A 114960-nucleotide genomic window follows, 5' to 3' on the forward strand; every position below is an offset into this window, starting at 1 on the left:
CGTTACAAAAAACACGTGAAACTTCTCGGCGCAAACCTTTCGGAGTATTGCCAAAGAAATTTCATCCCTCGTCCTAGCTACTCCAGTAGCGGCGCGTCACCGTTCCTTAGAAGCTACTAATGAGCATTGCAAAAAAATGAAGATTTCCAATCCAATCCTATTGCTAATAATACTGCTTTTTGCGCCCCTACAAGCTCAAAGCACCGAAACGAACAACTTAAACTCAAATATCCAACAGGGCTCCAGCCAGAGCCTCGGGATAATTTTATACAATCAGCTGAAAATCGACGCCGCTATTCCGCAACTAGAAAAAGAGGCCAAAGCTGGAAATGTAGATTCTCAATACTATTTAGGCGAAGCTCTACGAAAGCGGAATCGCTATATGACCAATGAAGCTCAAGGTTGGTATGAAGAAGCCGCAAATAATGGGTCCGTATTTGCAATGATTCAGCTAGGCCGACAAGATAACGACCTCTGCAAAAAAATGAATAATTGCGCCCCTAGCAAGCATTCAAGCGCCGAGTGGTTAAAAGAGGCCAAAGACAAGGTTATAAAGGAAGCAAATGAAGGAGATCCAGAATCCTTATATCTGATGTACGAAATAACATTCGATCGTGACTGGTTAGAAAAATCTGCAAATGCAGGCTACGCGCCTGCACAATACTGGATGGCCATCGGTGATCGACAGGGTGAGGGTTTATTCCTTATACCGGGAAGCCGCGAGCAGGCCATTAGCCGTTGGTTGAAAATGTCTTCAGAAGGTGGAAGCTCTAAAGCGATGATGGACTACATCGAGATTCTTTATAAAAAAGGTGATCTTGAGGGGGTTCGACATTGGCTTCAAGCCGCAGCTGAAACGGGAGATCAAAAAGCAATCAGTAGCTATGCCTCTTACATTGCCCATGCGCCTGACCAAGTTGGTTACCCATTGGATCAAGTCAAGGGTTATGCCCTAATCAGTCTACTGAAAGAGTTGGATGGGGGCGGTGCCATTCAGGACTTCGTGCAGGATACACTCGAAGAGATTGGAAGCAAGATGACTGCCGAGCAGATTGAACAGTCAAAAGCCGTGGCAAAGGAGTGGAAAGCCACCCACCCGCCACTCTCTTTCTTTCCTGACAAACTAGGTAACTAACACCAGTGCTGCTTATACGCCACCTTGTTTTGGCATTAACCATTGCCACCTATACTGCGACCGGCTTAGCGACCCCGCAAGGAAGCGAGCCAACTTTAGGCGTGAGTTTGTACAACCAGCTTAAAATTAGCTCAGCCATCTCCGAGCTGGAAAAGGAAGCACAATCTGGAAACGTGGAGTCACAGTATTACTTGGGTGAGGCTCTAAGGAAGCGCAATCGCTATATGACTTCCGAAGCGCAACACTGGTATGAGACAGCTGCGAATAACGGCAGCATTTATGCGATGATCCAGCTGGGCCGAAGTAGCCACGACCTCTGTCAACAAATGAAAAATTGCCCATTGGGCGAGAAAAGCCCTGCTGACTGGTTTGAAAAAGCAAAAGGCTTAGCACTTCAAAAAACGAATGAAGGTGACCCCGAATCTTTATATCTAATGTATGAAATAACGCTAAATCGTGACTGGCTAGAAAAGTCGGCAATGGCTGGATATCCCATTGCACAATACTGGATGGCGGTAAGCGAGCGACAGGGCGAAGGCTTCTTTTTCATTCCAGGTAAGCGTGATGCGTCTGTCAAAAAGTGGCTACTGCTTTCATCTGAGGGAGGCAATCCTAAAGCCATGATGGATTACCTGCAAATATTGTACGAAGAGGGAGACATGACCAGTGTTCGCCATTGGCTTGAAGTGGCAGCCGGAACCGGAGATCAAACAGCTACGAGCAACTATGGCGCCTACATCTCACATACTCCGGATAGTGTCGGCTACCCGTTAGACCTCGTAAAAGGCTATGCTCTTTTCTTTTTACTTAAAGAACTTGAAGACGCTGGCGGAATAAAAGACTACGTTGATAGAAAAATAGAAAAAATATCTGGAAAAATGACACCAGCACAAGTCGAACAGGCTGAAGGCGTGGCAAAAGAATGGAAGAACACCCATCCACCTCTTTCTTTTTTTCCAGACAAGCTGGGTCGATAATTTCAATGAGATTGTTAAATTTTTTTCTTGCCACATCACTTTTAATTTTCAGCGGGGCCAGCATAAGTGAACAGCAAAAGCAGACTCCTTCTGCCGGGGTGATTCTATACAACCAGCAAAGATTTAACGCTGCCTTTCCCGTATTGGAAAAGGAGGCATTATCTGGAAATGTCGATTCACAGTACTACCTGGCAGAAGCTCTGCGAAAACGCAATCGCTATATGACACCGGAAGCGCAGCACTGGTATGAAGTGGCTGCGGCGAATGGTTCCATATACGCAATGATTCATTTAGGCCGTAAAGATACAGACCTATGCAGGATCATGGAAAACTGTCCCGCCAGTGCCAGGACTCCTGCTGAGTGGCTAAGTTATGCAAAAGAACTGACTCTGCAAAACGCCAACAAGGGCGATGCTGAATCTTTGTTCTTGATGTATGAAATAACACTGGATTACGAATGGCTTGAAAAGTCTGCGAAAGCTGGCTATGCACTTGCACAATATTGGATGGCAGTGGGCGAGCGCCAAGGGCGAGGATTCTTTTTTATCCCCGGCAAACGCGATGAATCAGTTCGTAACTGGTTTAGGCTTTCGTCAGAGGGCGGCTACCCTCAAGCAATGAATAACTACTTGGCAATCCTTGAGAATGAAGGAGACAGGCAGGCTGTCCATTACTGGCTTAAAGCTGCCGCGGAAACTGGTGAGCCAGAAGCCATGAGCAACTATGGCGCCTACATTTCGCATACGCCCGATAGAGTGGGCTACCCACTGGATTTAGTGAAAGGCTATGCGATGTTCTATTTACTGAAAGAGTTAGAGGATGCCGGTGGAATTAAGGATTATGTTGACCAGAAAATAGAAATGATCGCTGAAAAAATGACAGCCGAACAAATCGAAGAATCAAAAAAAGTGGCAAAAGAATGGAAAGCCACCCACCCACCTCTCTCCTTTTTCCCTGACAAGCTTGGAAACTAGTTCGAAGTTCTCCTACGGAAATCGGAAGGTCGCGTATAGAGAAAGCGGAACGAGTGAAATGCATTAATGCCTCACTCCTTCCGCTTTTTACTTACAGCATCAAACCGGCGCCTGCCAGTTCAACATTTTCTGCTGCGCAACCTGCAGCAAATCACTGCCATCCTGCGTCAGCAGGTACAGCGCATGAGTGATGTGGGGAATGTCCTGGACATCGGCGTGTTTGAAGCACAGGCAGTGCAGGGTCTCGAGCAGGTCGCTGGCGGCGCGGATGCGTTGCACGGCGGCTTCGAAGAGGTCTTTCGGGTTGGCTTGGGTGTCGATGACCAGCGGTGCGCTGTCGGTGACGCCGCTGTTGAGCGGAAGATATCGAACGGAGCTTAATTTCAGGATTGGCATTGGAATTACTCAAGGCAGCTTGAAAGTAACCGCCAGCACCGTGACCAAACGATGGGGAGGCGGACTGTGTACAGGCTTGGTCAACCGAGAACCACCTGACTCGGCTCGCCCGAAGGCGACCCTGCACACAGCCGCCACAGCAATGCACTCCACGGACACGAATGTCCGTCGGGGCGAATAATGGCACACATGCACAGGTGATTACGTTAGGTGACCAAACCTAAGCCGCTGATTTTGCAGCGACGCCAAACCATAACCGCCCCACTCCAGCCCCCGAAAGCAGACAAGGCATCCACCCTTGTAGGAATCCGCCGAGACTCCCCCACGAAACAATCCCCGCCCAGACAGCCGGCGTTCAGCCCGGTTAACCATCGCTTAACGCCGCGGTCAAAAACTCTACTGAACCTCACACCCTCAGCCCCTGGCTGACGCCGAGTGCGGCAGGTTTGGCTTGCAACATGCCGAACTCAATTTCCGTCGCACCGGAGTCCATCATGAACATTCGTCCGTTCCTGCTCACCACCGCCCTCGCCTGCACCGCGTTTGCCGGGCTGGCCCAGGCCAATGACACGTCCGCCAATGCCAAGGCTGTGCCTTACGAGTACGGCATGCCGCTGCACGTCAGCAAAGTGATCTCGATGACCGAGCCGCAGACGCAGCAATGCAAGGTCATTACCGCCGACATGAAGTACCTCGACAACGCCGGCAAACCCGAGGAAATCAGTTACCGGAAAATGTCTGACGCCTGCAACTTCCAGAACTGACAGAAAGCTCTGATTTGCGGCTTTGCGGTAGGCGAGCACGGGTCTCGAAGGGTATGCTCGGGGCCCTCCTCACTGCCGCAAGGATTCGCCATGCAGTTGTCGTTTCGCACGCTCTCGACCATCACCTTCTGCCTGTGTTTTCTGCTTGCTCTTGCATGGGGTCTGGCGCCACAGGTGTTGCTGGCGATCTGGAGCATCGAGTATTCGGAAGCAGCCGGATTCGTCGCACGGCGCAGCGCAGTGCTGTTTGCGGCTTTGGGGGTGATGTTTTATCTGGTGCGCAACGCGCCGGTGTCGATCGCGCGCAATGCGCTGAGCAACGGCTTTATCGTCGGCTGTTTTGGCCTGGCGGTACTGGGGTTTGCTGAATGGCTCAATGGCCACGCCGGCCCCGGGATTCTGCTCGCGGTGCTGGTCGAGTTCGCGCTGGGCCTTGGCTTCTTGCAGGCCCGGCGCGTGACGGTCGAACTGGGTGAAACAGTCGGTTAGACGACTCGGGATCGCGGCACGGAATGAGTTGCCGAGTGTTGCGCAAGATCCGAGCGCAACCCGGCGATCAGGCCGTTGATTTCGCGACAGCTGTTCAAGTGACTGGCATCGATGCCACTCACCAGCAGCTCAACCTGATCGGTCTGGTGATCGCCATACACCTTGACGGTCATCGACAGATCCGGGGACAGCGTGCACTGGCAGCGTTTTGGTAGAAAGCTGCTTTCTATGATGTTGCGGAGTTCCAAGGCAGACAGAAACATGGCGAAACCTCTCCTTACTGTGAGACTGCCAATCAAGTATTCACGTCGACCGTTGCCACGGCTTCCCACGGGTGTATCCCCGCTGAATCCCTGGGTGTGACAAGCGGCTGTACTGCGAAATGCCCATTGGAGTGTAGGCGCCCAAACTCGGTGCGCCGCACCAAATCAACGCATAAAACGTGCCTTTCATCGGGTCGCTTCCACCTCCTTGCAAATCAATGGCTTGAGAAAAAGGCAGGCCACTGGCCAGTTGCAAAATGCAAGATTCGATCGTGCAGGCACTGCAATTTGCATGCGGCGGGCGGTTTGCATTCATCGCCTGTGACAGTGAGAATGCCCGTCAACCAACGTACACCCGCCAGGAGGCTTCAATGGGAAATTTCACTGTTTACGCGACCGCCGGCCTGATGCTCGCCAGCCTGTCCACCCTCACCCACGCCGCCAAACTTGAAGACACCGCGCCCTATCCGAAGGCCGAGGCGGGATTCACGCGCCAGGTCATCCACCTGCCGCAGCAGGCCCAGGAAGAAAACTTCAAAGTCGAAATCCTCGCTGGCAAGACCCTCGAAGTCGACTGCAACCGCCAGCGCCTGGGCGGCACCCTCGAAGAGAAAAACCTCGAAGGCTGGGGCTATCCGTTCTACCGCCTGGAAAAAGTCAGCGGCCCGATGAGCACGCTGATGGCCTGCCCACCGGGCACCCAGAAAAAACGCGCGTTCGTACCGGTGATTGGTGACGGTTTCACCGTTCGCTACAACAGCAAGCTGCCGATCGTGGTTTACGCACCGGCGGACGTCGAAGTGCGTTATCGCCTCTGGTCGGCCTCGGACAAGGTTGGCGTGGCCATTCCCGAGTAGCTTCAAGCCATAACGCCGCACGCCGCCGCTCGTTCGGCGACGTGGCGCAAGCTGTCGAAGTTGATATTGGCGCCGGAATCGATGGCGATCAGCGCCTGATTCCGTGCGCCGGTTTGCGCCACGTACTGTTTGATGCCCGCGACCGCCAAAGCACCGGAAGGCTCGGTGATCGAGCGGGTATCGTCGTAGATATTCTTGATCGCCGCGCAGAGCTCGTCGTTGCTGACGGTGATGGCCTCATCCACGCAGAAGCGGCAAACCTCGAACCCGTGCGCGCCGATCTGCGCCACCGCAACGCCATCGGCGAAAGTGCCCACGTTGGGCAGCACCACTCGCTCATCCGCTTGCATGGCAGCCTTCAGGCAGGCCGAATGCTCCGACTCGACACCGATGATCCGTACCTCCGGTCTTAGGTATTTCACATACGCCGCGATGCCGGCGATCAACCCGCCACCGCCCACGGGGACGAAGATCGCGTCCAGTGCGCCCTGATGCTCGCGCAGGATTTCCATCGCGACCGTGCCTTGGCCAGCGATCACATCGGGATCGTCGAAAGGCGAGACAAAAGTTCGGCCGGTCTGCTCAGCCAGTTGCAGCGCGTGGGCCAGGGCAAACGGAAAGCTTTCGCCATGCAATAGCGCCTCGGCTCCGCGACTACTGACGCCCAGCACTTTCAACTCAGGCGTGGTCGCCGGCATGACAATGGTCGCAGCAATGCCCAGCTCACGCGCCGCCAGCGCTACGCCTTGCGCATGATTGCCCGCCGACGCCGTGATCACCCCGCGCGCCTTCTGCTCGTCGCTCAATTGCACCAGTTTGTTGTAGGCACCACGGATCTTGAAGGAGAACGTCGGTTGCAGGTCTTCGCGCTTGAGCAGGATCCGGTTGCCCAGCGCTTCGGACAGCGCCGGCGCCGGTTGCAGCGGCGTGCGCACCGCCAGTTCATACACCGGCGCGGCGAGGATCTTTTTCACGTACTGCTCAAGCAGGGCTTGCTGGGCGGGGCTGTAGCGCATGGTCGTCTCCTGACGTTTGATTCAGAACCCCGGAGACAGAAAATGAAAACCCGCCTCTAGGGCGGGTTGGGTGCTGCAGTCGTGAGCTAGCCCGCCAAATGAGGAATGGCGGTAATAATGCTTGGCTGGCAGCGCAGTACGGTGGAAGTCATGGGCTCGAAATTAGCCCGGGCGTTGCTGGCAAGTCAATGGCGAATTTTGCTTTCATTTCGCCAGACGCCTGAGCCCGAACAGCATCCCGCCCGCCCCCAGCAGCATCGCCGCGAGGAACAACGGGTACGACACCCACCACGGCGTGCCGGCGGTCATCATGCTGAATTCCGACATGCCGCCAATGCTCGCAATCAGGTTGAGCGGCAGGAACACCACGTTGATCAGCGTCAGTTTGCGCAGCAGGTTGTTCATGCTGTTGTTCATCAGGTTGCCCCGGGCGTCGATCAGCCCGGAGAACACCGTCGAATAGATTTCCGCCTGTTTGTAGCACTGGTTGTTTTCGATGATCAGGTCGTCGATCAGGCCGATCGCTTCGCTGCCGAAATGCTGCTTTTCCGCGTGATTGCGCAACCGCGTCAGTACCGCGCCGTTACTGTGCAGGGCGTTGATGTAATAGATCAGGCTTTCGCTGAGGTTGAACATCTGCACCAGATGCTGGTTTTGCATCGAGGCGTTGAATTTCTGCTGCAACTCCCGGGCGACCAGTTTGATCACCTTCAGATGCCCAAGGTAGTGATGGATGTTGTTGAACAGCAGGTCCAGCAACACATCCAGCGGCGTGTTGAGTGGCTGACGTGTGCCGACACCGTGCAGCGGCGTGTCGTCGGTGGCGATCACCAGCAACTGGCCCGGAGAGAACAGCAAACCGCAGGACGACACCTCGAACGCCAGGCTGCCGCCGCCGGAATAGTTTTCCGGGCGTTTCCAGATCAGAAACAAGTGATCGGGGTGAAACTCGATCCGCGATACCTCGTCCGGATCCAGCGCCGAGGCCAGCGCGTGTTCATCGAGTTTGAAGTGACTGTGCAGCAAGTCGCGCTCGGCGGCGTCGGGGTCGCTGAACAGCATCACCTCGGCGTCCAGCCGCTCGACCCGCTGCAAACCGCCGTGATTGAGTGCAAAGCTGTTGATCATCGGCCGGTCACCAGGCCTGGCCGCGACGTTTGAGTTCGAGACGCCGCACAAACTCTTCCAGTACCAGCGAATACAGATCGTCCTGCAAATAGGCGTCTTCGATACCGGCGTCGAGGTTCGGGTTGTCGTTGACCTCGATCACCACCACCTTGTCGCCGGCCTGTTTTAAATCGACGCCGTAAAGTCCGTCGCCGATCAGGTTGGCGGTTTTCACCGCCAGTTCCACCACCGCGCGCGGCGCCTCGTGGATCGCCAGCGTGCGGCATTCGCCGTTGACGTCCTGGCCCTTGGCCTTGTGGTTGTAGATCTGCCAATGGCCCTTGGACATGAAGTACTGGCAGGCAAAGATCGGTTTACGGTTGAGCACGCCGATGCGCCAGTCGTACTCGGTGTAGAAAAACTCCTGAGCCAGCAACAGCACCGAATGTTCGAACAGTTCGGCGGTGGCTTCGAGCAAGGCCTGTTGGCTCTCGACCTTGATCACGCCACGGGAGAAACAGCCGTCCGGGATTTTCAGCACCAACGGAAAACCGAGGCGTTCGCCGACCCGCTCGAAGTCTTCGGGTCGCTCCTTGTAGAGAATTTCCGTGGCCGGCATGCCCAGTTGATGGCTGTTGAGCAGGTCGGTGAGATAGACCTTGTTGGTACAGCGCAGGATCGACGTCGGGTCGTCCATCACCACCAGACCTTCGCTTTCGGCTTTCTTGGCGAAGCGGTAAGTGTGGTTGTCGACGCTGGTGGTCTCGCGGATCAGCAGGCCGTCGTACTCGGCCAGCCTTGCGTAGTCCTTGCGTTCGATCAGCTCGACATCGATGCCCATGCCTTTGCCGACCCGCACAAAGTTTTCCAGTGCCCGGGCGTTGGACGGCGGCAACGCCTCCTGCGGATCATGCAGGATCGCCAGGTCATAACGCGCCACTTGCGGCGAACGCGGAACACGCCAGATCTTGCGACTGAAGCCGTCCAGCGCATTGGCGAACTGGTCTTCCTGATCGTCGCGCAACTTGTGCAAGGCGCCGGACTTTATACCTTCGATGTGCCAGCCGTTAGTTCGACGAAACTCAACTAACAGAATCGGACACGGAAACACTTCAAACAATTGTCGGGCCAGGTCCTGCAACGACTCGATATGCGTCCTGCCGAAATAAAGTGTCAGCGTAAAACCTTCGGTGTCGCTGTAGAGATGATGGCTGAGGGCTTTTTCCAGGGTTTTATCCAGATCGTCCAGTGCCAGGCCGTAAAGGGATTTCCGGGTCAGTTCGCTGATGGTCCGCACCGAAGGAATCACCTTGTGCCCTCGGGCTTCAGCCAGCAGCGAGCAATAGTAGCCGTGCCCCAGATACTTGTAGCTGCGGCACAGATTGATCACCTGTACCCGTTTTCCCGGCTCGCTGTCGGGTGGTTGTTCAAGGTATTCCTGGGCCGTCACGATGTCTTCGCTGGGGAAATACGAGGCCCAGTCTTCCTTGCGTTCGACGATGATCAACACTTGACTGGAAGTTCTGATCTGCGGTTTTAAATAAGTTGCCGGTGGCAAACTTTGACTGGATACTTCGCGCCAATGACCCTGTACCGCTGACATAGAAATTGATCCGTTGGAGAACAAGACCTTTTCTATTAAGCACGAAGTTTTTCGAAAGTCCCGTTTCGTTACGCAACTTTTACGGTGGTCATATGAATGCTGTTTTTCGCCTGGCGGTCGTTGATGATTTGCCAGCGTTGCTCACGCTGGAGATGCACTGTTTCACCACGGACCGGCTCACCCGCCGCAGTTTCCAATGGATGATCACCCGGGCCCACGGGCAATTGTGGGTGGCCGAACGTGAGGGCCAACTCGCCGGTTATGCGCTGGTGCTGTTTCATCGCGGCACCTCGCTGGCCCGGCTGTATTCGATTGCGATTGCTCCCGAAGCGCGCGGCACTGGTCTGGGCAAGCAATTGCTGCAACGAATCGAGGCCTGCGCGCTCGAGCACGACTGCGCCTACCTGCGGCTGGAAGTGCGCACCGACAATCCCGCCGCCATCGCCCTGTACGAGCGCAACGGTTACCGGCGCTTTGCGCTGATCCATGACTACTACGAGGATCACGCCGACGCGCTGCGTCTGGAGAAACGCATTCTCCAGCACCGCGACTCACGCAACATCAAAGTCCCCTATTACCGACAAACCACCGATTTCACCTGCGGCCCGGCCTGCCTGCTGATGGCCATGGGCAGGTTGCAGGCTGATCGTTTGCTTGAGCGGCGCGAGGAATTGCAGCTGTGGCGCGAGGCAACCACGGTGTTCATGACGGCCGGCCATGGCGGTTGCAGCCCGCAGGGCCTGGCACTGGCGGCGTGGCGCCGGGGTTTCAAAGTGCGTTTGCAACTGAGCATGAGCGGGCCGCTGTTTCTCGACGGAGTCCGCGACGCGCATAAAAAAGACGTCATGCGTCTGGTGCATGACGAGTTCATGGCGCAACTGAACGACACCAATGTCGAACAATCCATCGGCGTAACACTGGATTTACCCGCGCTGCTGGCCAACGGCGGTCAGCCTCTGGTGCTGATCAGCAGTTATCGCCTGACCCGCTCCAAATCGCCGCATTGGGTGATCGTCACCGACTGCGACGAAGACTTCGTCTACCTGCACGACCCGGATGTCGATCACAGCCAGCATCGCCAACCCATGGACTGCCAGCACGTGCCGGTCAGCCATGGGGAGTTCGAGAAGATGTGCCGTTTCGGCCGTGGCAAGTTGCGGGCAGCGGTGGTGCTCTACGCTCGCTCACCCGCGTGAAGGTTCATTTGAGTCCGATCTTGTACAGCGAGCCATCGGACGCATCTGTCAGCACATACAGGTAACCGTCCGGCCCTTGGCGCACATCACGGATCCGCTGTTTCAGTTCGCCCAGCAAGCGTTCTTCATGCACCACCTTGTCGCCGTCGAACTGCAAGCGGATCAGCTCTTGCGTCACCAGCGCTCCGATGAACACGTTGTGCTGCCAGGGTTTGAAGCGATCGGAATCGTAGAAGGCCATGCCGGTGACACCCGGGGATTTTTCCCAGACATGGTGCGGCTCGACCGTCCCTTCGGCGGTCTTGCCCTTGGCTTCCGGGATCGGTTGCATGGAGTAGTTGATGCCGTGGGTCGCCAGCGGCCAGCCGTAGTTCTTGCCGCGCTCGATGATGTTCACCTCGTCGCCCCCGCGCGGGCCGTGCTCGTTTTCCCACAAGGTGCCGGTCCACGGGTTGAGCGCGGCGCCCTGGGGATTGCGGTGGCCGTAGGACCAGATCTCCGGGCGTACGCCGGACTGGCCGACAAAGGGATTGTCATCGGGCACCTTGCCGTCGGGGTAGATGCGCACGACCTTGCCTTGCAGCTTGTCCAGATCCTGCGCGGTCGGGCGGTCGTTGTTTTCGCCCAGGGTGATGAACAGATAACCGTCCCGGTCGAACACCAGCCGCGAGCCGAAGTGGTTGCCGACCGACAGTTTCGGTTCCTGACGGAAAATCACGTTGAAGTCCTTCAGGGTTTTCAGGTCATCCGACAGACGCCCGCGCCCGACCGCCGTTCCGGCCTTGTCACCTGCACCGCCGCCCTCGGCGTAGGACAGGTACACAAGGCGATCCTGTTTGAAATCCGGCGACAGCACCACATCAAGCAATCCGCCCTGCCCCTTGGCCCAGACGTCCGGCACGCCGGTGATCGGCGCGGACAGTTTGCCGTCAGCGCCTACCACGCGCAGGTTGCCGGGGCGTTCGGTCACCAGCATGCCCTGACGATCCGGCAGGAACGCCAACGCCCATGGATGCTCGAGCCCTTGGGTAATCGTCGTGACCTCAAGGGTGCCCTGCTCGCTTTGCAGCTCTTCGGGAGCCGCAGCGAACGCCGGGGCGGCGATCAGTGCACTGGCACACAGGCCGGCCAGAAGGGTTTTACGCAACATGCACGATTCCTTTTGTTCGTTTGAAGGGCTGACAGAAGCGGTTCTGCCATTCAACGGTTGCTCCCGCTGTCACGGGCTGGAGGATTGGGAATGAAGGTGGGTGGCGTGCTCGGGACGGAGCGCAGCGGCTGGCCATTGCCGATGCCGCGGTTTTCCAGGGTCGGCGGCCGCGGCACAGGCACCGTGTTCGGCCCGCGAACTGCTGGAGCGCTGGGCTGGGTGCCCTGCATGCTGTTGGGGTTCGCCCGGCGAATCGGGCTGTTGTAGGGGTTGTTGCTGTTGCCGGTCGGACTTTGCGCCAGCAACAGCGATGAATGCGTGGTGGCGCCCTCGGCGTGAACCAGCCCGCCACTGAGGGCCAGCAACGCAATGCCAAGCAGGAAACGGTTCATGAACGGCCTCTCTCGATGCACGTGGATTAGAGCCTTCGAGTCCACGCTACGCCCAGGGTTCGGATTTGTTAACCCGTCACCGCTAAACAAGATGTAACACGGCTTGACCTGCCGTTTACCGCCGCCCCCGGCAAACAACGGAAACTTTTACGCCGGGCCACGGGTCACCCGAACATCACTCGGAGATCAGCACCATGGCTCGGGCAATCTGGAAAGGCGCAATCAGTTTCGGTCTGGTGCACATCCCCGTGGCGCTGGTTTCGGCGACCTCGTCCCAGGGCGTCGATTTCGACTGGCTCGACAGCCGCAGCATGGACCCGGTCGGCTATAAACGGGTCAACAAGGTCACCGGCAAGGAAGTCACCAAAGAGCACATCGTCAAAGGCGTGCAGTTCGAAAAAGGCCGCTATGTGGTGCTCAGCGAGGAAGAAATCCGTTCGGCGCACCCGGTTTCGACGCAGACCATCGACATCTTCGCCTTCGTCGACAGCGAACAGATCCCGTTGCAGAACATCGACACGCCCTATTACCTGGCCCCGGACAAACGCGGTGGCAAGGTCTACGCCTTGCTGCGTGAAACCCTGAGCAAAACCCAGAAGGTCGCCCTCGCCCGCGTGGTTTTACACACGCGCCAGTATCTGGCGGCGTTGATGCCCCTCGAGTCGGCGCTGGTGCTGGTGAAACTGCGCTGGCCTCAGGAAGTACGTAGCCTCGATGAACTGGCACTGGGCAGCGAAGTGACCAAGCCGCAACTGGCCAAGGGCGAACTGGACATGGCCAAACGGCTGGTGGAAGACATGACGGCGGACTGGACGCCCGAGGATTACAACGACGAGTTCGAAAACAAGATCATGGCGCTGGTGGACAAGAAGGCCCATGAAGGCAAGATCGAAGACGTTGAGACGGTTTCCGGTGAAGAAGAGCGCAAATCGGCCGATGTTATCGACCTGACCGAACTGCTCAAGCGCAGCCTCGGCGGGAAAGCCCCGGCCAAACCGGCGAAGAAGACTGCCAGCAAGACCACAGCGGCGAAGAAGACCAAAAAAGCGTCGTGAAAATGAAATCGGGCGACTGTCTTTCAACAGTCGCCCGATTCGTCAGATCAGAATGAAGATCGCCAGCAGACCGCCGAAGATCGCCCACTTTTCCATGTAGTAGAGTTTGCGATTGCGCTTCTTCAGTTCTTTGCCGCGCAGGCGAATCTTGTAGATTTTGGTAAACAAGCGGTTGATGCCACCGGTGCGGTCACCCGCATCGTTCGGCGCACCGGCCGCCGACATCACGGTGCGGCTGAACCAGCCGTTGAACGCCGCTGCCCAGCGATACTTCATCGGACGTTCAACGTCACAGAACAGGATGATACGGTTCTGGTCGGTGGTGTTTTCTGCGTAGTGAATGAAGGTCTCGTCAAACATCACCGCTTCGCCATCACGCCAGTGATAGTTCTCGCCATCGACGTTGATGTAGCAACCGGCATCGTTCGGCGTTTCCAGGCCCAAGTGATAACGGTAGGAACCGGCGTACGGGTCACGGTGGCGTACCAGTTTCGAGCCCGGCGGCAATTCTGCAAACATCGCAGCCTTGATCGAACCGATGCTCTGCACCAGTTCAGTGGTGCGCGGGCACAGTTGCAGCGCCGACGGGTGGCTGTCGCCGTACCACTTCAGGTAGAAACGCTTCCAGCCGGTCTTGAAGAACGAGTTGAAACCGACATCGTCGTACTGATTCGAGCGTTTTATCTCACCGGCGCGCAGCAGGTTGCGACCTTCCTCACGGATTTCTTCCCAGTGGGCCTGCAAAGGGCTCAGATCGGGGAAGTCTTTCGGATCCAGGTACGGCGTATTGGGCTTTTTCGAGAACAGATAAAGGAAGCAGTTGATCGGTGCCAGAAACGACGAGTGATCGCTCAGTTGGCGACCGAGCTTGTGGCGCACGCGACCGCGCAGGTGAACGTATGCAATGGAAATGACATATACAGCGGCAATGATGAGTTTCACGGAAATCGTCACACGTCAGAAGTGAACAAACTGCGCGCCTTTAGGGCTGTGGCCCAAGGTCTGTGGCAGTGGTCTGAAATCAAAAAGCGTCCCGGTGGCGCATCCTTGAGCCCATGCCGTACAAGGCATTGGGTGAATGGATGGCATTTTAGCCACAGTTTGTAACCAATAGTGAACCTTCATCTGTGAAAAACTGTCCCGCGATCGCGCCACCGGGCAACCGCGCCGTTGCAAGCGCGAGGCCTGAATGCGCTGGCGGCACGACTGCGCGTGTTGTCCGGCGATGTTTCTTTCTGGTTTTTTATGCATGAGCACTGCTTGGCTTGTATGATTGCGCGCTCGAAAATCCATGCTGGGCAAGCCCCCAAGTGAAAGGAACTCATGCAAAGCAATAATCTCAGCTATCGCCCAGACATCGATGGACTGCGCGCAATTGCCGTATTTCTTGTTCTGCTTTTCCACTTTGACCTGGGGGTGCCAGGCGGTTTTATCGGTGTGGATGTGTTTTTTGTTATCTCGGGTTTTTTGATAACCGAGGTGATTCGCAGCGCGATCGAGCAGAACCGGTTTTCGTTTGTAGATTTTTATAGTCGCAGGCTACGACGCCTGCACCCCGCACTGATTGCAACAGTCGCTCTCAGTCTGGGAGTGGGATTTATCTTGATGGATCCAGCCTCACTGATTGAGTTGGCGAAATCATCGGTCCCCACCCTTCTGTCATTCTCCAATATATATTTCTGGCAGAATCAAGGCTATTTCGACGCGGCGGCGAACACTCAGCCACTGTTACATACATGGTCGCTAGCTACAGAATGGCAATTCTATGCAGTATGGCCGGTCGTCATTTGCTTTCTGGTAAAAATCCCTGAAACATCCAGATTGGTGGCCCTGTCAGCACTGACAATTTTGTCTCTTGTCGCCTCACAAGCGATGCTGTCGGTTAATGCATCCGCTGCTTATTACATGATGCCCTTTCGCATATTCGAACTTTCGCTGGGCGGAATGCTGGTCTTTGTTTTTCAACAGAGACTCAAACCAGCCTTGGAAGCACTGATTTATGTGATGGGTCTTGCTCTCGTTTTTGGCGCTGCCTTTATTCTTGACTCATCCTCACCATTCCCGGGTTTGAGAGCTTTATTGCCGTGTATGGGTGCAGCCGCCTGCATATATGCAGGTCGAGCAAAAATTGCAGCAGGGCTCACCGCACTCAAACCCATTACTTATCTTGGTCTGATTTCCTACTCCGTATATCTGGTGCATTGGCCGCTGCTGGTGTTCTACAAATATTATGTTTTCAGAGAACTCAACACTCACGAAAAGCTCGCACTGCTATCGTTGTCAATCGTAATGGGGGCTGTGCTCTATCATTCTGTAGAGCGCATCTTCATGGGTAAATACAGTTTTCGAAAGCCTGTCGTATATGGTGCATTAGCGGCATCTGTTGCAGTGACAGCAGCCGGTGCCCTGTCGGTCATACAAACGGGCGGCTGGGTTAATCGCGTAGACGCAAAATATCTGTCCTTCACAAAAGATCCAAAGAACTTCCACATCAACAACTACGGTGGCACAGGCTACACGCTCTCACCCATACTCGGCGACGCGTCGGGGGAGAGAATCGCAATCATGGCCGGAGACAGTTTCGCCCACCAATATGCGAGTGGCTTTGACAGAGAGTTGAAGAACAGCGGGAAATCCATTCAAGCGCAATACATCCATGGCTGTGTTCTTTCCAGCGAATACACTCGCCTTCTCGACGGCGTACCCCGACAGGACTGCCGGGCCACCTATTCAAAAGTTCTTGAGCTTCTGAACGGCAACACGCTGCCTTTCATATTCGCAGAAGGCTGGCCAGCCTATTCCGTACTGGTGGCAGATCACACAGGTAAGAACGCGGTAACGCCCGGGAAAGACTATTTCGCCGTTATCGAAGATATGCTTTCAAGAACCAGAAACGACATAGGCGATCGAGACTTCATCCTGGTGGGCAGCCAACCTATCCCGCCAGGTACACCGCCAACGGTTACCTGTTTGCTCCGACCACGATATTTACCTCAGGGTTGTGAAAAGTTCCTCGAGTTCAAAATGGAGCAATCGTCAGCCTACAAAATCAATCAGGTGCTCAAGAAGTTTGCTGAAACCCACAGTCGGACATTTTATGTCGATACTCTGGATACCTTCTGCATGACTGGCACGTGCAGCACCGTTCTGGGTGGGAAGATTCTGTATTCAGACAGCGCTCATCTCTCGATCGACGGCTCCTTGCTCGCCTCCAAAAAAATCCTCGAAGACATCCGGATAAAAACCGGACTGCGCACGACGAATGCTTATTGACTGGAGAGACATTGAGCAAGCCATTGCGACTTGCCCGGCCCAACCGGATTCTGGCGTTATCGGCATTTGCGACTGTGCTCCTCACCCGTTGGGCAGGCGAGAGAACACAGGCTGGCGGGGGCACGGTCGGCGGGCCACTGACAGAATGTCCTGAGTCTGGTGGTCGTCCGTCATACAACTGCCGTCCTACTTATGCGACACTATGCGCAATGTCCGGCATAAATCCCGCCTTTATTGCCCAACAGCTTGGACGAAGCGTCCAGATGCTGCTCTCCACCTATGTCCGCCAGCTCAGTTCCAGCGGCGATCAGGGAGAGATGTAAAAGCTCAAAATTGCCTCAGGAGTGGCCCCATCGCCAATCCTGAAGCCTGCAACCCATTGATAGGTAAAGTAATTGATCTCCACAGCCAACATCACCATGCAGTTCGGCGCCAAGCCGCTGTTTGAAAACGTTTCGGTCAAATTCAACGGCGGCAACCGCTACGGCCTGATCGGCGCCAACGGTTGCGGCAAGTCGACCTTCATGAAAATCCTCGGCGGCGACCTCGAGCCGTCCGGTGGCCAGGTCATGCTGGAGCCAAACATTCGCCTGGGTAAATTGCGCCAGGATCAGTTCGCCTACGAAGAATTCACCGTGATCGACACCGTGATCATGGGTCACGAAGAGCTGTGGAAGGTCAAGGCCGAGCGCGATCGCATCTACTCGCTGCCGGAAATGAGCGAAGAAGACGGCATGGCCGTGGCCGAGCTGGAAACCGAGTTCGCCGAGATGGACGGCTACACCGCCGAATCCCGCGCCGGTGAACTGCTGCTGGGTCTGGGCATTCCGCTGGAACAGCATTTCGGCCCGATGACCGAAGTCGCGCCGGGCTGGAAACTGCGTGTTCTGTTGGCTCAGGCACTGTTCTCCGATCCGGAAGTGCTGCTGCTCGACGAACCGACCAACCACCTGGACATCAACACCATCCGCTGGCTGGAAACGATTTTGACGGCGCGTAACAGCACCATGATCATCATTTCCCACGACCGTCACTTCCTGAACAGCGTCTGCACCCACATGGCCGACCTGGACTACGGCGAGCTGCGTCTGTTCCCGGGCAACTACGACGAGTACATGACCGCGGCGACCCAGTCCCGCGAGCAACTGCTGTCGGACAACGCCAAGAAGAAAGCCCAGATTGCCGAACTGCAAACGTTCGTCAGCCGCTTCTCGGCCAACGCCTCGAAAGCCAAACAGGCCACTTCCCGCGCCAAGCAGATCGACAAGATCCAGCTGGCCGAGGTCAAGCCATCGAGCCGCGTGAGCCCGTTCATCCGTTTCGAACAGACCAAGAAACTGCACCGCCAGGCCGTGACCATCGAGCAGATGTCCAAGGGCTTCGACGGCAAGACCCTGTTCAAGAACTTCAGCTTCACCGTTGAAGCCGGCGAGCGCGTAGCGATCATCGGCCCGAACGGTATCGGCAAGACCACCCTGCTGCGCACGCTGATGGGCGAACTGACCCCGGACGCAGGCACGGTGAAGTGGACCGAAAGCGCGGAGCTGGGCTACTACGCTCAGGACCACGCTCACGACTTCGAAGACGACGTCAGCCTGTTCGACTGGATGGGTCAGTGGACTCAGGGCGAGCAAGTGATCCGTGGCACCCTCGGTCGCATGCTGTTCTCCAACGACGAGATCCTCAAGTCGGTGAAGGTGATTTCCGGTGGTGAGCAAGGTCGCATGCTGTTCGGCAAGCTGATCCTGCAAAAGCCGAACGTACTGGTGATGGACGAACCGACCAACCACCTGGACATGGAATCGATCGAGGCGCTGAACCTGGCGCTGGAAAACTACCCGGGCACGCTGATCTTCGTCAGCCACGACCGTGAGTTCGTATCGTCCCTGGCCACGCGCATCATCGAGCTGAGCCCGAACGGCGTGACCGACTTCAGCGGCACCTACGACGATTACCTGCGCAGCCAAGGCGTGGTGTTCTAAGTCGAACGAGCGGTAAACAGAAAGCCCTGTCCTTGTGACGGGGCTTTTTTTGCGTCTAGGAAAAGATCGTTAGCCTGCTTCCTTTTAGTCCAGCGCCACGCCATGATGCGAACTCTCCCACCGCCGCCCGCGAACGAGTCCTCATGTCTGCGCAGCAACAGCCACCGCAAAGCTCCATGGCGATCACCCTGCAGATCGTCTCCATCGTTTTCTATACCTTTATTGCCTTCCTCTGCATCGGCCTGCCGATTGCGGTGCTGCCCGGCTACGTGCACGAACAACTGGGTTTCAGCGCCGTGATCGCGGGGCTGGTGATCGGTTCGCAATACCTGGCCACCCTGCTCAGCCGGCCAATGGCCGGGCGCATGTCGGACACCATCGGCACCAAGCGGGCGATTGTGTATGGCTTGTCGGGGATTGTGCTCAGCGGTGTGCTGACGCTGGTTTCGACACTACTACAGAGCTTGCCGTTGTTGAGCCTGTCGATCCTGATCGTCGGTCGCCTGCTGCTGGGGATCGCCCAAGGCCTGATCGGCGTCGGCACCATCAGTTGGTGCATGGGCCAGGTCGGTGCCGAACACACCGCGCGCTCGATTTCCTGGAACGGCATCGCGTCCTATGGCGCGATTGCCATTGGCGCGCCGTTGGGCGTGGTGATGGTCGCCGACTATGGTTTCGAAAGCCTTGGCATTGCGTTGTCGCTGCTCGCGGCCGGCGCTTTGCTGCTGATCCGCAACAAGCCGTCGGTGCCGGTGGTGCGCGGTGAACGGCTGCCGTTCTGGGCGGTGTTCGGGCGGATTGCACCGTTCGGCACCAGTCTGAGTCTGGCGTCGATTGGTTACGGCACGCTGACCACGTTCATCACCCTGTATTACCTCAATCGCGGCTGGACCGGTGCGGCGTACTGCCTGACCGTGTTCGGCGTGTGTTTCATTCTGTCGCGGTTGCTGTTCATTTCGGCCATCGGGCGTTTCGGTGGATTCACCTCGGCGATTGCCTGCATGACCATCGAAACCGTCGGCCTGGTCATGCTGTGGCTGGCGCCCTCGACCGCGTATGCCTTGATCGGCGCGGGTCTGGCGGGGTTCGGTCTGTCGCTGGTGTACCCGGCGTTAGGCGTCGAAGCGATCAAGCAAGTGCCCAACTCCAGTCGCGGTGCCGGGCTGAGTGCTTACGCAGTGTTTTTCGATCTGGCACTGGCGATTGCCGGGCCGTTGATGGGCGCAGTGGCACTGAATCTGGGCTATTCGTGGATTTTCTTCAGTGCGGCGGTGCTGTCCGTGACCGGACTGGGATTGACCTTGCTGCTCAAACGCCGGGCAATGGCGTGAACCCTCACTGATCCGCCGTCTGCATCCCCGCGCGGGTCGGCCTGCCCAAGGCATGGGAGAAGAACCGCCCGGCCTCGGAAATCAGGTTGCGGTGAATGTCTTCGCGGTCCACACCATCGGCATCGGTGCACAGCGCCGGCATGGCGAGGATCTGCTCTTCGGTGCACGGCGCCATGAACACGAAGTGCCCTGCCCCGGCCAGCAGCTTGAAATCGGGCGCAGTCGGCAGTTTGCGCGCCAGGGCGGCTGCGTTCTTGTCGAAGGCCACCAGTTTGTCGCCGTCGCCGCTGTAGAGCAGCACCGGCACATGCACATCGGCGAGAGTGTGACGGCCGAATTTCAGACTAAGCGGGGCCATCAGCAACAACGCATGCACGCGCGGATCGGCCACCGGTTGCAGATCGTCGCGGTCGACAATCAACTCACCCTGGGTGTTGCAGGCGTCGCGGTCGTCCGGGCGCTCCTGGCAGTAACGGCGCAGGCGATCAAGATCAGGCTGTGCGCCGGACAGAATCAACGCCGTTTCGCCGCCCGCCGAATAGCCGATCACGCCAACCTGCTCGGCGTTCACGTACGGCGCGAGCATACGGTCGCCCAGCGTGGCGGTTATGGCTTCGGAAATCTGGATCGGCCGACCGTAAAGGTTGCTCAGTGTGCCAAGACGACTGTGATCCTTGGAGTTGTCGCCGGGGTGAATCACCGCCACCACTACAAAGCCCTTGCGTGCCAATGACGTGGCCAGATCGTGCAGCGCCAGTGGTGTGCCGGTGTTGCCGTGGGACAGCATCAGCATCGGGAAGCGGCCGATGGCGACTTTGGTGTCTTCGCCGGCCTCGACCGAATAGCCTTCGAGCAGGCTCATGTGTTCGCGGTCGCTGGAGGGATAGAAAGCGATGGCACGCATCGGTTGCAGGTCGAGCGGGTCGAGGAACGTCATCTCGTGATAGCCGACGCTCCAGCGCGGGTGCTGCCCGGGCGCAGCGTGCACTGAATTCAGGCTGCCGAGCAGGCAAATCAGTAACGCTGCACAAAGACGCATCATGGGATGCCCCACCCTGTTGTTACTCAATCGAAAGATCCGTTGTGTTCGACGCCCGAAATTCCGAGGTTCGGTGATCCGGCGCGGCGTTGCACTCAGACGTTGATCATCAGACTGCATAACCCGGGCCAGATTATGTAACAGTCAGAAACAAAAAACTCCGTATCTGGCCCTTGCGGAACCAGAATACAGAGTTTTTTAAAGGATTACCTGAACGCGAGCTGCGCTTTACGCAAGCCTTACGCAGCGGCGAACAGTTGCTCGCTGATCTTCGCCTGAGCAGCGCTCATGGCGTTGTTGCGCACTTCTTCACCGTAGGCCAGGCCTTCAGCACGCACGACTTCGATGTCGGTGATGCCGAGGAAGCCGAACACCAGCTTCAGGTAGTCTTCGTGCGCGACGCCCGAAGCCTGACCGGCGTGGATACCGCCAGCGGTGGACACGATCACGACTTTCTTGCCACCGCACAGGCCTTCAGGGCCGGCTTCGGTGTAACGGAAGGTCTGGCCGGCGACGGCGATGCGGTCGATCCAGGCTTTGAGCTGGGTCGGCACGGTGAAGTTGTACATCGGCGCAGCGACGACGATGGCGTCGGCGGCGATGAATTCGGCCAGGGTGGTGGCGCTCAGTTCGGCTTCGTGCTGTTGGGCGGCGTTGCGCAGTTCAGCGGTGGTGCCAGCAGCCACCAGAGTGGTCGACGAGAAGTGGCTGATGGCGTCGGCGGCCAGGTCGCGGTAGGTCACGACAGCGCTTGGTTCGGCGGCTTGCCAGGCTTGAGTCACTTGACTGCTCAGCTGACGGGAAGCGGAGTTGTCGCCCAGAATGCTCGAATCGATGTGCAGCAGTTTCATGTGGAATCTCCTGGAATGAATCGCCGGTGGCGACGGAATGGAGACAATCCTACCGACGAAACCAATAGCTGATTAGACGGCAACAATGCGATAGTTCGTCCCACTGATAGAACAGTCGGATTTCCAGATGCAAGACCTCAACGATCTCTACTATTTCGCCAAAGTGGTCGAGGCCGGCGGATTCGCCGCCGCCGGCCGCTTGCTGGGCATTCCCAAGTCACGCCTTTCGCGGCGCATTGCCGAGCTGGAGGAACGCCTCGGCGCACGTTTGCTGCAACGCACCACTCGCCAATTGAAGCTGACGGCGGTCGGCGAACGCTATCTGCGTCACTGTCAGGCAATGCTGCTGGAAGCGGAAATGGCCGACGAGACGGTCGCCAGCATGTCCAGCGAGCCTCGCGGACGCCTGCGGGTTTCGAGCCCTACCGGGCTGGCTCATGAAATGCTGCCGGTGGTGATCAGCAATTTCCTGGGAAAATACCCTCAGGTGCAGCTGGAAGTGACCCTGATCAATCGTCGGGTCGACCTGATTACCGAAGGCATCGACGTGGCCCTGCGCGTGCGCGAACACGGCAATGAAGAGCCGATGCTGGTGACCCGCCGCCTGCGGCAGGCGCAAATGGTGGTGGTAGCAAGCCCTTCCTTTATACAGGGCGTGGAAATCAATCATCCGCAGGACCTGAAGAACCTGCCGGTGCTGGGCGCGCTGGAAGCCGATCGCATGGTGCATGTGCGCCTGCTCGATCAGCACGGCAAGAGTTGCGACCTCGCGCTGGAGGCACGACTGGGGATCGACGATTTCATCGTGCGCAAGGCCTGTGTACTGGCCGGTCAAGGTTTTACCCTGTTGCCGATGATGTATTGCGAAGCGGAACTGAATAGCGGCACGCTGGTGCAATTGCTGCCGGACTGGTCACTGCCCGGCGGCTGGCTGCAAGCGGTGTATCCGCATCGGCGCGGGGTGATGCCGGCGGTGCGCGCGTGGATCGATCATCTGGTCGAATCGTTCAATGCCTGTGGAGAGCGGCTGTTATGAAACAAGGAAAGATGAGCGAGCAGGATGTCGCGGATTTCTGTCTGGCCTTGCCCGGCGCCCGGGAGGACTACAAATGGGGTGGCGTGCGGGTGTTTTCGATTGCCGGCAACAAGATGTTTGCCTTGCAGGGATTGCGCGGTGATTCGCTGGCTTTCAAGGTCGACAAGGACCTGTTTCTCGGTCATTGCGACCGGCCGGGCATTCACCCGGCGCCGTATCTGGCCCGGGCGCAATGGATCATCATGCACCCGCCCTACCCGCTGGGCGCCGAGGAACTGCAAGGGTTGCTGCAGCGTTCCCATCAACTGGTGGTGAGCAAGCTACCCAAGCGCGTGCAGGTCGGGCTGTTGCTCTAAAACAGCGCCAGCAGGTTCGAACCGAGGAACAGTTGATCGATCCAGAACACCTGGTGCAACGCCACGATCATCCAGAACAACACCTGAAACGACACCTTGCGCGTCTTGTGGCGGAAAACCTGTTGGGCGATCAACGCGCCCGGCCAGCCGCCGGCCAGTTCCACCGCGTGCAGGATGTTCTCCGGTGTGCGCCAGGCGTCGGCGCGGGCCTTGCGCTTGTCCGCCCAGTACAGGAAAAACGTCAGCACGCTGACCAACCCGTAAGCCGTCAGCGGTACCAGGGAAATCCCGCGCAGCCACATCGACAGCGAGCCGAACAACGGCAACGCGCAGACGATCAGCAGCACCACCAGCTTCAATTTCAGATGCTGAATATTGCCACCGGAAGGCCCGCGATCCGGGCGGCGTGCGCGGGAATCACTCATGGCTTGGCCGCCGTCCAGTCAACCCAGCCGAACTGCCAGGTCGCCAGAATCACCAGACCGAAGACGATCCGGTACCAGGCGAACGCCGCGTAGCTGTGGCTGCCGATGAATTTGAGAAGGCCGCGCACCGCGATCATGGCGAATATGAACGCCGTGACGAAACCGATGGCGAACACCGGAAAGTCGGCCGGAACGAACAGGTCACGATACTTGTAGCCCGAATACACCGCCGCACCGACCATGGTCGGCATCGCCAGGAAGAACGAGAACTCGGTGGCGGTCTTGCGCGACAGGCCGAACAACAGGCCGCCGATGATGGTCGAGCCGGAACGCGAAGTGCCGGGGATCATCGCCAGGCACTGGGCGAAGCCGATCTTCAGTGCGTCTGTCCAGCGAATCTCGTCGACCGTTTCGGCGTGCACTTCATGCTGACGCTGCTCGGCCCACAACATTACGATCCCGCCCACCACCAGCGCGGCGGCCACGGTGATCGGGTTGAACAGGTAATGGTGAATCAGGTCGGCGAAGATTACCCCCAAAACCACGGCGGGCAGGAAGGCGATCAGCAGGTTGGCGGTGAAACGCCGCGCACTCGGCTGGGTCGGCAGACCGATGACCACGTCGAGGATCTTGCGGCGAAATTCCCAGACCACCGCGAGAATCGCGCCGAGCTGGATGATGATGTTGAACGCCATGGCCCGCTCGCCTCCGAAATCGAGCAAGTCGGCAACAATGATCTGGTGTCCGGTACTGGAAATGGGCAAAAACTCCGTCAGCCCCTCTACAACTCCAAGAATCAGTGCCTGCAAGGCCGTCCAAAGATCCATCAATCCCCCAAAGAGCGATGCCCGGCGGCATGCCCCGATAGTATTTTTTTACGTTCACTGCGATCAGCGTAGCTGTACCGATTCCGCACGCACAGGATCCACACGAAACAGTCAAAATTCCGTGAAAAATCAATTTGGATTCAGGTTTTCACGCGCGGCGCCGAAATCCTAACAGACAAGCCGTAATAGCGCTGCCGCGTTATACGACTTGGGTCGCGTATGCCCGGTCACCGAAACGTGGTTGGATGCTGGCGGTGGTTTATTACAAGAAAAAGAATCCGGAGTGACAGCGTTATGAACAGCTTGCGCAGTGTGTCGATCAGCCGACGCTTGTGGCTCATCTTGATTGTGGCAGTGGTCATGCTGCTGACGTTGGGCGTGTTGATGCTCAAGCAGATCCACGATGACCTTTACCACGCCAAGGCCCAGAAAACCCAGCATGTGGTGCAGACCGCCAGCGGTTTGCTGACTTACTACCAGGGCCTCGAAGCGGCAGGCACCCTGACCCGCGACGTGGCGCAGAAACAGGCGCTGACTGCGATCCGTGGCCTGCGCTATGACCAGAACGATTACTTCTGGATCAACGACCTCACCCCCGTGATGGTCATGCACCCGACCAATCCCAAGCTTGAAGGCCAGAACCTCTCGGCGATCCGCGACCCGGACGGCTTTGCGGTGTTCAACGAAATGGTCGCCATCGCCAAGGCCAAGGGCGCCGGGATGGTCGACTATCGTTGGCCCAAACCCGGCGCCAGTGAGCCGGTGGCCAAGACTTCCTACGTGAAACTGTTCGAGCCTTGGGGCTGGGTCATCGGCTCGGGCGTGTACGTCGATGACGTGCAGGTGGAGTTTCAGGGCCAGGTGATCAAGGCGTCCGTGGTCGGGCTGGTCATCGCGGTGATCATGGCGCTGCTGGTGATCCTGATTGCCCGCAGCATCGTTCGTCCGTTGCAGGAAACCGTGAACGCCATGGCCAACATCGCCAGCGGCGAAAGCGATCTGACCCGCAGCCTCGACACCCACGGCCAGGACGAAGTCACTCAACTGGCCCATCACTTCAATGCCTTCACCGCCAAGCTGCGCCGGGTGATCGGTGACTTGCAGGTGTCCGCCAGCGCATTGGGCCAATCGTCCAGCGAACTGGGCAACGACGCGACCCAAGCCCAGCAACGCAGCCAGCAGCAGTCGCAGCAGATGGAACTGGTGGCCACCGCCGTCAACGAAGTGACCTACGGCGTGCAGGACGTAGCGAAGAACGCCGAACACGCGGCCAGCGAAATGCGTGACGCGGAGGCTCAGGCCCAGCAAGGTCAGATCAACATCGACGGCAGCCTGCAACAGATCGACAAGCTCTCCGGCACCATCGATCAGGCCGTGGAAGTCATCCGCACGCTGGCGACCGAAAGCACGCAGATCGGCAGCGTGCTGGAAGTGATCCGCTCGATTGCCGAGCAGACCAACCTGCTGGCTCTGAACGCCGCGATTGAAGCGGCTCGCGCTGGCGAACAGGGGCGCGGGTTTGCGGTGGTGGCTGACGAAGTGCGTTTGCTGGCTCAGCGCACGCAGAAGTCCACGGCGGAAATCCAGACCATGATCGAACGTCTGCAAAACCATTCCGAAGCCGCGGTGAAGGTGATCGGCGACAGCAGCAAGGCCTCGCAACTGACCATCGAGCAAGCGGGTCTGGCCAGCGCCAGCCTGAACGCGATCGGCCAGGCCCTGCGCAACCTCAATGGCCTGAACGCCTCGATCGCCAGCGCAACGCTGCAGCAGGCGCATGTGGTCGAGGACATCAATCAGAACGTCACCCAGGCGGCGGGCCTGTCCCACAGCACCGCGCTGGCGGCCGAACAGTCGAGCGTGGCCAGCGTGCGCCTGGGCCAACTCAGCGAACAGTTGAACGGTTTGCTGCGCCAGTTCCGCGTCTGATCGCCCTTTCAGGTGGGAACTCGTTTCCCACCTGTTTTTCGGTACAATCCGCCCCCTCTTTTATTCCCCCCAAGGATCCTGCATGTCCGGGCTTGAACTGTTTGCGGCCGCCCTCGGTGTGATCGCCGTGTGGCTCACGGTCAAACAGAATCCGTGGTGCTGGCCGATCGGGCTGGTCATGGTGTCGCTCTACACCTGGGTGTTCTTCGAGGTGAAGCTGTATTCGGACATGCTGCTGCAGGTGGTTTATGCCGGGCTGCAAATCTATGGCTGGTGGCAATGGACGCGGGCCGGGACGATGCATGACGGGCGCGAGGTCAGCCTGCTCGACTCTCGTTCGATTTTGCAGGGACTGGCCATCGGCGCGGTCGGCAGTCTGCTGCTGGGCGCGGCCATGGCTCACTGGACGGACGCGGCGCAACCGTGGCTCGACGCGGCGCTGACCGGTTTCAGCCTCGTCGCGCAATACTGGATGGCGCACAAACGCCTGCAATGCTGGGCGCTGTGGTTCGTGCTGGATGTGATCTTCGTCGGGCTGTTTCTCTATAAAGGGCTGTACCTCACGGCGGCGCTGTATGCCCTGTTCACCCTGATCGCGGTGCAAGGCTGGCGCGAATGGCGTGCCGATCCGGCGTTGCAACGATGAAAGTCATCGTTCTGACCGGCCCCGAATCCACGGGCAAGAGCTGGCTGGCGGCCGGAATCCAACAGCAGTTCGGCGGTTTGCGGGTGGACGAATATGTGCGCTGGTTTATCGAGCGGAACCCTCGTGATACCTGCCTCGCCGACATTCCCGAAATCGCTCGCGGCCAGTTGCAATGGGAGGACGAGGCACGCGCGCAGCAGCCGCGACTGCTGATTCTCGATACGCATCTGTTGAGCAACATCCTGTGGAGCCAGACCTTGTTCGGCGACTGCCCGCTCTGGCTGGAAACCGAATTGCTGGCCCGTCATTACGACTTGCACCTGCTGCTCTCCCCCGAGCAGATCGAATGGACGGACGATGGTCAGCGTTGCCAGCCCGACTTGAGTGAACGGCTCGCGTTTTATCAGGCCACTCGAACCTGGCTCCAAACCCATCACCAGCCCTTGCAGATCATTCAGGGCAGCTGGGCCGAACGCCAGCAGCAAGCCTTCGACGCGGTTCGCGCCCTGCTCGCGGACTGACCCGGTTTTCGGGGCGTTTGCCCCGGCGTCTCCCCTGTTTTGGGGCCAAAGTGTCCGTTCCTGAAACACTCGCGCGAGTGCAAAGGGCCCGTCTCAGCGGCCTTCATCCCATTGTCATCGGACTTGTTAAGCGGTTGAAACACTGCCCTGCAAACCCTTGTTCCAGAGCTTTGCAATGGCTGTGGGGGGCCGAGAAGGCCCTGGCCTGTTTCAACGTTGAAACAGTATTTGTATCAGCCCTGCGCTATTCCAACCCAAGGCACTGAAATACAAAGACATTTGAAAAACGGCACAGCTTTCGCTCTCTCCTTCACAACGCTGAACAGGCTCAGCCCACTGAAGAAGGAATTGCCGTCGTGGGGAATATCAATAAAGCCTTTACCTGCCTTCTGCTGATCGGATCAGCTGCCAGCACTTTCCTCAGTTTCAACGTTCAGGCCGAAGGCAATGGCGTGATCGTACTCAATCGTGATGTCCAGCCGATCCCGATCGGCCGCAGCGGCGGCAAAGATCCCTACCCGACGACCGTCAATGCCAACCCGGCCGGGCGCATCGATAGCGCCATGACCAGCACTGAGCTCAACGACGGTGAATTTGCCAGTGTAGCCAGTGGTTCCTCGATTCGCGGCAGCATGGTGACGCCCAATTCCGGCGTGCCCGGACTGAACACCCTGACCAACCCGAACGGCATGCCAGGCATGAGCGCCGGTCACGGCGGCGGCTCCGGCGGTGCGATCTCCAATACCGTCAACCGTGCCATGAGCACCGGCCTTGCTCCGTTGACCCGCATGGCTGGAGGCCAATGAGATGAATCGTTCCCTGCTTCTGCTTGCCCTGTTCGGCTGTGCCAGCGCCATGGCGGCCGGCCCCAGTTCTGTGGACAACGCGAACATTCAAGATACCGGCATTCAGTACCGCGGCAATTACAACGTCAACCAGGCCGCCGGCGACCAAATGCAACAGACCAACACCAAGGCCATCGCAATTGGCACCGACGCCAGCGCAACCACCAGCGTCATCCAGCGAATCAATACACCGGCCGACCGCTCTGTAAATGCGAGCGCGAATATCGGCGGCAACTCCTTCACCAATGGCAACGGAATCCTGGGCGTGAACCAGGGCGCCGGGGCCAACAACCAGATGGCCAACGTAACGCGCGTCAGCATCAGTGCCGGCCCGCAGAGCGTTGACGATAGCGCCCTTTCCCAACAGAACGTGGCGTTGTTACCGAGCTCAGGAGCAACTGGCACCTCACCCGGCAGTCGCCAGGTCACGACAAGTGATCAGGCCTTCACCGGCAGCCGAGGGGTAATCCAGGTGAACCAGAGTGCCGGGGTGGGGAACCGAATGGCTAACACCCTGAGCATCCGGGTCGCAGACTGACCCAAATAAAAAGCAGTGCAATTAGAAAGTACCAACACTTAACCAACTAATAAGCACGGAGAAACACCATGAAACCTACAATGGCCCTCAAACCACTGGTTTTCGCACTCGCAGCAGTGATGGCAATCGCAGCACAGGCAGGCGGTCGTGATGATAATAATCACGGTCATGGTAACGGGCACGGCAACGGTCATGGCAACCATGAACCAAAAGGCCCAACCCTGGAACAACTGCTGCAAATCGGCGCTGGCGCCGGTGCCGCAGTGCTCGATGTCCAAAACAGCCAAGGCAACGACGTCCTGAACCAAGGGACCAAAAACGACGCCCAGATCAGCAACTCCGCGAACGGTGGCAATGGCAACCTCGGCATGAACAACGCCGCGGGCGATGGCAACCAACAAGACAACGCGGCTGCTCTGGCCACGGCTGACGAAAGCTTTATCTTCGGCACCGCGGTTGCGGTTTCCAGCGCAACTCAGGTCAACAACGCCAACACTGTCTATAACTACTCAAGCACTGCCAATGCCAACATGAACAATGTCGGCAACGGTGGATCCGGCAACATCGGCGTGAACAACGCTGCCGGCGACTTCAACCAACAGAAAAACAACCTGGCAATCGCTGTATCCGGTGGTCGTGTAGCTAACGCAGCAGCCGCTGCCAACCAAAGCTCCACTGGCTTGAGTGTTTCCAACTACGGCACCGTGGTTAACAAAAAAGAAACCCTCACTGGTACTGTCAACGCCGTCGGCGCGTTCGTGGCCGCAGGCACTGCAACCACCAAAGATGACGATCACGGTCACGGCGGTGGCGGCTATGGCAACAACGACCGGGGCCATGGCGGTAACGGCGGCGGCAAAGATCAGAAATCTGACTTCGTAGCCGTGGGTGTATTCGGTCTGGCTGGCGTGACCACTCAACAAGTGCTGACTCCAGACGGCTGGAAAAACCCAGTTACCAACACTGCCAACATGAGCAATGTCGGCAACAACTTCAACGGCAACGCTGGCTTCAACAACGCTGCTGGTGTCGGCAACCAACAAAGCAACTCGCTGTCCATCGCCGCAGGTTGCAAAGCCTGCCTGTAATCGCGATCGAAACGAAAGCCCCGGAAACGGGGCTTTTCCTCAGTCCGCAAAGGCGTATCGATCATGCGTAAGACTGCCCTCCTCGCTCTGCTTTGCTTCTGTGGCCTGACCCAGGCTGCCCAGATGCCCGTTGCTGCCTTGCCTGGCGGCACGCTTGTCTACAAGAACGTGCAAAGCATCCGTGAGCGCAAGTTTGCCGACATCGTCGAACAGAAAACCGATTTCAGCTGCGGCGCCGCCGCACTGGCGACGGTATTGCGCCAGGCCTATTGGCTCGACGTCGATGAAGAGCACATCATCAAAGGCATGCTGGTCAACGCTGACCAGGACCTTGTTCGTACTCAGGGTTTTTCCATGCTGGACATGAAGCGCTACATAGAAAGCATCGGCATGCGCGCCAGGGGCTACAAGATTCCCCGGGAAAAACTTGACGCAGTCACGATCCCGGTGGTGGTACTGATGGAAATTCGCGGCTACAAGCATTTCGTGGTGATGCAGCGGGCGGACAAGGATTGGGTTTACATCGGAGACCCGGTTTTAGGACACAAACGCTACTCCCATGATGACTTTGTCAAAGGTTGGAACGGCATTGTCTTTGCCATCGTCGGCCCCGGATACGACAAGACCAATGCATTACGCAGTCCTCCGACACCGCTGACGGCCAAAAACAAGCTGGATGGATTCAACCCGGTCAAAGATGCTGAATTGATGGACTTCGGGTTCATACAGAGCGACTTCTTTTAATCGCCGATTACAAGAGTGGGGCTGGATGTCCCGGGAGCAGCAGATGAAAACCTCATACTGGCTGGCCGCCGCCTGCCTGGCAGCGAGCGCGTCAGGCTATGCCAATGCAGGATTCAAACCCATCGAAATCAAGGACCAGGAGCTCGCTGAGCTACGCGGTCGCTACGTTATGCCGGGCCGGATCATCAGCTTCGGTGTCGTCATGAGCAGTACCTGGCGCAACGCCAGTGGAGATCTGATCGGGGCCTCGGCCACGATGCAATTGCAGGCAGCTTCGGTAAAACCTGAATTCTACGTCTCGACCATCAAGGAACACGGCAATGGCAGTACCCCGGAACTGGGGACTGGCTCGGTCGTGGGTGGCGCGGGACTCAACTCCAGCCAGGGCGTGACGCAGAGTGTGCGCGCCGCTGGCGACGGCAACTCCGCCTACAACAACGTTGCGATCAACGTCAAAGAAGCCAGTCAGGCACCTGCCCTGATGCCCGCCCAGGGCCAGGCCTTGATGGCCGGCCAGACCATTTCCGGCAGCAACGGTGCCGGCAGCGTCGCGGTTTCAGCCACAAATGGCGGTGTGCAAATGGCCATTCAGGCCTCCGGCAATCAGGGTACAGCCTTGCAACAGGTCGCCCAAGGCGGATTGCTGCAAAACACCCGCTTGCTGGGTAACGCGAACGTAGTCAACAACCTGACACAACTCAACGTTGTCCTTAACAATAACGGCATGACTGCCGGCGCACTGGACTGCAACCTGACTCAACTCAGGGCACTACGCAACATCGGATATTGAACTACGCTGAGTCTCGATCATTGGGCTTAAAGGGACGGCTTATTCATGTATCGATCAGTATCACTGCGTGCCGCTGTATGTTTGAGTACTCTTCTACCCGCGGCGATGTTGCAAGCAGCACCCGATGCGGATGTAGAAGCCCTGAAACAGGAACTTCTGGAGCTTAAGCAACGATACGAAGTGCAGCAAAAGGCCCTGGCGGTGCTCGAACAGCGGGTCCGCCAGGTCGAAGAACAACCCGCCTCCCCACCCCCAAAACGCCTGGCCAAATCGCCTTCGGACATGAAAGGCAACCGGGTAGCCACCGGCACCGGGGCTGCGGCAGCGTCGGGGGGCGCCGCCGGGGGCAGCGGCGCATCCTATGGCCAATCGCTGGCCGACGATTCGCAACCGGCACAGAGCGTGTCCAATCTGTACGACGAAGCCAGCGGCTTCTTTGGCGGCGGCAAGTTCAGCTTTGAAACCGGCGTGACCTACTCACGCTACGACACCCGCCAACTGATCCTCAACGGCTTCCTCGCCCTGGACTCGATCTTTCTGGGCAACATCAACCTCGACCGGATCAAGGCCGACACCTGGACCCTCGACCTGACGGGCCGCTACAACTTTGACAACCGCTGGCAGTTCGACCTGAACGTGCCGGTGGTCTACCGTGAATCGACCTATCAGTCCGGCGGCGGCAACGGAGGCGCCTCCAACGTCACCACCGAACAGGACGTAAGCCGCGACCCGACTATCGGCGACGTCAACTTCGGCATTGCTTACAAGTTCCTGGACGAGTCGGTCAACACCCCGGACGCCGTGGTTTCCTTGCGGGTCAAGGCGCCTACGGGCAAGGATCCGTTCGGTATCAAACTGCGCCAGACCGATGCCAATTCGAACCTGTTCGTGCCTGACACCCTGCCCACCGGCAACGGCGTCTGGTCGATCACCCCGGGCATCTCGCTGGTCAAGACGTTTGACCCGGCCGTGTTGTTCGGCAGCCTGTCCTACACCCATAACTTCGAGGAATCGTTCGACGACATCAGTTCGACCGTCAACCAGAAAAACCCGGGCAAGGTACGCATCGGCGACAGCTTCCAGATTGGCGCGGGTGTTGCCTTCGCACTGAACGAGAAGATGAGTATGTCGTTCTCCGTATCCGACCTGGTGCAACGCAAGAGCAAGCTGAAACAGGATGGCGGGGATTGGGAATCGGTGGTGTCCAGCGACGCCAACGCCGGTTACTTCAACGTCGGCATGACCATCGCGGCCACCGACAACCTGACCATCGTGCCCAACCTGTCCATCGGCATGACCGACGATGCCCCGGACTTTTCCTTCAGCCTGAAATTCCCTTACTACTTCTAAACGTCGACACAATGAACGCAACATCATAAAAAGGCCCGCTGCGACTTGCATCGCAGCGGGCCTTTTCAGCTTCCTGTCTTCAGGAAGCACCGCGCCCTAGCGGATCTGGTGCTTGTGCAGCAAACGGTAGAAAGTCGGCCGGGAAACCCCCAGCACTTTGGCGGCAACGCTGAGATTGTCGCTGTGCCGGTTCAATACATCACACAACGCCTGGCGTTCGGCGCGGGTCTTGTAGTCTTCGAGCGTGCCCATCGGTGCGGCGATCGACTGCTGGCTGATCAGCCCCAGATCACGGGCCTCGATCTGTCGCCCTTCGGCCAGCACCAGCCCCCTGCGCACGCGGTTGGCCAGTTCGCGGACATTGCCCGGCCAGTCGTGCTTGCCCATGGCGATCAGCGCGTCTTCACTGAAGCTGCGCGGACGGCGGCCGGTTTCATGGCTGTAGAAGTGGGAAAAGTGGTTGGCCAGCATCGACAGATCGCCGTGGCGCTCGCGTAACGGCGCGGTCACCACCTGCAGCACATTGAGCCGGTAGTACAAGTCCTCACGAAAGCGCTTCTTCTCGATCGCCGCCTCAAGGTCGACGTGCGTTGCCGCCAACACCCGCACATCCACCGGGATCGGTTGACTGCCGCCGACCCGTTCAATGTGTTTTTCCTGAAGGAAACGCAACAGATTGGCTTGCAGTTCCAGCGGCAGATCGCCGATTTCATCGAGAAACAAGGTGCCGCCATTGGCCGCTTCGATACGTCCGACCTTGCGCTGATGGGCGCCGGTGAAAGCCCCCTTCTCATGACCGAACAGTTCGGACTGGATCAAATGCTCGGGAATCGCCCCGCAGTTGATCGCCACAAACGGCTTGCTGTGGCGTTGCGACTGCCGGTGGAGGGTACGGGCCACCAGTTCTTTACCGGTGCCGCTTTCGCCGCGAATAAGCACTGGCGACTCGGTGGGTGCCAGTTTGCTCAGCAGCTTGCGCAGCTCGCGGATCGGTTTGCTGTCGCCCAACAGCTCGTGTTCCGGCTGATCGACGTGAATCGTGCCCTGACCGCGCAGACGCGCCATGCCGAACGCGCGACCGAGGGTGACCTGCACCCGTGACACGTCGAACGGCAAGGTGTGGAAATCGAAAAACCATTCGCAGACGAAATCGCCGACGTTCTGCAAGCGCAGCACTTCCTGATTCAGCACGGCGATCCATTCGGTGCCACTGCGGCTGATCAGCTCTTTGACGGCTTCGGGACGTTCCAGGTGAAAAGGCTGCAACCGCAACAGGCCGACATCGCAGCTTCGGTCGGCGGCATTCTCCAGGCTACAACTGTCGACGTCCCAACCTACAGCACGTAAACCCGGCAACAATCGGTGACAGTCGTCGCACGGGTCGACGACCAATAAACGTCGTAATGCAGGCGCTTCGCTCATGACTGTTCCTTGGCGCCAAATTTTAGGAAATGATCGTAAAAACAGTCATTTGGCAAACCTGACTGTTACATTAGCAAGAATTTGACGGCGTCTTGTATCGATTGCTTATAGGTGTACAAGTGAAGCAGTTATAAGAACCGGATTTATTAGTTAGCTATCGACTTGATTCTTTCACCAGGCTTTCAAAACCTGTCTGAATATTGAGTGTATGAAAGAAAGTCGAAATTTCTTCAAATTCTGTGTGACCCGCCAGCGGGTTGCGTGCATCAGTACAAGTAACTCGCCGAACGGTAAGCCCAACCGACGGCACATCACTTGATTGGGCACTATAGAGAGAAGATCCCATGACCGCCCCGCTCCGTATCAACGAAGCTCTTTTGATTGCCAACCGCGCATTCAAGCCATTTCAATGCGTCGCCTGGGCCCCACAAGACGGCAATGGCGAACTGAGCCTGACCGTCATTGACCGTACCAACTCCCAGATCGGTCGCACCCAGATTCCGAGCAGCGCCTACTCCGATCCGGCGCAACTTGAATACCTCCTGCAACAAGCCCGCGCCGAATTGAGCGAAGAAGGTTACGCGTTGCAATCCTGGTCGATGCCACACTGATATTTGCGGGTAATGCGGATGACGCTCAAGTCATCCGCCCTCTTCTGTTAGTTGCGAATCTTTTTCCAACTTCAGTTTCTTTGTACAACTTTCCTCAATACTTTCGCACCTGAATGCTTGGCAGGCTTGCGACTGGTTCAAAAAGACACTGTTCTGGCACAGTACGACCCTCCACCTGTTAGTTCTTACAGTTGTACTAGCGCGTATTCAGGGATTGAATGTTTCGCTCATGCAGTTACCCGTTCCGCCTCCGGATATCGGTCGACTCGCAAGGAGAAGCATGCATGTCATCCCAGATCGCGATAGCGCTGCCGACGCTAGCGAATAACGCCGGACAACTCGACAAGACCTTTTCCAGCAACGGCGTGGCACAGGTCTACTTCGCCGGCAGTACGTCCAGTCTGACCCAGAGCGTGGCGCTCGATGCGCAAGGCCGGATTCTGGTCGCCGCCAAGGTGGGCACTGCTCAAGGCAGTCGTTTCGGGCTGGCGCGCCTGCTGGAGGACGGCTCGGCGGATCTTGGGTTCGGTTTTCAAGGCAGCGTGATCGGTCGGTTCGCCGCCGGTTTCGAAGCCACCGGCAGCAAGGTTCAAGTCCTGCCTGACGGGCGGATTCTGCTGGCGGGCCTGCACTACGAATCAGAACATCGCACCCTGCCCGCTTTGGCCCTGTTCGATGCCCAGGGCCGACCCGACCCGGATTTCGGTGACAACGGCCGGCAAGTTGTCCACCTGCCCGGCGACCTGTCCATGGGCACCCGCGACGCCTGGCTCCCGCCGGGCGTTCCAGGCGCCGAAGCCTGCGATTTCGCGGTGCAACCGGACGGGCATATCCTGCTGATCGCAAACCATCACTTCGAACTGGCCGATCACGTCGGCATGCTGATCCGCCTCAAACCCGATGGCAGCCTCGATCCGTCCTTCAACGGTCGCGGGTTCGTCATGGTCCGTCACTTGCTGCTCAATACCTGGCTAGGCGGTCTGCTGCTACAGGACGACGGACGAATCGTGGTAGCCGGCTCCATCGACTTCCCTCAGGAAGGCCTGCTCGCCCGTTACCTGCCGAACGGGCGGCTCGACGAACGTTTTGCAGTGGACGGCTTCCTGGCCTTTAAGGTCCAGGGGCGCAGCGCTCTGGTCAATCAAGTCATCGAATCGGCGGAGCATCTCCATTGCTTTGGGAGCAGTCGCGATCCGATTCGATGCATGGCGTTGTCTGTCCATGGCAACGGTCGCCCCGATCTGCACTGCAACGGTGGTCAGCCGCATTTGTTGGAAATCGGTCCCAGCGGTTGCCAGTGGAGCGCAGCGCAAGCGATGCCGGACGGTCGCACCCTCGCGGTCGGCGCGACCATCGGCGGGGTTGAAGCCGACTTCATCGTCGCCCGCTATCTGGCCAACGGCAGCCTTGATCGAAGCTTCGGTTCCGGTAATGGCTGGTTGCGTACGCGGCTGGGGCGCAGCCTCGATACCGCCACTTCAGTGGCGATACAAACGGATGGCGAAATTCTGGTGGGCGGTTATTCGCTGGATGGCAACTACCGCGCAGTGGTCGCGCGTTATCTGAATCAATGATGCGAACCTTCCTGCACTTGATCTTGCCCATCGCTTACGGCAACTTGCGCGCTTCTTAAAACAAGGAGCAACCGATGTCCGGTTCGATGGCCCAGGCGTTCGCGCACAATTTTCTCGGGCATTCGCCCCGCTGGTACAAGGCGTGCATCGTCGGGTTTCTGATTCTCAACGCGCTGGTGCTGTGGACTGTCGGCCCGGTCGCGGCTGGCTGGTTGCTGGTGATCGAGTTCATTTTCACCCTGGCCATGGCGCTCAAGTGCTACCCGCTGATGCCCGGCGGCTTGCTGCTGATCGAAGCGCTGCTGCTGAAAATGACCACGCCCCAGGCGCTGTATGAAGAGCTGCAGCACAATTTCCCGGTGATTCTGCTGCTGATGTTCATGGTCGCCGGCATCTACTTCATGAAAGACCTGCTGCTGTTCCTGTTCTCGCGTCTGTTGCTGGGCGTGCGTTCGAAGGCGCTCCTGGCCCTGATGTTCTGCTTTTTGTCGGCGTTTCTGTCGGCGTTTCTCGACGCACTGACCGTGACGGCTGTAATCATCAGCGCTGCCGTAGGCTTCTATTCGGTTTACCACCGTGTCGCCTCCGGCAACGATCCGCGCCAGGACAGCGAATTCAGCGATGACCAGCATCTGCCCCAACTGCATCATGAGGACCTGGAACAGTTTCGCGCCTTCCTGCGCAGCCTGTTGATGCACGGCGCAGTCGGCACTGCATTGGGCGGCGTCTGCACCTTGGTGGGTGAACCGCAGAACCTGCTGATCGGCCATGAAATGGGCTGGCACTTCGCCGAGTTTTTCCTGAAAGTCGCGCCGGTTTCCCTGCCGGTTCTGGTCGCGGGACTGGTGACCTGCGTGTTGCTGGAGAAACTGCGCTGGTTCGGCTACGGCACGCTGCTGCCGGACAACGTACGCGCCGTGCTGGCCAACTACGCCGCCGAAGACAACGCCGAGCGCACCCCGCGCCAACGCGCCGCCCTGCTGGTGCAAGGCTGCGCTGCGCTGATCCTGATTGCCGGGCTGGCGTTCCATATCGCGGAAGTCGGCCTGATCGGCCTGATGGTGATCGTGCTGATCACGGCGTTCACCGGCATCACCGATGAGCACCGACTGGGCAGCGCCTTCAAGGACGCCATGCCGTTCACCGCGCTGCTGGTGGTGTTCTTCGCCGTGGTCGCCGTGATTCACGACCAGCAACTGTTCGCGCCGCTGATCCAGTGGGTGCTGGCACTGCCGGCCGATCAGCAGCCGGGAATGCTGTTCATCGCCAACGGCTTGCTGTCGGCGATCAGTGACAACGTGTTCGTGGCCACGATCTACATCACCGAAGTGAAGCAGGCATTCCTGTCCGGCCACATGAGCCGCGAGCATTTCGAGACGCTGGCGATTGCGATCAACACCGGCACCAACCTGCCGAGCGTAGCGACGCCCAATGGTCAGGCCGCGTTCCTGTTTCTGCTGACGTCGGCGATTGCACCGCTGGTGCGCTTGTCCTACGGTCGGATGGTTTGGATGGCGTTGCCCTACACCGTGGTGATGGGATTGCTCGGCTGGTACGCCGTGAGTTACTGGCTGTAGAAACAACAACGGGAGCCATGGGGCTCCCGTTTTTTATGCCTCGATCAGAGCGGCAAGATGTAATTTTCGATAGCCTGCGCCACACCATCCTCGGTGTTCGGCCCGGTCACCACGTCGGCCTGACGCTTCACCGCGTCCTCGGCCTGCCCCATGGCAATCGACAAACCGGCAACATGGAACATCGCCGGATCATTGCCGCCATCGCCAATCGCAGCGGTCTGCGCCAGCGGCACGCCCAGGTGTTCAGCCAGCGTGACCAGCGCCGAGCCCTTGTTGGCCTCGACCGCCGTCACATCCAGGTAAACCGGTTGCGAGCGCGACACCTGCGCCATGCCCTCGACTTTCGGCAGCAACTGCGCCTCCAACTCGATCAGCAGCTCAGTGTTGTTGCTGGTCGCCACGATCTTGTCGATACGCTCCAGATACGGCTCGAAACTCTCCACCACCACTGGCGGATACCCGAGCCCATGCTGCTCACGCGGCACCATCGGCCCGTGCGGGTCCTTGAGCAGCCAGTCGCCACCGCTGAACACCCAGATTTCGACGTCCGGCTGATCGGCGAACAGTGCCAGTGCAGTCAGCGCTGCCGTGGCCGGCAGGTAATGTGCAACCAGAATGCTGCCATCCGGGTTGACGATCGTGCCGCCATTGAACGCCGCCGTCGGCAGATCGACGCCCAGGGCCTCGATCTGCTGCAGCATGGCTTTGGGCGGGCGCCCGGTGGCCAGGCTGAACAGCACGCCCGCCTCGCGCAGCGCACGAACCGCGTCAATCGTGCGCTGGCTCAGGCTGTGATCGGGCAGCAACAGCGTGCCGTCCATGTCACTCAACAGAAAACGGATCGGCTCGCTCATCCGAGACCATGCCAGACGCGACCATCGCGAGTCAGCAGGTCATCGGCGGCTTTCGGCCCGTCTTCGCCGGCGGCATAACTCTGCACGCTCGCGTCCTGTTGCCAGGCGTCGAGGAACGGCTGCACCGCGCGCCAGCCGTTCTCGATGTTGTCAGCGCGCTGGAACAGCGTCTGGTCACCGGTCAGGCAGTCGTAGATCAGGGTTTCGTAGCCGGTGGACGGCTGCATTTCGAAGAAATCCTTGTAGGCGAAACCCAGCTCGATATTGGCCATGTTCAGCGCCGGCCCCGGCCGCTTGGCCAGCAGGTCGAACCACATGCCTTCGTTGGGCTGGATCTGGATACGCAGGTAGGTCGGCTGCAGTTCGTCGACCTCGGTATCCCGGAACTGCGCATACGGCGCCGGTTTGAAGCAGATGACGATCTCGGTGTCGCGCACGCTCATGCGTTTGCCGGTGCGCAGGTAGAACGGCACGCCGACCCAGCGCCAGTTGTCGATCATCACTTTCAGCGCCACGTAGGTTTCCGTGGTGCTGTCGGGCGAGACGTTGTTCTCGTCGCGATAACCGGCCACCGGTTTGCCAGCGACTTCACCGGCGCTGTATTGGCCGCGCACCGAGTTTTCCCGTGCTTCTTCGGTGGTCCAGGGCCGGATCGCACCGACTACCTTGGCCTTCTCGCCCCGCACCGCATCGGCGCCGAACGCCGCCGGCGGCTCCATTGCGACCATGGCCAGCAACTGGAACAGGTGATTGGGCACCATGTCCCGCAGGGCGCCGGTGTGTTCGTAAAAACTGCCACGGGTTTCGACGCCGACGGTTTCGGCGGCGGTGATCTGCACGTGGTCGATGTAGTGATTGTTCCAGAACGCTTCGAACAGGCTGTTGGAGAACCGGCTGACCAGAATGTTCTGCACGGTTTCCTTGCCCAGATAGTGATCGATCCGGTAGATCTGCTTTTCCGACATGACCTTGAGCAGGCAGGCGTTCAACGCCTCGGCGGTCTGCAGGTCGGAGCCGAACGGCTTTTCGATCACCACCCTTCTGAAAGCTTCGGGGGTTTCTTCGAGCAACCCGGCGCTGCCGAGGCGGCGCACCACTTCGCTGAAGAAACGTGGCGCGGTGGCCAGGTAGAACACCGCATTGCCAGTGCCGCTGTCGGCGATTTTCGCCGCCAGGGCTGAATAAGTGCTGTCGTCCAGGAAATCGCCCTGGACGTAGCTGATGCCCTTGGCGAGCTTGGCCCACAAGGCCGGATCAAGCATCTGATCGCCCTTGCCGACTTTCGCCGCCACTTCGGTGCGGATGAAGTCTTCGAGCTTTTGCGCGAAGGCTTCATCGGTGATGGCGTTGTGGTCAACGCCGACGATCCGCAGGCCATCATCCAGCAGGCCGTCGCGACTCAGGTTGTACAGCGCCGGCATGAGCAGGCGCTTGACCAGATCACCGTGGGCGCCGAACAGAAACAGCGTGGTCGGTGGCGCGGGTTCTGCCTTGGATTTCCTGCGGATCGAATGGGTCATTTCTTAGGCGTCTCCACGTGGCCGCCGAAGCCGAAGCGCTGGGCCGAAAGAATCTTGTCGCCGAAAGTGCCCTGGCCGCGCGAGCGGTAGCGCGAGAACAGCGAGTTGGACAGCACCGGCACCGGCACCGCTTGTTCCATGGCCGCTTCGATGGTCCATTGGCCTTCGCCGCTGTCCGCCACGGAGCCCGAGAAACCGTCGAGTTTCGGATCGCTGGCCAAAGCATCGGCAGTCAGGTCGAGAAGCCACGACGACACCACGCTGCCACGACGCCAGACTTCGGCGATGTCGGCCACGTTCAGGTCGAAACGCTGATCTTCCGGCAGACGCTCGCTGGACTTGGTCTTGAGGATGTCGAAACCTTCGGCGAAGGCCGCCATCATCCCGTACTCGATCCCGTTGTGGATCATCTTGACGAAGTGACCGGCACCGGCGGGACCGGCGTGGATGTAGCCGTGCTCGGCACGGTGGTCATCGGACTTGCGGTCCTTGGTGCGCGGGATGTCACCCATGCCCGGCGCCAGCGCGGCGAACAGCGGGTCGAGACGCTTAACGGTCTCGGCATCGCCGCCGATCATCATGCAGTAGCCGCGTTCCAGGCCCCAGACGCCGCCGGAGGTGCCGACGTCGATGTAGTGCAGGCCCTTCTCGGCCAGGGTTTTGGCCCGGCGGATGTCGTCCTTGTAGTTGGTGTTGCCGCCATCGATGATGGTGTCGCCCGCCTCGAGCAGCGAGCTCAGGGTTTCGATGGTGTCTTCAGTCGGTGCGCCGGCCGGCAGCATGACCCACACCGCACGCGGCTTGGCCAGGCCTGCGACCAGTGCAGGCAGGTCGGCGACGCCGGTAGAGCCCTCGGCGGCCAGGGTGTCGACAAAGGCGGTATTGCGGTCGTAAACAACGGTGGTGTGACCGTTGAGCATCAGACGTCGCGCAATATTGCCGCCCATGCGGCCCAGTCCAATAATCCCGAGTTGCATGTGCTGATGCTCCTTACTACAAATAAAAGTGTGTCAAAGGTATAGCCCAACGCGACTAATGGAGGTTAGTCCAGAGCGTCGGGTTGAAGTTTCCGTGCATTGTGCCCGATCCAGACTGATAACGTCTGGAAACGTGCCGAAGACACAACGACCATGAAAAATAAAAAAGTTCCATTCACGAGCAAAAGAAATCAAAATCGGCGCCGATAGCAGGTCAAGGCCCGAAACCGGGGCTGATCTGCAGTTGAGACACGCCATTTGCGAGGTGAGCAATGGGCACAGTACACACAGCAATGCCGCCACAAACCCTGTACGTCACCATCCGTCGCGATGAATTGCGACAGTTGAAAGATGAACGCGATCAGCTCAAGCAGGAACTCGCGCAATTGCGCCTGCTGACCCAGGGCGCCGAGCCACAGTCCTTGCCGCGCGTACAGCGCTCGCCCCACGCCTGATCTCCCCGCCCGCTTCGGGAGCGGCCATTGCCGTTCCCGACATGCTGCACCTCTGGCCTTTTTCGGCAACTAACAAAGTTTTCACATTCGCTTGTTGATACTCCGGCGCATTCTGGCCGTGCGTGTCTGCGCATGGCCTCCGTTCGTCGGGTTCATGCGCCGGTTGCATGAAGCGCCCGGCGGTGGATGTGACGACTGAGCTGGAGTGCTGAATGGCGGTGTTCAAACGCAGCAATACGACTGCGACAGGTTTCGACTGGGCCGGTTTTCTCTGGCTGTTCGTGTTTTTCTGGTACTTCTCCGGTATCACCCAACTGCTGATCCAGTTGACGGGCACCTCAGGGTTCACCGGCTTTCGCCAGGCCTTCGTGATGAGCGCCGTGTGGCTCGCGCCGATGCTGCTGTTCCCCAAACGCACCCGTCTGCTCGCCGCGCTGATCGGCGTGGTGCTGTGGGCCTGCTCGATGGCCAGCCTGGGTTATTTCTTCATCTACCAGCAGGAATTCTCCCAGAGCGTGATCTTCATCATGTTCGAGTCGAACGTGTCCGAAGCCGGCGAGTACATGACCCAGTACTTTGCCTGGTGGATGGTTCCTGCGTTCCTTGCGCACACTGCGTTCGCGTATTTCCTGTGGACCCGCCTGCGTCCGGTGTACCTGCCCCGTGGCCGCGCGTTCGTCGCCGCCATGGCGATTCTGGTGGCCGTGATCGGTTATCCGCTGGTCAAGCAGACAATGCGCACCGGCAGCTTCGAGCAAGGCTTCGAGAAATTCGAAACCCGCATCGAGCCTGCCGTGCCGTGGCAGATGGCCGTGGCTTATCACCGCTATCAGGAAACCCTGGCCGACATGCAGGGCATGCTGCACAGCGCGAGCAAGATCCCGCCGCTGAAAAACCTCAAGGACTCGGGCGCCAACCAGCCGGCGACTCTGGTGCTGGTGATCGGCGAATCCACCAACCGCCAGCGCATGAGCCTCTACGGTTACCCGCGTAAGACCACGCCGGAGCTGGACAAGCTCAAGGATCAGCTGTCGGTGTTCGACAACGTCATCACCCCGCGCCCTTACACCATTGAAGCGCTGCAACAGGTGCTGACGTTCGCCGACGAAGAGAACCCGGACCTGTACCTGTCCACGCCGTCGCTGGTCAGCATGATGAAACAGGCCGGCTACAAGACGTTCTGGATCACCAACCAGCAGACCATGACCAAGCGCAACACCATGCTCACGACGTTCTCCGAACAGGCCGACGAGCAGGTGTACCTGAACAACAACCGCAACCAGAACGCCGCGCAGTACGACGGCGACGTGATCGAGCCGTTCAACAAGGCCCTGGCCGACGCGGCACCGCGCAAGTTGATCGTCGTGCATCTGCTCGGTACGCACATGAGCTACCAGTACCGTTATCCGCCGAGCTTCGACAAGTTCCAGGATCGCAACGGCGTTCCGGCCGGCGTGCGTGACGATCAGGTCCCGACCTACAACAGCTACGACAACGCGGTGCTGTACAACGATTTCGTGGTCTCGAGCCTGATCAAGGACTACGCCAAATCCGATCCGAACGGCTTTTTGCTGTACCTCTCCGACCACGGTGAAGACGTGTTCGACTCGGTGGGCCACAGCACGCTGGGCCGCAACGAAAACAAGCCGACGGCGCCGATGTACACCATTCCGTTCATGGCCTGGGCGTCGCCGAAGTGGCGCGAAAACCACGACTGGAGTTTCGCCGGGGATCTGAGCCGCCCTTACAGCAGCTCGCACCTGATCCATACGTGGGCGGACCTGGCCGGCTTGAGTTTCGATGAACTGGATCGCAGCAAGAGTCTGGTCAGCGACAGCTTCAAGCCGCGTCCGCTGTTGATCGGCAACCCTTACGAACGTGAACAGCGGGCCCTGATCGACTTCAGCCTGATGAAGCCGAAAAAGCCTGCCACGGCGACCACGGAAGTGGTGCTGCAGCAGTAACAAAAAGGGCCGGAAACGGCCCTTTTTTCATATCGGCGAAACGCCTTCAAATAACAATATTTCTCGTTTGACACTAAATCGCACTGCCCGCCTTCGTCTTTGAGCAAACGGAATTTTTCCCTCGAAGACAAGGAGTCGGCTGCGATGTTCGCGCCCATCACCCGTTCCATGACCCTCACCCTGGGCCTGTGCAGTGTTGCACTGAGCCCGGATCTGCTGGCTGAAACCGACACAGAAAAACAGTCGCCCCCTGCTGCGCCGGCCCTGGAGCTGGCCTCGACCAGCGTCACCGCCCAAGGCCTGGGCAGCACCACCGAAATCACCCACGCCTACACCACCGGCGCCATGAGCACGGCGACGCGGTTGAACCTGTCGATCAAGGAAACCCCGCAATCGGTGTCCGTGGTCACTCGCCAGCAAATGGATGATTTCAAGCTCGGTACGTTGTCCGAAGCCATGAGCCAGACCACAGGCGTCGTGGTGCAGCACTACGACTCGGATCGGGTCAACTATTCATCCCGCGGCTACTCGATCAACAACTTCCAGATCGACGGGATGCTCAACACCTTCAGCCGGATGAAGTCCGATTCCGACACGATCATCTACGACCGGATCGAAGTGGTACGGGGCGCCACCGGCCTGACCACCGGCGCAGGTGATCCTTCTGCCACCATCAACATGGTGCGCAAGCGCCCCACCGCGCAGTTGCAGGCGTTGGCCGGCGTCAGCGGCGGCAGCTATGACGATTACTACAGTTACGTGGACGTGGGTGGTCCGCTTGCCTTCGATGGCCGTTTGCGCGGCCGCAGTGTGCTGGCCTATCGCGACAGCCAGTCGTTTCGCGACCACTACGCGCTGCAACGGGAAGTCGGGTACGGCATCCTCGAAGGCGATCTGACGGAATCGACCGTGCTGGCAGTCGGCTACGACTATCAGGACAAACAAGTGCAAGGCAGCTCCTGGGGCACTGTGCCGTACTGGAACGCCGACGGTGGCAAGGCGGGCCTCGGTCGCTCGACCAACATGGCGACGTCGTGGAGCTCGTGGCCGATCAAGGACAAGACAGCATTCGCCACCCTCGATCAGGCGCTGGCGGGCGGCTGGCACTTGAAAGCGGCCTACACCCATCGCCAGAGCGATACCGACGGCAAGGTCTACTACGGCGGAACCGGTTTTCCCGCGGACGACCGCAGCGGGATGGCAGCCTACATGTCGCATATGATTGGCACGCAGAAAATGAAGACTTACGACTTCAACGTGTCGGGCCCCTATGCGCTGTTCGGTCGCGAACACGAAATGATGTTCGGTTATGGCGAAGCCGAGCGCAGCGAGCGCTCCCCTTATACGATCGACGGCCCGGTGCCGCCGGGTTACGGACGCATCCGCGACTGGAAATACATGGGTGATATCGCCAGATTCCCCGACACCGTCACAAACTTGACCGGCTCCACCTCCAGCACCCGCCAGAAAGCCGGTTACCTGGCCACACGCCTGAGTTTCACCGACGACTTGCACGCGGTACTCGGCAGCCGCTACGGCAGCTGGAAAGCGTCAAAAGCCGACAATACGTTTGACGACAATCTGCAAGTGAGCGCTGTCGACGCCAGCCGCCAGCAACACAACGACATGTGGACGCCATACGCGGGGCTGCTCTACGACTTGACGCCCGAATACACCGTGTATGCCAGCTACACCGACATCTTCAATCCTCAGGAATACCGCGACGCCAATCGCAAATTCCTTGAACCGGTGGTTGGCAGCAACTATGAAATAGGCCTCAAGGGCAGCCTGCTGGACGAACGCCTGAACCTGGCCACGGCCGTGTTCTGGAGCAAGCAGGACAACGTCGCGGAACTTGACGACTCGGTACCACCGGATCCGGTCACCGGTGAGGAGTTCTACAAGAGCGGCGGCAAAGGCAACAAGGTCAACGGTTTTGAGGCCGAGCTCTCGGGCGAAATCCATGACGGCTGGAACATGACCGCCGGCTACACCTACACCCACGCACTGAACGGCGAGAAAAACCGCACCAACACCAACCAGCCGCTGAACATGCTTCGCGTCTCCACCGCGTATCGCTTGCCGGGCGACTGGAGCGCCCTGACCGTGGGTGGCGCGGTGAACTGGCAGAGTGACGTCTACGGCAATTCCAACCGCCCGGTCGGACGCGGTGCCAATGGCCGGGTCATCACCGAACGGACACGAATCAGTCAGGGCGCTTACTCTGTGGTCAAGCTGATGTCGCGCTACGAGTTCGACAAACACCTGTCGGCGTCCCTCAACGTCGACAACCTGTTCGACAAGAAGTATTACGACAACGTCGGCTTCTACAACGGCGTGTTCTGGGGCGATCCTCGCACCGTGACGCTGAGCCTCGACTGGAAACTCTGACGCCCTTCCCTCGCGAGCTGCACGCGTCATTCACGCGTGCAGCGTTCGTCCGATACGCCGTGGAAACACCCGGTAAAACCTACACTGAACGAGCGTTAACCCCTTGTTAATGCCCTCGGCGGACACTGCGCCCCGAGGACCAGATTCATGGATGAACGGCTCCGACATTTTTAGTAGGAGGCACCATGAAAACCACCACTGCAATCCTTGCAGGTCTACTCACCCTCGCATCCGCGAGCGCATTCGCCGAAGGCGGCGCCGAGCGCATGAGGCATTACTGGGCCAATTTCCCGGTTCACTCCGCACAAAGCCAGCAGGCTGACGCGAAGACCAATGAACTCAAGGTTCCGGACGACCAGACCGCTCAGGTCACCGAGTCCTATCGCCCTTGAGCGAACGCTTTACCGATGGACCTGCGATGGCTCCGCTCTGGCTTCGCAGATGACAGTTGGGCGCCCTTTCCGGGCGCCTTTTTTTTATGCCTGCAGATCCTTGATCCAGAACAGCATGCGCCCATGATTCGGGTCGAACATGCCCGGCGCGAAGCCGAATTTGGCGTAGGAGTTTTGCGCCACGGCGTTGCCTTCAAGCACTTCCAGGGTGATCTTGCAGCAACCGCGCTGACGGGCGATGTCCTCGACCTTGCGCAGCATTTTCTGACTCAGCCCCAGTCCGCGAAATTTCGTCACCACCGACACGTCGTGCACGTTGACCAACGGTTTGCAGGCAAACGTGGAAAACCCTTCAAAGCAGTTCACCAGCCCTGCCGGTTCGCCACCGACAAACGCCAGGACGCTGAACGCGTGGGGCCGCTTGGCCAGTTCGGCGGGCAGTTGCTGCAACAGTTCGGGAGCAATGGGATGGCCGCCACCCATCGGGTCTTCGGCGTAATGATTGAGCACCACACCGATGGCCTCGGCATGCACCGGGTTGGTGTAACTGGCTTGAAGCACAAGAATTTCTGCGGAATCCATTTCCTTCCTCGATCGCACGGGGCCCCGGCGCGTTTGATACGCACTGATAGGCTCCGCGACCTTAGCGCGAGGCAGGCCCCGTCGACAACCCGGCGTTTTCAGTGGCCCCAGATGAGTTCTTCGGTCCAGCCCAGTTCGGCGAAATCCTCGGCTCGCAATCCGGACTCGCCGGCACAGAAAAACTCGTCCAGTTGCGGCGGTTTCACCGGCGTGTCGCTGAGCATGGCGTGGACCTGGCCACGGTGGTGGATCTGGTGTTCGAACAGGTGCGAAATCATCCGCAGGCGACTGTCGTGCTGCGGCGTATCGCGAGCGATGGTGACGATGCGCCCCAGATCGGCATCGCGCAGTTGCTCGCAGTAGGCGATCAGTCGACGGTCGACATGTGCCTGCTCACGACGCAAGGCCTGCGCCTCGGTGAAGGGTTCGTCAGCGTTGAAGAACACGTAGCAATCGGGATGCGGTTCGTCGCCGCGCAACTCGCGCTCCAGCGCATCGACGTAGAACCAGTCGCAGGTGAGGATGTGGTTGAGGGTCAGGCGGATGCTCGGGAAGAAACTGACCCGTGGTGCCGCCAGCTGCGTGTCGTCGAGCTGGCTCCAGGCCTTGGCCAGTCGATGGTTGGCCCAGGCGTTCTGATAGGCCATGGTCAGCAAATGGTGGGACAGTGGCTGAGTCATGTCGCGCCCTCCGTGTTTCAGGTTTCGGCGAAGCGTTGCAGCTGCATCTCCTGCAAGCGGCTGAGGGTTCGGCGGAACGGGAATTCCAGATAGCCCTCGGTGTACAGCGCGTCCATCGGCACTTCGGCCTCGATGTACAGCGGCACCTTGCGGTCGTAGCACTCGTCGACCAGCGCGATGAACCGGCGCACGCCGTCGTCGTGCACCGACAGCTGCGGCAATTCACGATCGCCGGCCACCACCCGCTCCGCGCCGTCCTCGGTGCCACGGGCAATCCGTCCTTCGCGCTTTTTCGCGCTGAGGTTCGGCACCTCGCTCAACAGGATAGCCCGGTAGGTGTCGCACAGCGCGATGAAATCCATGGCGGCGAACGGTTGCTCGCACAGGTCGCTATAACGACACCACAGCACCGAATCGCTGGCCTGCACCACGTTCAGGGCGCGGTAACCGACCGGCACTGGTTCGGCGCTGATGGTTTGCCCGGCGGCCAACGCGTCGAACACCTGGCTCAGCGCGCTACCCTGCCTCGGAGATGAAACCCAATAGCGTTGCTCGACGGCGCCGGGATGCAATCGGTGATCTTCAGCGCCATTCACCGCGACCACTTGCATGTGCTGTTTGATCGCGGTGATTGCCGGCAGGAAGCGGTCGCGGTTGAAGCCGTCGGCATATAGCTGATCCGGCGGCAGGTTGGAGGTGCAGACCACCACCACGCCTTCGTCGAACATCACCTGAAACAGCCGACCGAGAATGATCGCGTCACCGATGTCATTGACGAACAACTCATCGAAACACAGCACCCGCACCTCGGCCGCCAACTCACGGGCCAGCGCCCGCAATGGATCGGCGATCCCGGTCAACTGAAAGGAACGCTGGTGCACCCAGCCCATGAAGTGATGAAAGTGCTGCCGCCGCGCCGGCACCCGCAGGCTTTGATGGAATTGATCCATCAGCCAGGTCTTGCCGCGCCCGACCGGGCCCCACAGGTAAACGCCGGTGATCGAACGGGCACCGGCGTGCAGGGCTTCATGGCATTTTTGCAAGGCCCAGACCGCGTGTTCCTGGGCTTCATCCTGGATGAAGCCCTTGTGGTCGACGGCGTATTGCCAGGCACTCAAAGGGGAGTCGAAAGTCATGCGCGGCAGTATGCCACGATGGCTACAGGGAAATATCCAGCCGAGCGATTTTGCCCTGTTCGTTGAGCCGGAACGTGTAGCGCAGCTCCAGCGGGCTGCCGGGAAACGTTCCGGAGATCAGCCCTTGCACCAGCACTTTGCCGGTGCGCTGCTGGACGCCGAGCACTTCGACCCGCGGCTGATAGCGCTTGGCGGTGTCTTGCATCCAGTCGGCGATGGCCTGCGGGCCGATCTGATGATGGCCTTCATCGAACACATGGGCATCCTCGGCAAAAAAACTGCCGACCCGGGACGTATCGCGAGCATTGGCGGCGTTGATGTACTCAACGATGGCCGGGGCGAGGATCGAGGTGGGATGGAACATGGTTACAGCTCCTTTTTTTCGGGTTCTGTCGCCATCCTAGAACAGCCCTGCGTCAATTCCTGTCAGGAGTGAAACGGCCATTTTCGTCCAGTTGCATCTGCCGCTGCCAGGTGCGCAACAGGTCGCTGCGACGCCCCGGATAGCGCTCGCCCTGCAGGCTGGCGGCGGCAATCCGGTCGGTGCGAAAGGTGCGATAGGCGCCGCGCAATTCACACCACGCCACGATGATCCGCACCTCGTTGAGAAAGCCCAGCGCCAGCGGCCAGATCAAGCGCTGGCTCTGCACCTGCTGCGCATCGGCGTAATCGATGTGCAGCTTGGCCTGATCGCGGATCGCGTGACGGAAAACGTTCAACGGCACCGCATTCTGCGGAAAGCCGTAGCCCGAAGGCCCGGGCATGACGGTCGGATTGCGCAGCGCTTCCTGGGCCTGCGGGTCCAGCACCGCAGCGATTTTCGCCAACGCATCGGCGGCGGCTTTGCTCAGGACCTCGTCGCCGCGCTGATCGACATAACGCAGGCCCAGCACGATGGCTTCGGTCTCGTCGGCGTTGAGCATCAGCGGCGGCAGAAACAGACCGCTGCGCAGTACGTAACCGATGCCCGCCTCGCCATGGATCGGCGCCCCGAGTGCGGTCAGCTCGGCAATGTCGCGATAGAGCGTGCGTTCGGAGATTTCCAGCTCGGAGGCCAGCGTCGCTGCAGTCACCGGGCGCTTCTTGCCGCGCAGCACTTGCAACAGGGTCAACAGTCGAGTGGTTCGCGACACGGTGGGAGGCTCTGGGCAGAAATTTGCCGGAGCTTAGCAGAGCCTGGTGTCAGAAATTGTCAGGAGCTTTCACCAGGCTCGGAGGGATCACGCGTCGACTTTGTGCCGGGCCGCGTACAGGCAAAGCATCTCCATGGCCAGGGTCGCCGCCGCCAGCGACGTCACGTCCGCGTGGTCGTAGGCCGGGGCCACTTCCACCACGTCCATGCCCACCAGATTGATTCCGCGCAGGCCGCCAAGGATCTCCAGCGCCTGCACCGTGCTCAACCCGCCGCACACCGGGGTGCCGGTGCCGGGTGCGAAGGCCGGGTCGAGGCAATCGATGTCGAACGTCAGGTACACCGGGTTATCCCCGACCCGCGCGCGAATGGCCTCGATGATTGCTTCGCAGCCACGGCGATGCACCTGCCGCGCGTCCAGCACCTGAAAACCCTGATGATCGTCGTTGGTGGTGCGCAAGCCGATCTGCACCGAACGCGCCGGATCCACCAGCCCTTCCCGCGCCGCGTGCCAGAACATGGTGCCGTGATCGACCCGCTTGCCGCCCTCGTCCGGCCAGGTGTCGCTGTGCGCATCGAAGTGGATCAGCGACAGCGTCCCATGCTTGCGCGCATGGGCCTTGAGCAGCGGATAGCTGATGAAATGATCGCCGCCAAAGGTGAGCATCGCGCTGCCGGAGCTGAGGATGTGCTCGGCGTGGGCCTCGATGCTTTCCGGAATGGTGTGCGGCGAGCCGTAATCGAAGTCGCAGTCGCCGTAATCGATCACCGCCAGATGATCGAACGGGTCGAATGCCCACGGCCAGTGCCGCTCCCAGGCAATCCCGGTGGACGCCGCACGAATCCCGCGCGGCCCGAAACGCGCGCCGGGACGGTTGCTGGTGGCGGTGTCGAACGGCACACCGCTGACCGCCACGTCCACGCCGCGCAAGTCACGGCTGTAGCGTCGGCGCATGAAACTGGTGATCCCGGCGTAGGTGCTTTCGGCGGCGGTGCCGAAAAGGCTGTCACGGGTCAGGGCCTGATCGTTTTGCATGGGCACGTCCATCGGTGTGTTCCTGTTGTTATGAAGGGCTATTGGCGGCTACGGAAAGTGGTCCATAGGCGTGTGCGCTGGCGCATGTCTTTGAGGCTCATGCTGTGGTCGGCGTACAGCCGCTCGCGCACATCGGGTTTCGGGAAAATGTCCGGATCGTTGCGCACCGCCTCATCCACCAACGGCGTGGCGGCCTGGTTGGCGGTGGCGAAGAACAGCGTATTGGTCAGCGCCGCCACGGATTCGGGGCGCAACATGAACTCGATGAAGGTGCGTGCGGCTTCCGGGTGCGGCGCGTCTTTGGGGATGGCGAGGTTGTCCTGCCATACCAGCGTGCCTTCCTTGGGGATCCGGTAAGCGACCTCAAACGACTTGTTGGCCTTGCGCGCCTGATCGGCCGCCATGCTGGCGTCACCGTTATAGGTCAGCGCCAGGCAGACGCTGCCGTTGGCCAGATCGCTGATCTGCCGGCCGGTGGCGACATACAGCACCGAGGGCTGCAACTTCTGCAACAAGGCTTCGGCGGCGGCCAGATCGGTCTTGTCGGTGCTGTAGGGATCTTTACCGAGGTAATGCAGCGCAAGGCCGATCACTTCCTGCGGCGAATCGAGAATGGCGATCCCGCAATCCCTGAGTTTGCTGGCGTATTCAGGCTTGAACAGCAGATCGAGGCTGTTGAGCGGCACATCCGGCAGCCGCTGTTTGACTGCCTCGACGTTCATGCCCAGCCCCAGCGTGCCCCAGGTGTACGGCACGCCGTAGCGGTTGCCGGGATCGACCGCCGCCAGTTTTTCCAGCAGATCCGGATCGAGATTGGCGTAACCCTTGAGCCCTTCGTGAGGGATTTCCTTCAACGCGCCGGCGGCCAACCCACGGGCCAGGACGCTGGACGAAGGCACCACCACGTCATAACCGCTGCCGCCGGTGAGCAATTTGGTTTCCAGCACCTCGGACGTATCGAAGGTGTCGTAGCGCACGTGGATGCCGGTTTCCTTTTCGAAGCGCTGCAAGGTTTCAGGCGCCACGTAATCGGCCCAACTGTAGAGATTGAGGGTTTTCTCTTCGGCCTGGGCGGCGATGGAGACGGTAAGCAACAAAGCGGGCAAACACAGCTTGAAGACGGGAGCCATGACGAACACCTGACCGAAGGAAGTGGTGGCAGGATGCGCCGTCGGATACATTCGAGAAATATCAAGTTTGTTAACCTGACTTTATCCCGGAGTAATGTGATGCTCGGTCAGCTCCACGATGTCGATCTTCAGCTTCTGCGGCTGTTTCTCGGCGTGGTCGAATCCAATGGCTTCAGCGCCGCCCAAGGTGAACTGGGGCTGAGCCAGTCGAGCATCAGCCAGCAAATGGCCAAGCTCGAGACCCGTCTCGGCTATCGGGTGTGCAACCGTGGCAAGGGTGGTTTCAGCCTGACGCCCAAGGGCGAGCAACTGCTGATTGCCGCGCGGGCGTTGTTCGATTCGATCGAAACCTTCCGCCATCAATCCAACGGCGTCGCCGGACGCTTGATCGGCCAAGTGCGGCTGGGCCTGTCGGAAGCGGTCGATCAGTCGGTGCTGCAACGGGTGGCCGATGCGATCCGCCGGTTTCGCGAGCGCGACGAATCAGTGCGTATCGAGCTGATCAGCGCCATGCCCGGCGAGATGGAGCGTCTGCTGCTGCAACAGCGGTTGGACCTGGCCATCGGTTACTTCTCCCAGGTGCAGAGCGCGTTCGACTACCGCGAACTGTTCAGCGAAACCCAGCATCTGTACTGCGCGCCCGGCCATCCGCTGTTTACCGACGATGCGCCCGATGACGCCGCGTTGCAGGCCTGTGACCGGGTCGATCACCCGTATCGGTTTCTGCGCAGTGACGAGCCGTTTCAGGGCAAGGTCTGCTCGGCCCGCTCGGAACAGGTAGAAGGCACCCTCGCCTTCATTCTGTCCGGCAAACACGTCGGTTATCTGCCCAACCATTACGCCCGCCAATGGCAGGACAAGGGCCTGCTGCGACCGGTGCGCGAAGGCGAGTTGAGCTTTGACGTGGCGTTCCATCTTGCTCGCCATCGGGCGCAGGTGCCGGGAGATGCACAGAAAGCGTTTGAAGAGGATCTACTGTCAGCCTTTGGTCGAACCTGACCTTTTGGGCAGTTTTAATGCGTTGCCCTCGCCCCTCGCTTACGGCATCCTGCGCACCCATTTTCCGACCCGGCCCCGCATTGCGGCACGCAAACCACCATGACCGTCTCTGAAAAAGCCCCGCGCAACAACGATCTGATCTACGGCCTCAACGACCGTCCGCACTTCACCGCAACGGTGTTTGCCGCCCTGCAACACGTGCTGGCCAGCTTCGTCGGCATCATCACCCCGACCCTGATCATGGGCGGCGCCCTCGGCCTGCAAAGTGAAATTCCGTACCTGATTAGCATGGCGCTGTTCGTCTCGGGCCTCGGCACCTTTGTTCAGGCCAAGCGCTTCGGCCCGGTTGGCTCGGGGCTGCTGTGCCTGCAAGGCACCAGTTTTTCCTTTATCAGCGTGATTCTCAGCGCCGGTTTCATGGTCAAGGCCCGGGGCGGCGGCACCGATGAAATCCTCTCGACGATCTTCGGCGTGTGCTTCTTCGCCGCCTTCATCGAAGTGGTGTTGAGCCAGTTCATCGGCAAGTTGCGCATGCTGATCACCCCGGTGGTGACCGGCACCATCATTACGCTCATGGGCCTGTCGCTGATCAAAGTGGCCATGACCGACATTGCCGGCGGTTTCGGCGCGGCGGATCTGGGCGCGGGCAGTCACGTGTTCCTGGCAGCGCTGGTGCTGGGCACCATCGTGGTGTTGAACCGGGTTGATGTGCCGTTCCTGCGGTTGGGCGCGATCGTCATCGGCCTGACCCTCGGCTACGTGGTGGCGTGGCTGATGGGCACCGTGGATTTCGCCAACCTGCCCGAAGTGCCGGTGGTGAGCGTGCCGGTGCCGTTCAAGTACGGTTTCAACTTCGACTGGGTGGCGTTCGTGCCGGTGGCGGTGATTTTCCTGGTGTCGCCGCTTGAGGCCGCCGGGGACCTGACCGCCAACTCGATGATTTCCCGTCAGCCGGTCAAAGGCCCGCTGTACATCCGCCGGATCAAGTCCGGGTTGCTCGCCGATGGCCTCAACTCGGCCATGGCCGCGGTGTTCAACAGCATGCCGATGGTGACCTTCGCCCAGAACAACGGGGTGATTCAGCTCACCGGCGTGGCCAGCCGTTACGTCGCTTTCTTCATTGCCGGCCTGTTGGTGCTGCTGGGCCTGTTCCCGATGATCGGCGCGGTGCTGCAACTGATGCCGAAACCGGTGCTCGGCGGCGCGGAACTGGTGATGTTCGGCACCGTGGCCGTGGCCGGGATCAAGATCCTCGCCGAGGCCGGCCTGCATCGGCGCAACATGCTGATCGTGGCGATTTCCGTCGGCATGGGCCTGGGCATCGCCGCCGTGCCGGAAGTGCTGCGCGAACTGCCGCAGGCCCTGCGCAACATCTTCGAGTCGCCAATCACCGTCGGCGCGCTGTGCGCCATCGTGCTGAATATCTTCCTGCCGGAAGAATTCATCGAGCTGGAAGAAGATGACTTCGACCCGGAAGCCTCTATCCTTCAGGTCATGGAAAACCCCGACCTGCCGGCCAAAGCTGAACCCGCATCAACGGCCGCTGTCGCACAGTTGAACCGTTGATCCTGTCCGCTCCATGAAAAAGGGCTGATACCGGCGACGGCTCAGCCCTTTTTCAATGAGAGAGCATCAATGCGTCGTATCCAAGCCGTCATCCTGTCCCTGCTTCTGCTCTCCCTCAGCGCCTGTGCGCTGTTCCCCAACCGCGACCCGGTGAACATCAACGTGGTCGGCCTCGAACCGCTGCCGAGCCAGGATCTGGAAGTACGCTTCGCGATCAAGCTGCGGGTGCAGAACCCCAACGAAACGCCCATCGACTACAACGGCATCGCGCTGGATCTGGAGGTCAACGGTCACTCGCTGGCGTCGGGTGTGAGCGATCAGAGTGGCTCGATTCCACGGTTCTCCGAAACCATCGTCAGCGTCCCGGTGAGCATTTCCGCGTTCTCGGTGCTGCGCCAGACCCTCGGCCTGAGCCAGACCCAAACCCTCGACAACCTGCCCTATGTGCTGCGCGGCAAACTGGCGGGCGGGTTGTTTGGCACGATGCGCTTTGTCGATACCGGCAAGCTGAGTCTGCCGAGGGCCAGTGCCGCAACATGGTAAAGATGCGGTAGCCTGCGGCGTTTATTACAGAAACATGGAAGCCGCAGGTTTATGGAAGACACCCCCACGCTGTACACCGAACGACTGATCTTGCGCCCGCTTGAACTCGCGGATGCCGACGCCATCCAGCAGCAATTTCCCCACTGGGAAGTGGTGCGGTATCTGAACGCTTTCGTGCCTTGGCCTTATCCGGACGACGGCGCCCTCACCTACCTGCGTGACATTGCGCTGCCTGCCATTGCGGCAGGCAAAGAGTGGCACTGGACGATTCGCCTAAAATCGGCACCGGGGCAATTGATCGGCAACATCAGCCTGATGGACGAGCCGGACAACCACCGCGGGTTCTGGCTCGCCCCGGCCTGGCAGGGCCGGGGCTTGATGACCGAAGCCAGCGAAGCCGTGACCCGGTACTGGTTCGAAACCCTCGATCAACCGTTGATGCGCGTGCCGAAAGCCGCACCGAACCTTGGTTCGCGAAAGCTCTCGGAGCGCACTGGCATGCGCTTGATCCGCACCGATGAGGACGACTTCGTCGGCGGCCGCTTCCCACGGGAAATCTGGGAAATCACCCGCGAAGAATGGCGGCGCCGACAAACCGTCAAACCGTGAACCGCACGCCTGGTTTCGCCCGCTCGTCGACGCTCAACTCGAACACATCCGGCCGCGCATAGTGGCCGACCACGTCGTAGTCGTAGCGGGCGCGCACCAGTTCTTCGGTGTCGATTTCGGCGGTGAGCAATCCGGCCTCGCCGCGCAACGGCCCGGCCAGCACGTCGCCCATCGGCCCGACGATCACGCTGCCACCGGCGATCAGCGGTCGATCCGCCGGCCAGTTGGCGATCTCCACACCCAGTTCATTCGGCGAGGCCTGCACCTGACAGGCGCTGACCACAAAGCAGCGCCCTTCGTGGGCGATGTGGCGCATGCTCACCTGCCACATCTCACGCTCGTCCACGGTCGGGGCACACCAGACCTCGATGCCCTTGGCGTACATCGCCGTGCGCAGCAGCGGCATCATGTTTTCCCAGCAGATCACCGCGCCGAGTTTGCCGACCTGCGTGTCGAGCACCGGCAGCGTCGAACCGTCGCCCTTGCCCCAGATCAGCCGTTCGGTGCCGGTGGGCATCAGTTTGCGGTGTTTGGCGACAAGACCCGCCTGCGGGTCGAAATAAAGCGCCGTGCAATGCAAGGTGCTGCCGGCCCGCTCGATCACGCCGATCACCAGGTTGGCCCCGGTGCGCGCCGACAGCCCGACCAGCGCTTCGGTTTCTGCGCCCGGCACATCGATGGCGTTGGCGAAGTAACGGGCGTAGGCCTCGCGGCCTTCCGGCAAGCGATAACCCAGCTGGGTGCCGAAGCCCTCGCCCTTCGGGTAACCGCCGAGCAAGGCTTCGGGCATCACCACCAGCGCGGCGCCGGATTCGATGATTGCGGTTTCCCAGCTCAGGATCTGTTCCAGGGTTTCAGCCTTGCCACCGGGCAAGGCGCCGATCTGCAGGGCGGCAACGATTGATTTGGGCATGGCGGTCACTCCGTGAGGTTCAGGTGTTGCGCATTCTCCGGCGCCACGGGATCATGAATAAAGACCGATCCACTGCTGAATGATATGAGCCAAATGAATATCGCAACCGTCGACCTCAACCTGCTGAAAGTCTTCGAAGCCCTGCATGAAGAGTCCAGCGCCAGCCGCGCGGCGTTGCGCCTGGGCGTGACTCAGTCGGCGGTCAGCGCGGCCTTGCGCCGGTTGCGCGAGGTGTATGGCGATCAATTGTTCGTGCGCACCGGCCGGGGGCTGGCGCCGACGCTCAAGGCCAACCAGTTGAAACCGGTGGTCAGCGATGCGTTGAACAAGTGCCGGCAAAGCTTGGCCATGGTCGACCCGACGGCCAATCACTACGAAGGACGCTCGGTCACGGTCGGCCTTTCGGACGATTTCGAGATTGCTTACGGCCGCCGCCTGATCGAGGAAATCGCCCGCCGCGCACCGAAACTGCGGCTGATCTTCCGCCAGACCCACAGCCAGATCGTCGCCCGGGCGCTGATGGAGCGCAGCATCGATCTGGCGATCACCGCCGGCGGGTTCGCCGAACGGCTGCTCAGTCGTCAGGTGTTGGGCGAAGGGGGTTACGCGTGCCTGGTGGATCCGGCGAGCCTGGCGCCGGGCCAGCAACAGATCGATCTGGAGGAGTTCGTCACCCGCGAGCACCTGCTGGTGTCGTCGGGCGGTTTTATCGGGATCACCGATGAGGGGCTGGCGGCGCTGGGCCGCAGTCGCCGGGTCTGCGCCTCGACTACGCATTTCGCGGCGTTGCCGCATCTGCTCAAGGGCTGCGATGCGGTGGCGACCATTCCGACCCACGCCGCGCAGGCCATTGCTGCAATGAGCGGGCTGGCGCTGCTGCCCTGCCCGCTGGCGCTGCCGCGTTACCCGATCGAACTGGGCTGGCGCACCAGCACCCAGATCGATCCGGTGGTGCTGACGGTGCGCGAAGCGATTGGCGCCAGTTTCAGGGCCGAGTGATTACTTGTTGGCCGCCATCAGGCGATTGACTTCACTGCGCACCATGTTGGCGAATTCCGGCGGCGACATGCCGTCCAGTTCGGCGCGCACGAACTCGGCCCACTTGCCCTTGCGCTTGGAGCGCTCGCCGAACAACCGCGCGGCTTCGCCCTTGGCTTTGCCCAGATTGTTCTGCCAGAGTTCGAACAGTCGGGATTTCTCGTCTTCCAGCGCGGCGCGCTCTGCGAGGGATTTGTCGGCCAGATTGAAACTCATCGGGAATTACCTGCTGCATGAAATGGCGACATCTTACACGCTGGACGGAAACCTCTGACGCTGGTTTTTGCTCCGGATGGAAAATCGCTGCAACTTTTCAAGTCGCGCCACACTCCATTGTTCACTGTCCATTCACCTGCAAGGAGTCACCCAATGGCCCGGAAAACCGCCGTTCAAGCCGCCGAAGACCAAATCAAGGACCAGGCCTTCAGCGAACTTCAGGCGCTGATCGAAGAGTCGGAAAAACTGCTCAAGAGCAGTGCCTCGCTGGTCGGCGAGGAAGCGGAGACCCTGCGCGGGCAAATCGCCCAGAAACTGCAGCAGGCGCTGGATTCGGTCACCAGCGTGCGTGACCGCACCAAACCGGCGGTGGACGCCACCGAGAGCTACATCGGCGGGCACCCGTGGCAGACCGTGGCGATTTCCGCCGGGTTCGGTCTGGTGGTCGGATTGCTGCTCGGTCGCCGCTGAGCGCGAACAAAAAAAAGGCGAGCCCTCGGGCTCGCCTTTTTCATCTCCGGCAAAACTCATTCGCCGGCCAGTTCACGCAGCTGCGACAGGGTCTGTTGATCCAGCTCGATCCCTTTGGCCAATGATCTGGCCCGCTGCAAATGCCGCCGATCCCCCGGCAAGCGCTTGAGCCCTACTCCGTGCATCTGCCGCACAAGTTCCTGACTGCGTTCGGCGAAGCTTTGCCCGGCGGTCTTGCTCGGGTCGATGACGATCAGCAACTGACCTGTCCACGGGGTCTTGGCCCCCGGATGGTTCTTCCAGTCGAACTCGAACGAGAAGTTGCCACCGGTCAGCGCCGCAGCCAGCAGCTCGACCATCATCGACAGCGCCGAGCCTTTGTGCCCGCCAAACGGCAGCAATGCACCGCCTTCCAGAATCGCCTTTGGGTCGCAGGTCGGCTGACCGAGACTGTCGACACCCATGCCGGCCGGCAGTTTCTCGCCCTTGCGCGCGGCGATCTGCACGTCGCCATGGGCGATGGCGCTGGTGGCCAGGTCGAAGACGATCGGCGCACCGTCGGCCCGTGGGGCGGCAAAGGCGATCGGGTTGGTGCCGAACAATGGCCGGTCGGCACCGTGCGGCACCACGCAGGTCATGCTGTTGACCACGCTCAACGCCACCAGACCTTCGTCGGCGAAAGGCTCGACGTCCGGCCACAGCGCGGCGAAGTGATGGGAATTACGGATCGCCAGCACCGCGATCCCGGCACTGCGGGCCTTTTCCAACAGCAGCGCACGTGCCGCCGCCAGCGCAGGTTGAGCAAAACCGTTGCCGGCATCGACGCTGACGAACCCTGAAGCCACGTCCTCGACCTTCGGCACGGCCTTGCCGTTGACCCAGCCGCTGTTGAGCGTCGAGACATAACCGGGAATCCGGAATACGCCGTGACTGTGCGCACCGTCCCGCTCGGCGTTGGCGCAATTGGCGGCCAACGTTCGGGCGACTTCGGCCGAGGTGCCGTGACGGGTGAAAATCGTTTCCAGCAATTGAGTCAGCTCGTCCAGGGACACCGTGGACGAGACCGCATGATCGTGTGGCGCAGACATCTGAAGCTCCAGAGTAATTATTGGAGGGAACAACAGCGAACGAACAACCCGCAACCGGATTAACCACATGCAGCCGGTAACCTGTCAACCCCGTGATGCTGATCCCAGCGGGCGCAATATCCATGTACCACCTGCCCTTCCCGGCCGACTTTTAATTTTGAGCCTCAAACCACGTGCGCGTGCAAACGCCCTTATCGAGACTCGACGATGTCAGCTCCTACTCCCCCGTTGTTATTCCCCGAAGCCTTCGATTCACCGGGGCTTTGGCCCGAACTGGGCAAGGCACACGGCCTGCGCGAAAAGGATTTTCGCTGGCTCGCCCATGCCCGGCTGGCGTCGGATACATTGCGCGGCCAACAGACGCCTCCCCTGCGTGCCGAACGCCTGTTGCTGAACGTCGGCAACCAGATTCCCCTGCCGCTGCCCGGTGCCTTTGTTCTCGGGGAGACGCCGGATGACAAAGCCCTGATTCTCTACACCCCGTATGACGGCATCAAAAAACATCACAGCCGGGCATCCTTGAAAACACAACTCGAACAACGCCTCAACGACGTCGATGATCAGGACAATCTGTTGGCGTTTCTGGCCGAGCCCCAGCGCAAGCAACTACTCAACGCCGGGCCCCTTTCATTGACCTTCAGCGTCATCGACGGGGATATATTCGAAGAGCAGCGCGCAAGCCTCGAACAAAGCCAGGCATTGAACGCGCAAGCCATGTGCACCGAACTGAAAGCCATCGCCACGCTCACGGACATGCTGGAGGCGATACTGGATAACGCGCTCAAGCCACATTTCGGGACATTGCGGCAAAAAAATACACGCGTCCGTTTGCGTCCGCTTGCCAGTGACAGCGAAGACCCCATGGAACTTCTCGACAGACCCTGGCCCGAATCCATGAATCTGAGTGACGCCGTGCTGATGTATTACCGACATCAACAGTGGCCGGCCGACAACCGGAGTTTTCCAACCCGGACAGAAAACCGGCAACTGACGATCAGACCACTTGGGAGGAAGCCGTCAAGAACACCTCGGGACGGTTGCCGGTGCTGCTGTTTCGGGAATTGGAAGGTTTCTGGGACGGCCCCTCCGCCGCGGGCACCACCCGGCGCGTTTTCTTTGGTCGAATGCTGGAAGACCAGGCTCGCTGCGAATGGATGCTCAAGCGTGAAGCAGGGATCCTGGATGGCGAGCAGTTCAACACCCTGCATCAACTGATACGTCCGGTTTCGTCGGCCGTCAGTTTTCCTGTCGTGGAAACCGTACGGCTGTGGGAACACGAAGCCAACTACGTGGAGTTGGCAGGTTCGCTGATGATCAGCGAGCCTCATGCCTTTCTTTACACGCCTGTCCAGGGCCTGCAACTGCTCGAGGATTACGAAGATCTCAAGCAAACGCTGCAGGATAAATTTCTCGCCAAGGGCCACCAGGACGAGCTCTTCGGGTTGTTGAACCTGGATGAGCGAAATCGTTTTCTCGGTTTCGATCAACCCAAGGTATCGGGAGAGCGGATCGTCGGGGACATCTTCAGGATCCTGTTCGAGTCGATCATTACCAAGCAACGGCAGAACATCGAATATGCGTTGCAGGTGTTTCGACACAGCGACGGTGCCGTCAACCTTCATGCACTGTTCGACAAGAGTCTGGATATCCGCTCGATGATCCATGAGCGGTTGTTGAAGCTGGACACGGGCGGGCGCTGGAGCACGCACCCGGTGATCGCCGGCAACCAGCAACCCTCTGCGGTACTGGCAGAGAAGGCCCTTGCGGCTGTCAAGACCTTCCGTTCCGTCGAGGCTCCCCTGGCCACCCGGCTTGCCAGTCAACCCATGAAGAATCTGCCCATCCAGCGTTACTGGCTGGAAACCATGAAGCCGGATCTGGCACATGCCTGGTTTGTCGGCATTAACGGTGAGGCCAGGCTCCGCCGATTGAACGGTACCCTTCCGGCCTGGGCGGAAGCGATCGTCAATACCGTTATCAGTGCCGGCCAACCCGACCGCCTGCAGCGCGAGGCGCTCAATGGCTTCCGCCCTGATGCCTATTCGCTCACAGTCGAAAGTCCCGGCGAACACAATCTCGTGCGCCTGGCTCACTGCCTCCTGTTAACCGAGCGTGGTGGCCTCGACGAACAGCACTCGGGGTTTGCCGTGCTATGGACGCCTTCGCAAGGGCTGGAGGTTTTCGACAGCGTGGCCAGTGTCCGCAGGCAGTTGAACCGGCGACTCCTCGACGGTACACAACGCCTTGCGTTGCTGGAAAACGTCCTTGCATCGCAGTATCAGGCCCATCAGCGATATACCCTGGGGCCGTTCCAATTCATTGGCGGCAACGTGCTGCTTGATCGTATGGGGTCGACCATCGAGCATTACCTGGATCGATGCGAACAGGTGCGTACACGGATCACGGAGCAAACCCGCCTGGAAAAGGCGCTGGAACAACTGCGCGGCACAACGATCAACACCAACCTGCAGCTGGCAGCCAATCATGCGCAAGCCATCGCCACCGCACAGACTTTGCCCGCCTGGCTGGGGATGGCACCGGTAATGGAGCAGAAAAGACACGTTGAATTGCTGGAGCAGTGGTACCAGAGTGTTTCGAACGACCAGGATTACCTGACTGGCGTGCCGACCTTGGTCAGCCATGTCGAACAGACGCTGAAGACCTTGCTCGACAGTCGTTTCCCGGGTCATCGGCTCGATCCGCGAGAGATAGAAATCACCCCTCACCTGGCCTTGGCCGGCCCCCCGAAGACGCTGGTGGAATTCGCCTTGAACCACCTCAACGTCGCCCAGGGAACCGGCTTTCGGGTGGCATCGAAAAACCGCCAGGCGATACCGGTCGGACTGAATCAGGGGGCGGTGATGCAATTGCTGCTTTCGTTGGCGATACCCACGACCTTTGCCAAAAAAGTGACTGAATCGCTGTCGACCGAGGCGTCCGCAGGACGGGTCCGCAAGCAGCGTTTTTTCCGCCAGCTTCCCTGGCAACTGATGCAGCAGGCGCATGCCCTGAAACTGCAACAGTTGCTGTGTGCCGCCGCTTTCGATTTCGTACGTCAGGTGCTGGACATGCCCGACGGCATTGCCCGGGCCGCCGCCAAGGCTCAGGCCATTGCCTGCCCGCTTTCGCTGATCAAGACCGAGGGTGCGCAAGCGGTCATCGTCCCGGGACTGCATGTGTTCACGTCGGGTGGCGAAAACAGGGAGCCACTGGTGCTCTATGCCCCCTATGACGAACAGGTCTTTCATGAGTTCGATGACGAAAAAGCGCTGATAGAGGCGTTGAATGTACCCGGGCCTTTGCAGAATCTGCTGCTGCGTCGCCTGCCCGGGTCAGAGCGCGCGGTATTTCGCAGCCTGCTGGAATCCACACTGGGACGGACCAGTGAAATGAGCCTGGATTTGCGGGCGATCACCGGCAACCTGCTGGAGTATCTGTACACCGACAACCTCAAGTTGCTCACGCAACTGCTGGGGTCCCAGAAACAGAGCGAAGCACAGTCAGACTGGGAGACCGTGAAAGTTCTGCTCAGCGATGGGATCAAACAGGTTCCCGGTCTGCTGCCAGGCAAACTGGCCGTTATTCCCTTTCTCTGGAAAGCGTACGACGGGTTCAAGGACTCGGCCGAAGCGCTGCAGAATCACCACTGGAAACGGGCGCTGGGATCCTTTGTCGAAGGTGCGGCGCAAATGGTCACCATGGGGCAACTGCCGCAGATGACGGCCGAAACCGCTCTCACCAGCGAGGGAGTCGAACAGGAAAGCGCCGCTACCGCCGAGACCGTCTTGCCAAACGCCGCAGAGAAGGCTGCGGTGAACATCGTCGACAGGGAACCGACTGCACCCCGGCGTACCCTGCTGAGCCCCTTTGAGGCAACAGATGTGGCACTTGAAGATCTCACCTACAGCCCGACACTGGACACCTACCGGGACGTGTCGAGCAACCGCCACTACGCAGCCATTGAAGGCAAAGTCTACCCGGTCGCTCAGAGGGGTGATGCCTGGCAACTGCAAAGCCCGGATAAACGCGGCCCAATGGTTCAGATCAGCGAATCACGCCGCGTAAGCATTTCACCTGGCCAGACCGTTCACTACGGCCAGGCCTTCAGAAAGTTGGCCGAACGCGCAACCATCAACCACTTGCGTCGCACCATCTTGAACATCGAAGCCCACGGGATGAACGAGATTCGCCTCAAATACCCGCAAAAAGCCCGGGAACTGGTGAACGCAATCGACCTGGCCCGGCGCTATGCCTTTTATTGTCTGCACAATCTGGTTCCACTCACCAAGGGTATCGCCAACCCCCGGGCCAGCCATTTCCTGGAAGAATTTTTTGATGTGCCGAAGATTACCGCCACGATGCTCAACAAAGTCAGCACCGCCATCGTGCCCATCTGCAAAGCCCTGGTAGATCCTTCCGATGACCTGCTCGAGACCGAGCGTTTCGTTGTCGGTTCGAACAGGTATCTGCACGATGTGATCGCTTTTGTCCTGGATGGCGACCAGAAGCGATTGGTGCACTTCACCGAGCATTTTTTCAACCAGCAACTGGACGAGTTCAAACCCCTGATGCTGGTGCCGTTCGATATCGACGGGCATGCCCAGGCATCGACATTGATCCACGAGTTTTCCCATCAATTCAGCAAGACGCTGGATATCGCAACACTGCGCGCCCGCGAGCCGTTCCTCGATTTGATATCGACGCTCACGCCACAGGGTCTGAAGTTGTACGAAGATCTGGAATTCGATCAGAAGTCGGCCTTGTCATTGAGTACGCCGCGAGCCAAGCTGTTTGCCGAATGGAACACGACCCTCAGAACCTGGCAGGGAATCGACCAGATCCCGGACATGCAATTGATTTACGAGGAAATCCTGCGACTGACCGGCGCAAAAAACCTTTCGGAAGCACGCAATGCTTTCCTCGATCAGAAAACACCCGATGCGCGTATCGATGTGATCCTGCGCAATGCCGATTCCGTAGCCCGCCTGATCTGCGAAATCGGCCGGCAACTCGATCCCGTACAGTCGCCTTGAAACAGACGAAAAAAATGCGCAGGTTCAACACCTGCGCACTCAATGCATCAAGCCTCGTAAAGCAGACTCAGTCCTTCTGGTCCCGCAGCACATTGCCCGAGGCACCATCGATTCGGAACTCGTACACCACGCCATCGGCCTTGCGCCCTTCTCCTTTCCAGTAGCCGTTGTTGTCGGCCTTGATCTCGTAGACCTCGACATACCCGGCCTTGGTTTTAACGATTTCGATGGCCTTTTCGATAGTGATCCATCCAGCGCCCGGGCGGTCGGCCAGCGCTACGCCAGCACTCAGGAGACCGGCGGTTGCGACGATAGCGGCCAAGGTTCTTTTGATCATTTTTTCACTCCATTTGTGGATAGTGTTCACAGGACGTCCTGGTTTTTTGGGGCGTCTTGGCGAAAAAAAGTTCCACGTTTGATGGGTAAATGCCATGACGGTTGTTCTCGGCACCTTGCCCCAAAGGTTAGAATGCGGGAAATCAGGATGAGTCAATGACCCAGAACACCCTCTCGGAAGCCGAATACGATGCGATCACCGATGCCGCCGCGCATTGGTGCATGCGTCTGCACGCCGTTGACTGTACCGCTGAAGAGCGGCTGGCGTTCGAACAATGGCGCGATGCACACCCGCTTCACGCGTTCGAGTATGAGGCGATGCTGGAAATCTGGGACGTGGCCGAGCATTTGCCGCGCCCGGAACCCGCACCGGTTGTGCCGATTCGCCGACCCGCCAGCTCATGGCGCCAGTACGCCGTAGCGGCTTCTGTCTGTGCACTGGCGTTGCCGCTGGCCGCCTGGACCGGCTGGAACCTCGGCTGGCTGCCCAACAGCTATCAGCATTTCGCGGCCACCGATAATGTCCGCCATGTCACCCTGGGTGACGGCAGCCAGGTCGAGCTGAACCTCAACACCGAGTTGACCTACAGCAACTTCAAGGACGAACGCCGCGTCACCCTGAAAAAAGGCGAGGCGTTCTTTGAAGTCAGCCACGACCTGAGCCACCCGTTCATTGTCAGGGCCGCCGAAGGCAAGATTCGCGTCACCGGCACTCGCTTCAACGTCTGGATGTATGGGGATCAGGTGAAGGTCAACCTGATCGAGGGTTCCGTGCTGGTCACCAGCAATTCCCGACTGGCCGGTGATGGCTTGCGTCTGGGCCCCTCGATGCAGGCACGCTACAAACACGGCGACGACATGCCGCAAATCAGCCAGACCTACGCCAACGACAACTCGCTGGCCTGGCGCAGCGGCAAACTGGTGCTCGACAACCTGCCGTTGAACGAAGCGTTGCCGCAGATCAACCGCTACCTGGACAAACCCTTGATGCTCGCCGACAACTCGACCGGTTCGATCCGGGTGGGTGGCATCTACAACATCAAGGAACTGAACAGCTTCGCCAGTTCCCTGCCCAAAGTCTTGCCGGTGTTCCTGACCCGCAACAAGGACGGCAACCCGGTGATCAATCCGATGCCGCAGCAACCGCCAAAAAACTGAAGGCCGTTCCCGTGAGGGAGCGGCCTTCTGCTTTTACGCTTGTCGACGGGTTAAAACAGCTGATTACTGCGCCGCCACTTTCCCCGCCTTTTCCAGATCATCGCGCACGGTCTGCACCTGATACTGCGGATCAGCCTTGATCTGCTGCTCGGTGAACGGCAACACGCTCCACTGTTTCTTCGAGAACGCCTCGGTCTGGTCACGGGAATATTTCGACGCCGGATCGCTGGACAGCGAGAACGCCAGCAAACCCTGGGCATGCGGCCCCTTGTCGTCGAACGTCACGACTTGCAGGTAACTGGTGCCGCTGACCACTTCAAGCTTCCCGTCTTCGCGCGGCACGCTCTGAATGGCGTTGTAGATGCCCAGCGTACCCGGACCACCGTGGATCGGCGTTTGCTGGCCGCCACTGCTGACCACCTGCACATCGCCCCAACGGGTTTTCTCGGTCAGGCCCATTTTGGTCGCGGACTCGGCCGACGCCAGCATGGCCTCGCGCAGTGCCTTGGCCACTTCGGGCTTTTCAATGGCCAGCCCACGCGGGGTGTGTTGCGCATCCTTCGGATCGAACGCCACGCGCCAGGCCTGCGGCGATTCCTGCATCGCTTGCATGATGGTCTGGAAATGCACCAGCCCGACGCCCGACTCCAGATTCGCCCGGCCGTCCCACGCCTTCAGGCTGCTGCACACCGATTTCAACGCTGCATCAGTCTGGGAAGCACAGAACTTCAGCAGATCCGGCACCACCTGCGTCGCCAGGAACACCTGATCGTCCATCACCATGTGCTGCAGATCCTGCACCGACACCGGGCCTTTTTTGCTCAGGGTCGCCAGACGATCCAGCGCAAAGCGCGAGCGCAGACCCAGTGGCAGGCCGTCCTGACTGATCAGTGGTGAATAGCCGGTCAGCGGTTGCGCCGGGTTGGCCAGCCACGCCGAGTCGTTGGAGTGCTGGACGAAGTCCTTGCGCAACAGCTGCGGCAGTTGGCTGGACGCGTAGATGCCCTTTTGCGCGGCTTGCGGGTCAATGTCCCAGGCGCAGGCGCTGTTGGAACCGTCGAGCACGATCATTTTCAGACCGGCGCGTGGGTCGCTGCACCTGGCCAGTTTGTCGGCGCTGACGTTCGGCACCACCGACAGGTTCATGTACAGCGTCTGGCCCTTGTCATCCACCGCCAGGGTGTTGACCCACGGAATACCCTGGATGGTGTGCACCGAATCCTGCAGATCCTTGAGATTGCCGGCGCGGTTCATGGCGTACCACTGTTTCAGCACCCGGTCGTTGTCGAGGTTGGCATCGCGCAGGCTATAGGCGAACTGATTGTCCCAGTCCAATTTGCCGGGCCACTGCACGATCGGGCCGAACTGCGAACTGTAGACATCCCGCTGGACCGGTACGACCTGGCCGTCCGCCTGTTTGACCTGCAACGTGACCGTCTGCTTGTTCATCGGCAAGGACTGGCCGTCCAGCAGGTAACGGGTCGGATCCTTCGGATCGAGTTGCAGACGATACAGGGTGAAATGCTTGGACGAGTCGACGGTGTGGGTCCAGGCCAGGTGCTGGTTGAAGCCGATGTTGATCATCGGCAGGCCCGGCAGCGCCGCGCCCATCACATCCAGTTTGCCGGGAATGGTCAGGTGCATCTGATAGAAGCGCATGCCGCCGACCCACGGAAAATGCGGGTTGGCCAGCAGCATGCCGCGGCCATTGAACGAACGCTCGCTGCCCACCGCTACCGCGTTGCTGCCACGGTCCAGTGCGAAGCGCTGCTGGCGCGTGTCCGCCAGTTGGTAAGCCCGGGCATCTTTTTCAATTTTCGCAGTGGCCTGCGGCGGCGTAGCACCCGCCAGGGCTTCGGCGAACTGACCGACCCCGCCTTCGACCAACAGACGACGGGTCAGCTTCACCAGGTCTTCGGCGGCGATATCGCGCACCCATTCACCCTGGCACTGTTGCGGCAAGCCCTGCTGACGGCGCTCGGCCAGATAGCGGTTGTAGCCGGCAGCATAACCTTCCACCAGATCACGCACTTCGACCGGCTGTGCCTGCCAGAAGGCATTCACGGCCTGCGGCGTGTTGAGCCACTGGAAGAACACGTCGCTGACGCGGTTCTCGCGCTCTTCGACTGTCAGCTGCTCCGGCCCGAAGTACCGCGACCGCTCGCCATTGACCGTCACGATCTCGTTGGCCAGCAGGCACAGGTTGTCTTGCGCATAGGCATAACCGATGCCGAATCCGAGACCGCGTTCGTTTTCCGCGCGGATGTGCGGTACGCCAAAACCGGTGCGACGGATGTCGGCGCCGGTCTGGCCGGACGGGCTGAACGCCTGCGCCGACAGACTCAGCCCGAGAAACAGGCCGGCAAGGGTCAGTCCGGTGAATTGCCTGGAAATAGTCACGCTCGCTCCTGATCGAAATGCCGTAGAGCGAGCCGGGCCACCGTGAACACGTCGGCCCGGCTCGCTCTGAAATCACCCACGCGTCACGCGCAATGAGCCTGTCCAGAAAACGAAGCCGCGGAAAAAAAATTTAGTCGGTCACACACCCGTTTCGTGCCGCAATCACGGGGAAAAGACAAAACGGCGACAAATTTTCTACATTTTTCGCTTCATGATTTGTCGAGCTGAAACGTCTTGTTTAGAGAGAGCACAAAAAACCTTTCCTGATCAGGCTCTGAAAGGAGTAATCGCATGTACAACCCGCCACTACCATCGGAAGGTAGCCAGACCCCACAAGGAGCGCACATGGGTTCACACGCTGACGTATTCGGGCAACGGATCGAGCGTCACGGCAATGAACGCATCCGTTTGCTGCTCAAAAGCTTCGGCCTGCGCACCAGCCTGATTCGCCTCAAGGTCATCGACACCCTGCTGGTCGCCGCCGAGGACGACCGTCGTCTGGGTGTACGTGGGGTGCATAGCCAGCTGCTGGATCTGGACATTCCGTTGTCCTTCCTCAGCGTGCGCGAAGTGCTCAAGCGTCTGTGTGCCGAAGGTGTGATCACATTCAACGACGACAAGAGCTACAGCCTCCATCCCCAGGCTGCCGCGGTGCTCAACAACGATTGAAGCACGCGGCAGACACCGTCAGGGTTTGACCTTGCGGCGCATCACGCCGTTGATCACCACAACCACCACCGCCACACCGATGGCGATGTACTGGAACGTTTGCTCGCTGAGCTTGCCGGCGTTTTGCAGCCAGGACAGGCCGAGCATGATCAGCAGTACGGCGACGGCGATCAGAATCGAATATATCAAGCGTTGCTTATGGGTCATTACAGGTTCCTGAACCGTTGGAATGTATCGGGTTTGTATCGGCGTTGATGCCATGCGCATACCGTTTGACGGGGATGCGCCGCAGTAAACGGGGTCTCATGTTACAGCCGATGAAGAGCTTTGGCTTCAAACGGCGTTAACCATGAGGATCCTTGAAATGCTGCGTCGAATCACCTGGCTGATTCCTGTCCTTGCACTGCTCACCCTGAGCGGCTGCATCATCTTTCCCCACGGCGGCTGGCATGGCGATCATCGCCACTACGGGCCTGGCCCGGGCTACTACCATCGTTAAGTCATTTCGCCGCAAGGATGCCAGCGTCCAGCCATTCAAATGCAACAACGGATTTTAGCGTCAGGAAAAATGCCCACAGGAATGTGGGCTTTTTTTATGGATCGGCAATTAATGCCGTAGGGCGTTTCACCTGTGCAAGCAAGAAAGTCTCCCTCTGCAACATCACGCATTACGAAGTCACAGACCGTCACACCAACGACGTAGGAACAATGACTTCCCCTCCCTACCCTTTGCGCTCCCTCTCGACGATCGTGAAAGCGCATGCAAAGAACTCTCATCCCCCTCCCGCCACTCCAGGCGCTCGGCTTCTGTCTCGCCATCACCCTGTTCGAATGGCTGACCTACATGGCCAGCGACATGGTCATGCCGGCCATGCTGACCGTCACCCGGGATCTCGAAGCCGATGTCGCTCACATCCCCAACGCGTTCAATCTGTATCTGATCGGCGGCGTCTGCCTGCAATGGCTGATCGGGCCGCTGTCCGACCGGCTTGGCCGGCGCCCGCTGTTGCTGGCCGGTAGTGCGCTGTTCGGCGTGACCTGTGCGGCGGCTGTCGCCACGCCCGGCATCGAAGTGTTCAACGCCCTGCGCCTGTTGCAAGGCATGGGCCTGGGGTTTGTCGTGGCGGTCAGCTACCCCTCGCTTCAGGAAGTCTTCTGCGAGGCGGATGCGGTGCGCCTGATGGCACTGCTGGGCAATGTCGCGCTGCTTTCGCCCCTGCTCGGACCGCTGCTCGGCAGTCTGCTGCTGGAATGGCTGAGCTGGCGCGAGCTGTTCCTCGGCCTGGGCCTGATCGCGACACTGACCTGGATCGGACTGTATGCCTGCATGCCGGAGACGATCGGCGTTGTCCGCCACGATGGCGGTCAGCAAGCGCCGAGCCCCTTCTCCTTTCGCCAGATCAGCAGCCGCTACCTGGCACTGCTGTGCAATCAACGGTTCGTCGGCATCTGCCTGGCCCTGGGCCTGATGAGCCTGCCGCTGATTGCCTGGATCGGACTGTCGCCGCTGCTGCTCGTCCAGTCGCTCGGCCTGACCACCCGCGAATATGCGCTATGGCAAATTCCGGTGTTTTCGGCGGTGATCGTCGGCAATCTGATCCTTGATCGATTGCTCGCGTCACGGGATCTGCCGCAATTGATTCGCCTGGCGCTCTGGCCGTTCTGTCTGGGCCTGCTGACCCTGATCGCCACCGCACTGACCAGCCTTTCACTTGCGGGATTGATGACTGGCCTTGCGCTGTATGCCGTGGGGTTGGGCATGAGCAACGCCGCACTGTACCGACTCGCACTGTATTCCAGCGATGACAGCAAAGGTCTGGTCTCCGCCACGATCGGCATGATCTCGATTGCCGTGATGGGCGTCGGTGGTTCGCTGATCGCTGCCATCGGCGGCGGCACCCGCCTCGAATCCTTCGCCATTTGGGCGGCGCTGGGCGGACTGCTCAGCCTGCCCCTGCTGTACCGGTTTCTGCCACACATCCCTGCAGACTCCGCCACTTCCTCATAACAACAAGGACGCCTGATGAGCCAATTCCCTCACAGCGACGCGCTCTGCGCGCTGACGCAACCCTATTGTCCGGATTCCGTGCCGGATGGTCTGTTCAACCAGGCCATGGCCGAAATCAGCCGGTTTCACTGCTCGCATACACCCGGCTACGAACACTGGTTGAACACCAATGGCCTGACCGTGGACGACCTGGACCACCTTGATGACTGGTCACGGCTGCCGCCGGTTTTCGCCAGTTATTTCAAGCGCCAGGCCTTGCTCAGCTCCACCGCAGCGGGCGCGCTGGAACTCACGTCCTCCGGCACCAGTGGCGAGAAAAGCCGCATGCGTTACGACGAACGCAGCCTTGGCGCAGCCCAGAACATGGTCGAACGAATCTTCCAGCACTATGACTGGGACACCCCGCACACCCCGTGCAACTACCTGCTGCTGAGCTATGAACCCGAAGGCACCATCAGCCTGGGCACATCGTTCACCGATCAGTTTCTGTGCCGGTTCGCTCCCGTCAATCGCGTGGCCTACGCCCTGCGCCGTACCGGCGGTGGTCATGAGTTCGACGGCTTTGGCGTGATCGCCGCCTTGCAGTCCTTCGCCGAAGAAGGCTTGCCGGTAAGGATCTTCGGCTTCCCGGCCTTTCTCTGGCAGACCCTGCAACGCATGCAGGCCACCGGGGTGGCTGACCTGCAACTGGCCAAAGGCTCGCTGACGCTGTTTGGCGGCGGCTGGAAAACCCAGGCGGCGCAAGAGATTCCCCGCCAGCAACTGTACGAGCGCATCCACCGCCAATTGGGCATCGAGATGTCCCGCTGCCGTGACGGCTACGGCGCAGTCGAGCATGCGGTGCCTTATCTCGAGTGTGCTCACCACCGTTTCCATGTACCGGTCTATTCGAAGGTTTTCGTGCGCCATCCCGCTGACTTTACGGTTCAGCCCTATGGCCGGCAGGGCCTGCTGAGCTTTGTCTCGCCTTACATCTCATCGAGCCCGGCGCACGCAGTGGTCATGAGCGATCTCGCCACCCTGCATCCTGGCGCCAGTTGCGGCTGCGGGCTGCCCGGCGACTGGTTCGAACTGCATGGCCGCGCCGCCACCACCGCCGGCCGAAGCTGCGCCATGGCCGCCTCTGAACTGCTGGGGAAGCACTGATATGTACCTGATCAACGGACAACTTCACGACGACTGCACCTTAGACGTCGCACTGGAACAGCTTTATCCGGATTTGCCACAACGGTTGGCCAGGGCGCTCGACACAGCGACTGTGCTTGACGCAGCAGCCACGTTTGCCACACGCCTGCAAGACCCGGACATGGCATTCCCCATCGATCCCGAGCAACGCCAGTCACTGATCGAGTTCTGCCAGCCCGCGGCTCTTCGGCGCAAGCTTGAACGTGAACTCGGCGAGCAACCGGGCGCTTTGCGCCGCATCGACTATCGCCAGCCGCGCTTTGAACGCTGGAGCCCACTGGGACTGGTGGTCCACATCACCCCCGGCAACGCGCCGCTGCTGGCTTTCTGCGCAGTGATCGAAGGCCTGCTGGCGGGCAACGTCAACTGGTTGCGCCCCAGCCGCAGCGATCAGGGTGTGACAGCGCAATTGCTTCATGGATTGGCACAGTGCGATCCAACCGGCCAGATGGCCGGGCATGTTGCGGTCGTTCCGGGAGACACCGCACAGATCGGTCAATTGTGCCAACAGGCCAACGGCGTATCGGCGTGGGGCGGTGAATCGGCGCTACAGGCCATCCGTCAGCAATTGGCGCCCGGGTGTCGCTGGATCGAATGGGGCCACCGCATCAGCTTCATCTACCTGACACCGACAGCGATCACGCCAGAAGCTCTGGACAGTGTGGCCGATGAAGTCTGTCGCCTCGACCAGCAGGCCTGCTCCAGCCCGCAATGGCTGCTGGTGGACAGTGACGATGAAAACACTTTGCGCTCAATCGGCGAGGGACTGGCCGAGGCGTTCGAGCGAAGGACCCGACACTGGCCGGCGTTGCAGCCTTCGATACAGGAAGCCTCGGAAATCACCACCCGAACGGCGATGGCGCGCCTGGCTCAGAGCTTTGGCGGTGCCAGCGGCCAGGTCTGGCAGTCGCCGGACTGGCGCATCATTTGGACCCACGACCAGCAGCTCGGCCCCTCGCCGCTGTTTCGCAGCCTGCTGCTCAAACCCTTGCCGCGCGCACAGGTCACCGAGGCGCTGTTGCCCTGGCGAAACGTGCTGCAAAGCGCCGGGCTGATATGTGCCGAACAAGAAATGGCCGAACTGGCTCAAACGCTGATCGCTGCAGGCGTCACACGGGTCACCCCGGTGCAAGCGATTCACGAGGGCTATGAGGGCGAACCCCACGACGGTGTGTATGCCTTGCAGCGATTGAGCCGTCGGGTGTCGGTCAGTCTGCCGGCTACAGAGCTGGCGACCCGTGCCACGCTCGACCCTCTGCCGACGCCACCCGGCGTGGCCAATCTGCCGATCATGAGCAAGGACGCCTTTGTCACCCGCCCGATCCATCCGGCGGCGCGGTTGTATTTCCGCTCCGGCGGCAGCAGCGGCACCCCGGCGTTGGCCGGTTACAGCTACCGCGATTTCGATCGGCAGATGCGTGCCAGCGCCGACGGCTTGTTCGCGGCGGGCCTCGACCCGAGCCGCGACCGGGTGATGAACCTGTTCTTCAGTGGCGGGCTGTATGGCGGTTTCTTCAGTTTTTCCAAAGTGCTGGAGCTGCTGGGTGCCACGCACCTGCCGATGGGCGCGCCGGCCGATGACGATTATCGCGAGATCGCGCAGATAATCATCAAACAGCGCGTCACCGTGCTGGTCGGCATGCCCAGCACCCTGCACCGCTTGTTCCTCAATGAGCAGGCACTGCTGCGTGACTATGGCGGGGTCGAAAAGGTCTTCCTCGGCGGCGAACACCCCGGTGAACAAAGTCTCGCACTGATGCGCGACTGCGGTGTCAGGCTGATCCGCTCGGCCATTTACGGCAGTGTCGACGCCGGGCCGCTCGGCCATGCCTGCCCGGCCACCGGCGATGGCGTGTTCCATCTGATGAGCGATATCCAGCACCTGGAGATCGTCGAATTCGAGGCCGATCGGCCGGTGATCGGCGGTGAAACCGGACGCCTGGTGTTCACCTCCATCGAACGGGAAGGTCAGAACGTTCAACGCTACGACGTCGGCGACAGCGGTCGCTGGGTTCCCGGCGTGTGTGAATGCGGGCTGCCCACGCCGCGCTTCGAGCTGCTGCAACGGCATGGCAGGTTGATGCGCATTGGTTCGGACTTCATTTGCCTGGCGCAACTGGCAGAGCATCTGCAGACCGAGTTCCAGTTGATCCTCGAACATGCTACGGACGGCCTGGAGCGCATGCGCTTTCTCAGCCCACGGCAAGTCGATGATGTTCAGCGTCGCCTGCTGGACTATCCGACCCTGGCCACGCTCATCCAGACAGGTCTGCTGACCGTGGAGGTAGAGGTTTGTGGCAGCGATCGGTTCACCCGCAACAGGCACAGCGGCAAGACGCCGCTGCTGATCGACAATCGGGGCACTCGCCCCAGCGCAGACAGGCGAGGAGCCGAACATGAACACACGGTTTGAACTGCAAGAACTGGTGACGTTGGCACGGCGGCATTCCGGCTTTTATGCAAACCATTTCGCTGAAATTCCCCTGCATATCTCTTCACTGGAACAACTGCCGGTGATTGACCCCGGGGCCTACTGGAATGGCAGTCATGACCTCGACCACTGGCCGGTCCTGACGGCACCGCTGAATGACGCGCTGGTCTTCAAGACCGGGGGAACCACCAGCGCCGGCAAGTTTTCGCTGTTCCGGCGCAAGGAATGGCAGACGCTGGTGACGGACTTCGGTCGCAGTCTCGACGCTCAGTTGAGCACCGGGGACCGAATCGCCAACCTGTTTTTTGTCGGTGACCTCTATGCCAGCTTCATTTTTACCCACGACTCGCTGGCGCATGCGCAAACCGAGATCGTCGAGTTTCCGTTCACCGGCCATGTCGACTCGAGCGTGCTGGCCGATGCGATTGCCCGGCACTGGATCAACGTGCTGGCAGGACTTCCGGCCCATCTGCTGAGTTTTGCGGCGTGGCTGGAGCAACATGATCGGGTCATTGAGGGCGTCACCGCCCTGCTCTACGCCGGCGAAAGCCTGTTTGACGCACAGTTGCAGCGGCTGGCGCGGGTGTTCCCCAATGCCCGCGTGGCGTCCATTGGCTACGCCAGCGTGGACGCCGGATTTATCGGCGCCAGCCATCGCGACTGCGACCTGGGTGAACACCGGGTACCCGAAGGCCACAGTGTGCTGGAAATTCTCGACGAGCAGACCGGTGAAGTGATCGAAGACTGCGACCGGGTCGGACGCCTGGTAATGACCAACCTCACACGCCGGTTGATGCCGTTGATCCGCTACCCGGTCGGCGACCGTGCCTGTTGGCGAGAACCACCCGGCACCTCCCGGCGCAAGTTCGCGCTGATGGGCCGCTGCGCCGACAGCCAGCGCGTGCGGGTGGGCATTCTGACCCTGCTGCCGCCATCGATCGGCGAGACCGTGCGGCGCGTCACCGGCAGCGACGATTGGCAACTGGTGATCGAGCAGGATGGCGTCATGGATATCCTGCGCCTGCACTGGGCACCGGACGCCATGTCTACGGCCATCGCTGAAGCCGACCGCACACTGCACAGAGCATTGATCGAAGACTATCCGTTGATCGAGCAACTGAGCGCCGATCGCCTGCTGACGTTGCAGGTTCGGTGCTGCACGGTTCAGGAACTGGCACGTCACCCACGCTCCGGCAAACGCCTGCGTGTGCTGGACCGGCGCGTCTACAACGGCCTTGGTCAGGAGCGTGGCTGATGGAAGCGATCACCCTGCGCAGTTATCGCACCAGCGACGCACCGGCTGTCAGTCGCCTGTTCAGAAACGTCTATGGCGACCACTACGCCCAGCCGCATGTTTACCTGCCTCGCATGATCAGCCAGAACCATGCCGAGGGCCGCTGGCACTCGTTGGTGGCGGTATCCGACAATCAGGTGGCGGGTCACTCGGCGTTGATTCTCGAAAAGGGATCATCCCTCGCCGAACTGGCTCTGAGTGTGGTTGATCCACAGATCCGTGGGCAAAACGTCGCCACGCAATTGGGCCGGCATTTGCTGATCCATGCGCAGGCCCTGGGTTATCAAGGGGTCACGATCAAGCAAATGACCCATCACCCCTACACCCAGAAAATGGCCACCGGCCTTGGTTTCCACAACACAGGCCTGCTGCCCGATCATGCACCGTCGCCCTTTGGCGACGCGGTGACGGAATCACTCGTGCTGGGTTACGCCCCGGTCGATGGTTATCAGCGCCCGCTGCCGGCCTTGACCTGGCCGGACGAATGCCGTGAATTCATGCAACAGATGTGCGAGGTGTTCGGAACGCGGTTGAACGTGTCGCCCTGGGTCGGCGCACCGGCCCGGCTGGAACAGCGCTGGGGGCGATACGACGGGGTCTTCAACGAAGTGGACGACAGTTTGCTCAAGCAGCTGCAACAACTGCCCGACCATTGGCTGATTTCGATCAGGCTCAGGCTGGCGCAGGGTTTCGAGCATGCCTGGCGCCGGTTATCGGCGATGGGTTTCGTGTTCAGCGGACTGGCGCCCGATGACAGAGGTGCAGGATGGCTGGCGCTGTTTCATCGCGGATTCCAGCTCAAATCCCTGGTGCTGCATTGCCCGCGAATGCAGCGATTGCATGACGAAATGCAGCGACAAATCGCACCGCTGACGGCACTACGGGTTTGCGGCAACCGCCCATAAACGAAAGGGCCCGCCCCGTTACCGGGGCGGGCCCTGTCTTTCACGCCTTGGCTTTGACGCCTTGATCGGTAGGCGGCGGCTTGCGTTCCCCGCCCTGACCGTAAGTTTGCAGGTTCTGCAGTACGTAAATGGCTTTCTTGTACTCGGGGATCAACGTGTTCGCGTACTTGTTGCCCTTGAGATTGTTGTTCTGGATGGTATCCAGCTGCGTTGCGAAGTACTCCAGCGCATTGAACTTGGCATCCGGATCCTTCTGTACGCCGAAGCGATCAAACTTGTCGCCGGCGTTGAGCAGGGTCATGGACGTGATCTCGGAAATCAGTCCCCGGCCACGCAGCATTGCACTCAGACTGCCCAGTTGCTTGGCCGAAACATTGGTGGGATCGAAGCCCTTGATGTTCTTGTGCAGCCCCTGCTTGTCCATCTCCGCGATGCTGATTGCGTTGGGGTCGTTGCCGACCAGGGCCAGCATCTGCTTGACCTTCACGCTTTGAGAAACCGGTTTGCTCGAGCTTCCTGTGTCTCGAACCAGCAAACCCGCCTTGGGTTGCCAGGCACCGGTATATCCGATAGTCATGAGCAAGCTCCTTGCGAGGAAAACATGAAAAATTCCTTGTTGAACCACTTTTGAGTTGCCCGGAGTATCGGCCGGCAAACTAATGGCACCAACTCCTTTCTGCACTTTTTTACAATTTTTGTACATTCACGATACAAACCGACAACAGCCCCGGAAATACGGGACTAGAGCGTTCATGACAAGGTGATGAAAGTGGGTTTATTGCTCTAATGTTCGGGACGGTTAGTTCTCATGTATCAGGCCAGATACGTTCCATCGGTCGGGATTGAATGTTTTAGGACGAAAGTACCTAAAGCTTCCCGAAGACCCGACGATACGTTAGGAAACCCGCGCTGTTTTTTCTCCTGCCCACAATAAGAATCCCTGCTCAAGGACCGGTTTCCATGCCCGCATTCCGCACCATTCAGGCTCGCTACACGCTGTTTCTGGTTCTGTTCATTCTGTTGTTGTCGGTGCTGACCGTGGTTGGCATCAGCCAATTGGTCGCGCCCAAGTTGCGCCACACCGAAGAGCAAGTGGTGCTCAACCGCATCGCTGAGGTGGCCGAGCAGATCCAGGGCGAATTGAACAAGGTCCAGGCACAACAGCGCAGCATCACCCAGACCATCCCGCTGCTCGACAGCGCGGCCATCGACACCGTGTTGCCGGGGCTGGTGGATCAATACGGCGAACTGAAAGTATTTGGCGGCGGCATCTGGCCGCTGCCCGGCCAGCGCGAGGCCGGACGCAACAAGTTCAGTACGTTCTGGCACCGTGATGCCTCCGGCAAACTGGCGGTGAACACGTTCTGGAACAGCGACGCGGCCCCCAACTATTACGACCAGAGCTGGTACAAGGGCGGCATGCAGACCCCGCGCGGCCAGTGCGCCTGGGCCGCTGCCTATAAAGATGACGCCAGCGCCGAACCACGCACCAACTGCGCCATGGCCATCCAGAAAAACGGCAGCGCCTGGGGCGTCTCGACCATCGACGTGACCCTGGGCTTCTTCAACGATCTGGTGGCGCGCAAGGAAAAAGACCTCAACGCCGAAATGCTGATCGTCGAGGCCGACGGCAAGATCATCAGCAACAGCTCGCGCATCAGCGGGCCGATCGTGTTGAAGAACATCAGCGAACTGGCCGGCGGCTCGACCTTCGCCAGCCAGGTCAAGGCCGGGCTGCAAAACCGCGAGCAGGCGCAGCGCGTCGAATTCGACAACAACGGTGAAGCCAGCACATTCTTCATGCGCCCGATCGAAGGCACGCCGTGGTTCCTCGCCACCGCGCTGCCGACCAAAATGCTCACCGCCCAGCGTGATGACGTGCTCAGCAGCCTGAGCCTGTTGCAGATTCCGCTGGTGATCCTGCTGGTGCTGCTACAGGTCTACGCGATCCGCCAACTGGTTTCGCGCATGAAAGCGCTGAAAGCCAATATCGATTCGTTGTCCAGCGGCGATGCCGACCTGACCCGGCGCATCACCATCCGCGCTGAAGATGAACTCGGCGCCATCGGGCATTCGGTCAACACCTTCATCGCCTACCTGCAGAACATGATCGGCGAGGTCACCCAGGCCACCGGTGCCATGGCTTCGAGCCTCGACAACCTGCAACGCACCTCGGCGCACACCAGCCAGATTCTGCTGCGCCACGCTTCGGAAACCGACCAGACCGTTACCGCGATCAACGAAATGAGCTCGACCGCCGAAAGCGTCGCGCAAAATGCTGCCGAAACCGCCGCCTTCACCCAGCGCGCCAACGAAAACGCCGACCGATCGCGCATCGTGGTCGGTGAAGCGTCCGGCAGCGTGGTGGCGTTGATCGATGAGGTGGCCAGCGCCACCCACAAGGTCGAAAGCATGCAGCAGGACGCCCAGCGCATCACCGAAATCCTCGGTGTGATCGGCGCCATTGCCGGCCAGACCAACCTCCTGGCGCTCAACGCTGCGATTGAAGCGGCACGTGCCGGTGAACAGGGTCGCGGTTTTGCGGTGGTGGCGGACGAAGTGCGTGCCCTCGCCGCCCGCACCCAGGCCAGCACCTCGGAAATCAACGAGATGTTGACCCGATTGACCCAAGGTGTGAGCTCGTCCGTCAGCGCCATGGAAAACACCCAGGCCAGCTGTCAGTCGGCCGCCGATGCCACTGCGCGAGTCAACAGTGGCCTCGACGAGATGGCCGGTTCGGTCAGCCACATCAACAGCCTCAGCACCCAGATCGCCACCGCCGCCGAGCAGCAAAGCGCGGTCACCGAAGAGATCAACCGCAGCATGGTGCAGATCCGCCACATGGTTGATGAGCTGGTGGAAAGCGGCCAGGCCAGCGAACTCAACACCCGCCAGCTGCTGGAAGCCAACAGCCGGGTGAGCGCGATCATGGGGCGCTTCAAGGTTCGCTGACCGTTTTGTCATCTTGCGCTCATTGGCCTGTCAGCTTTGATCTACGATCATGTTGGCAGGCCTGCCTCGTATCACTTGGAAACACTCCGTTGATGCCCGGCAGGAAAAACCGGTCAAAATGCCTTCCTTTTTTGACCGTTCCTCCTTCGAGCCGAGAGCCCTCCATGCGAAACCACCTGCGTCTGGCCGCCCTGAGCGCCCTGTTCATTTCCTCCCTGGCGCAAGCCGCCGACCTTATCCCGATCGAAGTCCACCGCGACGCCAACTGCGGCTGCTGCAAAAAATGGATCAGCCACCTGGAAGCCAATGGCTTCAAGGTCGAAGACCACGTCGAATCCGACATGAGCAGCTTCAAGCAAAAGCACGGCGTACCGCCACGCCTGGCGTCCTGCCACACCGCAATCATCAACGGCAAATTCGTCGAAGGCCATGTACCGGCGGAACAGGTGCTGGCTCTGAGCAAGCGTGACGACCTTCTGGGCGTTGCCGCACCGGGCATGCCGATGGGCTCGCCGGGCATGGAAATGGACGGCATGAGCGATGCCTATCAAGTGATCGGCCTGAAGAAAGACGGCGCCGATGTGGTGGTGGCGGATTACCCGGCTCATTGATGACGGCGGGTTATCTTGGGCTGTTCCTGGCCGCGTTTGGCGCAGCGACCCTGTTGCCGCTGCAATCGGAAGCCGTGCTGGTCGGGCTGCTGGTCAGCGATCGTTACTGGCTTTGGGGGCTGCTGGCCGTGGCGACGCTGGGCAATGTCCTCGGTTCGCTGGTGAACTGGTGGCTGGGTCGCGGGCTGGAGCGGTTTCAGGACCGGCGCTGGTTTCCGGTCAGCCCCAGGCATATGGAGCGCGCCCGCGTTCACTATCAGCGTTATGGTCACTGGTCGCTGCTACTCAGTTGGCTGCCGGTGATCGGCGATCCGCTGACGCTGATCGCCGGGGTCATGCGCGAACCCCTCGGGCGATTTCTGCTGATCGTCACTCTCGCCAAAGGCGCCCGCTACGGGGTGCTGGCAATGCTCACCCTCGGCTGGCTCGGTTGAACGATCGGGCCCGGGGATTGCCTGTGTTTAACGTCGCCCTAATCCGGCCGTTCCAGCATCGGCCGATTTCTTGTGGAGTTGTCCTATGTCTGTGTCGCTGACCCGCTGGCTGCCCGGCCTGTTATTGACCGCCGCCCTGCCCCTGCTGGCTCACGCCGAAGGCCAGCAATACGGCCCGGAGCTGCAAGGCTTCGATTATCCCTACACCCTCAAGCACTTTGCCTTTCAGTCCCAGGGCAAGTCGCTGCAGATGGGTTACATGGACGTCGCCGCCCACGGCAAGGCCAACGGGCGCACCGTGGTGCTGATGCACGGCAAGAACTTTTGCGGCGCGACCTGGGACAGTTCGATCAAGGCCCTGAGCGAGGCCGGCTACCGGGTGGTCGCCCCGGACCAGATCGGTTTCTGCACCTCCAGCAAGCCCGATCATTACCAATACACCTTCCAGCAACTGGCGGCCAACACCCAGCAACTGCTCAAGACGCTGGGCATCCAGAAAGCCACCCTGCTCGGCCACTCCACCGGCGGCATGCTCGCCACCCGTTACGCGCTGCAGTACCCGGATCAGGTCGAGCAACTGGCGCTGGTCAACCCGATCGGTCTGGAAGACTGGAAAGCCCTCGGCGTGCCGTATCGCAGCGTCGATCAGTGGTATCAGCGCGAATTGAAAGTCACCGCCCAAGGCATTCGTGACTATGAGCGTACGACCTATTACGACGGCCGCTGGAAACCCGAATTCGACCGTTGGGTCGACATGCTCGCCGGTCTGAGCAACGGCCCGGGCAAGACTCAGGTCGCATGGAACTCGGCGCTGATCTACGACATGATCTTCACCCAGCCGGTGTACTACGAGTTCAAGGACCTGAAGATGCCGACCCTGCTGCTGATCGGCACCTCCGACACCACCGCCATCGGCAAGGACATTGCGCCGCCGGAAGTGAAGGCCAAAATCGGTCACTACGAAGTGCTCGGCAAGCAGGTGGCAAAACTGATTCCTCAGTCCACGCTGGTGGAGTTCCCCGGCATGGGCCACGCCCCGCAGATGGAAGAGCCGGCGAAATTCCACGAGGCGCTGCTGGGCTGGCTGGACAAAACCAATCCCGTTCGTTGAAGAGGTAACGCTGATGGCGGTGCAGATTGCGGTGATCGATGACTGGCAGGACGTGGCCCGCGACGTAGTCGACTGGTCGGTGCTCGACAGTCTGGGCGAAGTCACCTTCGTCCATGAGTACCCGGCGGACAACGCCACGCTGGCCGAACGTCTGGGTCGATTCGAGGTGATTTGCGTGATGCGCGAACGCACGCGCTTCGATGAAGACCTGCTCAAACGCTTGCCGAGCCTGAAGCTGCTGGTCACCGGCGGCATGCGCAACGCCGCGCTGGACATGCCGGCCGCCGCCCGCCTCGGGATCAAGGTCTGCGGCACCGACAGCTATAAACATGCCGCTCCGGAACTGACTTGGGCGCTGATCATGGCCGCCACCCGCAATCTGGTGAACGAAGCCAACGCCCTGCGCGCCGGCCAATGGCAGCAAGGTCTTGGCGGCGACCTGCACGGCAAGACCCTCGGCATTCTCGGGCTCGGCAGCATTGGCCAGCGGGTGGCGCAGTTCGGTCAGGTGTTCGGCATGAGCGTGATCGCCTGGAGCGAAAACCTCACCGCCGAGCGCGCCGAACAGGCCGGCGTCACCTATGTCAGCAAGCAGCAGTTGTTCGAACAGGCTGACGTGCTGTCGGTGCATCTGGTGCTCAGCGACCGCAGCCGGGGTCTGGTCGATGCCCAGGCGCTGGACTGGATGAAGCCGACCGCGCTGCTGGTCAACACCGCGCGCGGGCCGATTGTCGACGAAGCCGCGCTGATCAAGGCCTTGCAGAAACAGCGCCTCGGCGGTGCGGCCCTCGACGTGTTCGATCAGGAACCGTTGCCGGCGCTGCACCCGTTTCGCACCCTCGACAACGTGCTGGCCACGCCCCATGTCGGTTACGTCAGCCGCCAGAACTATGCGTTGTTCTTTTCGCAGATGATCGAAGACATTCAAGCCTGGTCAGCCGGGGAACCCGTCCGCCTGCTCAACTGAGCCGCCTCGCCTTCGCGGGCAACCCTGCCCGCGAAGCAGCACCCGCTGTCCGCCCGCCAACACAACTGTCCGCACCGCAACAGTGCGCCCGCACGTTCCCGGCGCCCGAAATCGTGACCGGCCGGTCACCATTTTGCATCATCGACCCTGCCAAACATGCACTTCGTCGGGGCGCACCCCCTCCCGAAGCCACGGATTTCGTGAGCCTGCAACAGATTGTCGAACAATTCATCCGATTGGCCTGGCCCGCTCTAGGATCTGGCCTAGACTGGTTTTCGCGGGGTAAAACCGGCCGGTCACAAAGCGGAAATTTTGTCGAAACTTTTGCTGATCGCGACGGGTCATCTGATAGGCAGGGCCAAAGCGACTGGTTCAAGTCTTGCAATGGTCCCCTCACCCATTCTGCTTGCGCGTGTTGGGTAGCGTTTGCTCACCGATGCGTGGCACGTTTGCGCCCGGCCACAGGACTTGGCCATGGACATCGCTTGTTTAACACAAGAACCAGATCAAAAAAGACGGGAGATTCATATGATCAGTGCGGCATTGGATATTCAGGGAGAGCGTGCTCACCAGCCGGTCGGCGAGTCGAGCACCGTGAGCGTTCCCGGCAGCCGGTCGATCAACGTCCCGGGCACCAAGACGCTGACCCCGGTGGCCAGTCAGAACCCCAACAAGAAGAAAGTGTTGTTCGTGACCTCGGAAATCGCCGATCTGGTGAAGACCGGCGGTCTGGGAGACGTTTCTGCCGCCCTGCCCCGCGCCATGGCGCACCTGCATGACGTCCGGGTGTTGATCCCCGGTTACCCGCAAGTGATGAACAGCGAGAATCCGATCCACATCATCGGCGAACTGGGTGGCCACGCCGCGCTGCCGCCCTGCAAGATCGGGCGCATGGACATGCCTGACGGTCTGGTGATTTATGTGTTGATCTGCCCTGAACTCTACGCCCGTGACGGTGGCCCGTACGGCGCCAACAACGGTCGCGACTGGCCGGACAACCACATTCGCTTCGCCCGTCTGGGCCTGGCCGCTGCCGATATCGCCGCCAACCTCGCACAAATCCACTGGTGCCCGGATCTGGTGCACGCCCACGACTGGCCGGCCGGGCTGGCACCTGCCTATATGCACTGGCGCGGGCAACGCACGCCGACCCTGTTCACCATTCACAACCTCGCCTATCAAGGCGTGACCAGCCTCGGCTCGTGCCCGGAACTCGGGATTCCTGCCCATGCCCTGCAACAGGAAGGCATGGAGTTCTACGGCAAGATGTCGTTCCTCAAGGCCGGCATGGCCTATTCGAGCCACATCACCACGGTCAGCGCCACCTACGCGCAGGAAATCACCACCCCGGATTTCGGCTGCGGTCTCGACGGTTTTCTCGCCGCCAAGACCCAGCAAGGTTTGCTCAGCGGCATCCCCAACGGCATCGATGAAAGCTGGGACGCCGCCACTGACCCGCATCTGTTCGCACCGTTCGCCATCGGCGACTGGGAAGGCAAAGCCGTCAACGCCGCCCATGTGCGCGAACTGTTCGGTCTTGAAGATTCCGAAGGCCCGCTGTTTGCCGTGGTTTCGCGTCTGGTCTATCAAAAAGGCCTGGACCTGACCGAAGCGGTCTCGGAATACATCGTCCAGAACGGTGGCCAGATCGCGATCATCGGCCGTGGCGAACCGGAAGAAGAACAGGCCATGCGTGAACTGGCGCTGCGCTTCCCCGGGCAGATCGGCGTGCGCATCGGTTTCAATGAAACCGACGCCCGACGCATGTTCGCCGGCAGCGATTTCCTGCTGATGCCATCGCGGTATGAACCGTGCGGTCTGAGCCAGATGTACGCCCAGCGTTTCGGCTCGCTGCCGGTGGCGCGTAACACTGGCGGACTGGCCGACACCATTGAAAACGGTGTCACCGGTTTCCTGTTCAACGAATCGACCGCGGACAGCTACCGCGAAGCCCTGAGCCGCGCATTCAAGGTATTTGCTTTCCCGGACCTGCTGCACGCCATGCGTTGCCGGGCAATGGCTGCGCCGTTCAACTGGTGCAAGGCGGTCGAACCCTACGCCGAACTCTACGAACAACTGGTGGCCAAGGCGCTGGGTAAAACGCACCACAAATAACCAGGGAGGTTTTCAACGATGCCGTCACGGACACCTGAAAGCTGGCCCCACGGCGCGATCATGCTGGATGCCGACCACACGCAATTCGCGTTGTGGGCGCCGGATGCGTTTTACGTCAGCGTCGAGCTGGACAACGGCCAGTCCCTGCCCATGCTGCCCCAGGGCGATGGCTGGTTTGTGATCAAGACCCGCTGCCCCGCCGGCAGCCGCTACCGCTTCAATATCGATGGCGAACTGGAGGTGCCCGACCCGGCCTCCAGGGCGCAGGACGGTGACCTCGACCGCCACAGCGTGGTGGTCGATCCGCACCTCTATTCCTGGCGCAACACCACCTGGCAAGGTCGGCCGTGGAACGAAGCGGTGATCTACGAATTGCATGTCGGTGCACTCGGCGGGTTTGCCGAAGTCGAGCAGCATCTGGCGCGTCTGGCCGGGCTGGGCATCACCGCCATCGAACTGATGCCGATCGCGCAGTTTCCCGGCGATCGCAACTGGGGCTACGACGGCGTTCTGCACTTTGCGCCGCAGGCCAGTTACGGCACGCCGGAACAACTCAAACACTTGATCGACAGCGCCCACGGTTATGGCCTGGCGGTGATTCTTGACGTGGTCTACAACCACTTCGGCCCTGACGGCAATTACCTGCATCGCTACGCCAAGGGCTTTTTCCGCGAAGACAAACACACGCCGTGGGGCGCCGCCATCGACTTTCGCCGTCGCGAAGTGCGGGACTTCTTCGTCGAAAACGCGTTGATGTGGCTGCTGGAATACCGTTTCGACGGCCTGCGTCTGGACGCGGTTCACGCCATACAAAGCCCCGACTTTCTGCCTGAACTCGCCCATCGCATCCGTCAGCAGATCGACCCTGCCCGCCACGTTTGGCTGACCATCGAGAACGAACTCAACCAGTCGAGCCTGCTGGAGGAAAACTACGACGCTCAATGGAACGACGACGGCCACAACGCCCTGCACGTGTTGCTGACCGGTGAAACCGACGCCTATTACGCGGACTACGCGCTACAACCCACCGAGCAACTGGCCCGCTGCCTGAGCCAGGGTTTCGTGTTTCAGGGTCATATCACCCGTCACGGCGAACCCCGTGGCGAGCCGAGTGAGCATCTGCCCTCAACCGCGTTCGTGCTGTTCCTGCAGAACCACGACCAGATCGGCAACCGCGCGTTTGGCGAGCGTTTGCACCAATTGGCCGACCCGCGTGCCGTCGAGGCCGCAACCGTGTTGCTGTTGCTGTCACCGATGATTCCGCTGATGTTCATGGGCGATGAATACGCCGCCGAGCAACCGTTTCTGTTTTTCACCAGCCACCATGACGAACTGGCGAAACTGGTGCGCGAAGGTCGGCGCAATGAATTCGCAGCTTTCAGCGCCTTCACCGACCCGCACAAGCGCGAGCAGATTCCCGACCCGAACGCCGAGCAAACCTTTCACGCCTCGCAACCGCGACTGATCGGCAGCGGCACCCCTCGGCAACGGGCGACACTTGCTCTGTATCGCCAGCTTCTGCAATTGCGCCATCAATACATCATTCCCAACCTGTCCGGCACACAAGCGCTTGGCGCCCAGGTGCTGGGGCCTGGCGCCGTCAGCGCGCGCTGGCGGCTGGGCGATGGCAGCGAGCTGCGAATCGACCTGAACCTCAGCGACACGCCGGTGGTCAACCTTCCACAGGCCGAACCGGTGTGGCTGTTTCGCCAGCCCTCCACTGCCGGCCTGTCGGATGAGGGGCAACTGCCCCCGTATTGCGCGCTCGTCAGCCTCACGGCCGCAACCCCTTTGCCACCCCTGGATGGAGAGCGCCTATGAGCGATGCGCAACTGGAAATTCTCGCCAGCCGAGCCGGCCTTGCCGTCGACTGGATCGACGCCAACGGCCGTCCGCAAAAAGTCGCCCCGGCCGTACTGCGCAATGTTCTGACCGGCCTCGGTCACCCGGCCGGAACGGCTCAGGAAATCGACGCGAGCCTGCTCGAGCTGCAACAGGTGCAGGAAAACCGCCATCTGCCGCCGCTGCTCACCGCCGACGCCGGCGTGGGTCTGGATCTGGCCCGCTATTTCGAACCCGAAACCCCTTGCGAGATTCACCTGGAAGACGGCTCGCGCCTGAGCCTCAAGCTGGATGCCGAGGCCGTGTTGCCCGGCGAGATCCCAGTCGGCTATCAGCAAGTGCACATTGCCGATCAGCAATTCACTCTGGCCGTGGCACCGGAACGCTGCTTCAGCGTGGGTGACGCGGTGGACAGCCCGATCCCTCGCGTGTGGGGCCTGAGCGTGCAGCTGTATGGCTTGCGCCGCCCCGGCGATGGCGGTTTCGGCGACACCCAGGCTTTGGAAGAACTGGCCCGGGTGGCCGGCGAGCGCGGCGCCGATGCCCTGGCGATCAGCCCGCTGCACGCGATGTTCAGCGCCGACACCGGGCGCTTCAGCCCCTACTCGCCGTCCAGTCGGCTGTTTCTCAATTCGTTGTACGCCGCACCCGGCGCAATCCTCGGCGAACGCGCCCTGCGCGATGCGATTGACGCGGCCGGCCTGACCGATCAGTTCGAGCAACTGGAAAACCTGAAACTGATCGACTGGCCGAAAGCCGCCGAGGCCAAACTAAAACTGCTGCAAGCCTTGTACGACGGTTTCATCAGCGGCGAGCACCCGTTGCACGCCGACTTCTCCAGTTTCCGCGATGCCGGCGGCGAAGCGCTGGAGAACCACTGCCGCTTCGAAGCCATCCAGGAAATGCGCGCCGCCCGTGGCGAAAACCTCGACTGGCGCCAATGGCCGGAACACTGGCACGACCCGCGCGGCGCCGCTCTCGGCGCGTTTGCCGAAGAATACGCCGAGCGCATCAGCTACTTCGCGTTCTGCCAGTGGTTGATCCACCGCTGCCTGGAACGCGCCCAGACCGCCGCCCGCAGCGCCGGCATGGGCATCGGCCTGATCGCCGATCTGGCGGTGGGTGCCGACGGTGCCGGTAGTCAGGCCTGGAGTTTTCAGGACGAACTGCTCGCCTCGCTGACCGTCGGCGCACCACCGGACATTCTCAATCGCTCAGGCCAGGGCTGGGGCATTTCTGCGTTCTCGCCTGAAGGTCTGGTGCGTAACGGCTTTCGGGCGTTCATCGACATGCTGCGCGCCAACTTCGCTCACGCCGGCGGGCTGCGCATCGACCATGTCATGGGCCTGCAACGGTTGTGGGTGATCCCTAACGGCGCAGTCCCGGCGGACGGCGCCTACCTGTATTACCCGGTGGACGACCTGCTGCGTCTGCTGACCCTCGAATCCCATCGCCACCAAGCGATCGTGCTCGGCGAAGACCTCGGCACCGTGCCTGACGGCCTTCGGGAAAAACTCATCGCCCGGGCCATGCTCGGCATGCGCGTGCTGTTGTTCGAGCAGGACAACACCCATTTCAAGCCGATCCTCGACTGGCCGGACAACGCGCTCGCCACCACCAGCACCCACGATTTGCCAACGCTCAACGGCTGGTGGCATGGCCGAGACATCGACTGGAACGCGCGGCTCGGGCTGATCGACGCCAACGGCGAAATCGACTGGCGCCGTTACCGCGAACGCGAGCGTGAAGGCCTGCGCGGCGCCTTGAGCCAGGACCCGCAGAACTTCCGCGAGGAATCCCACGAGGCCGATCAGGTGGTCGACGCCGCTGTGCGTTTCCTCGGCCACACCCGGGCGCCGCTGGTGCTGCTGCCGCTGGAAGATGCGCTGGGTCTCGACGAACAGGCCAACCTGCCCGGCACCATCGACACCCATCCGAACTGGTCGCGGCGCTTGCCGGGCACCAGCGAGGCGCTGCTCGACGGCGTCGACGCCGCACGACGCCTGGAACTGCTGGCTTGCGCGCGTCTTCAGGCAGCCGAGCGTGACCGATGAGTGCATGGCCTATCCAGACACTGCGCGCCACGGTCCGCCTGCAATTTCATCGCGGTTTCACCCTTGATCAAGCCGTGCCGCTGGTGCCGTATTTCGCCCGACTCGGCATCAGCCACATTTATGCCTCGCCACTGCTCGCCGCCCGCGCGGGCTCGATGCATGGTTACGATGTGGTCGACCCGACCCGGGTGAATCCGGAACTCGGCGGAGAACCAGCCTTGCGCCGCCTGGTCGCCAGCCTGCGCGAACACGGCATGGGGCTGATCCTCGACATCGTCTCCAATCACATGGCCGTCGGTGGCGGCGACAACCCGTGGTGGCTCGATCTGCTGGAATGGGGCCGTCTAAGCCCCTACGGCGAGTTTTTCGACATTCAATGGCATTCGCCTGACCCGTTGATGGAAGGCCAGTTGTTGCTGCCGTTTCTCGGCAGCGATTACGGCGTCGCGCTACAGGACGCGACCCTGCCGCTGGTGTTCAACGCCGAGAGCGGCACCTTCCACGTCGAGCATTACGAACATCACTTCCCGATCTGCCCCGGCGATTACGGCGAACTGCTCAAATCCGATGACGCCCCGAACGAAGCGCTCAAGGCCCTCGCCGACCGCTTCAGCGCGCTCAGTTACCAGACCGACGCCCGCTCGCTGGCCATCCCGCTCAAGGAAGAACTCCAGCAACTGGCCAGCGACCCGCAGATCCTCGAGGCTATCCAGCGCAACCTGACCCACTACGACTCGAAGACCGAAGAAGGTTTTCAGCGCCTGCATCAATTGCTGGAGCGGCAAAGCTATCGCCTGGCGAGCTGGCGCACGGCGGCGGACGACATCAACTGGCGGCGCTTCTTCGACATCAACGAACTCGGCGGTTTGCGCGTCGAACGCCCGGCGGTGTTTGAGGCCACCCACGGCAAGATTTTCCAGTTGATCGGCGAAGGCCTGATCGACGGCCTGCGCATCGACCACATCGACGGCCTCGCCGACCCGCGCAGTTACTGCCGCAAACTGCGCCGTCGTCTCGACCACCTGGCACCGGGCCGACACTTGCCGATCTACGTCGAGAAGATCCTCGGCGACGGCGAAACCCTGCCCACCGACTGGTCCGTGGACGGCAGCACCGGCTACGAGTTCATGAACCAGCTGTCGCTGCTGCAACACGATCCGGACGGCGAACATGTGCTCGGTGAGCTGTGGAAACGCCGCACCGAACGCCCCTCGGCGTTTATCGAAGAAGCGCAACTGGCGCGCCAGCAGATTCTCAACGGCTCGCTGGCCAGCGATTGCGAAAGCGTCGCCCAGGCCCTGCTGCAAGTGGCGCGCGATGACCTGATGACCCGCGACCTCACGCTCGGCTCGATCCGCCGGGTGTTGCAGGCGCTGATCGTGCACTTCCCGGTCTATCGCACTTACATCACCCCGATGGGCCGCTCGGCACGGGACGAGGTGTTTTTCCAGCAGGCCATGGACGGTGCGCGGCAGGCATTGAGCGAAGCCGATTGGCCGGTGCTGGACTCCGTCGCCGGTTGGCTTGGCGGCCAGCCATGGCGGCGCAAACCCCGTGGCCGTTCGCGCAAGATCCTGAAGCATGCCTGCGTACGCTTTCAGCAACTCACTTCACCGGCTGCCGCCAAAGCGGTGGAAGACACTGCGCTGTATCGCTCGGCGGTGCTGCTGTCGCGCAATGACGTCGGCTACAACACCGAGCAGTTCAGCGCGCCGGTCAGCGACTTTCACGCGGTGAACCAGCAACGTCTGGCGAGCTTTCCCGACAACCTGCTGGCCACCGCCACCCACGACCACAAACGCGGCGAAGACACCCGCGCGCGACTGGCCGTGCTCAGCGAACGCAGTCACTGGTACGCCGAACAGATCGAACTGTGGCGTGCCCTCGCCCGGCCGCTGCGCCATGACGATCAACTGCCGTCGTCGGCGGACGAATTGATCCTTTATCAGGCACTGCTCGGCAGTTGGCCGCTGGACCTGCGCGACGACGATCAGGCCGGTTTCGCCGACTACGCCAAACGCATCTGGCAGTGGCAACAGAAAGCCCTGCGCGAAGCCAAGCTGCAAAGCAGCTGGAGCGCGCCGAACGAGGCTTACGAAAACGCAGCTCAAGCGTTTACCGAACAATTGCTGCTGGCCCCCGAAGGCGAACTGCTGCGCGGGGCGCTGGCCAAGACCGTCAACAGCATCGCTGCGACCGGCGCCCTCAACGGTCTGGCGCAAACCTTGCTGCGCATGACCGTGCCGGGCGTGCCGGATCTGTATCAGGGCAACGAGTATTGGGATTTCAGTCTGGTCGATCCGGACAACCGCCGGCCGGTGGACTACGGCCGGCGCGAACAGACCCTGACGGCGACGCCCGCAGAGGAACTGTTGTCGGGTTGGCGGGACGGGCGAATCAAGCAGGCCTTGATCGCCCAGGTGCTGCAGGTGCGCACCGAACACAGCGAATTGTTCCGCCGCGGTTCGTACCAGGCCCTCGAGGTGCTGGGCAGCCAGGCGCACAACGTGCTCGCGTTTGCCCGCGAGCATGGGGAGCAACGGGTCATCGTGATCGTGCCGATCCGTTGCGCAACACTGCTGGAAAACAGTGCCCTACCCATGGTCGATGCGCTGCGCTGGGGCGATACGCGGGTGGTTTTACCGTTCGACGCCTCTGACGAAAATCTGAAGGGACTTTTTTCGAGCACCGCAGTCACAAAAAACAGGGAGCTGCACGTCAGCGCCGCGCTGGGGGATTTCCCGGTCAATCTGCTTATCCAACACGTCTAGCAGCATGAGTTCAGTCCAGGAGCATTGCGATGAGTACCGACGATAAACGCATCCGCGAATTCGCCTATCAGATCTGGGAATCCGAAGGTAAACCCGAAGGCCAGGAATCGCGCCACTGGGAGATGGCGCGCAAACTGGCCGAGTCCGAGGCGCTGGCACCGAAAAAATCGCCGAAGGCTGCCGGCAGTAAAACCGCCGGCAAGACCGCCACCGGCAAAGCCGTCGATGGCAAGGCGCCCGCCGCCAAACCCAAGGCCACGACGGCCAAGGCCAAGCCAGCCAGTGCCGCCAAGGTCATTCCCCCGGGCGAAAAAGCCGCCGAGAAAAAGCCCCGCGCGCCGCGCAAGCCGCCCGCGGTCTGACGCGTCCCGAACCATTGAATTGAACGACCGTGTGGCGGGCTAGCCCGCCACCGAGGGCGCACTCGTCCTCGAAAAATGACCACCCCCGATTTCTTGCAGGAGCACCTATGACCCGTCCAAAGAAAGCCGAGCCCGCCGCGCACGCCGAACCCTCGCGCATCCGTGAAGGCCTGCCCTTCCCGCTCGGCGCGACCTGGGATGGTCTGGGGGTGAACTTCGCGCTGTTTTCCGCCAACGCCACTCGGGTCGAGCTGTGCATTTTCGACGATGCCGGTGAAGTCGAGCTCGAACGCATCGAGCTGCCGGAATACACCGACGAGATCTACCACGGCTACCTGCCCGATGCGCATCCGGGGCTGATTTACGGCTACCGGGTCTACGGCCCGTACGACCCGGCCAACGGCCACCGCTTCAACCACAACAAATTGCTGATCGACCCGTACGCCAAACAACTGGTCGGCCAGTTGAAATGGTCCGAAGCGCTGTTCGGCTACACCATCGGCCACCCGGACGCCGACCTCAGCTTTGACGAGCGCGACAGCGCGCCCTTCGTCCCCAAATGCAAAGTCATCGACCCGGCGCACACCTGGGGCCACGACCACCGCGTCAGCGTGCCGTGGGACAAGACCATCATTTACGAAACCCACGTGCGCGGCATCAGCATGCGCCACCCTTTCGTGCCGGAGAACGTGCGCGGGACGTTTGCCGGGCTGATGGTCGACGACGTGCTGGAACACATCCGCAAACTGGGTGTGTCGACCGTTGAATTGCTGCCGATCCACGCCTTCGTCAACGACCAGCACCTGCTGCACAAAGGCATGACCAATTACTGGGGCTACAACAGCATCGCGTTTTTCGCCCCGGATCCGCGCTACCTGGCCAGCGGCAAGATTGCCGAATTCAAGGAGATGGTGGCGCACCTGCACGACGCCAATCTCGAAGTGATTCTCGACGTGGTCTACAACCACACCGCCGAAGGCAACGAGCAAGGCCCGACCCTGTCGATGCGCGGGATCGACAACGCCTCGTACTACCGCTTGATGCCGGACGACAAGCGCTTCTACATCAACGATTCCGGCACCGGCAACACCCTAGACTTGAGCCATCCGTGCGTGCTGCAAATGGTCACCGACTCGCTGCGCTACTGGGCCAGCGAGATGCACGTCGACGGCTTCCGTTTCGATCTGGCGACCATTCTCGGTCGTTATCACGATGGCTTCGACGAACGTCACAGTTTCCTCGTCGCCTGCCGTCAGGATCCGGTGCTGCGCCAGGTAAAAATGATTGCCGAGCCGTGGGACTGTGGTCCCGGCGGTTATCAGGTCGGCAACTTCCCGCCGGGCTGGGTCGAGTGGAACGACAAGTTCCGCGACACCGTGCGCGCGTTCTGGAAAGGCGACGACGGCCAGCTCGCCGACTTCGCCAGCCGCATGACCGCCTCCGGCGAGATGTTCAACCAGCGCGGCCGCCGGCCTTATTCATCGGTGAATTTCGTCACCGCCCACGACGGTTTCACCCTCAACGATCTGGTGTCCTACAACGACAAGCACAACGAGGCCAACGACGAAAACAATCAGGACGGCAGCAACAACAACCTGTCCTGGAACCACGGCGTCGAAGGCCCCACCGACGACCCGGAAATCAATGCGCTGCGCCACCGGCAGATGCGCAACTTCTTCGCCACCCTGCTGCTGTCCCAGGGCACGCCGATGCTGGTGGCCGGTGACGAGTTCGCCCGCACCCAGGACGGCAACAACAACGCCTACTGCCAGGACAGCGAAATCGGCTGGGTCAACTGGGACCTGAGCGAGGACGGCAAGGCACTGCTGAAATTCGTAAAACGCCTGATCAAGTTGCGCCTGGCTTACCCGATCCTGCGACGCGGACGTTTTCTGGTCGGCGAATACAACGAGGACATCGGGGTCAAGGACGTGACCTGGCTTGCGCCGGACGCCACCGAGATGACCACCGAACACTGGCATGACGCGCACAACCGCTGCATGGGGATGTTGCTCGACGGTCGCGCCCAGGAAACCGGGATTCGCCGCAAGGGCGCCGACGCAACGTTGCTGCTGGTGGTCAACGCCCATCACGACATCGTCAACTTCACCTTGCCGGAAGTGCCTGAAGGCAGTTTCTGGACTTGCATGGTCGACACCAATCAGCCATCGATCCGCGGGCAGGAACGCTTCACGTTCGGTCACGAGTACTCGGTCACCGGGCGCTCGCTGCTGCTGTTCGAACTGCAACGCGAAGAAGAGGACTGACATGGACTTGCCCGGCTATCTCTCACGGCACACCCCGGATTACCGCGACACGGCTGCCCTCGGCACGTGTCTGCGGGAAATGGTCGAGGCCGGCCTCGACCGTCTGCCATTGCCCGGCAGCGGTCGTACGCTGGAGCGCTGGCAACGGCTGTCCGAGGTCGGCGGGCATGATCTGGGGTTGTGCAAACTCTATGAAGGTCATACCGATGCGCTGGCGATCATCGAGCAACTCGGTGGTTCACCAACACCCGGCAGCACGTGGGGCATGTGGGCGGCCGAACCACCGCAGGCGCGGGTTCGGGTCAGCCGTTCGGGGCAACTGGTGCGGTTGAACGGACGCAAAGCCTGGTGTTCCGGGGCGGCGGTGCTCAGCCATGCCCTGCTTACGGCTTGGGATGAGGACGATCGTCAGCAACTGGTGGCCGTGGCCCTCGATCAACCGGGCGTGACCGTGACCGATCAAGGCTGGCAAGCGGTCGGCATGGCGGCCACCGGCAGCGTCGAGGTGCTGTTCGATGATGTGGAGGCACAGGCAATCGGCGACCCTGGCGACTACCTGCAACGTCCGGGTTTCTGGCACGGCGGAATCGGGATTGCCGCGTGCTGGTACGGCGCCGCGAGGGAGATCGGCGAGCGCTTGCGCCAACAATGTGCGCGACGTGAAGAGCCCCACGCGCTGGCCAGTCTCGGCGCCGTTGACAGCGCCTTGCACGGCGCCGCTCAAGCGCTGCGCGTCAGCGCTCTGGACATCGACAGCCATCCCCACAGCAACGCCGAGTTGCTGGCTCGTCGCGTACGCGCCGTGGTCGAGGATGCCGCTGAGCAGGTGATCCGCGAGACCGGTCGTGCCCTCGGCGCCGGGCCGTTCTGCAAGGACCCGCACTTTGCCCGTCTGGTGGCCGACTTGCCGGTGTATCTGCGCCAGAGCCACGCCGAACGTGATCTGGCAGCGTTGGGCCAACTGATTGCGCAGCAACCGCGCGAGAGCTGGGCCCTATGAAACGCAATCCGATCGTCGGCGAAGGAACTTCCCTCCATGAATGGCAGGGCTCACGCCACCTGGCGGCGGTTGACAGCATCGACATTCTGGATCTGGTTCCGCCGGAATCGCGGGCGGTGGTGATCGCGCCGCACCCTGATGATGAAGTGCTCGGTTGCGGCGGACTGTTGCAACGGCTGGCTGAGGCGGGCCGTACCCTGCAACTGATCTCGGTCACCGACGGCAGCGCCAGTCATCCGGGCTCGGATCGCTGGCCGGTGGAGCGCCTGAGCGTGGTGCGCCCGCAGGAATCCGCCGAAGCCCTGCGCCGTCTCGGCTTGCCGATGCACCAGTTGCAGTGGCTGCGCGGCGGCTTTCCCGACACCCAGGTCGCCGCGCGCGAGTCGATGCTCTGCGAATACCTGACCCGCTACCTGCAACCCGACGACGTGATCTTCACCACCTGGCGCGAAGACGGTCACAGCGACCACGAAGCCGTCGGCCGCGCCAGCGTGGAAGCGGCGCGCCGCGTGGGCGCGATTTGCCACGAGCTGCCGGTCTGGACCTGGCACTGGGCAACCCCCGAAGACGCCATCGTGCCCTGGGAACGGGCGCGCAAAATCCTGCTCAGCCCGGCACAGGTTGCACGCAAGCGTCACGCGGTGCACGCCTTCGCCAGCCAGCTGGAAGGTGATCCCGAAGCCGGCCTGGCCCCGGTGCTCAAGCCCTATGTCATCGATCGACTGCTGCAACCGTTCGAGCTGATCTTCCTATGAGTGTGTTTCTATGAGTGTCGAGGATCGCTACTTCGAAGGCCTGTTCAGAGGCAATAACGACCCCTGGGGCTTTCGCCAGCGCTGGTACGAACAACGCAAACGCCTCGTGACTCTGGCAGCCCTGCCCCGGCCGCACTACCGGGCCATCTTCGAGCCGGGCTGTGCCAACGGTGAATTGAGTGCGGCGCTGGCCGAACGCTGCGACCGGCTGTTGTGCTGCGACACCAGCGCCGCCGCAGCCAGTCTGGCGCGTACCCGGCTGAGCCTGTTCGATCACGCCGAGGTGCGTCACGAGCGCTTGCCGGTTGACTGGCCTGAGGAAAAATTCGACCTGATCGTTTTCAGCGAAATCGGCTACTACCTCGATCGGCAGGATCTGACAGAGGTCATCCGGCGCATCAGCGATGCGTTGACAGCGGACGGACAATTGCTGGCCTGTCACTGGCGGCCGCCCATCGAAGATTGCCCGCTCAATGCGCGACAGGTTCACGACCTGATTCACGAACAGTTGCACCTGCCACGATTGGTCCTGCATCAGGAAGCGGATTTCCTGCTGGAAGTCTGGAGCCGCGAACCCCGTTCGGTGGCCGCGCTGGAGGGGTTGCGATGATTGGCATCCTGATTCCTGCGCACAACGAAGAAGACTGGCTCGATGACTGCCTGCACGCAGCTTTGCGGGCTGGCGGGCATCCCATGCTGGCGGGTGAACCGGTGGAAATTCTGGTGGTGCTGGACAGTTGCACCGATCGGTCGGCACACATCGTCAGCCAGTATCCGGTGCAAGCCTTGAGCATCGAAGCGCGCAATGTCGGCCAGGCGCGGGCCATCGGTGCGCAGCAATTGCTTGAACGCGGTGCGCGCTGGATTTCCTGCTCCGACGCCGACAGCCGGGTCGCCGAGGACTGGCTGGTGGCGCAACTGGGGCTGGGCACCGATGCCGTGTGCGGCACGGTGACCGTTGACCGGTGGCATGACGGGTTCGATGAAGCGGCGCAGATTCGCTATCACCGCGATTACCGCGCCTGCGAAGGTCACCGGCACATCCATGGCGCCAACCTGGGTGTCAGCGCGCAAGCCTACGTCCGCGCCGGCGGCTTCGAGCCGTTGTCCTGTGATGAGGACGTGCAGCTGGTGCGTCAACTCGAGCGTTCAGGGGCGAGCATCGCCTGGAGCCATCGCCCGCAAGTCATCACCAGCGCCCGTCTGGACAGCCGCGCACGCGGCGGTTTTGGCGACTATCTGCGACAGTTGGCACAGACTGAATAAAAAAAAGCGGATCAGGTTGATCTGTGACGCGACGAACCGCCCGTCTTGAGCAATACTCTGCTGCGCAGCAATCCAGGGTTCGGAGCGCTGCCGGGCTATCCACCAGCCTTCACGGGTCGCACACACCTGGTATCACCAGCGTTTGGGCGACTGAGGGCGAGACACAACAAGGACGTATCACTCATGAAACCGTTATCCCTCAGCGAGAGCGGCCTGCCGGCGCAGATCTGGAACAGTGCCGCGCAGCTCGACAACATTCCCGTCATCAACACCCACACTTTGGTGCCACCCGGCGCCCGCGCCGTGGTCATCGCCCCGCACCCCGGCGATGAAGTGGTGACCTGCGGCGGCCTGCTGCAACTGCTTTCCAGCCTCGGCCATCCCTTGCAATTACTTTCGATCACCGATGGCAGCGCCAGTCATCCGGGCTCGCGCCAGTGGTCGGAGAAACGCCTGAGCGTGTTCCGCCCGCAGGAAAGCGTCGAAGCCCTGCGCCGTCTGGGTTTGCCGATGCACAGCCTGAAATGGGTGCGCGGCGGTTTCACCGACAACGCCCTGCTCGATCAGGAATCCCAACTGACCGACTTCATCGCCCGCTACCTGCGCCCCGGCGACGTGGTCTTCAGCACCTGGTGCGAAGACGGCACTGCCGACCATGAAGTGGTCGGCCGGGCCAGCGCCAAAGCGGCACAACAAATCGGCGCGACCTACCACGACGTGCCGGTCTGGGCCTGGCACTGGCCGGAACGGGATCAGACGCAGATTCCTTGGCATCGCGCACGCAAGCTACGGCTCGATACCTGGACCGTCGCGCGCAAGAGCCACGCCACCCACGCCTACGCCAGCCAGCTCAATGGCGAACCGGCGATCGGTATCGCGCCGCTGTTGCCCAAGTCGATTCTGGAGCGCATGCGCCTGCCCTACGAGATCGTCTTCGTCGATTGACGATCCGTCGGGCGCAGGCAGCCACTCAAAGTGAACTGCCCGCGCCCGGATCAGTCGCATGAACAGGCAGTCATGATTCAGAGGAGTGAACGTGTCCAGCGATCCCAAGCGTCATGCCGTCGACGCACAGACCTCGACCCCGTCCGCCATCCATCGCCTGCGGGTGCTGACGGTCAATACGCACAAGGGTTTCACCGCGCTCAATCGACGTTTCATCCTTCCGGAGCTGCGCGAAGCGGTGCGCAGCACCTCGGCCGACCTGGTGTTTCTGCAGGAAGTGGTGGGCGAACACGAGCGGCATTCCAGCCGCTACAACGAATGGCCGCAGACCTCGCAGTACGAATTCCTCGCCGACAGCATGTGGAGCGACTTCGCCTACGGCCGCAATGCGGTCTATCCCGATGGCCATCACGGCAACGCCCTGCTGTCGAAATACCCGATCCGCGAATATCGCAACCTCGACGTCTCCATTACCGGCCCGGAACGGCGCGGGCTGTTGCATTGCGTACTGGATGTGCCGGGGCATGCCGAAGTGCATGCCATCTGCGTGCACCTGAGCCTGCTCGAAAGCCACCGGCAATTGCAGTTGCAGCTGCTCTGCCAGTTGCTCGAATCGCTGCCCGACGATGCCCCGGTGATCATCGCCGGCGACTTCAATGACTGGCAGTTGCAGGGCAACGTCGCCCTCGCCCGCCGCGACTACCTGCACGAAGCCTTCGAACGCCATCACGGCCGCCCGGCCAAGACCTACCCCGCGCGGTTCCCGTTGCTTCGCCTGGATAGGGTTTACCTGCGCAATGCCAGCAGCCATGACCCGCAGATCCTCGGCAACAAGCCGTGGACGCATCTCTCGGATCATTTGCCGCTGGCGGTCGAAGTGCATTTGTAACGCGATACTGACAGATGTCCCCCCATGCAGAACGAAGCGAAACCGGTCGCCAAGCCCGGTTTCGCAGACCGACTGTCGGCTGCAAAACGTCTCTGCCTCGCGGCTTTCGCAGTGATTGGCCCTACAAACAAGAACTTAGATAAATACGCAAAAACAGAAACTTGCGTCACCCGTTTTGACCCGACCGCTCATCGTCCAATTTCTTGACGCAAGGGCTCAGGTCTTCTTAGCTCTACCTTACTACCCCCGGAAATACTACTCGGGGCGAACCTCAGGTCACTCGTCAAAACGGGCGGCCACGGGTTCGCCACGCTCCATTCGGTCGCCCCTCGTTCGGGGTAGGAGAGACGCCAAGGCGAGATACCGCGTGCGCTAGCAAGGTAGACCTCCATGAAAACTTCACTCACCTCACAAGAGATCAAAACAACGTTTTGCACTGTTTCAAGTTCTATCTTGCTGTGCTCGTCCATGGAGGCGCAGGCGGGTCCTGTGGCGGACGAGGCGACACCCTGGTATCGCCAGGACATTCCCGTCATGACCCTCCCCGCCACGGTCGTGACCCCGGGCCCGCAACGGCTGAGCCCACAGCCGGATCTGCGCGGGGCAAACCTGATTACCGAAGACCTCGCGCCCTCGGCCTGGGATCAGCTTTACGGAGCGACCTCCCGCCAGGCACAAACCGATGTCCTCAGCCCCGGCTTCGCCATGCCCGGCACTGGCGACTTCAAGGGCCCCGCGGTGCTTACCCTGAAAAGCAGCAGCGGCCACACCCAGCAAATCGGCCTGATCGGCGGCGTCAGTCAGATTCAAGGCAACAGCAACGGCCTGATCACCAGCCGCGCCCTCGTCGACCCGACCACCGACACCCTCAACCTGCAAGGCCAGAGCCTTGGCGCTTACTACAGCCTGACCGGCCCGCAGGGCTGGCACGTCGATCTGTCGGCCAGTGGCGGCCGGGTCAGCGGTTTCAGCCGTAACGAGCAAGGCGCACGGCTGGCCACCGAAGGCAGCGCGATGACGCTGTCGGTGGAAGGCGGCTTCCCGATCGGCCTCGGCGAAAACTGGGTGGTAGAACCGCAGGCGCAATTGATCAATCAGCGCATCACCCTGGACACGCCCTATGCGGGCTCGGGCAACGCCTCCTCCAGCGACATTTCATCGTGGAGCGGCCGGGTCGGTGCGCGCTTGAAAGGCAGCTACGATCTGAACGGTCTGCCGGTCGAACCCTACGTGCGCACGAACTTGTGGCACACGGTGTACACCGGCAACACGGTGACGCTGGACCAGGTGGACAAGATCAGCAGCAGCCGCAAGTCCTCGACGGTGGAAGTCGGACTGGGGCTGGTGGCGAAAATGACGCCGACGGTGAGCCTGTACGTCAGCGCCGATTACAGCAGCGACGTGGATGACAACGACCTGAACGGGTTGATTGGCAGTTTGGGGATCCGGATGCGCTGGTGAGCTCCTCTACTGATCGTTCCCACGCTCTGCGTGGGAATGCAGCCCGGGACGCTCCGCGTCCCTTCCGGAGCTGGAACGCGGAGCGTCCCTTGAGGCATTCCCACGCGGAGCGTGGGAACGATCTCGTGTAGGGATCAGGCTTCTGGTTTAAGGATCAACACCGCCAGCGGTGGCAAATTCAGTTCCAGCGACAACGCCTGCCCATGGCTGGCCACCTCTTCGGTGAACGCCCCGCCGCCGTTGCCATAATTGGAACCGGCATACGTGTCGGCGTCACTGTTGAGCAATTCCTTCCAACGCCCGGCAAACGGCACGCCCACGCGGTACGACTGGCGCGGCACCGGGGTGAAATTGGCCACCACCAGCACCGGCGTTCCGTCCTTGCTCCAGCGCAGCCATGCGTAAACGCTGTTGATCGCATCGTCGCCGATCAACCACTGAAACCCTTGCGGCGCATCGTCCTGCTCGTGCAGCGCCGGTTCTTCGCGGTAGAGCCGGTTGAGGTCGCCGACCAGTTTCTGCACACCTTTGTGTTCCGAATACTGCAGCAGATACCAGTCGAGCTGCTGGTCGTGATTCCATTCGCGCCACTGGCCGAACTCGCAGCCCATGAACAACAGCTTCTTGCCGGGATGGGTCCACATGAAACTCAGATAGGCGCGCAGGTTGGCGAATTTCTGCCAGCGGTCGCCGGGCATCTTGTCGATCAGCGAATGCTTGCCGTGCACCACTTCGTCGTGAGAGATCGGCAGGATGAAACGCTCGGACCAGGCGTAGACCAGGCCAAAGCTCAACTCGTTGTGGTGATGGGCGCGGTACACCGGATCCTGCTGGATGTAGTGCAGTGAATCGTGCATCCAGCCCATGTTCCATTTGTAGGCGAAACCGAGACCGCCCTGCTGGGTGCTCTGGCTGACGCCCGGCCACGCCGTGGATTCCTCGGCGATCACCAGCGCCCCCGGTGCTTCCAGCGCCACCACATCGTTCAAGTGCCGCAGGAAATCGATGGCTTCCAGATTCTCGCGACCGCCATGACGGTTCGGCACCCACTCGCCGGCCTTGCGCGAATAGTCGCGATACAGCATCGACGCCACCGCATCGACCCGCAGGCCGTCGACGTGGAAATGCTTCAACCAGTGCAGCGCCGAGGCCAGCATGTAGCCGTGCACTTCGGTGCGGCCGAGGTTGTAGATCAGCGTGTCCCAATCCTGATGGAAGCCTTCCAGCGGATTGCCATATTCGTACAGTGCCGTGCCGTCGAACTGCGCCAGACCGTGGGTATCGGTCGGAAAATGCGCGGGCACCCAGTCGAGAATCACGCCGATATCGGCCTGATGGCAGGCGTTGATGAACGCCGCGAACTCGTCCGGCGTGCCGTAACGGGCGCTCGGGGCGAATTGCGACAGCAACTGATAACCCCACGAACCGCCGAACGGGTGCTCCATGATCGGCATCAGTTCGATGTGGGTGAAACCCAGCTCCTTCACATACGGAATCAAACGCTCGGCCAGCTCCGGCCAGGTGTACTGGCGCGCCACTTCACCCAGATCGTCGAGTTCGCATTGCCAGGAACCGGCGTGCAACTCATAGATCGACAGCGGCGCATTATGCTGCTGACGCTCGCGACGGCCACTCATCCAGTCCTGATCCTGCCAGTCGATCCGCAACGGCGAGGCGACTTTCGATGCGGTGTCCGGCGGCAGGCTGGTGGCCAGCGCCATCGGGTCGGCCTTCAGCGGCAGGATGCCGTGGGCGCCGAGGATTTCGTATTTGTACAGATCCCCCGCCTGCAAGCGCGGAATGAACAACTCCCAGACCCCGGACGGATGCCGCAGGCGCATCGGATGCCGCCGGCCGTCCCAGACGTTGAAGTCGCCGACCACCGACACCCGCCGGGCATTCGGCGCCCACACGGCAAAGCGCACACCGTCGACGCCATCGACGGTTTTCAACTGCGCGCCGAGGCAACTGCTGAGGTCGCGGTGATTGCCCTCGGCGAACAGATACAAGTCCATTTCCCCAAGCAACTGACCAAAACTGTAAGGATCTTCCGCGACCTGTTCGCCACCCGCCCAACGGGTACGTAACAGGTACGGCCGCGCGTCCTCGAAATGGCCGACAAACAGCCCCGGTGTTTCGGTGGCTTCCAGCGGGCCGCGCTCTTCGCCGCTGTGCCGGTCCAGCACCGAAACGCTCAACGCGCCGGGCAGATACGCCCGGATGAACTGCCCACCGGCGCCATCGCCGTGAGGGCCGAGAATGGAAAACGGGTCGTGATGTTCTGCGCGCACCAAGGCATCGATGTCCTTGGCCCTGGGCAGCAATCGTTCGTTAACGTGACCCTGTTCCTTGTTCGAGAAACTCATGACTACTCTCCACCAAGATCGGAAAAGGGTTTGAGCCCCGTCAATAACCCATACAGACCGTGCAGCGGCACGGGCAGCCAGGTGGGGCGATTTTCGGCTTCATAGGCCACTTCGTAGGCCGCTTTCTCCAGACCGAACAACGCCAGTGCGGCGTCGGCACCTTCAGGATCTTGCCAGGCATGATCAAGACTAGCTGCCGCTTGGCGATATGCCTGGAGAAATGCTTCCCGGGCTTCACGCAGATAACGCTCCGTGACCCGCCGACGCGCGGCTTCGGCCTCGGGGCTGTTGTCGACGTTGTGCACATTCAGGGCCATCGCGGCGGCATAGTCGAAGGAGCGCAGCACGCCACTGACGTCCTTGTACGGGCTGTGCTTGCCTCGGCGTTCGGCCAGTGGCCGCACCGGTTCGCCTTCGAAGTCGATCAGGTACGCGTCGCCCTTGATCACCAGCACCTGCCCCAAATGCAGGTCGCCGTGCACGCGAATCCGCAAGCCGCCGGCCGATTGCTTCGCCAGTTCCTGCACGTGGGCAAGGATGGTTTTCTTGTTGTCGAGCAACCGAGCAACAAGCTTCTGATCCGCCGCATCGAGTTCGCCCTGATGCTGCTTGAGCAGCTTCAGCGCATGCTCGACCTGCGCCGCGACATCCTTGCCGCTCGCCTGCGCATCCTTGGCCGAACTGACTTGCGGCGCGAAGTCCGGGTTGTCGCTCGGCGCTGCCAGCACCTGATGCATTTCCCCCAGACGCTGGCCGAGCATCCCGGCGAAATCCTTCAGTTCACCCAAGGCGTTGTAGTGCTGCGCCTGCTCGGACACGGCGTCGGCCAACTCGTCGCGCAGCGCCCGTTCGAGGTTGTTCTGCGTCCATTCCCAGGCGTCGCCCTGATTGCTCAGATAACCCTGCGCGATCATCAGCAGATTGTCTTCGCCCTTCCCGTCCCGGCGAATCACCGAACCCAGCAGCGGGGAGATATTGGCGAAACCGGCTGCCGTCAGATAAGCGCTCATCTCCAGTTCCGGGTGTACGCCAGAAGCAACTTTGCGGATCAGCTTGAGCACCAGACTGTTGCCGATCACCACCGAACTGTTGGATTGCTCGGCGGACAGATAGCGCACTTCGGACTCGGCACCGAGGCCGAGTTTTTCCAGTTGCGACGTTGCCTCGAAACGGATCTCGCCCTCACTGGATTCCAGCACCGTTCCGCTCTGCATGCCTTCGAGCACCGCGCGAATAAACGCTTCAAGACTGAAGGCATCAGTGATCAGCCCGACCTGACGCACCCGGCGCACTCGGGCCAAGGCCAGTTGCTGCGGCAACGCCGGCCCGACCTGATCTTCGGCAATGAAGCCGAACGGCAATTGATAACGGCTGGTCTGCCCGCCGCTCTGCACTTCGATTTCGCTGAACAGCACAGGATGCTGGGCATCGCCGAAGCGCACGCCATAGGCCAGTTTGACCTGATCGATGGCGGCGTCCTTGCCGGCGAACCAGCGGCGGTTCTGCAGCCAGTTCGGCAGGATGGTCTGCTCAAGGGTGGCCCGGGACGGCGCTTCGAGCAGTTCTTCCATGCGTTTTTTCAGCACCAGCGTGGTGAAGTCCGGCAGGCTCTGCGCCGGCTCGACGTGCCAGCTCGGCATCTGGTTTTCCGCCGCCAGGCCGAACCAGTAGAAACCATAGGGCGGCAGGGTCAGCAGGAAACTCAACTGGCCGATGGGCGGGAACGCGTTACCGCCGAGCATCTCCACCGGCACCATGCCGACGTAGGCCGACAGGTCGAGCTCCACGGCTTGGGCGCTGCGCGATACGTTGGCCACGCACAGGATGGTTTCGTGCTTGCCGTCCGGCCCGGTGTATTCACGGGTGTAGGCCAGCACGCGACGGTTGGCCGGCGACAACATCTTCAAGGTGCCGCGACCGAATGCCTTGGATTGCTTGCGCACGGTCAGCAGGCGCCGGGTCCAGTTCAGCAGCGAATGCGGGTCGCCGGCCTGGGTTTCGACGTTGACCGACTGATAGCCGTATTGCGGGTCCATGATCGGCGGCAGCACCAGACTGGCCGGATCGGCGCGGGAGAATCCGCCGTTGCGGTCGATCGACCATTGCATCGGTGTACGCACGCCGTCGCGGTCGCCGAGGTAGATGTTGTCGCCCATGCCGATTTCATCGCCGTAATACAGGGTCGGCGTGCCGGGCATCGACAGCAGCAAACTGTTTAGCAGCTCGATGCGGCGGCGGTCGCGCTCCATCAGCGGCGCCAGACGCCGGCGGATGCCAAGGTTGATCCTCGCGCGACGGTCGGCGGCGTAGTAGTTCCAGAGGTAGTCGCGTTCCTTGTCGGTCACCATCTCCAGCGTCAGTTCATCGTGGTTGCGCAGGAAGATCGCCCATTGGCAATTGGCCGGGATCTCGGGGGTCTGGCGCAGGATGTCGGTGATCGGGAAGCGATCCTCCTGGGCCAGCGCCATGTACATGCGCGGCATCAGCGGGAAGTGGAACGCCATGTGACATTCGTCGCCATTCACCCCCTCGGCGTCGGTGTCACCGAAATATAACTGGGTGTCTTCCGGCCATTGGTTGGCTTCGGCCAGCAGCATGCGATCCGGGTAGTTGGCGTCGATCTCGGCGCGGATCTGCTTGAGGACGTCGTGGGTTTCCGGGAGGTTTTCGTTGTTGGTGCCGTCGCGCTCGATCAGGTACGGAATGGCATCCAGGCGCAGGCCGTCGATGCCCATGTCCAGCCAGTAGCGCATCACCGACAGCACGGCTTTCATGACCTGCGGGTTGTCGAAATTGAGGTCCGGCTGGTGCGAATAGAAGCGGTGCCAGAAGTACTGGCCGGCCACCGGATCCCAGGTCCAGTTGGACTTTTCGGTGTCGAGGAAAATGATCCGGGTGCCGTCGTATTTCTGGTCATCATCCGACCACACATAGAAGTCCCGCGCCGCCGAGCCGGGCTTGGCCTTGCGCGCACGCTGGAACCACGGGTGCTGATCGGAGGTGTGGTTGATCACCAGCTCGGTGATCACCCGCAACCCGCGTTTATGCGCCTCGGCAATGAATCGCTTGGCGTCGGCCATTGTCCCGTAATCGCTGTGCACGCCACGGTATTCGGCGATGTCGTAACCGTCGTCGCGGCGTGGCGAGGGGTAAAACGGCAACAGCCAGATGGTGTTGACGCCGAGTTCGGCGATGTAATCGAGTTTGGCGATCAGGCCGGGAAAGTCGCCGATCCCGTCGTTGTTGGAGTCGAAAAAGGATTTGACGTGAACCTGATAGATAACCGCGTCCTTGTACCAGAGCGGATCCTTGATGAAGGTGGCTGACTTGGGTTTCTTCGCCATGTGAAACTCCTGTTCAATTCAATAAGGGCGCCCCACGCTGATCGTTCCCACGCTCTGCGTGGGAATGCCGCCATGGACGCTCTGCGTCCGCTTTGGGACGCGGAGCGTCCCGGTATGCATTCCCACGCGGAGCGTGGGAACGATCAGTCGCTCCGCGGGGGAACGATCATCAGGAAGAAGTAATGCGCCAGATTCCGAACGGCTGGTAAGCCGGGTCGATCCGCATGAACTGGTACTTGCCGTGCCAGTCCCAGCGATGGCCGTTCATCAGGTCTTCGCCGTGGGTGGTGGCATCGTCCGGCAGGCCCATTTCCCACAGCGGCAGCTCGAAATTCGCTTCCTGAACGTTATGCGGATCGAGGCTGACGGCCACCAGAATGAAGTTGCTGCCGTCCGCGCTGCGCTTGCCGAAATACAGAATGTTGTCGTTCCAGGCGTTGTAGATCTTCAGGCCCAGATGGCTGTGCAGCGCCGGGTTCTGGCGGCGGATGCGGTTGAGTTGAGCGATCTCGGCAATGATGTTGCCGGGCTGGTTGAAGTCGCGGACGCGGATCTCGTACTTCTCGGAATCGAGGTATTCCTCCTTGCCCGGCACCGGCGCCGATTCGCACAGTTCGAACCCCGAATACATGCCCCACAGGCCCGAACCCATGGTCGCCAGCGCCGCGCGGATGAGAAATCCGGGACGTCCCGACTCATGCAGGAACGCCGGGTTGATGTCCGGGGTGTTGACGAAAAAATTCGGCCGGTAGCACTCGCGCCACGGCGATTCATTGAGCTCGCTGAAATAGGTCGCCAGTTCGGCCTTGGTGTTGCGCCAGGTGAAATAGGTGTAGCTCTGGGTGTAACCGACCTTGCCCAGCCGCGCCATCATCGCAGGCGTAGTGAAGGCCTCGGCGAGGAAGATCACTTCCGGGTACAGCGTGCGCACATCGGCGATCAGCCATTGCCAGAACGGCAGCGGCTTGGTGTGCGGGTTATCGACGCGAAAGATCTTCACGCCCTCCTGCACCCAGCCGACCACGATGTCGCGCAACTCGACCCACAGGCTCGGAATCGCTTCCGGCGCATAGAAGTCGACGTTGACGATGTCCTGGTATTTCTTCGGCGGGTTCTCCGCGTATTTGATCGTGCCGTCCGGCCGCCAGTTGAACCAGCCCGGATGCTGCTTGAGCCACGGGTGATCCTGGGAACACTGAATGGCGAAGTCGAGGGCGATTTCCAGACCATGCTCAGCGGCAGCAGCCACCAGCCGGCGGAAGTCCTCGCGGGTGCCGAGCTGCGAGTGAATCGCTTCGTGGCCGCCCTCCTCGCTGCCGATCGCATACGGGCTGCCGGGATCATCCGGGCCAGCAGTCAGAGAATTGTTGCGGCCCTTGCGGTGGCTGCGGCCGATCGGGTGGATCGGCGTGAAGTACAACACGTCGAAGCCCATGTCCTGAATCATCGGCAAGCGCGAGTGCACGTCATTGAAAGTGCCGTGACGGGCGGGATCGTCGGTGATCGAGCGGGGAAACAGTTCGTACCAGCTGGCGAATTCCGCCAATTCGCGCTCGATGTCCACCGGGAATTCCGGACTGAGGCTCAAATAGGCGCGATGATCGGCCTCGGCCATCAGTTGCGCACTGCGCGAGTGCAGAAACAACGCGACCTGCTCGGTTTCGAGCAGGCCGGACAATTCGTGGTGCAAGCCGGCCAGTTGTTCGCTGAGCTGACCTTCGCTGCGTTCGGCGGCCTGTTGCACCATGGTGCGTCCCTCTTGCAGCTCGAGGCTGACCGGGACGGCGGCGGTGTGCTTTTTCTCCAGTTCGTACTGAAAACTGGCGAACTGGTCGATCCACGCTTCGATCAGGTACAGATAACGGCCCATGCGCTGCGGCTGAAACACACCGCGCCAGCCGTTGTTGCCCTGATCGCTCATGACCTCGGTCTGCCAGGTCTCATCGCCCTCTTCGCGCCAGCGAATGCGCACCGCCAGCTTGTCGTGACCGTCGGCAAACACCTTGCTGGTGACCACGATCTCCCGGCCGGCAATCGCCTTGACGGCAAACTGTCCGCCGTCGAGGGTCGGCGCGGTGTTTTCAATGACGATGCGCGGCAGCAGCAGAGCCTGCGACAGCGGCATGTGCGGGTTGTAGCTCAGTTCGGAGGGTTTTTCAGCAGTCATTGAGCATCTCTCCTTAACGCCCCAAGGACGCTCGTTTGCCTGTTTGGCGGTCACGACCGGGCCTGCACCCAGCGATGAACTCTCTCAGGTTCCGAGCGACCGTTGCCGGGAAAAGTTCACAGGGATTTGCCCCGCCACAAAATCGGATCGATTTCGCAGTGAAGTGGTCAACCCACTTAAGCACTTCCCACGCCAAGTGCCACACGGAGGTTCACCCGATGACTATTCCGATTCCGGCCGAAACACCTGATCCGAACATCGACAAACCGGTCTTGCCCGAAACTGAGCCGCAGCCGATCCCCGAACAGGAACCGCCTGGCACCACGCCGCCGCCCAAGGAGGAACCGCCGACGACCATGCCGCCGGTGATTGTCTGATCAGCGAGGGTCGTCATTATCTTTTTCAAAGATTTTCACGATCCTCGGCATCACGCTGAAGATTCCCAACGCCAGCAACGTACTGAGCACCGCCGTCGCTTCGCGGCCCAGACCGGCCGCGACGCCAATGGCGGCGGTCATCCACAAACCGGCGGCGGTGGTCAGGCCTTTGACGTGGCCTTCGTCACCTTCGTGGTTCTTGAGGATGGTGCCGGCGCCGAGAAAGCCGATCCCGGCAATCACCCCTTGCATGACCCGGCTCATGGCATCGGCCTGGGAACCGGACAATTGCGGAACCAGCACAAACAACGCCGCGCCGAGCGCCACCAGCATGTGCGTTCGCACCCCGGCGGCCTTGCCCTTGTGCTCGCGCTCGAACCCGAGAATCCCGCCCAATATCGCCGCCATCAACAGGCGCACGGTGATCCGCGTCAGCTGCGATGCATCGCCGATGTCGGCGAATTCCGCTTGCAGGGTTTCCCACACTTCATGCCACCAGGCGTTCATCGTGCAGTCCTTGTGAAGGGGTTATAAAAGGTGGACAGCGGCGACCATTAATCGGTTGCGTAGAACGATCGGCGGAGCGTGGGCCCTAACGATTCAGATCCCCTGTGAAAAAAGGACAGCCCCATGCCCCTTCGTATCGATGAAAGCAATCCGGAATCGAAAGTCTGTTTTTTCACCGTGGAAAATGGTGAAGAAATCCGGATCTGCGACACGCTGGAAGTCAGGACAGATAGCGAAAAAGCCATGTCGTTCGTCGAAGTGGAAGGACGGCGCATTTACGTCACCGAAGCGGAAGCTGATGCGTTGACCGTCGCAGGCGCCCGGGATGGACGCAAACACCTGAAGGCCGACGACAGTGATTCGGTGATTTGACTGACCTCGATCAACAACCGGCGCAGGCGTCTGGGATAGGCATCTGCGCCTTGGCCTGCGGGCTGCTTCAAGTTGTCGCATGCGTGGCATAAAAAGCCATCTGATACGCTTTTTATTGAAATACCTGAGTCTGTTATGCAAACAGATCGGCGCTCATAGTTCTCTGGCCTGATGGAGGCTGATGAGCGAACGACCATGAGCGAACGAATCCCCGTCCGAACCGTAGAAGCATCTCCCCAGATAAAAAAAGTACCGGCGCGCCCAATGAAGGCGAAACACGCCACCAGCGACAACCAGATTTTCACCCGCAGCTTCACCGGCCTGTTCCGCACCTTGCGCATGAGCGGCGCGGGTTTTCTGTTTCTGCTGTTTTTCGGCACAGTGTGGCTGAACTGGGGCGGTCGTCAGGCGGTGCTTTGGGACCTTTCCGAAAGCAAGTTCCACATCTTTGGCGCGACCTTCTGGCCACAGGACTTCATTCTGCTGTCGGCGCTGCTGATCATCGCTGCGTTCGGCCTGTTCGCGATTACCGTGTTCGCCGGCCGGGTGTGGTGTGGCTACACCTGCCCGCAGAGTTCGTGGACGTGGATCTTCATGTGGTGCGAGAAGATCACCGAAGGCGAACGCAACCAGCGGATCAAGCTGCAAGCGGCGCCCTGGAGCCTGAACAAACTGGCGCGGCGTGCGGCCAAGCACACGCTGTGGCTGGCGATCAGCGTGCTGACCGGTCTGACCTTTGTCGGCTACTTCACCCCTATCCGGCCGCTGGCCGAAGAACTGCTGACCCTGCAGATCGGCGGTGTCAGCCTGTTCTGGGTGCTGTTCTTCACCACCGCCACCTACATCAATGCCGGCTGGCTGCGTGAAGCGGTGTGCATGCACATGTGCCCGTATGCGCGGTTCCAGAGCGTGATGTTCGACAAGGACACGCTGGCGATTTCCTACGATGTGGCCCGTGGCGAAAACCGTGGCCCGCGCAAACGCGAGGTGAAACCGGCCGAAGCCGGGCTCGGCGATTGCATCGACTGCCAGTTGTGCGTGCAGGTCTGCCCGACCGGCATCGACATCCGCGACGGCCTGCAAATGGAATGCATCGGCTGCGCGGCGTGCATCGACGCCTGCGACTCGATCATGGACAAGATGAATTACGCCCGTGGCCTGATTCGCTACACCTCCGAGCGTGAATTGCAGGGTGGCAAGACGCATCTGCTGCGCCCGAGGCTGATCGGCTACGTCGCGGTGCTGGTGGTGATGATCGGCGCGCTTGCCCTGGCGTTGGTCGAACGGCCGATGGTGTCGCTGGACGTGACCAAGGACCGTGGCCTGTTCCGTGAAAACGGTCAGGGCCAGATCGAAAACATCTACACCCTCAAGATCATTAACAAGACCCAGCAGCGCCAGGACTACAACCTGACGCTGGTCGATGGTGAAGGCTTCCAGCTGCAAGGCAAGACCGAACTGAGCCTGGCGCCGGGCGAGATTGTCGATGTGCCGGTATCGGTGGCAATGACCACCGAACGTGCGGCCAGCAGTTCGCAGACCTTGAGTTTCAAGATTGCCGATAGTGATGAGCCCGAGATTTATAGCGTGGCGAAGAGCCGGTTTGTTGCGCCGATGAATCGGTGAGGCTTTAAGATGCTGTCCGTTGTGCCAATGGCGTTGCTTGCATTGGCACAGCCGTTTCCAACTCCCATCCATTGCAGGACATCGATGAAACGCTACGAAAAATTCGCCGACGACATCGCTGAACTGATCCGCTCCGGCGTCCTCGGCCCCGGTCAGCGGGTGCCGTCGGTGCGCTACGCAAGCCAGACTTACGGCGTCAGCCCGTCCACGGTATTCCAGGCCTACTACCTGCTGGAACGTCGCGGCCTGATCCGCGCCCGCCCCCGCTCCGGCTACTTCGTCAACACCCACGCGCCGAGCCCGTTTTCGGAGCCGGTAATCAGCAGCCAGGTCAACGAGTCCACCAAGGTCGACGTCAGCGAACTGGTGTTCTCGGTACTCGAGTCGATCAAAGACCCGAGCACCGTGCCGTTCGGCTCGGCGTTCCCCAGCCCGACCCTGTTCCCGCTTCAACGCCTGTCCCGGTCACTGGCCAGCGCCGCCCGGGAGATGGACCCGCGCATGGTGGTCACCGACATGTCGCCGGGCAACCCGCAACTGCGGCGGCAGATCGCCCTGCGCTACATGGTCGGCGGCTTGATGCTGCCGATGGAAGAACTGCTGATCACCAACGGCGCCCTCGAAGCGCTGAACCTGTGCCTGCAAGCGGTCACCGAACCCGGTGATCTGGTGGCCATCGAAGCCCCGGCGTTCTACGCCAGCCTGCAAGTGCTGGAACGCCTGAAACTCAAAGCCGTGGAAATCCCCGTGCACCCGCGCGATGGCATCGACCTCGGCGTACTCGCCCAGACACTTGAGCGGCACCCGATCAAGGCCTGCTGGTGCATGACCAGTTTCCAGAACCCGATGGGCGCGACCATGCCCGAGGCCAAGAAACAGGAGCTGGTGGAACTGCTGAAACAGCATCAGGTGCCGCTGATCGAAGACGACGTCTACGCCGAACTCTATTACGGCCAGCAGGCGCCGAAACCGGCCAAGGCCTTCGACACCGAAGGTCTGGTGATGCATTGCGGTTCGTTCGCCAAAAGCCTGGCCCCCGGCTACCGCATCGGCTGGGTTGCCGCCGGCCGCTACGCACAAAAGATCGAACGACTGAAACTGATGACCTCGCTGTGCGCCTCGATGCCGGCCCAGGCAGCCATCGCCGACTACCTGCAACACGGCGGCTACGACCGCCACCTGCGCAAACTGCGCTACGCCCTGGAAGAACAGCAAAGCGCGATGCTCGCCGCCATCGCCCGCTACTTCCCGGCGCAGACCCGCGTCAGCCAACCGGCCGGCGGCTACTTCCTGTGGCTGGAACTGCCACCGCAGATGGATTCGTTGAAGTTGTTTCAGATGGCGTTGGCGCAAGGCATCAGCATTGCGCCGGGGCCGATTTTTTCGCCGACCCAAAGATTCCGGAATTGCATCCGTTTGAACTACGGCAGCCCGTGGACCGAGGATGCGGAGAAAGCGATGGAGACGTTGGGGCGGATTGTGCGGTCGTTCTGAAAGACTGATGTCTGATCGTTCCCACGCTCTGCGTGGGAATGCAGCCCGGGACGCTCCGCGTCCCTTCCAGAGTTGGAACGCAGAGCGTCCCTTCACGCATTCCCACGCGGAGCGTGGGAACGATCAGTGGGGGTTTAGCGCCCGCCGCCGAGATCGACAAAAGTCCCCGTCGCATACGAAGCCTTGTCCGACAACAACCACACAATCGCCTCCGCCACTTCATCCGGCCGCCCGCCCCGGGCCATCGGAATCGCCGACTCCAGCTTGCTGACCCGATCCGGATCGCCGCTCAACGCGTGGAAATCGGTGTAGATGTAACCCGGGCGCACCGCGTTGACCCGAATCCCCTCGCCCGCCACTTCCTTGGACAGACCGATGGTGAACGTATCCAGCGCACCTTTGGACGCTGCGTAATCGACGTATTCGTTGGGCGAGCCCAACCGCGCGGCGACCGAGGAGACGTTGACGATGCTGCCACCCTGCCCGCCATGTTTGGGCGACATGCGCAGGATCGCGTGCTTGGCGCAGAGGATCGGCGCCAGCACGTTGGTTTTCATGATTTTGAGAATGCGGAATTCGGACATTTCGTCGACCCGGGATTTCTGCCCCACCGTGCCGGCGTTGTTGACCAGGGCGGTGACCCGACCCAGCTCCGTGTCGACCCGGTGAAACAGGCCGATCACTTCGTCTTCGATACTGACATCGGCGCGCACGGCGATGGCCGTCGCGCCGCGCTCACGCACCTGATCGAGCACGTGGTGAGCGGCCTGTTCGTCCGTCTGGTAATTGATGCAGATCCGGTAGCCTTGCTCGGCAGCCAACAACGCAGTGGCGGCGCCGATTCCTCGACCGCCGCCGGTGATCACAATGACTTTATCCATGCTGGCCTTTCCCCCGATGCACACGTAACAGTCGGGGCAAGAATAACCGTCATTGCAGGGTTTTGCATGACCTGCGATCAGCGACTCAGCTCACCGCCAATGGTTTGCCGCGCACGATGTCCTGCAGGAAGCGGTCCGCCGGCATCGGGTGACCGAGCAGATAACCTTGCAGCGAATCGCAGCCCAGTTGCGTCAGGAAGTCCTGCTGCGAATCGGTTTCCACACCTTCAGCCACGATGCGCAGGCCCAATGCCTGACCGAGGGCGACGATCGCCGAGACGATGGCCGCGTCATCGCTGTCGTGTTCCAGATCGCGGACGAAACCGCGGTCGATCTTCAGCTCGTTGGCCGGCAGACGCTTGAGGTACATCAGGCTCGAATAGCCGGTGCCGAAGTCGTCGATGGACAGGTCGACCCCCATGTCGGACAGCTCCTGCAACACCGTCATGCTCGCGTCGGCGTCGCTCATGGCGGTGGTTTCGGTGATTTCCAGCGTCAGGCTGTTGGCCGGCAAATGGTGAGTGGCCAACGCCTTGGCGACGCTGCGCACCAGCCCTGAATGGCAGAACTGCAATGCCGACAGGTTCACTGCGATCCGCCAGTCGGTGTAACCCAGCACGTACCACTCGCGCATCTGCCGGCAGGCTTCATTGAGCACCCACTCGCCAATCGGAATGATCAGCCCGGTCTTCTCCGCCAGATCGATGAACTTGTCCGGCATCAGCATACCGTGGGTCGGGTGCTCCCAGCGCAACAGCGCCTCGGCACCGACCGGACGACCGTC

General features: G+C 60.6%; 103 protein-coding genes and 2 pseudogenes (2 of these 105 running past the window's edge). 69 read left to right on the top strand and 36 right to left on the bottom strand.

Translation table 11 applies throughout. The features are described 5' to 3' along the window. The 4 genes in view from AC1RT4_RS05630 to AC1RT4_RS05645 are tightly spaced (at most 16 nt apart) and all read left to right on the top strand, a layout consistent with a single transcriptional unit that may run on beyond the window. A protein-coding gene (locus AC1RT4_RS05630) for a LysM peptidoglycan-binding domain-containing protein (protein ID WP_493084172.1) crosses the window boundary here: on the top strand, positions 1 to 120 show its 3' end. The gene continues 3411 nt to the left of window position 1, outside the view; the window shows 120 of its 3531 coding nt (coding positions 3412-3531); the start codon falls outside the window, past its left edge; the stop codon is at positions 118 to 120. A 16-nt stretch (positions 121 to 136) separates the two neighbouring features. Next, positions 137 to 1135 (top strand): tetratricopeptide repeat protein, encoded by a 999-nt coding sequence (locus AC1RT4_RS05635; protein ID WP_493084174.1) that lies wholly within the window; start codon positions 137 to 139, stop codon positions 1133 to 1135. Between the two features lie 5 nt (positions 1136 to 1140). Continuing rightward, the gene (locus AC1RT4_RS05640) at positions 1141 to 2112 is read left to right on the top strand and encodes a tetratricopeptide repeat protein (protein ID WP_493084176.1); all 972 of its coding nucleotides are present in this window, start codon (positions 1141 to 1143) and stop codon (positions 2110 to 2112) included. Further along, a complete protein-coding gene (locus AC1RT4_RS05645) occupies positions 2058 to 3086 on the top strand; it encodes a tetratricopeptide repeat protein (RefSeq protein ID WP_493084178.1) in 1029 nt (342 codons plus the stop codon). The genes AC1RT4_RS05640 and AC1RT4_RS05645 overlap by 55 nt, the downstream gene beginning before the upstream one ends. Before the next feature lie 99 nt (positions 3087 to 3185). Here AC1RT4_RS05645 and AC1RT4_RS05650 read toward each other — a convergent pair whose 3' ends face one another. Further along, positions 3186 to 3482, bottom strand: coding sequence for a hypothetical protein (locus AC1RT4_RS05650; RefSeq protein ID WP_493084180.1), 297 nt, complete (start codon positions 3480 to 3482; stop codon positions 3186 to 3188). 494 nt (positions 3483 to 3976) lie between these two features. Here AC1RT4_RS05650 and AC1RT4_RS05655 point away from each other — a divergent pair, with 494 nt between their 5' ends. Together AC1RT4_RS05655 and AC1RT4_RS05660 are read left to right on the top strand one after the other, a co-directional pair. After that, on the top strand, positions 3977 to 4246 hold the full coding sequence (locus AC1RT4_RS05655) for a DUF2790 domain-containing protein (RefSeq protein WP_273903077.1): 270 nt from the start codon (positions 3977 to 3979) through the stop codon (positions 4244 to 4246). A 90-nt stretch (positions 4247 to 4336) separates the two neighbouring features. Then, the gene (locus AC1RT4_RS05660) at positions 4337 to 4735 is read left to right on the top strand and encodes a hypothetical protein (RefSeq protein WP_493084182.1); all 399 of its coding nucleotides are present in this window, start codon (positions 4337 to 4339) and stop codon (positions 4733 to 4735) included. Here AC1RT4_RS05660 and AC1RT4_RS05665 read toward each other — a convergent pair. Next, positions 4732 to 4998, bottom strand: coding sequence for a DUF1652 domain-containing protein (locus AC1RT4_RS05665; protein ID WP_007957441.1), 267 nt, complete (start codon positions 4996 to 4998; stop codon positions 4732 to 4734). The genes AC1RT4_RS05660 and AC1RT4_RS05665 overlap by 4 nt on opposite strands. Before the next feature lie 371 nt (positions 4999 to 5369). On the opposite strand from AC1RT4_RS05665, the gene eco reads away from it, so the two are divergent. Further along, on the top strand, positions 5370 to 5855 hold the full coding sequence (gene eco, locus AC1RT4_RS05670) for a serine protease inhibitor ecotin (protein ID WP_493084184.1): 486 nt from the start codon (positions 5370 to 5372) through the stop codon (positions 5853 to 5855). Positions 5856 to 5881: 26 nt separating this feature from the next. Here eco and ilvA read toward each other — a convergent pair. The 3 genes and pseudogenes from ilvA to AC1RT4_RS05685 all read right to left on the bottom strand — a co-directional run. Next, a pseudogene (ilvA, locus tag AC1RT4_RS05675) lies at positions 5882 to 6871 on the bottom strand (threonine ammonia-lyase, biosynthetic); the annotation flags it as partial. A 204-nt stretch (positions 6872 to 7075) separates the two neighbouring features. Beyond that, positions 7076 to 7999 (bottom strand): magnesium transporter CorA family protein, encoded by a 924-nt coding sequence (locus AC1RT4_RS05680; protein WP_085683743.1) that lies wholly within the window; start codon positions 7997 to 7999, stop codon positions 7076 to 7078. 7 nt (positions 8000 to 8006) lie between these two features. Continuing rightward, a complete protein-coding gene (locus AC1RT4_RS05685) occupies positions 8007 to 9581 on the bottom strand; it encodes a RimK family ATP-grasp domain-containing protein (protein ID WP_493084187.1) in 1575 nt (524 codons plus the stop codon). A 92-nt stretch (positions 9582 to 9673) separates the two neighbouring features. Here AC1RT4_RS05685 and rimI point away from each other — a divergent pair, with 92 nt between their 5' ends. Then, positions 9674 to 10777 (top strand): ribosomal protein S18-alanine N-acetyltransferase, encoded by a 1104-nt coding sequence (rimI, locus tag AC1RT4_RS05690; RefSeq protein ID WP_493084189.1) that lies wholly within the window; start codon positions 9674 to 9676, stop codon positions 10775 to 10777. A 4-nt stretch (positions 10778 to 10781) separates the two neighbouring features. Here the strand turns inward: rimI and AC1RT4_RS05695 are convergent, their stop codons facing one another. Next, positions 10782 to 11927, bottom strand: a complete 1146-nt coding sequence (locus AC1RT4_RS05695; RefSeq protein ID WP_493084192.1) for a PQQ-dependent sugar dehydrogenase — start codon at positions 11925 to 11927, stop codon at positions 10782 to 10784. Between the two features lie 50 nt (positions 11928 to 11977). After that, positions 11978 to 12319 carry a hypothetical protein gene (locus AC1RT4_RS05700; protein ID WP_493084194.1) on the bottom strand — a complete coding sequence of 114 codons (342 nt, stop codon included), beginning with the start codon at positions 12317 to 12319 and terminating at the stop codon, positions 11978 to 11980. A gap of 194 nt (positions 12320 to 12513) precedes the next feature. On the opposite strand from AC1RT4_RS05700, the gene ku reads away from it, so the two are divergent. Beyond that, the gene (gene ku, locus AC1RT4_RS05705) at positions 12514 to 13374 is read left to right on the top strand and encodes a non-homologous end joining protein Ku (protein WP_007957454.1); all 861 of its coding nucleotides are present in this window, start codon (positions 12514 to 12516) and stop codon (positions 13372 to 13374) included. 42 nt (positions 13375 to 13416) lie between these two features. Here the strand turns inward: ku and lpxO are convergent, their stop codons facing one another. Continuing rightward, positions 13417 to 14316, bottom strand: a complete 900-nt coding sequence (lpxO, locus tag AC1RT4_RS05710; RefSeq protein WP_273903095.1) for a lipid A hydroxylase LpxO — start codon at positions 14314 to 14316, stop codon at positions 13417 to 13419. Positions 14317 to 14697: 381 nt separating this feature from the next. On the opposite strand from lpxO, the gene AC1RT4_RS05715 reads away from it, so the two are divergent. The 4 genes and pseudogenes from AC1RT4_RS05715 to AC1RT4_RS05730 all read left to right on the top strand — a co-directional run bounded on the left by AC1RT4_RS05715 (position 14698) and on the right by AC1RT4_RS05730 (position 19960). After that, a complete protein-coding gene (locus tag AC1RT4_RS05715) occupies positions 14698 to 16647 on the top strand; it encodes an acyltransferase family protein (RefSeq protein WP_493084197.1) in 1950 nt (649 codons plus the stop codon). A gap of 164 nt (positions 16648 to 16811) precedes the next feature. Further along, a pseudogene (locus AC1RT4_RS05720) lies at positions 16812 to 16970 on the top strand (site-specific integrase); the annotation flags it as partial. Between the two features lie 72 nt (positions 16971 to 17042). Next, a complete protein-coding gene (locus tag AC1RT4_RS05725) occupies positions 17043 to 18629 on the top strand; it encodes an ABC-F family ATPase (protein ID WP_045121838.1) in 1587 nt (528 codons plus the stop codon). 143 nt (positions 18630 to 18772) lie between these two features. After that, entirely contained in the window at positions 18773 to 19960 is a 1188-nt protein-coding gene (locus tag AC1RT4_RS05730) for an MFS transporter (RefSeq protein WP_493084199.1), read from the top strand. A 4-nt stretch (positions 19961 to 19964) separates the two neighbouring features. On the opposite strand, the gene AC1RT4_RS05735 is transcribed toward AC1RT4_RS05730, so the two are convergent. Both AC1RT4_RS05735 and AC1RT4_RS05740 read right to left on the bottom strand, forming a co-directional pair. Beyond that, positions 19965 to 21002 carry an alpha/beta hydrolase family protein gene (locus AC1RT4_RS05735; RefSeq protein WP_007957461.1) on the bottom strand — a complete coding sequence of 346 codons (1038 nt, stop codon included), beginning with the start codon at positions 21000 to 21002 and terminating at the stop codon, positions 19965 to 19967. Positions 21003 to 21238: 236 nt separating this feature from the next. Beyond that, positions 21239 to 21850: an FMN-dependent NADH-azoreductase gene (locus AC1RT4_RS05740; RefSeq protein ID WP_085745771.1), complete on the bottom strand. Its 612-nt coding sequence runs from the start codon at positions 21848 to 21850 to the stop codon at positions 21239 to 21241. Between the two features lie 127 nt (positions 21851 to 21977). Between AC1RT4_RS05740 and AC1RT4_RS05745 the strand changes: the two genes are divergently transcribed. After that, on the top strand, positions 21978 to 22886 hold the full coding sequence (locus tag AC1RT4_RS05745) for a LysR substrate-binding domain-containing protein (protein WP_493084202.1): 909 nt from the start codon (positions 21978 to 21980) through the stop codon (positions 22884 to 22886). Further along, complete coding sequence (locus AC1RT4_RS05750) at positions 22883 to 23242, top strand: MmcQ/YjbR family DNA-binding protein (RefSeq protein WP_085745773.1); 360 nt, start codon at positions 22883 to 22885, stop codon at positions 23240 to 23242. Before AC1RT4_RS05745 ends, AC1RT4_RS05750 begins: the two co-directional genes overlap by 4 nt. Here the strand turns inward: AC1RT4_RS05750 and AC1RT4_RS05755 are convergent. Beyond that, a complete protein-coding gene (locus AC1RT4_RS05755) occupies positions 23239 to 23667 on the bottom strand; it encodes a DUF1294 domain-containing protein (protein ID WP_493084204.1) in 429 nt (142 codons plus the stop codon). The genes AC1RT4_RS05750 and AC1RT4_RS05755 overlap by 4 nt on opposite strands. Further along, the gene (locus tag AC1RT4_RS05760) at positions 23664 to 24494 is read right to left on the bottom strand and encodes an undecaprenyl-diphosphate phosphatase (RefSeq protein WP_262160605.1); all 831 of its coding nucleotides are present in this window, start codon (positions 24492 to 24494) and stop codon (positions 23664 to 23666) included. The genes AC1RT4_RS05755 and AC1RT4_RS05760 overlap by 4 nt, the downstream gene beginning before the upstream one ends. A 294-nt stretch (positions 24495 to 24788) precedes the next feature. On the opposite strand from AC1RT4_RS05760, the gene AC1RT4_RS05765 reads away from it, so the two are divergent. The 9 genes from AC1RT4_RS05765 to fapF all read left to right on the top strand — a co-directional run bounded on the left by AC1RT4_RS05765 (position 24789) and on the right by fapF (position 32945). Continuing rightward, positions 24789 to 26423 (top strand): methyl-accepting chemotaxis protein, encoded by a 1635-nt coding sequence (locus AC1RT4_RS05765; RefSeq protein WP_493084206.1) that lies wholly within the window; start codon positions 24789 to 24791, stop codon positions 26421 to 26423. An 82-nt stretch (positions 26424 to 26505) separates the two neighbouring features. Next, a complete protein-coding gene (gene pnuC / locus AC1RT4_RS05770; RefSeq protein WP_493084208.1) occupies positions 26506 to 27069 on the top strand; it encodes a nicotinamide riboside transporter PnuC in 564 nt (187 codons plus the stop codon). Then, positions 27066 to 27590, top strand: coding sequence for an AAA family ATPase (locus AC1RT4_RS05775; RefSeq protein ID WP_493084210.1), 525 nt, complete (start codon positions 27066 to 27068; stop codon positions 27588 to 27590). The genes pnuC and AC1RT4_RS05775 overlap by 4 nt, the downstream gene beginning before the upstream one ends. 356 nt (positions 27591 to 27946) lie before the next feature. After that, on the top strand, positions 27947 to 28396 hold the full coding sequence (gene fapA, locus AC1RT4_RS05780; protein WP_493084212.1) for a functional amyloid chaperone FapA: 450 nt from the start codon (positions 27947 to 27949) through the stop codon (positions 28394 to 28396). Between the two features lies 1 nt (position 28397). Then, positions 28398 to 28973, top strand: a complete 576-nt coding sequence (gene fapB / locus AC1RT4_RS05785) for a fibril amyloid subunit FapB (protein WP_493084214.1) — start codon at positions 28398 to 28400, stop codon at positions 28971 to 28973. A gap of 68 nt (positions 28974 to 29041) precedes the next feature. Continuing rightward, positions 29042 to 30061 carry an amyloid-like fimbrin subunit FapC gene (gene fapC, locus AC1RT4_RS05790; RefSeq protein WP_493084216.1) on the top strand — a complete coding sequence of 340 codons (1020 nt, stop codon included), beginning with the start codon at positions 29042 to 29044 and terminating at the stop codon, positions 30059 to 30061. A gap of 63 nt (positions 30062 to 30124) precedes the next feature. Then, complete coding sequence (fapD, locus tag AC1RT4_RS05795) at positions 30125 to 30805, top strand: fibril amyloid maturation endopeptidase FapD (protein WP_108561817.1); 681 nt, start codon at positions 30125 to 30127, stop codon at positions 30803 to 30805. Between the two features lie 43 nt (positions 30806 to 30848). Beyond that, entirely contained in the window at positions 30849 to 31595 is a 747-nt protein-coding gene (gene fapE, locus AC1RT4_RS05800) for a fibril amyloid subunit FapE (RefSeq protein WP_493084218.1), read from the top strand. A gap of 45 nt (positions 31596 to 31640) precedes the next feature. Then, on the top strand, positions 31641 to 32945 hold the full coding sequence (gene fapF / locus AC1RT4_RS05805) for a fibril amyloid transporter FapF (protein WP_085603928.1): 1305 nt from the start codon (positions 31641 to 31643) through the stop codon (positions 32943 to 32945). A gap of 96 nt (positions 32946 to 33041) precedes the next feature. On the opposite strand, the gene AC1RT4_RS05810 is transcribed toward fapF, so the two are convergent. Next, positions 33042 to 34367 carry a sigma-54 dependent transcriptional regulator gene (locus tag AC1RT4_RS05810; RefSeq protein ID WP_007957480.1) on the bottom strand — a complete coding sequence of 442 codons (1326 nt, stop codon included), beginning with the start codon at positions 34365 to 34367 and terminating at the stop codon, positions 33042 to 33044. A 344-nt stretch (positions 34368 to 34711) separates the two neighbouring features. Between AC1RT4_RS05810 and AC1RT4_RS05815 the strand changes: the two genes are divergently transcribed. The 3 genes from AC1RT4_RS05815 (at position 34712) to nhaB (ending at position 38129) form a co-directional block, all read left to right on the top strand. Then, complete coding sequence (locus AC1RT4_RS05815; protein WP_007957481.1) at positions 34712 to 34978, top strand: hypothetical protein; 267 nt, start codon at positions 34712 to 34714, stop codon at positions 34976 to 34978. A 284-nt stretch (positions 34979 to 35262) separates the two neighbouring features. Further along, on the top strand, positions 35263 to 36552 hold the full coding sequence (locus tag AC1RT4_RS05820; protein WP_493084221.1) for an NHL repeat-containing protein: 1290 nt from the start codon (positions 35263 to 35265) through the stop codon (positions 36550 to 36552). A gap of 74 nt (positions 36553 to 36626) precedes the next feature. Next, entirely contained in the window at positions 36627 to 38129 is a 1503-nt protein-coding gene (nhaB, locus tag AC1RT4_RS05825; RefSeq protein ID WP_493084223.1) for a sodium/proton antiporter NhaB, read from the top strand. A gap of 44 nt (positions 38130 to 38173) precedes the next feature. Here nhaB and AC1RT4_RS05830 read toward each other — a convergent pair whose 3' ends face one another. Genes AC1RT4_RS05830 through gnd form a run of 3 tightly spaced genes read right to left on the bottom strand, consistent with a single transcriptional unit; the run spans position 38174 to position 41480 of the window. Continuing rightward, positions 38174 to 38983: an HAD family hydrolase gene (locus AC1RT4_RS05830; protein ID WP_493084225.1), complete on the bottom strand. Its 810-nt coding sequence runs from the start codon at positions 38981 to 38983 to the stop codon at positions 38174 to 38176. Further along, a complete protein-coding gene (zwf, locus tag AC1RT4_RS05835) occupies positions 38980 to 40503 on the bottom strand; it encodes a glucose-6-phosphate dehydrogenase (protein WP_493084227.1) in 1524 nt (507 codons plus the stop codon). Before zwf ends, AC1RT4_RS05830 begins: the two co-directional genes overlap by 4 nt. Beyond that, positions 40500 to 41480: a phosphogluconate dehydrogenase (NAD(+)-dependent, decarboxylating) gene (gnd, locus tag AC1RT4_RS05840; protein ID WP_493084229.1), complete on the bottom strand. Its 981-nt coding sequence runs from the start codon at positions 41478 to 41480 to the stop codon at positions 40500 to 40502. Before gnd ends, zwf begins: the two co-directional genes overlap by 4 nt. A 272-nt stretch (positions 41481 to 41752) precedes the next feature. Here gnd and AC1RT4_RS05845 point away from each other — a divergent pair, with 272 nt between their 5' ends. The 4 genes from AC1RT4_RS05845 (at position 41753) to AC1RT4_RS05860 (ending at position 46682) form a co-directional block, all read left to right on the top strand. Beyond that, positions 41753 to 41935 (top strand): DUF6026 family protein, encoded by a 183-nt coding sequence (locus AC1RT4_RS05845; protein WP_493084231.1) that lies wholly within the window; start codon positions 41753 to 41755, stop codon positions 41933 to 41935. A 212-nt stretch (positions 41936 to 42147) separates the two neighbouring features. Continuing rightward, positions 42148 to 43899, top strand: coding sequence for a phosphoethanolamine transferase CptA (locus AC1RT4_RS05850; protein WP_493084233.1), 1752 nt, complete (start codon positions 42148 to 42150; stop codon positions 43897 to 43899). A 144-nt stretch (positions 43900 to 44043) separates the two neighbouring features. Then, a complete protein-coding gene (locus tag AC1RT4_RS05855) occupies positions 44044 to 46290 on the top strand; it encodes a TonB-dependent siderophore receptor (RefSeq protein WP_493084235.1) in 2247 nt (748 codons plus the stop codon). A 185-nt stretch (positions 46291 to 46475) separates the two neighbouring features. Beyond that, positions 46476 to 46682 (top strand): hypothetical protein, encoded by a 207-nt coding sequence (locus AC1RT4_RS05860; RefSeq protein WP_007957512.1) that lies wholly within the window; start codon positions 46476 to 46478, stop codon positions 46680 to 46682. 84 nt (positions 46683 to 46766) lie between these two features. On the opposite strand, the gene AC1RT4_RS05865 is transcribed toward AC1RT4_RS05860, so the two are convergent. The 7 genes from AC1RT4_RS05865 to AC1RT4_RS05895 all read right to left on the bottom strand — a co-directional run bounded on the left by AC1RT4_RS05865 (position 46767) and on the right by AC1RT4_RS05895 (position 52378). Beyond that, positions 46767 to 47264: a GNAT family N-acetyltransferase gene (locus tag AC1RT4_RS05865; protein ID WP_115077848.1), complete on the bottom strand. Its 498-nt coding sequence runs from the start codon at positions 47262 to 47264 to the stop codon at positions 46767 to 46769. Between the two features lie 98 nt (positions 47265 to 47362). Then, entirely contained in the window at positions 47363 to 47944 is a 582-nt protein-coding gene (locus tag AC1RT4_RS05870; protein WP_493084237.1) for a DinB family protein, read from the bottom strand. Between the two features lie 17 nt (positions 47945 to 47961). After that, positions 47962 to 49080 carry a cell division protein ZapE gene (gene zapE, locus AC1RT4_RS05875; RefSeq protein ID WP_493084239.1) on the bottom strand — a complete coding sequence of 373 codons (1119 nt, stop codon included), beginning with the start codon at positions 49078 to 49080 and terminating at the stop codon, positions 47962 to 47964. A gap of 22 nt (positions 49081 to 49102) precedes the next feature. Beyond that, positions 49103 to 49444: a nuclear transport factor 2 family protein gene (locus tag AC1RT4_RS05880; protein WP_493084241.1), complete on the bottom strand. Its 342-nt coding sequence runs from the start codon at positions 49442 to 49444 to the stop codon at positions 49103 to 49105. A 52-nt stretch (positions 49445 to 49496) separates the two neighbouring features. Beyond that, positions 49497 to 50213 carry a helix-turn-helix transcriptional regulator gene (locus AC1RT4_RS05885; protein WP_085603962.1) on the bottom strand — a complete coding sequence of 239 codons (717 nt, stop codon included), beginning with the start codon at positions 50211 to 50213 and terminating at the stop codon, positions 49497 to 49499. Between the two features lie 87 nt (positions 50214 to 50300). Then, complete coding sequence (gene speB, locus AC1RT4_RS05890; RefSeq protein WP_273900210.1) at positions 50301 to 51260, bottom strand: agmatinase; 960 nt, start codon at positions 51258 to 51260, stop codon at positions 50301 to 50303. A gap of 26 nt (positions 51261 to 51286) precedes the next feature. Next, positions 51287 to 52378, bottom strand: coding sequence for a polyamine ABC transporter substrate-binding protein (locus AC1RT4_RS05895; protein ID WP_493084244.1), 1092 nt, complete (start codon positions 52376 to 52378; stop codon positions 51287 to 51289). 99 nt (positions 52379 to 52477) lie between these two features. Here AC1RT4_RS05895 and AC1RT4_RS05900 point away from each other — a divergent pair, with 99 nt between their 5' ends. The 4 genes from AC1RT4_RS05900 (at position 52478) to AC1RT4_RS05915 (ending at position 56095) form a co-directional block, all read left to right on the top strand. After that, complete coding sequence (locus AC1RT4_RS05900; protein ID WP_493084246.1) at positions 52478 to 53377, top strand: LysR family transcriptional regulator; 900 nt, start codon at positions 52478 to 52480, stop codon at positions 53375 to 53377. Positions 53378 to 53476: 99 nt separating this feature from the next. Beyond that, the gene (locus tag AC1RT4_RS05905) at positions 53477 to 54943 is read left to right on the top strand and encodes a nucleobase:cation symporter-2 family protein (protein WP_493084248.1); all 1467 of its coding nucleotides are present in this window, start codon (positions 53477 to 53479) and stop codon (positions 54941 to 54943) included. Positions 54944 to 55012: 69 nt separating this feature from the next. Further along, positions 55013 to 55486 carry an LEA/WHy family protein gene (locus AC1RT4_RS05910; RefSeq protein ID WP_041475259.1) on the top strand — a complete coding sequence of 158 codons (474 nt, stop codon included), beginning with the start codon at positions 55013 to 55015 and terminating at the stop codon, positions 55484 to 55486. Between the two features lie 51 nt (positions 55487 to 55537). Then, complete coding sequence (locus tag AC1RT4_RS05915) at positions 55538 to 56095, top strand: GNAT family N-acetyltransferase (RefSeq protein WP_493084250.1); 558 nt, start codon at positions 55538 to 55540, stop codon at positions 56093 to 56095. On the opposite strand, the gene AC1RT4_RS05920 is transcribed toward AC1RT4_RS05915, so the two are convergent. Then, entirely contained in the window at positions 56085 to 57008 is a 924-nt protein-coding gene (locus AC1RT4_RS05920) for a carbon-nitrogen hydrolase family protein (protein WP_493084252.1), read from the bottom strand. The two genes, AC1RT4_RS05915 and AC1RT4_RS05920, sit on opposite strands and share 11 nt — an antisense overlap. A gap of 84 nt (positions 57009 to 57092) precedes the next feature. Here AC1RT4_RS05920 and AC1RT4_RS05925 point away from each other — a divergent pair, with 84 nt between their 5' ends. Beyond that, positions 57093 to 58007 carry a LysR family transcriptional regulator gene (locus AC1RT4_RS05925; protein WP_493084254.1) on the top strand — a complete coding sequence of 305 codons (915 nt, stop codon included), beginning with the start codon at positions 57093 to 57095 and terminating at the stop codon, positions 58005 to 58007. Here the strand turns inward: AC1RT4_RS05925 and AC1RT4_RS05930 are convergent, their stop codons facing one another. Continuing rightward, on the bottom strand, positions 58008 to 58262 hold the full coding sequence (locus tag AC1RT4_RS05930) for a hypothetical protein (RefSeq protein ID WP_007957535.1): 255 nt from the start codon (positions 58260 to 58262) through the stop codon (positions 58008 to 58010). Positions 58263 to 58415: 153 nt separating this feature from the next. Here AC1RT4_RS05930 and AC1RT4_RS05935 point away from each other — a divergent pair, with 153 nt between their 5' ends. Beyond that, positions 58416 to 58733, top strand: coding sequence for an ElaB/YgaM/YqjD family protein (locus AC1RT4_RS05935; protein ID WP_007957537.1), 318 nt, complete (start codon positions 58416 to 58418; stop codon positions 58731 to 58733). A 56-nt stretch (positions 58734 to 58789) separates the two neighbouring features. On the opposite strand, the gene AC1RT4_RS05940 is transcribed toward AC1RT4_RS05935, so the two are convergent. Next, positions 58790 to 59821 (bottom strand): Ldh family oxidoreductase, encoded by a 1032-nt coding sequence (locus tag AC1RT4_RS05940; RefSeq protein WP_493084256.1) that lies wholly within the window; start codon positions 59819 to 59821, stop codon positions 58790 to 58792. Between the two features lie 207 nt (positions 59822 to 60028). Between AC1RT4_RS05940 and AC1RT4_RS05945 the strand changes: the two genes are divergently transcribed. Both AC1RT4_RS05945 and AC1RT4_RS05950 read left to right on the top strand, forming a co-directional pair. Then, positions 60029 to 61036, top strand: a complete 1008-nt coding sequence (locus AC1RT4_RS05945; RefSeq protein ID WP_493084258.1) for a hypothetical protein — start codon at positions 60029 to 60031, stop codon at positions 61034 to 61036. A gap of 1328 nt (positions 61037 to 62364) precedes the next feature. Beyond that, entirely contained in the window at positions 62365 to 64854 is a 2490-nt protein-coding gene (locus tag AC1RT4_RS05950) for a dermonecrotic toxin domain-containing protein (RefSeq protein WP_493084467.1), read from the top strand. Positions 64855 to 64921: 67 nt separating this feature from the next. On the opposite strand, the gene AC1RT4_RS05955 is transcribed toward AC1RT4_RS05950, so the two are convergent. Then, a complete protein-coding gene (locus AC1RT4_RS05955; protein WP_493084260.1) occupies positions 64922 to 65191 on the bottom strand; it encodes a PepSY domain-containing protein in 270 nt (89 codons plus the stop codon). A gap of 155 nt (positions 65192 to 65346) precedes the next feature. On the opposite strand from AC1RT4_RS05955, the gene AC1RT4_RS05960 reads away from it, so the two are divergent. After that, entirely contained in the window at positions 65347 to 66348 is a 1002-nt protein-coding gene (locus tag AC1RT4_RS05960; RefSeq protein WP_493084262.1) for a FecR family protein, read from the top strand. Positions 66349 to 66411: 63 nt separating this feature from the next. On the opposite strand, the gene pvdQ is transcribed toward AC1RT4_RS05960, so the two are convergent. After that, on the bottom strand, positions 66412 to 68748 hold the full coding sequence (gene pvdQ, locus AC1RT4_RS05965; protein ID WP_493084264.1) for a bifunctional acylase PvdQ: 2337 nt from the start codon (positions 68746 to 68748) through the stop codon (positions 66412 to 66414). Between the two features lie 291 nt (positions 68749 to 69039). Here pvdQ and AC1RT4_RS05970 point away from each other — a divergent pair, with 291 nt between their 5' ends. After that, positions 69040 to 69417: a fe2+ zn2+ uptake regulation protein gene (locus AC1RT4_RS05970; protein WP_493084266.1), complete on the top strand. Its 378-nt coding sequence runs from the start codon at positions 69040 to 69042 to the stop codon at positions 69415 to 69417. Positions 69418 to 69435: 18 nt separating this feature from the next. Here AC1RT4_RS05970 and AC1RT4_RS05975 read toward each other — a convergent pair whose 3' ends face one another. Beyond that, entirely contained in the window at positions 69436 to 69624 is a 189-nt protein-coding gene (locus tag AC1RT4_RS05975) for a hypothetical protein (RefSeq protein WP_007957552.1), read from the bottom strand. Positions 69625 to 69781: 157 nt separating this feature from the next. On the opposite strand from AC1RT4_RS05975, the gene AC1RT4_RS05980 reads away from it, so the two are divergent. From AC1RT4_RS05980 to AC1RT4_RS06005, 6 genes are all read left to right on the top strand, one after another. Further along, positions 69782 to 69916 carry a hypothetical protein gene (locus AC1RT4_RS05980; protein WP_493084268.1) on the top strand — a complete coding sequence of 45 codons (135 nt, stop codon included), beginning with the start codon at positions 69782 to 69784 and terminating at the stop codon, positions 69914 to 69916. Positions 69917 to 70177: 261 nt separating this feature from the next. After that, a complete protein-coding gene (locus AC1RT4_RS05985) occupies positions 70178 to 71425 on the top strand; it encodes an MFS transporter (RefSeq protein ID WP_493084270.1) in 1248 nt (415 codons plus the stop codon). 15 nt (positions 71426 to 71440) lie between these two features. Beyond that, positions 71441 to 72571 (top strand): LuxE/PaaK family acyltransferase, encoded by a 1131-nt coding sequence (locus AC1RT4_RS05990; protein WP_493084272.1) that lies wholly within the window; start codon positions 71441 to 71443, stop codon positions 72569 to 72571. Between the two features lies 1 nt (position 72572). Then, positions 72573 to 75023, top strand: a complete 2451-nt coding sequence (locus AC1RT4_RS05995) for an aldehyde dehydrogenase family protein (RefSeq protein WP_493084274.1) — start codon at positions 72573 to 72575, stop codon at positions 75021 to 75023. Beyond that, positions 75007 to 76296, top strand: a complete 1290-nt coding sequence (locus AC1RT4_RS06000) for a phenylacetate--CoA ligase family protein (RefSeq protein WP_493084276.1) — start codon at positions 75007 to 75009, stop codon at positions 76294 to 76296. The genes AC1RT4_RS05995 and AC1RT4_RS06000 overlap by 17 nt, the downstream gene beginning before the upstream one ends. Further along, positions 76296 to 77240, top strand: coding sequence for a GNAT family N-acetyltransferase (locus AC1RT4_RS06005; RefSeq protein ID WP_493084278.1), 945 nt, complete (start codon positions 76296 to 76298; stop codon positions 77238 to 77240). Before AC1RT4_RS06000 ends, AC1RT4_RS06005 begins: the two co-directional genes overlap by 1 nt. 40 nt (positions 77241 to 77280) lie before the next feature. Here the strand turns inward: AC1RT4_RS06005 and AC1RT4_RS06010 are convergent, their stop codons facing one another. Next, entirely contained in the window at positions 77281 to 77817 is a 537-nt protein-coding gene (locus AC1RT4_RS06010; RefSeq protein ID WP_493084280.1) for a hypothetical protein, read from the bottom strand. Between the two features lie 383 nt (positions 77818 to 78200). Between AC1RT4_RS06010 and AC1RT4_RS06015 the strand changes: the two genes are divergently transcribed. The 18 genes from AC1RT4_RS06015 to AC1RT4_RS06100 all read left to right on the top strand — a co-directional run bounded on the left by AC1RT4_RS06015 (position 78201) and on the right by AC1RT4_RS06100 (position 101042). Beyond that, on the top strand, positions 78201 to 80192 hold the full coding sequence (locus tag AC1RT4_RS06015; protein ID WP_210710457.1) for a methyl-accepting chemotaxis protein: 1992 nt from the start codon (positions 78201 to 78203) through the stop codon (positions 80190 to 80192). 164 nt (positions 80193 to 80356) lie between these two features. Next, a complete protein-coding gene (locus AC1RT4_RS06020; protein ID WP_221535777.1) occupies positions 80357 to 80803 on the top strand; it encodes a DUF411 domain-containing protein in 447 nt (148 codons plus the stop codon). Beyond that, the gene (locus AC1RT4_RS06025) at positions 80803 to 81237 is read left to right on the top strand and encodes a YqaA family protein (protein ID WP_085667105.1); all 435 of its coding nucleotides are present in this window, start codon (positions 80803 to 80805) and stop codon (positions 81235 to 81237) included. Before AC1RT4_RS06020 ends, AC1RT4_RS06025 begins: the two co-directional genes overlap by 1 nt. An 85-nt stretch (positions 81238 to 81322) precedes the next feature. Continuing rightward, positions 81323 to 82348: an alpha/beta fold hydrolase gene (locus AC1RT4_RS06030; RefSeq protein WP_493084283.1), complete on the top strand. Its 1026-nt coding sequence runs from the start codon at positions 81323 to 81325 to the stop codon at positions 82346 to 82348. A gap of 13 nt (positions 82349 to 82361) precedes the next feature. Then, on the top strand, positions 82362 to 83315 hold the full coding sequence (locus AC1RT4_RS06035) for a D-2-hydroxyacid dehydrogenase family protein (protein WP_493084285.1): 954 nt from the start codon (positions 82362 to 82364) through the stop codon (positions 83313 to 83315). Between the two features lie 528 nt (positions 83316 to 83843). After that, positions 83844 to 85430, top strand: coding sequence for a glycogen synthase GlgA (gene glgA, locus AC1RT4_RS06040; protein ID WP_493084287.1), 1587 nt, complete (start codon positions 83844 to 83846; stop codon positions 85428 to 85430). Between the two features lie 18 nt (positions 85431 to 85448). Then, a complete protein-coding gene (treZ, locus tag AC1RT4_RS06045) occupies positions 85449 to 87251 on the top strand; it encodes a malto-oligosyltrehalose trehalohydrolase (protein ID WP_493084289.1) in 1803 nt (600 codons plus the stop codon). After that, a complete protein-coding gene (malQ, locus tag AC1RT4_RS06050; protein WP_493084291.1) occupies positions 87248 to 89326 on the top strand; it encodes a 4-alpha-glucanotransferase in 2079 nt (692 codons plus the stop codon). The genes treZ and malQ overlap by 4 nt, the downstream gene beginning before the upstream one ends. Then, positions 89323 to 92097 carry a malto-oligosyltrehalose synthase gene (locus AC1RT4_RS06055; RefSeq protein ID WP_493084293.1) on the top strand — a complete coding sequence of 925 codons (2775 nt, stop codon included), beginning with the start codon at positions 89323 to 89325 and terminating at the stop codon, positions 92095 to 92097. The genes malQ and AC1RT4_RS06055 overlap by 4 nt, the downstream gene beginning before the upstream one ends. Before the next feature lie 29 nt (positions 92098 to 92126). After that, positions 92127 to 92459: a DUF2934 domain-containing protein gene (locus AC1RT4_RS06060; RefSeq protein WP_273903187.1), complete on the top strand. Its 333-nt coding sequence runs from the start codon at positions 92127 to 92129 to the stop codon at positions 92457 to 92459. Between the two features lie 107 nt (positions 92460 to 92566). Then, positions 92567 to 94726, top strand: coding sequence for a glycogen debranching protein GlgX (gene glgX, locus AC1RT4_RS06065; protein ID WP_493084295.1), 2160 nt, complete (start codon positions 92567 to 92569; stop codon positions 94724 to 94726). Position 94727: 1 nt separating this feature from the next. Continuing rightward, entirely contained in the window at positions 94728 to 95726 is a 999-nt protein-coding gene (locus AC1RT4_RS06070) for an acyl-CoA dehydrogenase family protein (RefSeq protein WP_493084296.1), read from the top strand. Continuing rightward, complete coding sequence (locus AC1RT4_RS06075; protein WP_493084298.1) at positions 95723 to 96481, top strand: PIG-L deacetylase family protein; 759 nt, start codon at positions 95723 to 95725, stop codon at positions 96479 to 96481. The genes AC1RT4_RS06070 and AC1RT4_RS06075 overlap by 4 nt, the downstream gene beginning before the upstream one ends. A gap of 10 nt (positions 96482 to 96491) precedes the next feature. Then, positions 96492 to 97091: an SAM-dependent methyltransferase gene (locus tag AC1RT4_RS06080; RefSeq protein WP_493084300.1), complete on the top strand. Its 600-nt coding sequence runs from the start codon at positions 96492 to 96494 to the stop codon at positions 97089 to 97091. Beyond that, positions 97088 to 97747: a glycosyltransferase family 2 protein gene (locus AC1RT4_RS06085; RefSeq protein ID WP_493084302.1), complete on the top strand. Its 660-nt coding sequence runs from the start codon at positions 97088 to 97090 to the stop codon at positions 97745 to 97747. The genes AC1RT4_RS06080 and AC1RT4_RS06085 overlap by 4 nt, the downstream gene beginning before the upstream one ends. Before the next feature lie 183 nt (positions 97748 to 97930). Further along, positions 97931 to 98692 (top strand): PIG-L deacetylase family protein, encoded by a 762-nt coding sequence (locus AC1RT4_RS06090; protein ID WP_493084304.1) that lies wholly within the window; start codon positions 97931 to 97933, stop codon positions 98690 to 98692. A 91-nt stretch (positions 98693 to 98783) separates the two neighbouring features. Then, complete coding sequence (locus tag AC1RT4_RS06095; RefSeq protein WP_007952102.1) at positions 98784 to 99581, top strand: endonuclease/exonuclease/phosphatase family protein; 798 nt, start codon at positions 98784 to 98786, stop codon at positions 99579 to 99581. Positions 99582 to 99971: 390 nt separating this feature from the next. Beyond that, positions 99972 to 101042 carry an autotransporter domain-containing protein gene (locus AC1RT4_RS06100; RefSeq protein WP_493084306.1) on the top strand — a complete coding sequence of 357 codons (1071 nt, stop codon included), beginning with the start codon at positions 99972 to 99974 and terminating at the stop codon, positions 101040 to 101042. 134 nt (positions 101043 to 101176) lie between these two features. On the opposite strand, the gene glgB is transcribed toward AC1RT4_RS06100, so the two are convergent. The 3 genes from glgB to AC1RT4_RS06115 all read right to left on the bottom strand — a co-directional run bounded on the left by glgB (position 101177) and on the right by AC1RT4_RS06115 (position 108919). Continuing rightward, positions 101177 to 103408, bottom strand: coding sequence for a 1,4-alpha-glucan branching protein GlgB (gene glgB, locus AC1RT4_RS06105; protein WP_493084308.1), 2232 nt, complete (start codon positions 103406 to 103408; stop codon positions 101177 to 101179). Positions 103409 to 103410: 2 nt separating this feature from the next. Further along, positions 103411 to 106752: a maltose alpha-D-glucosyltransferase gene (treS, locus tag AC1RT4_RS06110; RefSeq protein ID WP_493084311.1), complete on the bottom strand. Its 3342-nt coding sequence runs from the start codon at positions 106750 to 106752 to the stop codon at positions 103411 to 103413. A 169-nt stretch (positions 106753 to 106921) separates the two neighbouring features. Next, on the bottom strand, positions 106922 to 108919 hold the full coding sequence (locus AC1RT4_RS06115) for an alpha-1,4-glucan--maltose-1-phosphate maltosyltransferase (RefSeq protein WP_493084313.1): 1998 nt from the start codon (positions 108917 to 108919) through the stop codon (positions 106922 to 106924). Between the two features lie 218 nt (positions 108920 to 109137). Here AC1RT4_RS06115 and AC1RT4_RS06120 point away from each other — a divergent pair, with 218 nt between their 5' ends. After that, the gene (locus AC1RT4_RS06120) at positions 109138 to 109296 is read left to right on the top strand and encodes a hypothetical protein (RefSeq protein ID WP_007952133.1); all 159 of its coding nucleotides are present in this window, start codon (positions 109138 to 109140) and stop codon (positions 109294 to 109296) included. Here AC1RT4_RS06120 and AC1RT4_RS06125 read toward each other — a convergent pair whose 3' ends face one another. Next, positions 109297 to 109803, bottom strand: a complete 507-nt coding sequence (locus tag AC1RT4_RS06125; RefSeq protein WP_007952134.1) for an MgtC/SapB family protein — start codon at positions 109801 to 109803, stop codon at positions 109297 to 109299. A gap of 123 nt (positions 109804 to 109926) precedes the next feature. On the opposite strand from AC1RT4_RS06125, the gene AC1RT4_RS06130 reads away from it, so the two are divergent. The 3 genes from AC1RT4_RS06130 to mapR all read left to right on the top strand — a co-directional run bounded on the left by AC1RT4_RS06130 (position 109927) and on the right by mapR (position 113295). After that, the gene (locus tag AC1RT4_RS06130; RefSeq protein WP_007952135.1) at positions 109927 to 110175 is read left to right on the top strand and encodes a DUF3203 family protein; all 249 of its coding nucleotides are present in this window, start codon (positions 109927 to 109929) and stop codon (positions 110173 to 110175) included. A 195-nt stretch (positions 110176 to 110370) separates the two neighbouring features. Then, complete coding sequence (gene ccoG / locus AC1RT4_RS06135; RefSeq protein WP_493084316.1) at positions 110371 to 111801, top strand: cytochrome c oxidase accessory protein CcoG; 1431 nt, start codon at positions 110371 to 110373, stop codon at positions 111799 to 111801. Positions 111802 to 111885: 84 nt separating this feature from the next. Continuing rightward, the gene (gene mapR / locus AC1RT4_RS06140; protein WP_039772397.1) at positions 111886 to 113295 is read left to right on the top strand and encodes a GntR family transcriptional regulator MpaR; all 1410 of its coding nucleotides are present in this window, start codon (positions 111886 to 111888) and stop codon (positions 113293 to 113295) included. 134 nt (positions 113296 to 113429) lie between these two features. On the opposite strand, the gene AC1RT4_RS06145 is transcribed toward mapR, so the two are convergent. Both AC1RT4_RS06145 and AC1RT4_RS06150 read right to left on the bottom strand, forming a co-directional pair. Further along, positions 113430 to 114176: an SDR family oxidoreductase gene (locus AC1RT4_RS06145; RefSeq protein ID WP_493084319.1), complete on the bottom strand. Its 747-nt coding sequence runs from the start codon at positions 114174 to 114176 to the stop codon at positions 113430 to 113432. Positions 114177 to 114261: 85 nt separating this feature from the next. Further along, a protein-coding gene (locus AC1RT4_RS06150) for a putative bifunctional diguanylate cyclase/phosphodiesterase (RefSeq protein WP_262161664.1) crosses the window boundary here: on the bottom strand, positions 114262 to 114960 show its end. It continues 1383 nt past the right edge of the window; only the last 699 of its 2082 coding nucleotides appear in the window; its start codon lies off the right edge, out of view — the gene reads right to left on this strand; it ends in the stop codon at positions 114262 to 114264.

The sequence above is a fragment of the Pseudomonas sp. GW821-FHT11D10 genome (genome assembly GCF_058808435.1).

Coding starts and splice junctions, on each gene's coding strand:
- AC1RT4_RS06020 (WP_221535777.1), top strand. CDS start 80,357: ATGCGAAACCACCTGCGTCTGGCCGCCCTGAGCGCCCTGTTCATTTCC.
- AC1RT4_RS05985 (WP_493084270.1), top strand. CDS start 70,178: ATGCAAAGAACTCTCATCCCCCTCCCGCCACTCCAGGCGCTCGGCTTC.
- gnd (WP_493084229.1), bottom strand. CDS start 41,480: ATGCAACTCGGGATTATTGGACTGGGCCGCATGGGCGGCAATATTGCG.
- AC1RT4_RS05765 (WP_493084206.1), top strand. CDS start 24,789: ATGAACAGCTTGCGCAGTGTGTCGATCAGCCGACGCTTGTGGCTCATC.
- glgB (WP_493084308.1), bottom strand. CDS start 103,408: ATGAGTTTCTCGAACAAGGAACAGGGTCACGTTAACGAACGATTGCTG.
- AC1RT4_RS06000 (WP_493084276.1), top strand. CDS start 75,007: ATGAACACACGGTTTGAACTGCAAGAACTGGTGACGTTGGCACGGCGG.
- AC1RT4_RS05660 (WP_493084182.1), top strand. CDS start 4,337: ATGCAGTTGTCGTTTCGCACGCTCTCGACCATCACCTTCTGCCTGTGT.
- AC1RT4_RS05760 (WP_262160605.1), bottom strand. CDS start 24,494: ATGGATCTTTGGACGGCCTTGCAGGCACTGATTCTTGGAGTTGTAGAG.
- zapE (WP_493084239.1), bottom strand. CDS start 49,080: ATGACTTTCGACTCCCCTTTGAGTGCCTGGCAATACGCCGTCGACCAC.
- AC1RT4_RS06070 (WP_493084296.1), top strand. CDS start 94,728: ATGGACTTGCCCGGCTATCTCTCACGGCACACCCCGGATTACCGCGAC.
- speB (WP_273900210.1), bottom strand. CDS start 51,260: ATGGACGTGCCCATGCAAAACGATCAGGCCCTGACCCGTGACAGCCTT.
- AC1RT4_RS06100 (WP_493084306.1), top strand. CDS start 99,972: ATGAAAACTTCACTCACCTCACAAGAGATCAAAACAACGTTTTGCACT.
- AC1RT4_RS06085 (WP_493084302.1), top strand. CDS start 97,088: ATGATTGGCATCCTGATTCCTGCGCACAACGAAGAAGACTGGCTCGAT.
- fapB (WP_493084214.1), top strand. CDS start 28,398: ATGAATCGTTCCCTGCTTCTGCTTGCCCTGTTCGGCTGTGCCAGCGCC.
- AC1RT4_RS06010 (WP_493084280.1), bottom strand. CDS start 77,817: ATGACTATCGGATATACCGGTGCCTGGCAACCCAAGGCGGGTTTGCTG.
- AC1RT4_RS05860 (WP_007957512.1), top strand. CDS start 46,476: ATGAAAACCACCACTGCAATCCTTGCAGGTCTACTCACCCTCGCATCC.
- AC1RT4_RS06125 (WP_007952134.1), bottom strand. CDS start 109,803: ATGAACGCCTGGTGGCATGAAGTGTGGGAAACCCTGCAAGCGGAATTC.
- AC1RT4_RS05870 (WP_493084237.1), bottom strand. CDS start 47,944: ATGACTCAGCCACTGTCCCACCATTTGCTGACCATGGCCTATCAGAAC.
- ku (WP_007957454.1), top strand. CDS start 12,514: ATGGCTCGGGCAATCTGGAAAGGCGCAATCAGTTTCGGTCTGGTGCAC.
- AC1RT4_RS06030 (WP_493084283.1), top strand. CDS start 81,323: ATGTCTGTGTCGCTGACCCGCTGGCTGCCCGGCCTGTTATTGACCGCC.
- AC1RT4_RS05665 (WP_007957441.1), bottom strand. CDS start 4,998: ATGTTTCTGTCTGCCTTGGAACTCCGCAACATCATAGAAAGCAGCTTT.
- AC1RT4_RS06005 (WP_493084278.1), top strand. CDS start 76,296: ATGGAAGCGATCACCCTGCGCAGTTATCGCACCAGCGACGCACCGGCT.
- AC1RT4_RS06055 (WP_493084293.1), top strand. CDS start 89,323: ATGAGTGCATGGCCTATCCAGACACTGCGCGCCACGGTCCGCCTGCAA.
- AC1RT4_RS06060 (WP_273903187.1), top strand. CDS start 92,127: ATGAGTACCGACGATAAACGCATCCGCGAATTCGCCTATCAGATCTGG.
- AC1RT4_RS05970 (WP_493084266.1), top strand. CDS start 69,040: ATGTACAACCCGCCACTACCATCGGAAGGTAGCCAGACCCCACAAGGA.
- AC1RT4_RS05945 (WP_493084258.1), top strand. CDS start 60,029: ATGTCAGCTCCTACTCCCCCGTTGTTATTCCCCGAAGCCTTCGATTCA.
- AC1RT4_RS05940 (WP_493084256.1), bottom strand. CDS start 59,821: ATGTCTGCGCCACACGATCATGCGGTCTCGTCCACGGTGTCCCTGGAC.
- AC1RT4_RS05755 (WP_493084204.1), bottom strand. CDS start 23,667: ATGAGTGATTCCCGCGCACGCCGCCCGGATCGCGGGCCTTCCGGTGGC.
- AC1RT4_RS05845 (WP_493084231.1), top strand. CDS start 41,753: ATGGGCACAGTACACACAGCAATGCCGCCACAAACCCTGTACGTCACC.
- AC1RT4_RS05855 (WP_493084235.1), top strand. CDS start 44,044: ATGTTCGCGCCCATCACCCGTTCCATGACCCTCACCCTGGGCCTGTGC.
- malQ (WP_493084291.1), top strand. CDS start 87,248: ATGAGCGATGCGCAACTGGAAATTCTCGCCAGCCGAGCCGGCCTTGCC.
- AC1RT4_RS05980 (WP_493084268.1), top strand. CDS start 69,782: ATGCTGCGTCGAATCACCTGGCTGATTCCTGTCCTTGCACTGCTCACC.
- AC1RT4_RS06035 (WP_493084285.1), top strand. CDS start 82,362: ATGGCGGTGCAGATTGCGGTGATCGATGACTGGCAGGACGTGGCCCGC.
- fapC (WP_493084216.1), top strand. CDS start 29,042: ATGAAACCTACAATGGCCCTCAAACCACTGGTTTTCGCACTCGCAGCA.
- AC1RT4_RS05685 (WP_493084187.1), bottom strand. CDS start 9,581: ATGTCAGCGGTACAGGGTCATTGGCGCGAAGTATCCAGTCAAAGTTTG.
- AC1RT4_RS05750 (WP_085745773.1), top strand. CDS start 22,883: ATGAAACAAGGAAAGATGAGCGAGCAGGATGTCGCGGATTTCTGTCTG.
- AC1RT4_RS05880 (WP_493084241.1), bottom strand. CDS start 49,444: ATGTTCCATCCCACCTCGATCCTCGCCCCGGCCATCGTTGAGTACATC.
- AC1RT4_RS05650 (WP_493084180.1), bottom strand. CDS start 3,482: ATGCCAATCCTGAAATTAAGCTCCGTTCGATATCTTCCGCTCAACAGC.
- AC1RT4_RS05810 (WP_007957480.1), bottom strand. CDS start 34,367: ATGAGCGAAGCGCCTGCATTACGACGTTTATTGGTCGTCGACCCGTGC.
- ccoG (WP_493084316.1), top strand. CDS start 110,371: ATGAGCGAACGAATCCCCGTCCGAACCGTAGAAGCATCTCCCCAGATA.
- AC1RT4_RS05865 (WP_115077848.1), bottom strand. CDS start 47,264: ATGGATTCCGCAGAAATTCTTGTGCTTCAAGCCAGTTACACCAACCCG.
- AC1RT4_RS06130 (WP_007952135.1), top strand. CDS start 109,927: ATGCCCCTTCGTATCGATGAAAGCAATCCGGAATCGAAAGTCTGTTTT.
- nhaB (WP_493084223.1), top strand. CDS start 36,627: ATGTCCGGTTCGATGGCCCAGGCGTTCGCGCACAATTTTCTCGGGCAT.
- AC1RT4_RS05695 (WP_493084192.1), bottom strand. CDS start 11,927: ATGTTGCGTAAAACCCTTCTGGCCGGCCTGTGTGCCAGTGCACTGATC.
- AC1RT4_RS05990 (WP_493084272.1), top strand. CDS start 71,441: ATGAGCCAATTCCCTCACAGCGACGCGCTCTGCGCGCTGACGCAACCC.
- AC1RT4_RS06080 (WP_493084300.1), top strand. CDS start 96,492: ATGAGTGTCGAGGATCGCTACTTCGAAGGCCTGTTCAGAGGCAATAAC.
- AC1RT4_RS05745 (WP_493084202.1), top strand. CDS start 21,978: ATGCAAGACCTCAACGATCTCTACTATTTCGCCAAAGTGGTCGAGGCC.
- AC1RT4_RS06025 (WP_085667105.1), top strand. CDS start 80,803: ATGACGGCGGGTTATCTTGGGCTGTTCCTGGCCGCGTTTGGCGCAGCG.
- AC1RT4_RS05775 (WP_493084210.1), top strand. CDS start 27,066: ATGAAAGTCATCGTTCTGACCGGCCCCGAATCCACGGGCAAGAGCTGG.
- AC1RT4_RS06120 (WP_007952133.1), top strand. CDS start 109,138: ATGACTATTCCGATTCCGGCCGAAACACCTGATCCGAACATCGACAAA.
- AC1RT4_RS05995 (WP_493084274.1), top strand. CDS start 72,573: ATGTACCTGATCAACGGACAACTTCACGACGACTGCACCTTAGACGTC.
- AC1RT4_RS05975 (WP_007957552.1), bottom strand. CDS start 69,624: ATGACCCATAAGCAACGCTTGATATATTCGATTCTGATCGCCGTCGCC.
- treZ (WP_493084289.1), top strand. CDS start 85,449: ATGCCGTCACGGACACCTGAAAGCTGGCCCCACGGCGCGATCATGCTG.
- AC1RT4_RS05815 (WP_007957481.1), top strand. CDS start 34,712: ATGACCGCCCCGCTCCGTATCAACGAAGCTCTTTTGATTGCCAACCGC.
- AC1RT4_RS05955 (WP_493084260.1), bottom strand. CDS start 65,191: ATGATCAAAAGAACCTTGGCCGCTATCGTCGCAACCGCCGGTCTCCTG.
- AC1RT4_RS05935 (WP_007957537.1), top strand. CDS start 58,416: ATGGCCCGGAAAACCGCCGTTCAAGCCGCCGAAGACCAAATCAAGGAC.
- zwf (WP_493084227.1), bottom strand. CDS start 40,503: ATGACCCATTCGATCCGCAGGAAATCCAAGGCAGAACCCGCGCCACCG.
- AC1RT4_RS05645 (WP_493084178.1), top strand. CDS start 2,058: ATGGAAGAACACCCATCCACCTCTTTCTTTTTTTCCAGACAAGCTGGG.
- AC1RT4_RS05910 (WP_041475259.1), top strand. CDS start 55,013: ATGCGTCGTATCCAAGCCGTCATCCTGTCCCTGCTTCTGCTCTCCCTC.
- AC1RT4_RS06090 (WP_493084304.1), top strand. CDS start 97,931: ATGAAACCGTTATCCCTCAGCGAGAGCGGCCTGCCGGCGCAGATCTGG.
- AC1RT4_RS05635 (WP_493084174.1), top strand. CDS start 137: ATGAAGATTTCCAATCCAATCCTATTGCTAATAATACTGCTTTTTGCG.
- AC1RT4_RS05920 (WP_493084252.1), bottom strand. CDS start 57,008: ATGCCCAAATCAATCGTTGCCGCCCTGCAGATCGGCGCCTTGCCCGGT.
- AC1RT4_RS06115 (WP_493084313.1), bottom strand. CDS start 108,919: ATGACTGCTGAAAAACCCTCCGAACTGAGCTACAACCCGCACATGCCG.
- AC1RT4_RS05850 (WP_493084233.1), top strand. CDS start 42,148: ATGGCGGTGTTCAAACGCAGCAATACGACTGCGACAGGTTTCGACTGG.
- fapF (WP_085603928.1), top strand. CDS start 31,641: ATGTATCGATCAGTATCACTGCGTGCCGCTGTATGTTTGAGTACTCTT.
- AC1RT4_RS05900 (WP_493084246.1), top strand. CDS start 52,478: ATGCTCGGTCAGCTCCACGATGTCGATCTTCAGCTTCTGCGGCTGTTT.
- AC1RT4_RS05930 (WP_007957535.1), bottom strand. CDS start 58,262: ATGAGTTTCAATCTGGCCGACAAATCCCTCGCAGAGCGCGCCGCGCTG.
- AC1RT4_RS05925 (WP_493084254.1), top strand. CDS start 57,093: ATGAGCCAAATGAATATCGCAACCGTCGACCTCAACCTGCTGAAAGTC.
- AC1RT4_RS05680 (WP_085683743.1), bottom strand. CDS start 7,999: ATGATCAACAGCTTTGCACTCAATCACGGCGGTTTGCAGCGGGTCGAG.
- pnuC (WP_493084208.1), top strand. CDS start 26,506: ATGTCCGGGCTTGAACTGTTTGCGGCCGCCCTCGGTGTGATCGCCGTG.
- AC1RT4_RS05655 (WP_273903077.1), top strand. CDS start 3,977: ATGAACATTCGTCCGTTCCTGCTCACCACCGCCCTCGCCTGCACCGCG.
- eco (WP_493084184.1), top strand. CDS start 5,370: ATGGGAAATTTCACTGTTTACGCGACCGCCGGCCTGATGCTCGCCAGC.
- AC1RT4_RS06015 (WP_210710457.1), top strand. CDS start 78,201: ATGCCCGCATTCCGCACCATTCAGGCTCGCTACACGCTGTTTCTGGTT.
- AC1RT4_RS05830 (WP_493084225.1), bottom strand. CDS start 38,983: ATGAGCGAGCCGATCCGTTTTCTGTTGAGTGACATGGACGGCACGCTG.
- AC1RT4_RS05735 (WP_007957461.1), bottom strand. CDS start 21,002: ATGATGCGTCTTTGTGCAGCGTTACTGATTTGCCTGCTCGGCAGCCTG.
- AC1RT4_RS06075 (WP_493084298.1), top strand. CDS start 95,723: ATGAAACGCAATCCGATCGTCGGCGAAGGAACTTCCCTCCATGAATGG.
- glgA (WP_493084287.1), top strand. CDS start 83,844: ATGATCAGTGCGGCATTGGATATTCAGGGAGAGCGTGCTCACCAGCCG.
- AC1RT4_RS05950 (WP_493084467.1), top strand. CDS start 62,365: ATGGAGCAGAAAAGACACGTTGAATTGCTGGAGCAGTGGTACCAGAGT.
- AC1RT4_RS05960 (WP_493084262.1), top strand. CDS start 65,347: ATGACCCAGAACACCCTCTCGGAAGCCGAATACGATGCGATCACCGAT.
- treS (WP_493084311.1), bottom strand. CDS start 106,752: ATGGCGAAGAAACCCAAGTCAGCCACCTTCATCAAGGATCCGCTCTGG.
- AC1RT4_RS05740 (WP_085745771.1), bottom strand. CDS start 21,850: ATGAAACTGCTGCACATCGATTCGAGCATTCTGGGCGACAACTCCGCT.
- glgX (WP_493084295.1), top strand. CDS start 92,567: ATGACCCGTCCAAAGAAAGCCGAGCCCGCCGCGCACGCCGAACCCTCG.
- AC1RT4_RS05820 (WP_493084221.1), top strand. CDS start 35,263: ATGTCATCCCAGATCGCGATAGCGCTGCCGACGCTAGCGAATAACGCC.
- AC1RT4_RS05730 (WP_493084199.1), top strand. CDS start 18,773: ATGTCTGCGCAGCAACAGCCACCGCAAAGCTCCATGGCGATCACCCTG.
- rimI (WP_493084189.1), top strand. CDS start 9,674: ATGAATGCTGTTTTTCGCCTGGCGGTCGTTGATGATTTGCCAGCGTTG.
- AC1RT4_RS06145 (WP_493084319.1), bottom strand. CDS start 114,176: ATGGATAAAGTCATTGTGATCACCGGCGGCGGTCGAGGAATCGGCGCC.
- AC1RT4_RS05905 (WP_493084248.1), top strand. CDS start 53,477: ATGACCGTCTCTGAAAAAGCCCCGCGCAACAACGATCTGATCTACGGC.
- AC1RT4_RS05715 (WP_493084197.1), top strand. CDS start 14,698: ATGCAAAGCAATAATCTCAGCTATCGCCCAGACATCGATGGACTGCGC.
- AC1RT4_RS05895 (WP_493084244.1), bottom strand. CDS start 52,378: ATGGCTCCCGTCTTCAAGCTGTGTTTGCCCGCTTTGTTGCTTACCGTC.
- fapE (WP_493084218.1), top strand. CDS start 30,849: ATGAAAACCTCATACTGGCTGGCCGCCGCCTGCCTGGCAGCGAGCGCG.
- fapD (WP_108561817.1), top strand. CDS start 30,125: ATGCGTAAGACTGCCCTCCTCGCTCTGCTTTGCTTCTGTGGCCTGACC.
- mapR (WP_039772397.1), top strand. CDS start 111,886: ATGAAACGCTACGAAAAATTCGCCGACGACATCGCTGAACTGATCCGC.
- AC1RT4_RS05700 (WP_493084194.1), bottom strand. CDS start 12,319: ATGAACCGTTTCCTGCTTGGCATTGCGTTGCTGGCCCTCAGTGGCGGG.
- AC1RT4_RS05915 (WP_493084250.1), top strand. CDS start 55,538: ATGGAAGACACCCCCACGCTGTACACCGAACGACTGATCTTGCGCCCG.